Origin of the sequence: Heliomicrobium gestii (assembly GCF_009877435.1) — a bacterium.
In the GTDB taxonomy this organism is placed as follows: domain Bacteria; phylum Bacillota; class Desulfitobacteriia; order Heliobacteriales; family Heliobacteriaceae; genus Heliomicrobium; species Heliomicrobium gestii.
Map to the genome: position 1 here is coordinate 1 of NZ_WXEX01000005.1, position 115,343 is coordinate 115,343.

General features: G+C 59.2%; 105 protein-coding genes and 3 tRNA genes (1 of these 108 running past the window's edge). 20 read left to right on the forward strand and 88 right to left on the reverse strand.

Translation table 11 applies throughout. The features are described 5' to 3' along the window. Positions 1–359 precede the first annotated feature (359 nt). The 4 genes from lysS to GTO89_RS06725 form a co-directional block, all read right to left on the reverse strand. Entirely contained in the window at positions 360–1,841 is a 1,482-nt protein-coding gene (gene lysS, locus GTO89_RS06710) for a lysine--tRNA ligase (RefSeq protein ID WP_407929488.1), read from the reverse strand. A 110-nt stretch (positions 1,842–1,951) separates the two neighbouring features. Then, positions 1,952–2,434: a transcription elongation factor GreA gene (gene greA / locus GTO89_RS06715; protein ID WP_161261315.1), complete on the reverse strand. Its 483-nt coding sequence runs from the start codon at positions 2,432–2,434 to the stop codon at positions 1,952–1,954. A gap of 147 nt (positions 2,435–2,581) precedes the next feature. Continuing rightward, the gene (locus GTO89_RS06720; RefSeq protein WP_161261316.1) at positions 2,582–3,733 is read right to left on the reverse strand and encodes a shikimate dehydrogenase; all 1,152 of its coding nucleotides are present in this window, start codon (positions 3,731–3,733) and stop codon (positions 2,582–2,584) included. Further along, positions 3,678–4,658: a quinate 5-dehydrogenase gene (locus GTO89_RS06725; RefSeq protein ID WP_161261317.1), complete on the reverse strand. Its 981-nt coding sequence runs from the start codon at positions 4,656–4,658 to the stop codon at positions 3,678–3,680. The genes GTO89_RS06720 and GTO89_RS06725 overlap by 56 nt, the downstream gene beginning before the upstream one ends. Before the next feature lie 230 nt (positions 4,659–4,888). Between GTO89_RS06725 and GTO89_RS06730 the strand changes: the two genes are divergently transcribed. Further along, positions 4,889–5,479, forward strand: a complete 591-nt coding sequence (locus GTO89_RS06730) for a flavodoxin domain-containing protein (RefSeq protein ID WP_161261318.1) — start codon at positions 4,889–4,891, stop codon at positions 5,477–5,479. A gap of 130 nt (positions 5,480–5,609) precedes the next feature. Here GTO89_RS06730 and GTO89_RS06735 read toward each other — a convergent pair whose 3' ends face one another. From GTO89_RS06735 to GTO89_RS06755, 6 genes are all read right to left on the reverse strand, one after another. Further along, complete coding sequence (locus tag GTO89_RS06735; RefSeq protein WP_161261319.1) at positions 5,610–6,578, reverse strand: bile acid:sodium symporter family protein; 969 nt, start codon at positions 6,576–6,578, stop codon at positions 5,610–5,612. Positions 6,579–6,616: 38 nt separating this feature from the next. Next, entirely contained in the window at positions 6,617–6,922 is a 306-nt protein-coding gene (locus GTO89_RS06740) for a hypothetical protein (protein ID WP_161261320.1), read from the reverse strand. A gap of 59 nt (positions 6,923–6,981) precedes the next feature. Beyond that, on the reverse strand, positions 6,982–7,371 hold the full coding sequence (locus tag GTO89_RS17085; protein ID WP_204758191.1) for a hypothetical protein: 390 nt from the start codon (positions 7,369–7,371) through the stop codon (positions 6,982–6,984). Between the two features lie 15 nt (positions 7,372–7,386). Beyond that, on the reverse strand, positions 7,387–7,515 hold the full coding sequence (locus GTO89_RS17655; RefSeq protein ID WP_268894643.1) for a hypothetical protein: 129 nt from the start codon (positions 7,513–7,515) through the stop codon (positions 7,387–7,389). 64 nt (positions 7,516–7,579) lie between these two features. Beyond that, complete coding sequence (locus GTO89_RS06750; RefSeq protein WP_161261321.1) at positions 7,580–8,461, reverse strand: alpha/beta fold hydrolase; 882 nt, start codon at positions 8,459–8,461, stop codon at positions 7,580–7,582. A gap of 174 nt (positions 8,462–8,635) precedes the next feature. Next, entirely contained in the window at positions 8,636–10,147 is a 1,512-nt protein-coding gene (locus GTO89_RS06755) for a hypothetical protein (RefSeq protein ID WP_161261322.1), read from the reverse strand. A gap of 361 nt (positions 10,148–10,508) precedes the next feature. On the opposite strand from GTO89_RS06755, the gene GTO89_RS06760 reads away from it, so the two are divergent. From GTO89_RS06760 to GTO89_RS06780, 5 genes are all read left to right on the forward strand, one after another. Further along, entirely contained in the window at positions 10,509–11,891 is a 1,383-nt protein-coding gene (locus tag GTO89_RS06760; RefSeq protein WP_161261323.1) for a nitrogenase component 1, read from the forward strand. Between the two features lie 3 nt (positions 11,892–11,894). Then, entirely contained in the window at positions 11,895–13,403 is a 1,509-nt protein-coding gene (locus GTO89_RS06765; protein ID WP_161261324.1) for a nitrogenase component 1, read from the forward strand. A gap of 11 nt (positions 13,404–13,414) precedes the next feature. Further along, complete coding sequence (locus GTO89_RS06770) at positions 13,415–13,831, forward strand: DUF2499 domain-containing protein (protein ID WP_161261325.1); 417 nt, start codon at positions 13,415–13,417, stop codon at positions 13,829–13,831. Further along, positions 13,824–14,153 carry a DUF3593 domain-containing protein gene (locus GTO89_RS06775; RefSeq protein ID WP_161261326.1) on the forward strand — a complete coding sequence of 110 codons (330 nt, stop codon included), beginning with the start codon at positions 13,824–13,826 and terminating at the stop codon, positions 14,151–14,153. Before GTO89_RS06770 ends, GTO89_RS06775 begins: the two co-directional genes overlap by 8 nt. 193 nt (positions 14,154–14,346) lie before the next feature. After that, positions 14,347–15,210 (forward strand): chlorophyllide a reductase iron protein subunit X, encoded by an 864-nt coding sequence (locus tag GTO89_RS06780; protein WP_161261327.1) that lies wholly within the window; start codon positions 14,347–14,349, stop codon positions 15,208–15,210. 87 nt (positions 15,211–15,297) lie between these two features. Here GTO89_RS06780 and GTO89_RS06785 read toward each other — a convergent pair whose 3' ends face one another. The 8 genes from GTO89_RS06785 to GTO89_RS06820 all read right to left on the reverse strand — a co-directional run bounded on the left by GTO89_RS06785 (position 15,298) and on the right by GTO89_RS06820 (position 24,151). Then, entirely contained in the window at positions 15,298–15,960 is a 663-nt protein-coding gene (locus GTO89_RS06785; protein WP_161261328.1) for a hypothetical protein, read from the reverse strand. A 59-nt stretch (positions 15,961–16,019) separates the two neighbouring features. Further along, the gene (locus GTO89_RS06790) at positions 16,020–16,469 is read right to left on the reverse strand and encodes a Mov34/MPN/PAD-1 family protein (protein WP_161261329.1); all 450 of its coding nucleotides are present in this window, start codon (positions 16,467–16,469) and stop codon (positions 16,020–16,022) included. Next, positions 16,470–18,182: a ThiF family adenylyltransferase gene (locus GTO89_RS06795; RefSeq protein ID WP_161261330.1), complete on the reverse strand. Its 1,713-nt coding sequence runs from the start codon at positions 18,180–18,182 to the stop codon at positions 16,470–16,472. It lies immediately after the preceding gene. After that, positions 18,172–19,263 (reverse strand): hypothetical protein, encoded by a 1,092-nt coding sequence (locus GTO89_RS06800; RefSeq protein WP_161261331.1) that lies wholly within the window; start codon positions 19,261–19,263, stop codon positions 18,172–18,174. The genes GTO89_RS06795 and GTO89_RS06800 overlap by 11 nt, the downstream gene beginning before the upstream one ends. A gap of 122 nt (positions 19,264–19,385) precedes the next feature. Further along, on the reverse strand, positions 19,386–21,860 hold the full coding sequence (lexA, locus tag GTO89_RS06805; protein ID WP_161261332.1) for a transcriptional repressor LexA: 2,475 nt from the start codon (positions 21,858–21,860) through the stop codon (positions 19,386–19,388). Between the two features lie 499 nt (positions 21,861–22,359). Then, on the reverse strand, positions 22,360–22,743 hold the full coding sequence (locus tag GTO89_RS06810) for a hypothetical protein (RefSeq protein WP_161261333.1): 384 nt from the start codon (positions 22,741–22,743) through the stop codon (positions 22,360–22,362). Between the two features lie 126 nt (positions 22,744–22,869). Beyond that, positions 22,870–23,766, reverse strand: coding sequence for a sensor histidine kinase (locus GTO89_RS06815; RefSeq protein WP_235920310.1), 897 nt, complete (start codon positions 23,764–23,766; stop codon positions 22,870–22,872). After that, positions 23,738–24,151 (reverse strand): hypothetical protein, encoded by a 414-nt coding sequence (locus tag GTO89_RS06820; RefSeq protein WP_207708919.1) that lies wholly within the window; start codon positions 24,149–24,151, stop codon positions 23,738–23,740. Before GTO89_RS06820 ends, GTO89_RS06815 begins: the two co-directional genes overlap by 29 nt. A 322-nt stretch (positions 24,152–24,473) precedes the next feature. On the opposite strand from GTO89_RS06820, the gene GTO89_RS06825 reads away from it, so the two are divergent. Beyond that, positions 24,474–25,418, forward strand: a complete 945-nt coding sequence (locus GTO89_RS06825; RefSeq protein WP_161261336.1) for a protease inhibitor I42 family protein — start codon at positions 24,474–24,476, stop codon at positions 25,416–25,418. Between the two features lie 15 nt (positions 25,419–25,433). Beyond that, on the forward strand, positions 25,434–26,972 hold the full coding sequence (locus GTO89_RS06830; RefSeq protein ID WP_161261337.1) for a radical SAM/SPASM domain-containing protein: 1,539 nt from the start codon (positions 25,434–25,436) through the stop codon (positions 26,970–26,972). 193 nt (positions 26,973–27,165) lie between these two features. Here the strand turns inward: GTO89_RS06830 and GTO89_RS06835 are convergent, their stop codons facing one another. Beyond that, complete coding sequence (locus tag GTO89_RS06835; RefSeq protein WP_161261338.1) at positions 27,166–28,224, reverse strand: vWA domain-containing protein; 1,059 nt, start codon at positions 28,222–28,224, stop codon at positions 27,166–27,168. Positions 28,225–28,429: 205 nt separating this feature from the next. On the opposite strand from GTO89_RS06835, the gene GTO89_RS06840 reads away from it, so the two are divergent. The 3 genes from GTO89_RS06840 to GTO89_RS06850 all read left to right on the forward strand — a co-directional run bounded on the left by GTO89_RS06840 (position 28,430) and on the right by GTO89_RS06850 (position 32,517). After that, positions 28,430–28,744 carry a hypothetical protein gene (locus tag GTO89_RS06840; protein ID WP_161261339.1) on the forward strand — a complete coding sequence of 105 codons (315 nt, stop codon included), beginning with the start codon at positions 28,430–28,432 and terminating at the stop codon, positions 28,742–28,744. Between the two features lie 172 nt (positions 28,745–28,916). Further along, a complete protein-coding gene (locus GTO89_RS06845; protein ID WP_161261340.1) occupies positions 28,917–29,999 on the forward strand; it encodes a tetratricopeptide repeat protein in 1,083 nt (360 codons plus the stop codon). Next, positions 29,980–32,517: a glycosyltransferase family 2 protein gene (locus GTO89_RS06850; protein WP_161261341.1), complete on the forward strand. Its 2,538-nt coding sequence runs from the start codon at positions 29,980–29,982 to the stop codon at positions 32,515–32,517. Before GTO89_RS06845 ends, GTO89_RS06850 begins: the two co-directional genes overlap by 20 nt. Before the next feature lie 160 nt (positions 32,518–32,677). On the opposite strand, the gene GTO89_RS06855 is transcribed toward GTO89_RS06850, so the two are convergent. Further along, on the reverse strand, positions 32,678–33,232 hold the full coding sequence (locus GTO89_RS06855; RefSeq protein WP_161261342.1) for a hypothetical protein: 555 nt from the start codon (positions 33,230–33,232) through the stop codon (positions 32,678–32,680). Between the two features lie 283 nt (positions 33,233–33,515). On the opposite strand from GTO89_RS06855, the gene GTO89_RS06860 reads away from it, so the two are divergent. After that, positions 33,516–34,667 (forward strand): clostripain-related cysteine peptidase, encoded by a 1,152-nt coding sequence (locus tag GTO89_RS06860; protein ID WP_161261343.1) that lies wholly within the window; start codon positions 33,516–33,518, stop codon positions 34,665–34,667. Here the strand turns inward: GTO89_RS06860 and GTO89_RS06865 are convergent. Continuing rightward, the gene (locus GTO89_RS06865; protein WP_161261344.1) at positions 34,660–35,223 is read right to left on the reverse strand and encodes an isochorismatase family protein; all 564 of its coding nucleotides are present in this window, start codon (positions 35,221–35,223) and stop codon (positions 34,660–34,662) included. The genes GTO89_RS06860 and GTO89_RS06865 overlap by 8 nt on opposite strands. 300 nt (positions 35,224–35,523) lie before the next feature. Between GTO89_RS06865 and GTO89_RS06870 the strand changes: the two genes are divergently transcribed. Together GTO89_RS06870 and GTO89_RS06875 are read left to right on the forward strand one after the other, a co-directional pair. After that, on the forward strand, positions 35,524–35,703 hold the full coding sequence (locus GTO89_RS06870; RefSeq protein WP_161261345.1) for a hypothetical protein: 180 nt from the start codon (positions 35,524–35,526) through the stop codon (positions 35,701–35,703). Between the two features lie 68 nt (positions 35,704–35,771). Beyond that, positions 35,772–35,927, forward strand: a complete 156-nt coding sequence (locus tag GTO89_RS06875; RefSeq protein ID WP_161261346.1) for a hypothetical protein — start codon at positions 35,772–35,774, stop codon at positions 35,925–35,927. An 84-nt stretch (positions 35,928–36,011) separates the two neighbouring features. Here the strand turns inward: GTO89_RS06875 and dusB are convergent, their stop codons facing one another. From dusB to GTO89_RS07095, 44 genes are all read right to left on the reverse strand, one after another. Continuing rightward, positions 36,012–37,007: a tRNA dihydrouridine synthase DusB gene (gene dusB / locus GTO89_RS06880; protein WP_407929489.1), complete on the reverse strand. Its 996-nt coding sequence runs from the start codon at positions 37,005–37,007 to the stop codon at positions 36,012–36,014. 90 nt (positions 37,008–37,097) lie between these two features. Further along, positions 37,098–37,886 (reverse strand): type III pantothenate kinase, encoded by a 789-nt coding sequence (locus GTO89_RS06885; protein WP_161261347.1) that lies wholly within the window; start codon positions 37,884–37,886, stop codon positions 37,098–37,100. Next, a complete protein-coding gene (locus GTO89_RS06890) occupies positions 37,870–38,871 on the reverse strand; it encodes a biotin--[acetyl-CoA-carboxylase] ligase (protein WP_161261348.1) in 1,002 nt (333 codons plus the stop codon). The genes GTO89_RS06885 and GTO89_RS06890 overlap by 17 nt, the downstream gene beginning before the upstream one ends. Further along, complete coding sequence (gene nadC / locus GTO89_RS06895) at positions 38,861–39,727, reverse strand: carboxylating nicotinate-nucleotide diphosphorylase (protein WP_161261349.1); 867 nt, start codon at positions 39,725–39,727, stop codon at positions 38,861–38,863. The genes GTO89_RS06890 and nadC overlap by 11 nt, the downstream gene beginning before the upstream one ends. Before the next feature lie 82 nt (positions 39,728–39,809). Continuing rightward, entirely contained in the window at positions 39,810–41,414 is a 1,605-nt protein-coding gene (gene nadB / locus GTO89_RS06900; RefSeq protein WP_161261350.1) for an L-aspartate oxidase, read from the reverse strand. A gap of 81 nt (positions 41,415–41,495) precedes the next feature. After that, on the reverse strand, positions 41,496–42,392 hold the full coding sequence (gene nadA, locus GTO89_RS06905; protein WP_161261549.1) for a quinolinate synthase NadA: 897 nt from the start codon (positions 42,390–42,392) through the stop codon (positions 41,496–41,498). A 262-nt stretch (positions 42,393–42,654) separates the two neighbouring features. After that, a complete protein-coding gene (gene panD / locus GTO89_RS06910; protein WP_161261351.1) occupies positions 42,655–43,047 on the reverse strand; it encodes an aspartate 1-decarboxylase in 393 nt (130 codons plus the stop codon). Between the two features lie 3 nt (positions 43,048–43,050). Next, complete coding sequence (gene panC / locus GTO89_RS06915) at positions 43,051–43,896, reverse strand: pantoate--beta-alanine ligase (RefSeq protein ID WP_161261352.1); 846 nt, start codon at positions 43,894–43,896, stop codon at positions 43,051–43,053. 310 nt (positions 43,897–44,206) lie between these two features. Continuing rightward, positions 44,207–45,067, reverse strand: coding sequence for a 2-amino-4-hydroxy-6-hydroxymethyldihydropteridine diphosphokinase (gene folK, locus GTO89_RS06920; RefSeq protein ID WP_161261353.1), 861 nt, complete (start codon positions 45,065–45,067; stop codon positions 44,207–44,209). Positions 45,068–45,088: 21 nt separating this feature from the next. After that, complete coding sequence (folP, locus tag GTO89_RS06925; protein ID WP_328793876.1) at positions 45,089–46,261, reverse strand: dihydropteroate synthase; 1,173 nt, start codon at positions 46,259–46,261, stop codon at positions 45,089–45,091. A 112-nt stretch (positions 46,262–46,373) separates the two neighbouring features. Continuing rightward, positions 46,374–46,889, reverse strand: coding sequence for an HD domain-containing protein (locus GTO89_RS06930; protein ID WP_161261354.1), 516 nt, complete (start codon positions 46,887–46,889; stop codon positions 46,374–46,376). A 125-nt stretch (positions 46,890–47,014) separates the two neighbouring features. Continuing rightward, on the reverse strand, positions 47,015–48,685 hold the full coding sequence (locus GTO89_RS06935; RefSeq protein ID WP_161261355.1) for a formate--tetrahydrofolate ligase: 1,671 nt from the start codon (positions 48,683–48,685) through the stop codon (positions 47,015–47,017). 165 nt (positions 48,686–48,850) lie between these two features. Further along, positions 48,851–49,246 (reverse strand): thioesterase family protein, encoded by a 396-nt coding sequence (locus GTO89_RS06940; protein ID WP_161261356.1) that lies wholly within the window; start codon positions 49,244–49,246, stop codon positions 48,851–48,853. Positions 49,247–49,260: 14 nt separating this feature from the next. Further along, complete coding sequence (locus GTO89_RS06945) at positions 49,261–50,157, reverse strand: TIGR01777 family oxidoreductase (RefSeq protein WP_235920315.1); 897 nt, start codon at positions 50,155–50,157, stop codon at positions 49,261–49,263. A 213-nt stretch (positions 50,158–50,370) separates the two neighbouring features. Further along, complete coding sequence (locus GTO89_RS06950; protein WP_161261358.1) at positions 50,371–50,604, reverse strand: hypothetical protein; 234 nt, start codon at positions 50,602–50,604, stop codon at positions 50,371–50,373. Positions 50,605–50,708: 104 nt separating this feature from the next. Further along, the gene (locus tag GTO89_RS06955) at positions 50,709–52,370 is read right to left on the reverse strand and encodes an ABC1 kinase family protein (RefSeq protein ID WP_161261359.1); all 1,662 of its coding nucleotides are present in this window, start codon (positions 52,368–52,370) and stop codon (positions 50,709–50,711) included. Positions 52,371–52,756: 386 nt separating this feature from the next. Next, positions 52,757–53,206, reverse strand: coding sequence for a nucleoside-diphosphate kinase (gene ndk / locus GTO89_RS06960; protein WP_161261360.1), 450 nt, complete (start codon positions 53,204–53,206; stop codon positions 52,757–52,759). A 109-nt stretch (positions 53,207–53,315) separates the two neighbouring features. Next, positions 53,316–55,121 carry an ATP-dependent zinc metalloprotease FtsH gene (ftsH, locus tag GTO89_RS06965; protein ID WP_161261361.1) on the reverse strand — a complete coding sequence of 602 codons (1,806 nt, stop codon included), beginning with the start codon at positions 55,119–55,121 and terminating at the stop codon, positions 53,316–53,318. A gap of 125 nt (positions 55,122–55,246) precedes the next feature. Beyond that, entirely contained in the window at positions 55,247–56,650 is a 1,404-nt protein-coding gene (tilS, locus tag GTO89_RS06970; protein ID WP_161261362.1) for a tRNA lysidine(34) synthetase TilS, read from the reverse strand. 136 nt (positions 56,651–56,786) lie between these two features. After that, the gene (locus GTO89_RS06975; protein ID WP_161261363.1) at positions 56,787–59,501 is read right to left on the reverse strand and encodes a SpoIIE family protein phosphatase; all 2,715 of its coding nucleotides are present in this window, start codon (positions 59,499–59,501) and stop codon (positions 56,787–56,789) included. 363 nt (positions 59,502–59,864) lie between these two features. Continuing rightward, on the reverse strand, positions 59,865–61,421 hold the full coding sequence (locus GTO89_RS06980) for a phytoene desaturase family protein (RefSeq protein ID WP_161261364.1): 1,557 nt from the start codon (positions 61,419–61,421) through the stop codon (positions 59,865–59,867). A 148-nt stretch (positions 61,422–61,569) separates the two neighbouring features. Further along, positions 61,570–65,463, reverse strand: coding sequence for a magnesium chelatase subunit H (gene bchH, locus GTO89_RS06985; protein ID WP_161261365.1), 3,894 nt, complete (start codon positions 65,461–65,463; stop codon positions 61,570–61,572). 13 nt (positions 65,464–65,476) lie between these two features. Then, positions 65,477–67,471 (reverse strand): magnesium chelatase ATPase subunit D, encoded by a 1,995-nt coding sequence (gene bchD / locus GTO89_RS06990; protein WP_161261366.1) that lies wholly within the window; start codon positions 67,469–67,471, stop codon positions 65,477–65,479. After that, positions 67,468–68,565, reverse strand: coding sequence for a magnesium chelatase ATPase subunit I (gene bchI / locus GTO89_RS06995; protein WP_170294414.1), 1,098 nt, complete (start codon positions 68,563–68,565; stop codon positions 67,468–67,470). Before bchI ends, bchD begins: the two co-directional genes overlap by 4 nt. A gap of 24 nt (positions 68,566–68,589) precedes the next feature. Beyond that, complete coding sequence (gene bchB / locus GTO89_RS07000) at positions 68,590–70,149, reverse strand: ferredoxin:protochlorophyllide reductase (ATP-dependent) subunit B (protein ID WP_161261367.1); 1,560 nt, start codon at positions 70,147–70,149, stop codon at positions 68,590–68,592. Continuing rightward, positions 70,137–71,468 (reverse strand): ferredoxin:protochlorophyllide reductase (ATP-dependent) subunit N, encoded by a 1,332-nt coding sequence (gene bchN, locus GTO89_RS07005; protein ID WP_161261368.1) that lies wholly within the window; start codon positions 71,466–71,468, stop codon positions 70,137–70,139. Before bchN ends, bchB begins: the two co-directional genes overlap by 13 nt. After that, positions 71,417–72,280, reverse strand: coding sequence for a ferredoxin:protochlorophyllide reductase (ATP-dependent) iron-sulfur ATP-binding protein (gene bchL, locus GTO89_RS07010; RefSeq protein ID WP_161261369.1), 864 nt, complete (start codon positions 72,278–72,280; stop codon positions 71,417–71,419). The genes bchN and bchL overlap by 52 nt, the downstream gene beginning before the upstream one ends. Next, a complete protein-coding gene (gene bchE, locus GTO89_RS07015) occupies positions 72,277–73,929 on the reverse strand; it encodes a magnesium-protoporphyrin IX monomethyl ester anaerobic oxidative cyclase (RefSeq protein ID WP_161261370.1) in 1,653 nt (550 codons plus the stop codon). The genes bchL and bchE overlap by 4 nt, the downstream gene beginning before the upstream one ends. A gap of 14 nt (positions 73,930–73,943) precedes the next feature. Continuing rightward, on the reverse strand, positions 73,944–74,627 hold the full coding sequence (bchM, locus tag GTO89_RS07020; RefSeq protein WP_161261371.1) for a magnesium protoporphyrin IX methyltransferase: 684 nt from the start codon (positions 74,625–74,627) through the stop codon (positions 73,944–73,946). Positions 74,628–74,768: 141 nt separating this feature from the next. Continuing rightward, positions 74,769–76,595: a hypothetical protein gene (locus GTO89_RS07025; protein ID WP_161261372.1), complete on the reverse strand. Its 1,827-nt coding sequence runs from the start codon at positions 76,593–76,595 to the stop codon at positions 74,769–74,771. Positions 76,596–76,834: 239 nt separating this feature from the next. Further along, positions 76,835–77,761, reverse strand: coding sequence for a (bacterio)chlorophyll synthase (gene bchG, locus GTO89_RS07030; protein ID WP_161261373.1), 927 nt, complete (start codon positions 77,759–77,761; stop codon positions 76,835–76,837). 111 nt (positions 77,762–77,872) lie between these two features. Continuing rightward, complete coding sequence (gene bchJ, locus GTO89_RS07035) at positions 77,873–78,481, reverse strand: bacteriochlorophyll 4-vinyl reductase (protein WP_161261374.1); 609 nt, start codon at positions 78,479–78,481, stop codon at positions 77,873–77,875. Positions 78,482–78,621: 140 nt separating this feature from the next. Further along, entirely contained in the window at positions 78,622–79,098 is a 477-nt protein-coding gene (locus tag GTO89_RS07040; RefSeq protein WP_161261375.1) for a TspO/MBR family protein, read from the reverse strand. 116 nt (positions 79,099–79,214) lie between these two features. Continuing rightward, positions 79,215–79,472 (reverse strand): hypothetical protein, encoded by a 258-nt coding sequence (locus GTO89_RS07045; RefSeq protein ID WP_161261376.1) that lies wholly within the window; start codon positions 79,470–79,472, stop codon positions 79,215–79,217. Between the two features lie 69 nt (positions 79,473–79,541). Further along, the gene (locus GTO89_RS07050) at positions 79,542–80,249 is read right to left on the reverse strand and encodes a c-type cytochrome (RefSeq protein WP_161261377.1); all 708 of its coding nucleotides are present in this window, start codon (positions 80,247–80,249) and stop codon (positions 79,542–79,544) included. Positions 80,250–80,282: 33 nt separating this feature from the next. Further along, on the reverse strand, positions 80,283–80,684 hold the full coding sequence (locus GTO89_RS07055; protein WP_161261378.1) for a cytochrome b family protein: 402 nt from the start codon (positions 80,682–80,684) through the stop codon (positions 80,283–80,285). 15 nt (positions 80,685–80,699) lie between these two features. After that, positions 80,700–81,341 carry a selenite/tellurite reduction operon b-type cytochrome ExtP gene (gene extP, locus GTO89_RS07060; protein ID WP_161261379.1) on the reverse strand — a complete coding sequence of 214 codons (642 nt, stop codon included), beginning with the start codon at positions 81,339–81,341 and terminating at the stop codon, positions 80,700–80,702. A 3-nt stretch (positions 81,342–81,344) separates the two neighbouring features. Then, positions 81,345–81,794, reverse strand: coding sequence for a QcrA and Rieske domain-containing protein (locus tag GTO89_RS07065; RefSeq protein WP_161261380.1), 450 nt, complete (start codon positions 81,792–81,794; stop codon positions 81,345–81,347). Continuing rightward, a complete protein-coding gene (locus GTO89_RS07070; RefSeq protein ID WP_161261381.1) occupies positions 81,794–82,012 on the reverse strand; it encodes a hypothetical protein in 219 nt (72 codons plus the stop codon). Before GTO89_RS07070 ends, GTO89_RS07065 begins: the two co-directional genes overlap by 1 nt. 382 nt (positions 82,013–82,394) lie before the next feature. Continuing rightward, complete coding sequence (locus GTO89_RS07075) at positions 82,395–82,823, reverse strand: c-type cytochrome (protein WP_161261382.1); 429 nt, start codon at positions 82,821–82,823, stop codon at positions 82,395–82,397. A gap of 198 nt (positions 82,824–83,021) precedes the next feature. Continuing rightward, on the reverse strand, positions 83,022–84,359 hold the full coding sequence (gene hemA / locus GTO89_RS07080; protein WP_161261383.1) for a glutamyl-tRNA reductase: 1,338 nt from the start codon (positions 84,357–84,359) through the stop codon (positions 83,022–83,024). A 346-nt stretch (positions 84,360–84,705) separates the two neighbouring features. Then, a tRNA-Glu gene (locus tag GTO89_RS07085) sits at positions 84,706–84,781 on the reverse strand. 7 nt (positions 84,782–84,788) lie between these two features. Further along, a tRNA-Met gene (locus tag GTO89_RS07090) sits at positions 84,789–84,866 on the reverse strand. Between the two features lie 5 nt (positions 84,867–84,871). Then, positions 84,872–84,947, reverse strand: a tRNA-Met gene (locus tag GTO89_RS07095). Between the two features lie 153 nt (positions 84,948–85,100). Between GTO89_RS07095 and GTO89_RS07100 the strand changes: the two genes are divergently transcribed. Further along, positions 85,101–86,504 carry a Mur ligase family protein gene (locus GTO89_RS07100; protein ID WP_161261384.1) on the forward strand — a complete coding sequence of 468 codons (1,404 nt, stop codon included), beginning with the start codon at positions 85,101–85,103 and terminating at the stop codon, positions 86,502–86,504. Between the two features lie 3 nt (positions 86,505–86,507). After that, entirely contained in the window at positions 86,508–87,266 is a 759-nt protein-coding gene (locus GTO89_RS07105) for a type 1 glutamine amidotransferase (RefSeq protein ID WP_161261385.1), read from the forward strand. Between the two features lie 78 nt (positions 87,267–87,344). On the opposite strand, the gene GTO89_RS07110 is transcribed toward GTO89_RS07105, so the two are convergent. The 11 genes from GTO89_RS07110 to mfd form a co-directional block, all read right to left on the reverse strand. Next, on the reverse strand, positions 87,345–88,292 hold the full coding sequence (locus GTO89_RS07110) for a Ppx/GppA phosphatase family protein (protein WP_161261386.1): 948 nt from the start codon (positions 88,290–88,292) through the stop codon (positions 87,345–87,347). Between the two features lie 61 nt (positions 88,293–88,353). After that, on the reverse strand, positions 88,354–88,785 hold the full coding sequence (locus GTO89_RS07115; protein WP_161261387.1) for an FtsB family cell division protein: 432 nt from the start codon (positions 88,783–88,785) through the stop codon (positions 88,354–88,356). A gap of 119 nt (positions 88,786–88,904) precedes the next feature. Next, complete coding sequence (gene yabQ, locus GTO89_RS07120; protein WP_161261388.1) at positions 88,905–89,543, reverse strand: spore cortex biosynthesis protein YabQ; 639 nt, start codon at positions 89,541–89,543, stop codon at positions 88,905–88,907. A gap of 26 nt (positions 89,544–89,569) precedes the next feature. After that, positions 89,570–89,860, reverse strand: a complete 291-nt coding sequence (gene yabP / locus GTO89_RS07125; RefSeq protein ID WP_161261389.1) for a sporulation protein YabP — start codon at positions 89,858–89,860, stop codon at positions 89,570–89,572. A gap of 99 nt (positions 89,861–89,959) precedes the next feature. After that, positions 89,960–90,223, reverse strand: coding sequence for an RNA-binding S4 domain-containing protein (locus GTO89_RS07130; RefSeq protein WP_161261390.1), 264 nt, complete (start codon positions 90,221–90,223; stop codon positions 89,960–89,962). Between the two features lie 77 nt (positions 90,224–90,300). Further along, positions 90,301–90,576: an HU family DNA-binding protein gene (locus GTO89_RS07135; RefSeq protein ID WP_161261391.1), complete on the reverse strand. Its 276-nt coding sequence runs from the start codon at positions 90,574–90,576 to the stop codon at positions 90,301–90,303. Positions 90,577–90,699: 123 nt separating this feature from the next. After that, positions 90,700–92,382, reverse strand: coding sequence for a bifunctional methyltransferase/pyrophosphohydrolase YabN (gene yabN / locus GTO89_RS07140; protein ID WP_328793877.1), 1,683 nt, complete (start codon positions 92,380–92,382; stop codon positions 90,700–90,702). Between the two features lie 58 nt (positions 92,383–92,440). Beyond that, on the reverse strand, positions 92,441–94,123 hold the full coding sequence (locus GTO89_RS07145; protein ID WP_161261392.1) for a putative polysaccharide biosynthesis protein: 1,683 nt from the start codon (positions 94,121–94,123) through the stop codon (positions 92,441–92,443). 54 nt (positions 94,124–94,177) lie between these two features. Further along, on the reverse strand, positions 94,178–94,741 hold the full coding sequence (gene spoVT / locus GTO89_RS07150; protein WP_161261393.1) for a stage V sporulation protein T: 564 nt from the start codon (positions 94,739–94,741) through the stop codon (positions 94,178–94,180). A 173-nt stretch (positions 94,742–94,914) separates the two neighbouring features. After that, the gene (locus GTO89_RS07155) at positions 94,915–95,946 is read right to left on the reverse strand and encodes a peptidyl-prolyl cis-trans isomerase (protein ID WP_161261394.1); all 1,032 of its coding nucleotides are present in this window, start codon (positions 95,944–95,946) and stop codon (positions 94,915–94,917) included. A 100-nt stretch (positions 95,947–96,046) separates the two neighbouring features. Then, entirely contained in the window at positions 96,047–99,718 is a 3,672-nt protein-coding gene (mfd, locus tag GTO89_RS07160; protein WP_235920303.1) for a transcription-repair coupling factor, read from the reverse strand. A gap of 237 nt (positions 99,719–99,955) precedes the next feature. Here mfd and GTO89_RS07165 point away from each other — a divergent pair, with 237 nt between their 5' ends. Then, on the forward strand, positions 99,956–100,570 hold the full coding sequence (locus tag GTO89_RS07165) for an HD-GYP domain-containing protein (RefSeq protein WP_161261395.1): 615 nt from the start codon (positions 99,956–99,958) through the stop codon (positions 100,568–100,570). On the opposite strand, the gene GTO89_RS07170 is transcribed toward GTO89_RS07165, so the two are convergent. Next, positions 100,539–101,282 (reverse strand): LysE/ArgO family amino acid transporter, encoded by a 744-nt coding sequence (locus GTO89_RS07170; RefSeq protein ID WP_161261396.1) that lies wholly within the window; start codon positions 101,280–101,282, stop codon positions 100,539–100,541. The genes GTO89_RS07165 and GTO89_RS07170 overlap by 32 nt on opposite strands. A 46-nt stretch (positions 101,283–101,328) precedes the next feature. On the opposite strand from GTO89_RS07170, the gene GTO89_RS07175 reads away from it, so the two are divergent. Further along, positions 101,329–102,087, forward strand: a complete 759-nt coding sequence (locus tag GTO89_RS07175; RefSeq protein ID WP_161261397.1) for a DNA polymerase beta superfamily protein — start codon at positions 101,329–101,331, stop codon at positions 102,085–102,087. A 13-nt stretch (positions 102,088–102,100) separates the two neighbouring features. Here the strand turns inward: GTO89_RS07175 and pth are convergent, their stop codons facing one another. After that, entirely contained in the window at positions 102,101–102,715 is a 615-nt protein-coding gene (gene pth / locus GTO89_RS07180) for an aminoacyl-tRNA hydrolase (protein WP_161261398.1), read from the reverse strand. 212 nt (positions 102,716–102,927) lie between these two features. Beyond that, a complete protein-coding gene (locus GTO89_RS07185) occupies positions 102,928–103,617 on the reverse strand; it encodes a 50S ribosomal protein L25 (protein WP_161261399.1) in 690 nt (229 codons plus the stop codon). A 146-nt stretch (positions 103,618–103,763) separates the two neighbouring features. On the opposite strand from GTO89_RS07185, the gene GTO89_RS07190 reads away from it, so the two are divergent. Continuing rightward, entirely contained in the window at positions 103,764–104,945 is a 1,182-nt protein-coding gene (locus tag GTO89_RS07190; protein WP_161261400.1) for a PRC-barrel domain-containing protein, read from the forward strand. Between the two features lie 91 nt (positions 104,946–105,036). Here GTO89_RS07190 and GTO89_RS07195 read toward each other — a convergent pair whose 3' ends face one another. From GTO89_RS07195 to glmU, 3 genes are all read right to left on the reverse strand, one after another. Further along, on the reverse strand, positions 105,037–106,731 hold the full coding sequence (locus GTO89_RS07195; RefSeq protein WP_161261401.1) for a leucine-rich repeat domain-containing protein: 1,695 nt from the start codon (positions 106,729–106,731) through the stop codon (positions 105,037–105,039). 301 nt (positions 106,732–107,032) lie between these two features. Further along, entirely contained in the window at positions 107,033–107,980 is a 948-nt protein-coding gene (locus GTO89_RS07200) for a ribose-phosphate diphosphokinase (protein ID WP_161261402.1), read from the reverse strand. A 43-nt stretch (positions 107,981–108,023) separates the two neighbouring features. Continuing rightward, the gene (gene glmU / locus GTO89_RS07205) at positions 108,024–109,400 is read right to left on the reverse strand and encodes a bifunctional UDP-N-acetylglucosamine diphosphorylase/glucosamine-1-phosphate N-acetyltransferase GlmU (protein ID WP_161261403.1); all 1,377 of its coding nucleotides are present in this window, start codon (positions 109,398–109,400) and stop codon (positions 108,024–108,026) included. 116 nt (positions 109,401–109,516) lie between these two features. On the opposite strand from glmU, the gene GTO89_RS07210 reads away from it, so the two are divergent. Next, entirely contained in the window at positions 109,517–110,911 is a 1,395-nt protein-coding gene (locus GTO89_RS07210; protein WP_161261404.1) for a putative amidoligase domain-containing protein, read from the forward strand. A gap of 111 nt (positions 110,912–111,022) precedes the next feature. Here the strand turns inward: GTO89_RS07210 and spoVG are convergent, their stop codons facing one another. From spoVG to GTO89_RS07240, 6 genes are all read right to left on the reverse strand, one after another. Further along, positions 111,023–111,292 (reverse strand): septation regulator SpoVG, encoded by a 270-nt coding sequence (gene spoVG, locus GTO89_RS07215; RefSeq protein ID WP_161256415.1) that lies wholly within the window; start codon positions 111,290–111,292, stop codon positions 111,023–111,025. A gap of 197 nt (positions 111,293–111,489) precedes the next feature. Further along, positions 111,490–112,722, reverse strand: a complete 1,233-nt coding sequence (ilvA, locus tag GTO89_RS07220) for a threonine ammonia-lyase (protein ID WP_161261405.1) — start codon at positions 112,720–112,722, stop codon at positions 111,490–111,492. Between the two features lie 151 nt (positions 112,723–112,873). Beyond that, the gene (locus GTO89_RS07225) at positions 112,874–113,140 is read right to left on the reverse strand and encodes a ferritin family protein (protein WP_161261406.1); all 267 of its coding nucleotides are present in this window, start codon (positions 113,138–113,140) and stop codon (positions 112,874–112,876) included. A 135-nt stretch (positions 113,141–113,275) separates the two neighbouring features. Next, positions 113,276–113,848: a hypothetical protein gene (locus tag GTO89_RS07230; protein WP_161261407.1), complete on the reverse strand. Its 573-nt coding sequence runs from the start codon at positions 113,846–113,848 to the stop codon at positions 113,276–113,278. Between the two features lie 211 nt (positions 113,849–114,059). Further along, entirely contained in the window at positions 114,060–114,641 is a 582-nt protein-coding gene (locus GTO89_RS07235; RefSeq protein WP_207708920.1) for a hypothetical protein, read from the reverse strand. 119 nt (positions 114,642–114,760) lie between these two features. Continuing rightward, a protein-coding gene (locus GTO89_RS07240; protein WP_161261409.1) for an NTP transferase domain-containing protein crosses the window boundary here: on the reverse strand, positions 114,761–115,343 show its 3' portion. The gene runs 269 nt beyond the window's last position; only the last 583 of its 852 coding nucleotides appear in the window; the start codon falls outside the window, past its right edge; the stop codon is at positions 114,761–114,763.

Genomic DNA, 115,343 nt, shown 5'->3' on the forward strand with positions numbered 1-115,343 from the left:
AGACGTCACGAGTTAGAATCTTAACATAGCCGCTATTCCTTGTCAAGCAAAGTTTTGCGTCTTGCATTAATTTTTCGCGTTCCCGTGAAGCGAGATTAACTATACCATGCCGCTACCTGTTCATCAACCGGAAAATTGGGGAATATCTGCGCATTCATACCGGTAATCTGCCTGATTATCTCGGATCTCTTCGTTTTTCTCGGAATCGTACTGTTTTTCTCGGTTTTCTCGGCTTTGACAAAAAAGGACGGGGCTGCGCAACAACCCCGTCCGTACATCATCCATATCTCAATCCGTGATTTCGATATCCTCTGGGGGTTTCGATACCCTCCAGTGCTTTTTCGGCGTCTTCCCGGGATTTAGATGTCCTCCCGGTGCCGCATGGTCGGGAAGAGGATGACATCCCGGATGGAGGGCGAATCGGTGAGCAGCATGACCAGACGGTCAATGCCGATGCCCAAGCCGCCTGTCGGGGGCATGCCATACTCCAAGGCGTTGAGGAAATCCTCATCCATCATGTGGGCCTCTTCATCGCCGGCCTCACGCAGGGCCAATTGACGGACGAAACGTTCCCGCTGGTCGATGGGATCGTTCAATTCCGAGAAGGCGTTGCCCAATTCCCGGCGGGTGATGAAGACCTCGAAGCGATCCGTAAACTGAGGCTTCTCGGCGTTGCGCTTGGCCAGCGGCGACACCTCGACAGGATGGCCGAAGATAAAGTGAGGCTGGACCAAATGCTCCTCCACTTTTTCCTCGAAGACGGTGTTGATCACATCGCCGCGGCTGTCGGTGGCGTTGACAGGAACACCGATGCTTTTCGCCGCTTCCCGGGCCGCCTCGTCATCGGCAATGGTATAGAAGTCGACACCGGCGTACTGCCGGATGGCGTCGAGCATATTCAGGCGCGGCCAGGGGGGCGTCAGATCGATCTCTTCGCCCTGGTAGGTGATCTTGGTCGTCCCCAGCACCTTTTGGGCGACGGCGGCAACCAGATTTTCCGTCAGTTCCATCATATCTTTAAAATCAGCGTAGGCCTGGTAGATCTCGATCATGGTGAACTCGGGGTTGTGGCGCGTCGAGATCCCTTCGTTGCGGAAGATGCGACCCAACTCATAGACACGCTCAAAGCCGCCCACGATCAGCCGCTTCAGATGCAACTCCAGCGCGATGCGCATGTACAGCTTCATGTCCAAAGCGTTGTGGTGGGTGATAAAGGGACGGGCCGTCGCGCCGCCGGCGATGGGATGAAGCACCGGCGTCTCCACTTCCAGATAGCTCCGCTCGTCGAGGAACTCGCGGACGGCGCGGATGATCTTGCTGCGCAGGACAAAGGTCCGCTTCACTTCGGGATTCATGATCAGGTCCACATAGCGCTGGCGATAGCGCAGTTCCACATCCTTCAGACCGTGAAACTTCTCGGGCAGGGGACGCAGGGATTTGGTCAGCAGCACAAACTGCTTCACCCAGATCGAGATCTCGCCCATACGCGTCTTAAAGACATGACCCTCGACACCGTAGATATCGCCGATATCGGCCTTGGCAAAGAGTTCAAAGACGTCCAGCCCCACATCGTCGCGGCGCACATAGATCTGGATCTGTCCGGTGATGTCTTGCAGGTTGGCGAAACCGGCCTTGCCCTGGTGGCGCCGCGCCATCATCCGTCCGGCCAGGCGCACCGTCTGATTTTCGTAGGCATCGAAATCATTTTTAATGACTTCGGCGTGATGAGTCGCGTCAAAGCGATCACCGAAGGGATTGACGCCTTTTTCCCGCAGATCGTCCAGTTTCTCCAAGCGGACTTTGATCAGTTCGTTCTTTTCCATTTCCATACTTTTTTCCATAATGCTTGTCTCCTCCCGGCGCATTCAAAAGAGCCAGGTCATCCTGGCCCTTCCATGCCGTCTACACTTTTGCCGCCGCCGAATAAAGGATGAATGAGTCCGGTGAAGGTCTACCCCTTCTTGTTGATGTCCACAATCTCGTACTTGATTTTCCCCATGGGCACCTGCACTTCGACGACCGAGCCTTTGGGCTGGCCGAGCAATGCCTTGCCCACCGGGGAAACGTTGGAGATTCTCAACTGGCTGGGGTCGGCTTCCGCCGAACCAACGATGGTGTATTCGAATTCGGAGTCGTCCTCAAGATCCTTCAGAAGCACCCTGGCGCCGATGGTAACGACATTGGTCTCGCTTTCTCCGCCTTCGATCAGTTTCGCGTTGCGCAGCATCTTCTCGAGGGTGATGATGCGGCCTTCGACGAAAGCCTGTTCGTTTTTGGCGTCTTCATACTCGGAGTTCTCGCTGATATCGCCGTAATCGATGGCCTGCTTGATCCGTTCGGCCACCTGCCCCCGTTTTTGCGATTTGAGGAACTCCAGCTCCTCTTCCAGTTTCTTTAGTCCTTCCGCCGTCAACATCACTTGTTTTTCTTCCATACGTTCGCTCCCCTATTCTTTAAATCAAAGATATCTCGTTCACACGGTTTTCTTGCCGATGTTATATGCCGTGTCAATGCACATTGACGCTACACTGAATAAGCACTGCCATTCAGCCGCGAAAGCCTGCGGCCGGGCAGTGCTTGCTTACTCCACCATCTTTAGTTTCGTATTATATCCGGGTTGCAAAATATTGTCAACATTAAGTTCTTGACTTCCCAGGGCCGTTCGCGGCGGACAGAACAGGCTTTTGCGAACCCGCTCCACATCCAGTTCGCGCAAGGGACGATCAAAACTGCGCAAACCGGCCAGGGCAAAGCCATGCTTGCGCGCCAGCCGCGTAATTTCCTCCACCTTGTCGATAAAGAGTTCCCGTCCGAGGGAAAAACATTCGCGTCGCCCTTCGAGGGCCAGGATCATCGTCTCGGCCATGCAGGCATAGGCCAGGCCGGGCGGAAAGCCAAAGTTGAACCCAAAGTCCACATCGCCGGGCACCTTGACGACGCCCCCTTCGATGAGCAGCACATCGGGTCGCTCCTTGGACACGCGGCGGGATACGTCACGAGGCCGGGCCACGTCGCAGACGAGAGACCCCGCTTTTAAGTATTCCGGCTCGATGATCGCCCCCGCGGCGCTCGACACGGCCACGACGATGTCGGCCCGGCGCAACGCCGCGGCAACGTCGGTCATCACCCGGACAGAGAGGCCCGTCTCATGGAGGATGCGGTAGGCGAGCCTGTCGAGCCGATCGGACTGGCGCGCCACCAGCGTAAGATCGCCGGCTTCCCGGGCGAGCAGCCGCGAGCACACGGCGCCGATGGAACCGGTGGCGCCGACGACGGCGATGGCGGCGCGGTTGAGGCTGTGGCCGAGTTGTGCGGCGGCGATGCGCGTCGCCTCAAGGGCCGTCGCCACCGTATAGGAGTTTCCCGTCGTCACCGGGACGGGCAGACGGCGCGCCAAGGTCAAACCGGCATCACCGACGATAGAGGTGTAGGCGCCGAGTCCGATGAGTTGCGCCCCCTGCGCGATCGCCTTGCGACAGGCCGCCTCGACCTTGGGCAGGACAATCTCCTCGGGCAGCGACAGCATCTGCCGCGTCGTCAGCGGACAGGCGACAAACAAGCCCTCGACCTGTCCATAGTCGGAGCGGATGCCGGCAAAGCGCGCCGTCCGAACCGGCGGCGCCCAGCGAAAAACCCCTTCCACCAGGCCCTCGGGCAGCCAACGAATCCAGGGAAACTTACGGGCTATGTCCGCAACGGTAAGGGGATGAATGATGAAGGCAAATCGTTTCATGCCGACCTCCTGCGGTCGCTCGCCGGGAAGACACCTGTTCCACACGAGGCTGAAAACCGATTCGCGCCAACCAATGGCGGTACTCCTCCGGGGTGATCGCCTCGGGCTTTCGCTCCGCCAGAGCGACCAACAACCCTTCCATGACGTTCGTCCCGAAGGAACGGCCGCCCAGTTCGGGCGTCGTCGTGATCAGCGTGTCAACGCCGCGTTCCCGGAGCAGTTGCACATCGGCGGCGGTGACGGTGTTGGTCAGAACGATTTTGCCCCGCATATCCGCCGGCATATACCGGCGAATGAAATGAAAATCCCCGGCGACAACCTCCGCCTCCCGGAACACGTGAGGAAACCGGGGGTTCATCTGCTCCTGCCGACTGCCGGTCGGGTAGATCCACTGAAAAGGCAATTGGCTGATCACTGGAATGATTACGCGGGAAAACTGATTTAATGCCTGCAAGCTGCGCAGCGGCACAGGAAGTCCGCAGCCAAACATCAAATCGCCGAAGGTGACCTGGCAGCCCTGGCGCACCAGCGCCTCGGCCAGCCCATAGCGGTCGACGGCGCAGACGAGCAAGACCCGCTGCCCTGGGCGAATCAGGCCATCGGCGGCCAGCGTCTCCACCACCTGCTGCTCCCAGTTGTCCTTCAAGTGGCTACCATCGACAACAGGACTCCGCCGGGCCGCCTCGGCCAAACGCCGGCCGTCACGCAGGGTGTACCGGCGGCTACCGGCACGCAGATAGAGGTCGATGCCGCCCAAACCGATGGCATCCACCTGCCCATCCAAGGCGCGTATCGCGTTGAACGCCCGGCTGAAGTCACCGTCCATGCCGCGGCGTTCCAATTGTATTCTTTTTCCGAGGATCTCCACCTCAGCCCGGTGATCCCGCTTGGACGATCCCAGGGAGATGCTGACGACACGTTTCAAGGGAACGCCTCCACTGTTTGTTGCAGGCGCGGGACGGACCACAGGCCGCCCTTCTGCTGTCGCGGTCGCTGTTCATCACAACCGCTTGACAATGAGCATAACCAACTCGGCTGTTCCCTATGTGCCAGCCCCCCTCCGGACTTGCCCCTCCGTGGTTTAAATGGTATTTTATACCCGGTAAGGGCAATGCACCGGCTTCCCTTCCAGATTGAACAAATAGGAGTGATCACGTGAGCACGGTAATCTGTTACCTGAGCAAACGGGGCACCACAGAATACTGCGCAAAACGCTTGGCCGACCTGATCGACGACTCGGTCGAGCTCGTCGATATTCGCAAAAATCCGGTCGGCCCGGACTGGAGCGCCTTTGATACGGTCATCCTCGGGGTGCCCGTCTACGGCGGCGACATCGAGCGCGAGTACAAACAGTTCGTCCGCGAGAACTGGCGCTACATCCTGGCCAAGCGGTTGGCCCTCTTCATCTGCGGCATGTTGGAAGAGAAGAGCGAAGCGGAGATCAAACGGGCCTATCCCGACCAACTGTTGAAACGGGCGATCCTGGCCGAGAACTTCGGCGGCCGCGTCTTCATGGACAAACTGGGCTTCATCGAGCGGACCGCCTTCAAGATGGTCACCAAGATCAAAGAAGACTACTCCAACCTGTCTGAGGAGAAGATCGCCGCCTTCGCCGAAAGGGTCAACGCCGCCCGGCTGGCCGCAGAGACGAGCGACAGCGCCAGCGGCGGCGCCACCGAAAGGGACAACCGTTCCGGCGACGAGGACGCCAGCGACCGGGAGACCTCCAGCCGGGAAGCCCAGTAGCCCGTCGAAGGGACATCGAAAAAACGCAACAAAGCCAGCGCGCGGCAATCCGGCGCTGGCTTTCTCATTTCATTAAAAGGCAATCCCCAGGCAATATCCTGGCAGTTTTCAGGTCTTTCTGCTGTGCTCCCTATGCCCGCGCTTCCGCCTTTTTCCGCATTCCTCTTTGAAAAAAGCGGTTGACGACCGTGGCCATCGGCTGCTGGAGCAAGGTCATAAAGACGATCGGAATCGAAACGCGCAAATCAAAGTACCCGGTCGAAAAAACGACACCCAGGGCAATGTTGCGCATGCCGCTCGAATAGGTGAGGGCGATAACATCCTCCTGGGGCCGTCCCAGAAAGCGTCCGGCGCTGTAGCCCAACAGATAGGCGATGCTGTTGAGCAAAAACAGGCTCGCCAGAATGGGGAGCGCATTGGCCCAGCCGAGAACGAGATAGTCGTGCATGATGGCCACATTGATGGCCACAACCAGGAACAGGCCCAGTTTGGAGAGGGCGCTCAACCCCGCTTGCAAGGCCCCTTGAGGGTCCCAGAAGCGGTAGGGATGCAGCAGGAGACCGAGCATGGACGGCAGCACCACCATGATCAACATGTCTTCGACGAGCCGCTCCACAGGCAGGTGGCCGGAGACATGCAGGATCACCTGGGCGAAGAGGGGCAGGATGAGGGGGCTCAGCAGGGTATCCAGCACAACCAGCGCCAGGGCGAAGGAGTTGTTGCCTTTGGTGATGTTTGTCCACACAGAGGCTGTGATCGCCACGGGGATGGTGGACCCGATGACCAGGCCGATCACCGTCTGGGTGTCGCTCGGGAAAAAGAGCAACCCCAGCCCAAAGGCCGCCGCCGGGATCAGGCCGTGGGCCAGCAGCAGGGAGGTCAAAAAGAGCACAGGCTCGCGAAAAAGCGCCCGGAACTGTCCCCAGGAGCAATTGAGGGCGCCCAGAAAAGTCATGTACCCGAAAAGCCAGTAGACCCACACCTTCTGATCCTGAAGGCTTGTCCAAAAAATATAGCCGAAGAGCAAGGCCCCCGGAATCAAGAGAAACATGGCCCGCTCCAAAAAACGATTACAGGCGATCACCCATTGGCTGAACATCGTATGCTACCTCCGCGCTGTCAACGGCCTTCCTGCCGTCAAAAAGCAGTCCCTCCACTTTTGCTGGGACTGGCGATCTGCTTCTCCGCGTTTTTCTCATGGGCTTTTGATTCTTCCCACTTCTCGTTCATATGGTCGACCACCTTCTGGACCAGCCGGATGGCGAAGCGCTCCGAATGGCACTTGAGGCTCGACACGATGGCATATAACAAAACAGCGTTCATCTCGTCCTTATTGCCGTCATCCATCAGGGCGATGGCCGCTTCAATCTCTTCCAGATAGCGTTCCCCGATCTCGTTCAGGATGTCTTGCGCCAACTTTTCCACGTCGACCGATTTGCGCATTCGCCCACCTCCTGCCACTATGTTCGACGGCGAACAGGCAAATCCCTTGCAAAAAATATTTAGACTCTTCGCATGAAGGCCGCCAAGACATCGTCAAAGGACTCATCGCCGATCTCGTCGAGCATCTTGTCGAGTTTCGTTTTTCTGCGCAACGACCCCGTCAGGACAATCTGAACCTCCTGGTTTCGATCGACGAGAATGGAGTTGACGATCAGGGCGTCGCTAATCAAGCCAATAATAACGGCCACCTTGGACGGGGTGAGCGGAGGCGGCCCGCTCTTTTTTCTTTTTTTATTTCCATTGCAGGGGCCGTTTCCGCCGCCGTTGCCATTGCCGTTTCCGTTACTGTTTCCGTTTCCACTGCCGTTGCCGTTTTTCTTCCCATTGCCGTTGCCCTGTTGACCCCTTCCATTATCCTGGAGCCGTCTTCCTTCTCCCTCCTTCTTCACGGTGTTCCCCCTCTATTACGGAATGATCGTGGGGCCCTCTGGAGCCTCGACGGGAATAATATCGAGGGCGATAAAAATAAAAATCACGGTGGTGATGATCAACAGCAGGTCACGCTTTTTTTCCTCTGATAGCATGCGTCTCACCCCTACACTTCCTCCTTACCAGCCTATGTTATAGGAAGATATTGGGCGCATGCCTCAATCAAATTTAACGGGCACGACGGCGGGTCTGTCGCGGACGAAAACGAATCGTCGGACCGACAAGGTCGTCGCAGGCGGTTCCGAAGGATCCTCCCCCTTTTTCCGCCTCAACGAGCGACAACAAAAACCGGCTCAGGCGCCGGTCAAAGTCTTCCCGTCCCGTCAACGAAGTGGGGTCGAAGGCATGGGGCACCTGCTCCAGCGTGGCGCCGGCGATGGCGCCGATGACCCGTTCCATCAACCGGATCGCCAACTCCGATTCAGCGCCGACGATGCCCAGGCAGGGGCATTGGATCCGTCCGAGTTCGCCCGTCAGCTTCACCCCCCGGATCATCCAGCGCGTCTTGACGGCGTCAAGGCCGCGGATCTTGGGGACTTCGCCGCGCAGGTGCTGCTGGGCGAAGGGCCACGATTGGTACATGTTCAAGACCATCGGCATCAACCACCCTTTGGGCAACAAAAACAGCGGCGACGCCAGCCATGTCATCAGGATCAGGGCGGCTTCCTCGCCGTCGCGGGGATCGAGTTCGCTGAAGGTGTCCACGAGGACCAAAGCGCGGCAACTATAAGGAAAATCAAGGGCGAAGCGCTGGGCGATGACGCCGCCGAAAGAGACGCCGCAGATGACGGCGCGATCGATCTGCAAAAACCGCAACAACGAGGCCAGATCGCGGGCGTGATCGGCGAGACGGGTGGACCAGGCCATGGAACCGGAACGCCCTGTCCCCCGCACATCGTAAAGAATCACCCGGTTCGTCCGGGCAAAGGTCTCCACCTGGGGCGCCCACATGCCGTGGCTGACGGCGATGCCGGGAATGAAGACGATCGGATCGCCCTGCCCATGGACTTCATAATAGATCGTCGTGCCGTTCAATTGCTGGACGGGCATAACATCCCTCACAGGACCGTATTTGTCCGCACCGATCGGACTATTATATTCTCCCTCCTCCCCCCCGGCCAAATCCCCCGGAAAAAAACACCGGGCCATGGCGTAAAGACTCCGAAATCGCTCCGAATGAAGAAAGCAGCGTCTCCCCATACAAGAGGACGCTGCATTCCGTTGTTACTTGGGATCGTTGGCAAACTGGGGCGGCAAAAAGACCTGATCCTGGTTCTTATGATGATAGTTCTTATCGGCCGGCTCACTCAGATGGCAGACGGTGCAGTGGCCATTGGCGCCGATGGGACCGGCGAAGCCCTGGTAGGTTTCCGGCTGGTAGTTGATCTCGCTGTAGCCGAGGGCCTCTGACGCTGGGTAGATGGCGTGGGGCGACCCGTGGCAAGCGGCACACATCATATCGCCGTTGTCCGCTTTTTCAAAGCGGAACAGGTGAGACTTTTCGGTGATCCACTGGTTGTAGGAGGTGGTCTTCGTGCTGGCTTTCGTGTGATCCTTCGTGTGGCAGGAGAGGCAGTCGGGCTGGTTGATCCAGTTCTCTCGCGGCTTCGCCTCGGTGAAGCCTTCCGGCAGGTAGGGCTTCAACCGTTCCAGCGACTTTTGCGCCGCCGGGAGATCCTTTTGCTTCATCAAAACAGAGGCGGCATGCTCCGGCAGGGTGCCATGGCAGTTCATGCAATCCATGCCAAAACCCCGGTGGACGTCGCGCTCACAGTAGACCTGGCCTTTCGCTGACGAAGGGTGGCAGAGGCCGCAGGTTTCGATGGAACCGTTCTGCATGTACTGGGCATGTTTGCCATGCAGGGCCGCCGACATGGAGAGCACATCCGGTTTGCCCGGCGCGCTCACGTTGTTGGCGCCGTGGCAGTCGAGGCAGTACTGCGGCCGCCCCGCTTCCGCCTCGGCGAGCAGGTTGGTGCCCACGTTTTTGTCATGGTCGGCCAGGATGTCGCGGGCGGTGGCGTCAGAGAGGCCGACGCCGTCGCGGTTGGGCGTCCCGCCGTGGCAGATGTAACAGCCCAACTCGCCGCTGACGGGCGCAGACATCTTCGTTTCAGCCAGGAGCTTCCCATTCGCCGTATCGGTGGCGCGGACGGTAAACATGGGGTAGGCGTCCACTTTGCCATCGTCATTATAGGGAGAAACAGGGATGCCGATGGCGGTCCAGGCTTTTTTGGCCTTGTCCAGGCTGAAGTCGCCTTTTTCAGCGGCCATGCCCGTTTTGCCGGTGTTGGGGGCGATGTCCTTTTTCAAGGTGATCTTGGCGTAATTCCAGAAGTTGATCGTCTTCGAAGGTTCGTTGTGGTTCTCGGGGGCTTCATAGGTGAGCTTGATGCCGTCAGTGACCAGAACGGGCGGGTCGCCCCGCTTGATCACCTGGGCAAAAAAGTCATTGCCCGGGGTATGGAAACTGAAATACTTGTCGTTGTCGCTGGTGCACTTCATCCCGATGGACTGCCAGGCCATGATCACGTAATCGCCCAGCGGTTCTGCCGCCGAAGCGGTCTCTGTTCCGGGCGCGCCGCCGGGATTCGTCGCGCCGCCAGGCGCGCTGGCGTTTTTGGCGCAGCCAGTCACGATGCCGCCGAGAAGCGCCATAGCGGAGATGACGAGGACAGCTGCCTTCATCGTCTGGGCGAGCCGCCGCTTTGCCTCTGATTGCCTACCTTCCGTCAATCATACCGTCCCCCTTTTTTTCTTTGGTCCATGGGCCGCCTTGACTCCCTGTTGGTTGGTGGGTCCCATCGTCCCTGTTTCCTTGATTTGGCCTGTCTCCGAGGCAGCGTCCGGAAAAGCCCTTTTTCGTACCCATACCCCCTATTTGTATAGCACGGATTATATTACAGCAGGATTGAATTTTCAATTTATTGTGAAAAGGAATAGTCTCACAATTTACCCGCCTTTCCGGACGTGACTTTTCTCCTTGCATTTTGACCGAGTTCGTTTATAGTAGTCGGTAGGGCTTCATAGATATTGGCGAAGAAATGCCACACCTTTGTTCCACTTTTCATCATTTTTAAATAAAGGGGATGGGCCCATGGAACCGATCAAGTCCATCAAGCTGGCGACCCAAAGCCCGTGTCCCGCCTTCGGCGCGCTGCGCATCTTGACAAGGCTGGAAGGTTTTCTCCCCATTCTGCTGGGAAACCACGGGTGCTACTACGGACTCAACTTCCTATCGCACTTCTATGCGGCGCGTAAATCGATCTACGCCCCGTTGCTCTACTCCCTCGACTTCACCGACAAAAACCTCCACCACAAACTGCTCGACGCGATCAAGGAGATTATTAAGGAAGAGAAACCGGAGTTCATCCCGGTGATCAACCTCTGCGTCGCCACCACCGTCGGCATCGACATCGACGAGATGGCCCGGCAGATCCCCGAGATCATCCCCCTGCGCGTGACCGGCTTCGGCACCCGCAGCCACGCCGAGGCCAAAGACGTAGCCATGGAAGGCATCTTCAAAAAATTGCGTGAGTTCGGCGATCACAAGCTGAAAGAGCCGAAGGCTGTCGCCTCCATCGGCGAGGTCTTCCCGGCTGACACGATCGCCCTGGAAAACCTCCTGGAGAAACTGGGCCTCAAGCTGCGCGCCCATGTCCCCTCCAAGGACATCAACGACTTCCGCAAAGCCCTCAACGTGTCGACGATGGCCTGCCTGCACCCCTTCTACACGCGGACGATGCGCCAGTTCGGCGAGGTGAACATCCCCCACATCTCCGGCGCCCCCGTCGGGGCCGAGATGACCTACAGCTGGATCAAAGCGATCGCCGAGTCGGCCGGCGCCGATCTGCGCCTGGCCGAACAGGTGGCCCGGGAGGAGCGCGACGCCGTCCAAAAGGTCCTCGACGGCCCGCTGAACCTAAAAGGCGTCCGCATCGCCGTCGCCGGTTATGAGGGCATCGAATTCCTGGTGGCCCGCATCCTCGCCGAAGCCGGCGCCGATGTGCCCTATGTGTCCACGTCGATCGGCAAATCAGCCCTCTGTGAAGCCGACGTGGCCTGGTTCCAAGCCCGCGGCACCGAAGTGAAGTTCCGCAAATCGGCCGCCGACGACCTGGTGGCCGTGAAAAAATACAAGCCCGACATCGCCCTGGCCGCCACCGACGTGGCCGGCATGGGCAAGGAACTGGGCAGCGCCTCTGTCTACTTCACCAACCTGATCGCCGCCCGGCCGCTCTTCCTGGCCACGGGCGCCGAAAACATCCTCGGCTTGATGCACCACCTCCTGAAGGCTCGCCCCTCCATCAACCGGGTGCGCTCCTTCTTCCAAGATGTCGAAATGCCTCGTTCCATCGCCATTCCCGAGGTGCAGGAACACCTGGGCGACGCCTTTGCCTGCGGCTGGGACACCCCGCTCTGCGGCGGCTGCGCCGCCGGCGAAGCGGCAACGACATGCGACAGCAGGGAGGCGAAGTAACCCATGCAGATGATGCGCGACGTAGATTTGACGAACGGCTACTGGGGCGCCCTCTATGTGCTGGCGCCGATGCGGGGCGATTTCTGCGTGATCGTCGACGGCCCCATCGGCTGCCACTATGTGCCCATCGACTCGGCCCTCAACTACACCGACGCGATCCCCTACTTGCAAAACGTCTATGCCACCCACATCCTCGAAGGCGATGTGGCCCTGGACGGCACCTTACATAAACTGCGCAAACTCTGCGGCGAACTGATCGACCGCTATGAAAACATCTTCATCCTCTCCTGCGCCGAGAGCGAGATCATCTCCAGCGAAGGCTCCATGCTGGAGGCCGAGATCGACGGCCGCCGCATCTGGTACATCCACACGCGCTCTCTCGATGCGGATGACCTGACGGCCCGCGACGACATCATGCTCTACCTCTACGAGCATGTGGCCCCCAAACTGCCTCGCCTGCCGAAGAAGCGGTCGGCGAAACCCCTCGTCAACATCCTCGGCCCCACCTACGGCAACTTCAACCACTACGCCGACTTCGCCGAGATCAAGCGGCTCATCGAAGGCATCGGCGCCGAGGTGAACGTGGCCTTCCCCTTTGACTGCGAACTGGGCGATATCACCCGCCTGGACGACGCCGACGCCAACGTCCTCCTCTACCAGGAGTTTGGCCAGAAGCTCGGCAAGCAGCTGGGCAAGCCCCTCTTCTTCGGCCCCATCGGTCTCCAGGCGACGACGGAGTTTCTCCTCGGCCTCGGCGACGCCCTCGGCCTGCGCGCCGAAGCGGAAGCCTTCATCGCCCAGGAAAAGCGCACCACCTTGCAGGGCTTCTGGGATGTGTGGCGCTCGCCCCACCAGGACATCTTCCGGACGAACACCTTTGGCGTCTACGCCCACAAGACCTACGCCGAGGGCTTGACCGCCTTCTTGCGCGATGAACTGGGCTTCGAGGCCTGCGCCTGCGGCGTCAAGACGGACCGCTATCGCTCGAAAAACGCCATGGACATCGAAGCGGCCCTCCTGGAAAACCCGCCGACCCTCTTTTTCGGCAGCATCAACGAGAAGATCTACATCACCGAACACATCCTGCCGACGCGCTTCATCGCGGCGGCGACACCGATGCCGGTCGTCTGCCGCTCCACCGGCACGCCCTTCATGGGCTACAGCGGCGTCGTTTACCTGACCCAGCTCGTCAGCAACGAGCTCTTCGACATCCTCTACAGCCACATCCACATCGAATACGCGCCGGAAAAAGAGAAGCGCCGCCGGGGGCGCGACGCCGATCGCAAACAGTGGGAAGAACAGTTGAAAGGTTCCATCGTCATCCGCGAGGTTCGCTGGCCCGAGGAGACGGTGGCCCATTTGGAAAAAGTCATGAAAAAAGTGCCCTTCTTCGTCCGCGTCAGCGCCTCCAAGACGCTGCGGGTGGAGAGCGAGAAACTGGCCAAGGAGCAGTTCCGCGACTACGTCACCACCGATGACGTGGATCAGGTGTACAACCGGTTCAAACGATAGGAGGAACGCCCTTGTTCGGTTTCGGCTTTCTCTCCCTGCCCACCTGGGTTGTCCACATCGCCAGCCTTGTCGAATGGGCGGTGGCGATCGTCTTCGTCTACCGACTGGGCCAGCGCCTCCATCAGGTCTGGATCCAGCGGCTGCCCTGGGTGATGATTCCCTATATGTTGAGCGGCTTTTGCGCCATCTGGTATCACCTGACCTATGACACGCAAACGTGGCTGAGCGACGCCCAAAGCTACCTGACCTTTATCGGCAGCACCAGCTTTGGCGTCTGGGCCTTCTTCTTCCTGCGGTCATTGCAGACCTTTCGCATCTCGTCGCTGTCCACCCGGTCGGCGTCGTCGCCCCTTTCGTCGCTGTCGACGCGCTCGGGCGGGGCAGGCAACGCCGGCAACCAGGAAGGCGAGGTGAGCGAACATGTCTAGCACGGCAGAAATGCTGATGACCCTCTCCATCTTCCCCTACCTCTACTTCCTGTACGTGCTGAACCGGGTGCGCAAAGAACGGCCCGAACTGGTCCATCCGCTCACCTACTATGGCTTCCTGTTCATGCTCGCCTTCATCTTTGTCACAGCCGGCATCGGCTATTATGCCGTCTTTATCCTCGGCGCTCCCACCCTGGGCCATGTGGACTACCTGCACGGTCTCTCCGAATCGGGATTGACCATCACCAACGGCCTCGTCCTGGCAGGACTCAAGCGTCACCTGAAACAGCTTGACGCCACGGGTGTCGGAAGAGGAAAATAAAAAGGGCCGCCCGGGCCGGGCGGCTTTTCCCGCGTGTGCGGGATGGTTCCGTTTTTGAAAGACGCCTTCCCGCTTAGCAAACAGACCCGGCGGCGCCACCGGCGCGGCCAGGTCTGAAAGGGATGCAAAGACGGCATTCGATAGCGGATGAAAACGGAAGAGAACATAGAGGAAACATATAGGAGCTGGTGAAATGTCGGAAAAGGATTTCTATGCGGTCTACGGAAAAGGCGGCAGCGGCAAGAGCTTTGTCATCTCCAACCTGTCCAACGCGACGGCTCGTCTGGGCAAGCGAGTGCTCCAGATCGGCTGCGACCCCAAGCACGACTCGACGGTCATCCTCTTCAACGGCGTCAACCCGCCGACATTGCTGGAATACTGGGCTGAACTGAACGAGCACTCTGACGAGGTGGACCCGACGCCCCGCGTGGAAGACATCATCTTCAAGGGCAAAGGCGTCTACGCCCTGGAGATCGGCGGCCCGGAAGTGGCCATCGGCTGCGGCGGACGCGGCATCTCCCTCGGCTTTGAAGTGCTGGAGAAGATGGGCCTCTACAAGTGGGACTTCGACTATGTCTTTTTAGACTTCCTGGGCGACGTCGTCTGCGGCGGCTTCGGCGTCCCGATCAGCAAGTCCATCGCCAAGTCGATCATCCTCGTCGCCGGCAACGACCACCAGTCCCTCTACGTGGCGAACAACATCTGCTCGGCCGTGGCCTCCTTCGCCAAACTGGGCGGCAAGTCCCGCATCTTAGGGATGATCATTAACAAGGACGACGGCAGCGGCTACGCCGAACAGTTCTGCGACACTGTCGGCATCAAGGTACTGGCGAAGATCCCGAACAACCCGGAAGTGGCGAAGCTGAACGTGGCCTTTGAACTGGTCAGCGACATCCCGCCCTACGACAAGCTCTTCCAAGACCTCGTGCAGCGGTTGCCGCAAGAGACAGGCGTGCTGCCGAAGCCGATGGATTTTGAGGCGTTCTCGAAGATCTACCGAGACATCCCGCAGGTGCAGTTGGAGCGGGTGACGGTGGAGGAGATGTTTAATAGGTAAAGATCTAAAGGCTCACAATTTGATTGTTTTGTGAGCCTTTTTTTATTTTAACAATCATTAAAGCTATAGCTATTTAATTCTAAAATTTTATATAAAATATAAATTCCATAGAAAACAAACCAGCGTCACCCCTAGTAATATTATTAAGCCCGCTTTGAGAAACAAGATAGAACGTGTAACCCTTTGTATTTTTAGTTCACGTATATACGACAATTTTAAAAGTTCAATAATTAAAACTTTAAGTAGATCAGTTTCTTTAAGATCCTGTATGGTTTCTAGTACTCGCTTCGACGACTTATCTAATTTGAAATAACCTTCTTTATCATGAAATACATTTATTAAGTTAACCGATGGACTTATTTTCGAAATGTAAAAAACATCAGATGTATAAGAAACGTCATTAATAATGCTGTTAATCGGACCCGATTTTGGCGAAATCGCCGTAAACGCCAACCAAATTGAGGAAACAAAACAACATAAAGCAACCATACTTATTAACATAATAAGCTCATGCAGAAAAATGTATGACTTGGTTAGACAAAGAAAATCATAATATTTATCTCCGGTTCTTGTAACAAAGGTAAAAACAATTCCGACTAAAACTAAAACTGCTCCCGCTTTGGTATCATTAAAGCGAATTGTATTTTGATTGTCATCTATTGCTTTATAAAGTAATTCTTTTTTTAGATCAATTCCGATTTTCTCGTTATCCGGTTTATCTAAACCGTCATATTCTCCTTGCAAACTCATTTTTAACATCTCCGACCATACATATAATAAAATTCTTTCAATAAATAAGTTTGATCTATCTACACAAACTTAATATTGGGTATTACTTTTGGAAGACCCATATAATCTAAGCAATAAAAACTAATACATATTTCGTCTTTTTTTAACATTGTAATCAGGAAAACTTGAGGCAACCCTTTACTTAAACTCAAAAAACTTTTCATTGTTTTTATATCTCTATTAGAAGGGTAACAACTGGTGTCAGGAGGATGAGTATGCCAAGTCCCAATTACATATTCTTTTGATTTCCTCTTCATATCTGTATAAGCAATTATATACTGTCTGTCAAAAGTTACTCCTTCAGAAGTTTGAACAGCGTTGGGTCCTGGTTTTGAATAATCGGTTATATATACCCAGGACGGATTTACTCTTCCATAAAGAAATCCCCCTGTCTCTACCGTTAAACTTAACTTTGTAAATATTGAAACTTTTTCTATTATGGCCCTATCAATTAATACATCAGATATCATTTATTTGCTCCTATTACAAAAACAATTTTTATGAACACTCACATGACCATTTTTAATGGTTGGATAAATTTCATACCTACCAGCAAAATAGTTAATGTACTCAAATGGGAACCGCTTATGTTTACAATAAAAATTCAATATAGAAACAATTTGACTAGCTAAAAACACTGTTTTTTCCCATTGGGAAGGAATATGTGGATCCCCGCACGCGTCTACAATATACTTAGGATATTTATCTATTTCTTTTCTGGCAAGATCGTGAATTTTAGATAGTTCGGGTTCACTTCTAGTTAACAGATAATAGCAATTCAAGCAACCTGTACTATCTGAAGTAATCACGATTTCTTGTAATATATTGTATTCCGAAACCCAAGCCCAGATAATTGGTTTATTAATTGACCTTAAAATATTAAATGCTAGTTGATCAAAGGAACTAGGGGAACCTACTACTACTATGACTATATCAGCCTCTTCCACTGTTAATAGATCATCATTCCTATATTCAACATCTGGAGTATAATGACAACAAATTGTTCTTAAGTACCTAACTAGATCGACAGCTTTATTAGAACCTAAACTATAACCACTTAGTTCATGATTCCCAAGGTTACTAACAGATAAGCGATCGTAGTCCGAAATGAGTAACTTCTTGATTCCCTTGCTAACCAATATCTTCGCTATTTGACTCCCGAGAGACCCTGCACCTAATATGCCTACATTAAGGGGAATTGGTGGACTTATTGGCTTAAATATTTCGGTTTTAAACATCCGAAACTTAATATCGTCAGTTTTTTCAAATAAAGTCTCTGTTTCTACTAAAAAAGCTATTGTTTCGAACTTCCCGTTTTCCCCCTCGCAAACTATAACCAATGGAATATTCTTATGTTTAGAGCTTATTTTTTTGTGGATATTGTGTTTCTTTAACTCGTTGAATAATTGAAACACACTTTTGTAAAAAGTCTTTTTTCCCAAAAATATAACCAATGTTTCTGATCTTTGGATTTCGTCATCTAGCAACATCATTGCTATTTTGCTTATATATTCTCCTGGCATAACGAATTTATAGATTTTAGCATTTTGGGCTATATTTCTCGAACCATCATACAGAAATGCTATCGAATCTATGGGATACTTGTTCCCGTAGTTTTTTAAACTGGCCTCACCTCCTCCTTTTAATAGATATCGAGTATGTACTATCTCATTAAAACTATAAGACCTAGGTTTTTGTCTTGACACATGCAAAACTAGGTCATAACCTAAGTACAGGGTTATGTCACTGATGTTTTTCGGAAGTATTCTTGAAGACGGTAAGTCTTCTTCTTCTTTCCATTGTGAAGTAGTGTTGGACTTTAACCATTCAAGTATACGATTATACACATACCTTGCGTTAAAACTTGAATTAGCATACCAATTATGAAGAGCACAAATTGTAAAAATTGAATCTCTAGGGAACTTATCTGTATGTTCGTCTAAATGTCTCCAATTTTTTGGTACACTCTTATACACTTTTGCATCTCCATTAATGCTTATTAGCTGAATATTTGGAGAAACAAGTGGATAGTCGGTGCAGTCTATTAATACATCTATATAATACCCATTTATATCACCTTTTATGGGAACTCTTCCTTGATACACATTCTTCCGAATTTTTAAGAATCCTAGTTCTATTAACTCTGTTTTAAACAAATTTGTAGATATTTCCTCACTCCCCATGTTGAATCTGTGCTCTCCTCGCAATATTTATACTTACATCCCCGCTTAAAGAAGAATCGTCAAAAACATTACAAATTCCCGCAACATCATCCAGTGTCAATATATTGTCTTTAAAATTATTCGCATCGATATAATATGAAATGTATGATTTATTTGTACTAAACATTGTTTTAGAGTAAGTACCTGCATTATTAATAGGCACCTTCTCCTCGTTAAAATCCATTAGCATTTTATATTCTTCGCCAAATAACAATACACGACCTAATTTCCTATTGCCTTCAAGTCTTTCTTTAACCTGTTTATAATAGGCTAACATTTTAGCACAAATATCTATGTGAAAAGAAGTTGCCTTTACCTCTCCTATGGGTTTTTGCTCTCCATTAATACAAACACAAACTCCCTGTGGATTCATTAGGGTATTCGGAGAAAAATCAACAGAAACTTTTATATCTAGCATATTATCAGAATTAATTGCATACTGTTCTAATCCTTTATCTTTTAAATATTGTATAAGCTCATCGTTCAGCATTTTTTCACTTTCTAAAATTCTAAGCGTTAATAGTAAGGCCCTAGCCCCGTTAGTCCAGGTATCTAAATCTTGTTCTTTTTTTCCACCTAGAAGAATCATCAACCCGTCCCCAGTAATAGAATGTATATGAGCTTGATAATACCGACTAACTTTAATCCATGTTGAAATAGCTCTTTGCTTAAGTGCAGCTATCTCCTCTATAGTTTCATAACCGGGATCTTCTGCAAACAATGCTCTTTTACTAAAATTACGCAAATCTATGTATACAACGCACAAAGGAACATTTTTTTCATTGACTGTTTCAAAATCTTCTTGTTTTGTTACCAGTGATAATAATAAGTCGTAATCTTCATGTCCACCTATTTTAAATTCCTCTGTCATTTCAGAATTTATAATCCCAGTTATAAATCTTTGATCTTCAGTGTTAATTGCAACTTGTTCAAAAATACTTTTTGTGATAGTAGTATTTGGATAAATTATGTATAGTGGGTTTATTCTTTTTCTATATCTTTCAATTTTTCTAGAAACATCCATATATTTACTGGCCCTCACGAACATCCTTCTCCCTTCATTTTCTGTTTATATTTATTATACGTTTTATTATCTTACAAGTTGCATAATTAAGTGATTACCCCTATTTCAATTATCCGGCAGAAACCAATACGAAATCGGGTTCACGAAGATGTAACACCACCCTCCTCCCTCTTCACCACCGCACAAGCCACCCCCAGAATCCGGGCTTGGTCGCTGTTGATCGGGATGGGCTCATACTTCTCATTTTCCGGCATCAGCAGCACCGTGTGCCCCATCTTGACAAACCGTTTCAGCGTAGCATCGTCGTCGAGGGATACGGCGACGATGTCGCGGTTGTTGGCGCTGTCCTGTTTGCGGATCACCACATAGTCGCCATCATCAATGTTGGCGTCGATCATGCTGTCGCCTCTCACCTTCAGCATGAAGAATTCCTCCGTGGCGCTGAACCACTCGGCTGGCAGGTGAAACTGGTCTTCGATGACATCGTTCATGTGCACCGGCTGACCGGCGGCGATGTTACCGTACAGGATGAGGGGCTTTGTCTCGCTGGCCGGGTAGAATTTGCGCTCCTGTTTGTCGGTGATCTCCACTTCGCTTTTGTTGGTGATGTCCCGCTCGATGCGGCGCTCCGCGCCGTGTTTCAGATCGACGTAGCGGAAGCTCTCCAGGGTGTTCGGCAGCATGTGGGTGTCGAAGGCGGGGATGTCGTCAATGACCGCAAAGTCGCTGTCGATGACGATGATCTCTCTGCCGTTGGTGACGACGCCGTAGCTGCAGTGTTTCTCGTTGCTCATGTAGCTTTTAAGCTGGGCAAGGCCGTTTTGCAGGTCGACGCCATAGGCCTTGACCTCCACAAAGATCAAGGGCGTCGCGGCGGCTTTCTTTCCATAGACACAGACGGCGATGTCGACGGCGCCGACGCGGGAAAAGGCGTTTACCGGGTATTCCACTTCTACGAGCTTGGCGGGGTATTTGTAGGACTGGATCAGTTCCTGGAGAAACCACTGGCGCACCTTTTCTTCGTTGGCGTAGAGGTTGCTGAGCTTGTCCTGGAACTGGTAGTCTTCCAGGGGCACGGGATAGAAACTACGCGCCTGTTTGCGGGCGCAGAGGGTGCGCAGTTTAGGGTCGATGTCCCGGATGAAAGGCGAGGGGCTCCCGCTCGATGTGAGGTAGAGCAGTTCGTTGGCCCGCGTCATGCCGACGTACAACAGCTTCCGGTCTCTCGTGATCTCGACTTGCTGCTCTTCCGGCTCCTGGTAGCTGAGCCGGGGAATGATGCCCTCATTCAGACCGACGATAAAGACAGCCTTAAACTCCAGCCCCTTGATCGAGTGGATCGTGAGCAGTTTGACGGAGTTTTCTTCAAAGTCGAGTTCCTTGTTGTCAAAGAGGGTGGCCGTCAGCCCTTGCTGGTCAAAATAGTCCTTCATCGCCGCCAACTGGTTCCGGTTCTTGGCGATGACGGCGATCTCTTTCCGTTCGTACTGCTGCAAGAGGTGGTTTTGGATCTCCTCGACAACATAGGCGGCTTCCTGCTTCGCCGTCGGAAAGGCGCGGTAGACGGGGTAGCGGCCTTGCCGGTCGATCAAGGAGGGCGCGACAAAGTTCTCGTCTTCCATGATCACGGGGTCGCACTGGATCAGGCTGTAGGCGGCCTGGGAGATCTGGGTCGTCGTCCGGTAGTTTTTGCTCAAGGAGGCGCTTTTGCCGGTCATGTCATAGCCGATGCTGGCGAAGGACCGCCCTTTGACGAGCCACGAGTGACCGTAGATGCTCTGGGCCGTGTCATAGACGAACATGAGGTTGGAGTAGTCCTTTTGCCGGTATAAGAGGGAGATGAACTCCAGTTGAACCCGCGTTAGGTCCTGGCTCTCGTCGATGATGATGTGGGTGTAGGTCTTGTCCACGCCGGTCTTGGCCTCCTGTAAGGCCAGGATGGAGGCGTCCTTCAGATCGATCAAGCCCTTGTCAGCCAGTTTCTTGTTCAGCAGGAGCATCAGTTCAAATATGGCTTGCCGGGTGGGCGAGTTTTTTTGCAGTTTCTGCGGGCCGCTGTCGGCGCTGTTTTTGTTCATCCGGCCGAGCCGGTCGGCGTTTTGGTACTCTTCCAGTTCCATGTAGTTGCAGGCCTTGATCCAGTTGATTTCATCGAGCAAAAAGGCGGAGAATTTCTGTTCCAGGATGGCTACGTCCGGAAAGGCCGCCTTCAGTTCGAAGATGCCGTTCTGGATGAGCTGATATTTGAGCTGGTTGTCCGTGGTAGTGTTCAGGTGCATCCGGTGCTTCGTCTTGTATTTGAGGAAATATTGAAAGATCAGCCGGTCGACCGTCTCGATCGCCACTCTGTCTTTTCCGGACGCCATCAGGCTGGCAAAGTCCATCTTCTCTTGGTCATCGATCTTTTCGTACTGGTATTTGATGTACTTGGACAGGGTCTTGTTGAAGGTGAGCATCAGGATGGCGTCGTCTTCATAGACACAGTAGTGATTCAGGAGAAAGGGGATGCGGCAGATGGCCACCGTCGTCTTGCCCGAACCGGCGACGCCTTTGACGAGGGTATGACCGGACGGTTTGGCCGTGATGATCTTTCGTTGTTCAATATTGAGCTGCATTGAGTTTCCTCCTGCCGATGGGTATACCGCATATCTGGTAAACCGCTTGCTTCATGTAGAGTGATATTTTGACAAATTACATGTAATTCCTCCAGGTTTCACAGATAATTGTTGTTTGCTTCACGTTGCTATGAAAACACCCGCCTTTTCTTTCGTTTGAAAAGGCGGGTGTTTTACTCTCTGCTTCTTCCAAGGGGAGCACAATTTTTCGTTGTTCAAAGACATGGATGACCGCTCTTGGTGGGCGCCGATTCCGGTTGAGGATTACGCTGTCGCCGCTCGGAACGAATCCCAGCAAATAACGGGCATTTACCGAAGGCAACCCCTTCGATAAATGCCCGTTTTCTCGTACTTTTTCATCCGTTCAAACTTGCTTCGGCAGCCAGACATAAAAGAGGCTCCCTTCCTCCTCACCTCACGGCTCCCGACACGAATCGTGCCATCATGGCACTCTCGACGATGGCCCTGCTGATCGCCAGACTCAAAGCCAGCGCCGCCGTTATGACCTTGCCCCTTCGGCTTTTTGGGGAAAAGCGCTGGTGATCGCTTTAACTTCCGGCGAATCCAAGAACCGCTCACAAAAGTCCACGAACTTGCCTTCCGCTTTACAGCATCGAACAAGTTGGATAATACCATTCTTATGGCCAGAGAATTTTGTATTGAAATCCTCTATCAACTGCTGAAAATTCATGTTGGTTCTTTTTGCCACGATGATCATATCCATCATTTCGTCTAGTTCTTGAAAGGTTATCCCAACAGATAGTGCGTAAACAAAACTGTCTCTATATCCAATTTTCTCGCTTATAATAGCCAGTACTTTTCCTACCATAAAAATCTGTCCATTTATCTCTTCAAGCTTTTTTTCAAGTTCATCATTGTCCATTCGCTCTTGCTCCCCTGTTCATTCGCTCTTGCTCCCTGCATTTATGATGGCCCTGCCTATTTAAGTTCCATACTCGCCTTTTATGCCAAATGTCTATCAGACAAAATCACCGAAGGGTCGTGACGCTTAATCAGGCATTCCCTTCTGCGGAATCTCGACCAGGAAATGCACCATCTGATCCTGTTGACGCACCGATATCCGTCCGTTGTGCCGGTTGACGATCTTTTTGACGAGCGCCAATCCGACGCCGGAGATCTCCTTCTTCCGCGTCGAGAAGCCATAGTCAAAGATCTTGTCGATGACTTCTTCATCGATGAAGCCGTAGTTGCTGATGCGGATCCGGTGCCAGCCCGCCTCGATGGCGCACTCGATTTCGATGATCCGCTTTTCCTCCTCATAACCGACGACCTCTTCCAGGGCGTTTTGCAGGAGGTTTCCGAAGACACAGACGGCGTCTGCCGGGGATAGGGGGAGGTGGGTCAGATCGTCCTGGATGTCCAAGCGAAAGGCGACGGTGTCACCGATATCGCCCGTCATCTTGTTGACCACGATGGCGCTGATCTCGGGGCGGTTGATCTTGGTGACGTTCATGCTCTGGCGAAAGCGGATGTTGTAGCTGCGGATATACTCCAAGGCCATTTCCGGTTTGTTCAGTTGGACAAACCCGTAGATCACCGACAGTTGATTGAGAAACTCATGCTGGTTGTTGCGGTAGATCGTGACCGTTCGTTTGGCCGAGTCCAACTGCTGGTTTTGTTCCATCGTCTCGATGAGGATCCGCTGCAGCCGTTGCGTCTTCACGATCAGATACAACAAACCGGCCAGCGCGATCACGATCACGAGGGGGATATACTTGGTTATCTCCGGAAGGGGGCGAGCGCCGTTGATCGGGCCGACGCCCGCATCAAAGGCAAAAATAAAGACGATCAGAAAGAGCATGAAGGCGACATAGAGGAGGATGCTGCGCAGCAGCCCCTCCAGTTCCTTTTTCCGTTTATTCAGTTCGGAATCGTTTTCTTGCATATCGGACACTGTAACTAACCCCAATCAACAGTATGGTGGAGGTCCACCCATACAACATATTCATCCCGTCATCTTGAATAAAGGAGGGATTTTGCATCAGTTTGGAAAAGACGGGATACGTGAGATACTGCACCGCGATCAGAAAGATCATGCCGATCAACGATGCCAGCAACGCCTTGGATGGGGCCAGTTTCAATATGACTCTGCCAAAAAGGGTCGACGACAACAACACGACAAAGACATGAAGGCCGAAGCCGTACTGATCCAACGTATGGCGGGAGATTTCGACAAAGACGGACGTTGGGATAGCGAAAAAAAGCAGGCTTTTCAGCGGAACGTCTTCTTCTTTGAGAACCGCCAATCCCATATGAAACATGACAGCCACTTCGAATATGAGGTATCCAAAAAGATACACTATTGTTTTAACGTGGATCACCCCGTTTCTTTTTATAATTATATAATATTTAGACTAGTATATTAAGTTATTTTTCTCTCAATTTTTCTGGATCTGTTTCCCGCCCTCCGATTCTGATCATACCAAACGCGCCAGGTGATGCTCCACTGAACCGACAAAAGGGGACATCTTTTTAACGCTCAAATCCGGCTGTTTACCGCTTTCTGTATATTGCATAATTGACGCTATTTCCAGCGCTTGGTACGATCTAGTCGTCCCATATTACAATAAAAAATGGAAAGGGGCGCACATCGTGAGCGACAAATCCGCCTCTATCGGAAACATCACCACTTCTGTCGGCGAGAGTTTCCACGTTGTCCTTGACGTAATGGGTGGAACGGGGTACTGCTGGTCTCTGGCGCACATGCCCGAGTGTGTCAATCTTCTGGACATCTGTCATGAAAAGTCCAATTCCCTGCAATGCGGCTCCAGTGAACGGCAGATCTTTACCTTTGTCGCCCTCAGCCCCTGCCAGGATTTTCTCAAATTCAACTTGATCCGTCCCTGGGAACCCCTGAATGCGGCCCAAAAGCAAACCTTGGCGCTGATCATCACGGAACCGGAAAAGACGGAGGCCGATGAATTGGAAGAGACGATGGGCCAAGGCAAGTTTGCCGGCGCCACGTCAGCACCGGCGAGATCGCCGATCACCGTTCTTTATATGGCGCCCTTCCAACAGGCCGGCGATGGGGACGGTTCAAAAATTGTCTGCATGTACATGGCGCCCATTCAACGGCCTTCTCTGATGATTCCGCCCTATATGGCGCCTGCCGGCGGGCGGAAATACGCCGCCCCGCAGGTAGAAAAATACGCTGCCCCCCAAGTGGAGAAGTACGCCGCTCCCACCTGTGAGATGGTCGACGGCGTCTACAAGTACGCCGCCCCCTCCTGCGAAAAGGTCGACGGCGTCTACAAGTACGCCGCACCCTCCTGCGAGATGGTCGACGGCGTCTACAAGTACGCCGCCCCCTCCTGCGAGATAGTCGACGGTGTCTACAAGTACGCCGCTCCCACCTGTGAAATGGTCGACGGCGTCTACAAGTACGCCGCACCCTCCTGCGAAAAGGTCGACGGCGTCTACAAGTACGCCGCACCCTCCTGTGAAATGGTGCATGGCGTCCTCAAGTACGCCGCTCCGCCCGTTGCCGATTACATGGCCCCCTCCTGTGAAAAGGACGCGCCCAAAACGGAAGAATAACCGGAGGTAGAAACATTGCGCCATCAACCCTACGCCGCCGTTTGGGAGATCACCATGGGCTGCAACATGCGCTGCAAACACTGCGGTTCAGCCTGCCGGTCGGCGCTGCCTGATGAACTGACGACCGAAGAGGCGCTGCGGCTCTGTGACGACATCGGTGAACTGGGCCTCAAGTATGTCACCATTTCCGGCGGCGAACCGCTGACCCGAAGCGACTTCCATCTGATCGCCAAACGCCTGAAGGAAAGGGGCGTCACCCCCCATATCATCACCAACGGCTGGCTGCTCACAGAAGAACTGCTCGACAAGGTGGCCAACATCGGCATGGGCACCTTCGCCATCAGCCTCGACGGGGTGCGGGAAACGCACGATTACATGCGCATGCCCGGCTCCTTCGACCGGATCATGGCGGCCTTCGATCTGCTGAAGAAGACCAACGTGACGACAGCGGCCATCACGACGGTGAACAACAAAAACATCGGCGAGTTGGGCAAGATCGGCGACATCCTCATCGAGAAGGGCATTCACCTGTGGCAACTCCAGATCGGATTGCCCATGGGGAACTTCGCCGACTTCGACGAACTGCTCCTGGCGCCGGAACAGATGGACGACATCATCGACTTCGCTTACAATATGCTCGATGAGAAACGGATCCGCCTCTTCCTGGCCGACTGCATCGGTTATTACAACGTGAAGGAGATCGCCGTCCGCGATCGAACCTTTAACGCCTTCAACGCCCAGTGGCAAGGTTGCAGCGCCGGCAAGAGCAACGTCGGCATCCTCCACAACGGCGACATCGTCGGCTGCGCCTCTGTCCGGGACAGGCAGTACATCGAGGGCAACATCCGCCAGACACCGTTACGGGAGATCTGGCACGGCGAAAACAGCTTCCAATGGAGCCGCACCATGGCCAAGTCCAAGCTCTCCGGCCTTTGCCACAAATGCGCCTATGGCGACCGCTGTCTCGGCGGTTGCCCCAATACGCGGCTGACGATGAGCCAGAGCATCTATGCCGAGAACATCTACTGCTCCTACCATGCAGCGATGACGCGAACGCTGAAGAAGGTGTCGGCCATGGCGGATCCGGAAAAGCTTTTCCGCCTGGGCCAAGACTTTGCGGAAAAAGGCAACTGGCAGCTCGCCGAGATGACCATGGCCCGGGCGTTGGAATTGGATCCCGGCAATGCCGGCATCCTCCGGTACTACGGGTTCGTCTGCTACATGCTCGGGAACTACGGCGACGCCCGGGCGGCTAACGAGCAGGTCCTGGCCGCCCATCCCGATGACCTGTACGCCCACAAGGGCCTGGGGCTGACGCTGGTCAAGCTGGGTGATCCGAACTCGGGGATCGCGCACCTGAAAAAAGCGACCGCCCTGTCGTCGCCCGCCTACATGAACGCCTACCACGATCTGGCGCTGACCCTGATCGAGTTGGGCCGCAGGGACGAGGCGATTCAGGTCATCGCGGAGGGCTCTCTCAAGTCGCCGGAGTTCGCCGCCGCGAGCGTGAGCCTCTACCGCCTCCTGAACGAGACGGCGGCGCAGAGCGCCTAAGGGAGCACCCTGATTTTTTGAAGGGATCGCTCGCCCTTTCCCCCTGAGCGGGAGGGCCGGCGGCCATAGGATGCCTGACAATCCAATCCCACACAGGGAAAGGGAGCGAAACTGCGGTTTTCGCTCCCTTTCCCTGTCTCTGCTCCGTTTTTTCGATTCCACCCTCTGCGGGCGCAGCGCCTTGTCCGCCCTGCTATGCCGTCGCGTCCCGCAGCGATGCCGGATGAAACCCCCGTGTCGACGGCGTGACCGTGAGCGTGACCTCCTGGGCGCCATACTCGATGTCCCGGTCATCGACGGCGCGGATGGCAAAGGTGTAGATCCCCGGCTTCGTCCCGCGGGGCGGCCGGAGGGTGATGCGAAAATCTGTCGACACACCGCTGGGGCCGCTGTAGGCGGCCGGCGTCACCCGGGTCAACCACCGCTGGAAGCCCTCACTGGCTTCCAGGCGCAGGTTGGCGACGACAGGGACGCCGAGCAGGTCGACCAACTCCTGCTCCAGGCTGTTGACCACACTGATGGAACTGATGTTGTAGGCCTTTCCGCCGGTCAAGCCGGTCCAATACTGCCAATAGTCCAGGTATTTGGCCGTCCGGTGAAACTCCACCAGGGTGATGTGGTGGTCGACGAGCCCCTGGATCACATCGAGAAAGGTAAGGTCGTCGGCCGTTCGCACCACGCCGTCTCGCCCTGGGTCAAGGCCGGTCAACCAGACGCCGCTTTTTCCGGGAACCCCGCGGTTGACGTCGCGATCATGGGGGACGCTGTCGCCGATATTGATCAGGATCCGCTTGGCGCCGCGCCGCCAGCCGATAGCCGGATCGGTGTAGCTCTCATAAAAGGGGCGGGCGTAACACTCGGGGTTGTCGCCGCTGCTGCCGGTGTAGAGGTTGTTCATGACGGTGACGACAGGGGAGAGGTTGCCGGTAAGCGGTTGATCCAGCCTGTAGGGGTAATCGAATTGCAGCCCGTAGAATTCACGGTACCCCTCGCTCTCATAGAGGCCCGGGTAGTCGCTGTAGGAGATGACGCCATACTGCAGATCACATCCCAAACCCCGCCGGTCCAGCAACATCATCAGGTGGAGCACATAGGACTTGGCCAGGTAGAGGATCGGTTCCATGCTTCCCGAAACATCGAAACTGAGCAGGATATCCGCCTTGGGCGGCATGCGAGGGATCTCGACGGTTTTGTCTTCGTGGATGCTCTCGCCCACTTCCAGCGTGGCCGTCAGCGAACTCGGTTTGATCATGGCGCGCCTCCATGTGATCGGCTTCAGTGCTCCTGCCGGTGAGACGGATCAGCAATGCATTATTACAGGCTATTGGCTTCCACCATTTTCCGTTACTCTTTTACTTTTCTCACAGGGTCACGGCGCTGTGAACGAGACGCTCTTTGGTTCCATATCATGGCATTGAGACTAATTTCCACCGTAATTTGAAGAGGAGGGACACACCGTGGGTCTGCGAGATAAACTCGACAACATCGATGTAGGACCAAACAGTATCGCTGAGATGCCGTTGGTGATGCAGTGCGACCCCAACCGGGCGATCCGCGTCAACTTGAGCATGGCTTGTACGGAACTTGCCGCTCGCCCTTACAAGTTCTTGCTGGAGGTCTTCCGGGAAGGTTCCACCACGCCGGTCTGCTTCAAGTTCGTCGACTGCACCGCCATGACCGCCCCCACCACCGTCATGATCCCCATCCCGGAAACATCCTTGTCTCTGGTGAACTACACGGTCCGCTGCTGCGCCGTCGAGTGCATGGGCTAAGGAGCACCGGGGCACGAACAAATTCATTCGCTCCTCCGATTGGATTGGGGAAGACATCGACGCGGTGTCTTCCCCTTTTTGTGCCTGTGCTTTCCTGAAGACGCCCGTGTCGGGAAGCCTTTGGCCGACATAGATTGATCTGCCCAATCATTTCATGACACAGGTGGTGGCCATGGAACAATCGGCTGTGGAATGCCGCGACGGCTGTCTTGCGGCCTATGCGAGGGGGGACTGCGCGCTGGCCCTGGAACTGGTCGATCAGGGACTGGCCCGTTATGACGATTACCCCGATCTCTATTTCCTTAAAGGCACATTTCTGCAAGCCCTGGGGCTGCTCCCGCAGGCGGCGGCTTCTTTTTCCCGGTGCGCCCGCATCCGGCAGATCCCTCCGGGGTATCCATCCTGGGACGGGATCACCGGCTATCCCGCCCTCTACCGGTTGGCCGAACTCACCGCCCGGATCGGCGCGGTGGATGACGCGCTGGCGGTTCTCCAGCAGGCCTGGGCGGCGCGGCGCGACCCGCCCTTCGACGATCTGGCTCGCTTCGCCCGCCATCTGGGCGACCGCGGTCTCGAAGCTCCGGCGATTGCCGGACTGCTGCAACAGCGGCTGGCCCTGGACGATGCGGCGGCAGCCCGGCTGCTCTGCCGGCTGGGCGACTACGGCGCGGCGCTGCACCGGCTCGGCCAAAATACAGCGGCGCCGGCGAAGCTGTGCCGGGGCTTTTGCCACCTGGCCCTGGGTCAAGATGAGGAAGCGGAAACAGAACTGGCGGGGATTCCCTTCGATTCGCCATCCGGTGGGAAAGCCCTGATCGGGCGGTTGATCGGCCTCTCGCGCCGCGCCCTGGTTCCCCCGCTCGCCATCATCCGACTGTTGGGGGAGTATGCCGCCGCTCAGGGGCACCTTGCCGTGGCCAGAGAGCGCCTCTCTTTTGTCCTCGCCGAGGGCGCCGACCCCTCCACGGCGGCAGCCATCCATGCCTGCCTTGGCCGGCTCGAAGACGCCTGGGGCGACGGCGATGCCGCCTTTCTCCATGGACTGTCCGCCCTGCGCCTGGCGCCAGAGCAGCGGGAATGGGCGGCCGCGGCGGTGGAACAGGCGTTAACCCAGTGCCGGAGGCTGGTCGCCGACGCCCTGACCGATGAAGGGGAAAGCGCCGATTTGCGCCATACGGCGGTGCAACTGTTGTCAACCCATCTCCAGATTCGCCGCGTGAGGGAGGCCCCCGTCGATGCGGACAAAAACCCTTAGCCTCTGCATGATCGCCAAAAATGAGGCGGAGAACATCGCCCGCTGCCTGGGCAGCGTGGAAGAGGCCGTCGATGAGATCATCGTCGTCGATACAGGGTCTGTCGATGACACGATGGCCATCGCCCGCCGCTTCGGCGCTCGTCTCTTCGAGGTCCCCTGGAAGCAAGATTTCAGCGCTGCCCGCAATGCCAGTTTGGATCGCGCCACAGGCGATTGGATCCTGATCCTCGACTGTGACGAAGAGGTGGATCGGGACTGCCTGGCCGAATTGACCGACCTCGTGGAAAGTGGCGAGAAAGAAGCCTACATGATCACCCTCGTCAATCTCCTGACGAAAGGCGTCCAGATGAACGCGCCGGCGTTGCGGCTGTTCCGAAACCGGCCCGCGTACCGCTTCTGCGGCCGCCTCCATGAGCAGGTCGTTCCCGCCATCGCTGCACGGAGCGGCCTCGACGCCATCGGCGGTTCCACCATACGGATTCTCCATCACGGCTACAGCGATCAGGCGCTGAACCAGCCGGCCAAGGTCCGCCGGAACATGGACATCCTGCAGGCCTGCCCGGAAGGGGAGCGGGACGCCTTTTTCCTCTATAACCTGGGCACCGAGCATATCCGGCAGGGTGAACGGGAAAAGGGCCTCGCCTGTTTGCTCGAAGCCCTTCGATCGACCAATCCCGGTCAAGGCTATGCGCCCATGCTGGTCAAAAAAATCGCCACCCTGTTGATGGCGATGCAACGGCACAAAGACGCTCTGGCTCATCTCGCCCGCTTTCAGCGCATGTACGCCGAGTTTCGCGATCTTGATTTCTTGGAAGGCCTCTGCCACCTCAACTGCGGCCGCTATTCCCGGGCGCTCGACTGCCTGCGGCGATACCGGCAACAGCCCTCTTCCCCCGATTGGTTTACGGCAGAGGCCGCCTATGACGAGCCGACGCTGGAGGCGCTGTGCCGAACGGCGGAGGCGAAGGCCCTGCGGGGTGGCAGGGAGATCACGGCCAAGCCTTTCCTCAGCCTCTGTGTGATCGGGCGGAACGAAGGGGCGGCGCTCGCCCGCTGTCTCGTCAGCGCCGCCGAGATCGCCGATGAGATCATTTATGTAGACACCGGGTCAGACGATGATTCGGTGACGCTGGCGGAACAACTGGGCGCCGCCGTTCACCCCATCGCCTGGAAGGACAGCTACGCCGGCGCGAAAAACGCGGCGCTGGCAGCGGCGACCGGTGAATGGATCCTCCAACTGGATGCCGACGAGTTCCTCCCGGACACAAGCCGGAGCGCCATCATGAACCAACTGGCCACGCCAGATCAGGACGCCTACATCCTAAAAATCTGCACCTTCCCCGACAGCAGCCTTTCGGCGGAAACCTGCCGGATGGAAGGGCAGTGCCGGCTCTTTCGCAACAGGGGATTCCGTTTTTGCGGTCATGTGGGCGAGACCATCGTCCCTTCGCTCACGGCGGCGGGGGCGACTGTCGGCCTCTGCGCGGCTGAGATCCATCATCTTCACGGTCTCGCTGAGGCAACGCTCATCGAAGAAAAACGCCAACGCAAGATGGCCGCCATCGAGGCGACCTGGGGGGACGCTCCCCTTCTGCGCCATTTTGCCCTCGGACAGACCTGCTGTTTCGCCGGCGACTATGCCGATGCGGTTCGCCACTTTGAGCGCTGCGCCGAACTTCTCCAGAGAGATTGCCGCGACGGCGGCAGGCCAAGGGGCGCAGCGGGATGCGATCGCAGTCAGACCGGCGACGAGGCCGGTGGCGACGCCGGCGCGGTCGACAGTGGCATGGTCGGCGGTGGCGCGATCGACGGTGGCACGATCAGCAGTGGCGCGATCAGCAGTGGCGCAATCGGCAGCGCCGCTATCGCGAGCGCCCCCGTTGACGATGCCCGCCTCTTCTACCTCTATGGGCTGTCGTTGATGCAGTCGGGCCAGTGCTCCACGGCCGCCTCCCTGCTGGCCCACGCGGGCAGCCTCTACCCGAAGTACACCAACCTGGTCTATCTGCAGGCGGTGGCCTGCTGCATGCTCGGCCGGGCAGCCGAGGCGGAGGGGCTCTTTGACCGTTGCCTGGACATGGGCGAGGCCCACTGGCGCGATTATCTGGTCCAGCCCGGCGAAGGGAGCTACAAGGCCGCCTGCGCCCTCGTCGCCCTCTACGCCCAAAAGGGGGAAACGGAGGAGGCCTTGCACGCCTATTTGCGCCTCGCCCGCATTCCTCCGGCCCTGGAGACGGCCATGGAAGGCATCGCGCAACTGTTCGATGATCTGCCGGCGCCCCTGGAAACGGTGCTGGCTGAGGCGGGGCTCTTGCAGCCAAGGGGCCTGGCGGTCATCGTCAAGACCCTGGCGGCGATGGGCCGTTTTGCCGAAGCCCTCCGCTGGCAGCGAACGGCCTGGCGCATTCTCCTATCGGCGCCGCCGCCCCGCGACTACCGGCCGCTGCTCGCGTCCATGGAATGCCTGATCGACGGCCTCCTGGGAGAGGGGAACCTTCAACTCGGCGATGGACGCTGATGTTCCGGAGGAAAAAAACAGGCGGCCCGGTCGTTAAGACCAGGCCGCCTGTTTTATGATGAGGCCGCTTCTTCAGTACGCCGCCTTGTCGGTCCTGGCAAACAAAGGATTGCCTCGCTTTCAGCGGGATTACTTTGCTTGCGAGCAGATTCGCCTCTGGTTACAGCCGTTGTCCTGGCAGCCGGGGGATCACTTTCGCCCGTGCGATCAGGCGCCCCTCCTCTGGATCAGGCACGACAAAGCCGCATTCGCAGCAGAGATGGTTGAACTGCCGGGAGGCGACTTGCGTCTTTCCGTTGACCAAGGCGGAAAAGAGGACGACAGCGTCAAAGTGAACCGTCACCTTCACGTTGCACGCCCCGTGGGGATGCCGGTTGAACCGGAGGATATCGGTCCGGCAGGCGATGTTGAGGGGATGACAGGCGATGACGACGGCAGTCTTGCAGATCCCGAAGGCTTGGATCCGCCGCCGGCACAGACAGTGTTCAACAGCTTTATAATCAAGCACCGTCGCCATGATATTGGCGCATTTCTCTTTCTCATCGACGACACAGGCCTGGATCTGAACAGGGACCACCTTGCGCAGCGCCACAGAGCAATCGAAGGCCAGTTCCGCAGAGATCGGGCGGAGGCAAGGCAGCTCGAGCGTTGCATCGACGATTTCATTGGGACCGGCGTCGACCGACACCCCCCCCTCTTTGATACGGCAGTCCAAGGCGCACCACCCTCTTTTCGCCGTCGCTGTTGCACTCCTACTATATGCGCGGACGCGCGTTTGGGCACAAAAAGGGGGAAGCGAACTGACACGCCTGGTTGTCCACTGGAATAGGTTATTCCAAAAATTCCCTCATCAAAGGGTCGCTTCAGGGGATGACCTACGCCCCTGCGCCGGCAATGACGGTTTATCGGAATCACAGGGGTATCGGGGATACTGAAGGACTCCCCGCTCGCAGGAATATAACCGGAACGCCAAAGGGAACGCCGAAGGGGGATCAGGAATGGCGGAGATGTCAAAACCGGCGGAGTGGCTGGTGGCCATTTATGCCAACGGACAGAATGACCTGGAGAAATCGATGCAGAACCTGCCGCAGGTGATCGAGCAGACGCCGCTCCCCGCCATTGCGGTGACACTGCAACAGGGTTATGCCGAGGGAAGCGCCCTGAAGGCCCGGCGGTTCCTGTGCGGCGGCGACGGCTTTGCTCAGGCGGAAGGGCTGGAGGATTGCCGGATGGCCGATCCGAAAGCGCTCTACCACTTTCTGCGCTGGTCTTTCAGTCGAATTCCCGCTCGCAAGCGATTGATCGTCCTGTCCGGCCATGGCATGTCCTGGCTGGGCATCCTGCCGTCGATCACCCCGGAGAAACGTTGGATGATGCCGCTGGGCGGCCTCGCCCGGGCGATCCGGCAGGCGATGCAGGATGCCCGGCCCTTTGGGAGCGGCGCCCTCCACGGCGTCCTCTTTGACACCTGTTATATGAACAGCCTGGAAGGGCTGTTCGAGTTTCATCACTTCTGCCCCGGCCTGCGCCATGTGCTCCTGTCCTATGGCGATACGCCCCGCAAGGGCTTGGATTACAGCCGCCTGCTGACGTTGGCGCAACGCCATGCCTCTCTGCCCGTCGAGTTGATGCTGTCCCAACTGGAGGCTGCCTTGAACGCAAATGCAGCCAGCCCCGCCTTTGGCTACTGGCTGCTCCGGTTGAGCCGGAAACGGTTGGCCTCCCTAAAAGGGCGCATCGCCGATTATGGACGCCGCATGCTCGGCGAGGGGATTCCCGCCCGCCTCATCGTCGAGGATATGGTCCATCTGCACCCCTTCCGCCTGCAAGATCAGGCTCCCGATCGGTCATCCCTCTCCCCCCTTGCGGCGGCGTTCCGGCAGACCCTGGAGAGAAACATGGCGCCGCTGAACGGCAGCGACGCCAAGAATCCCCACGCCTATCTGACCTTGAACGCCTCGGCGACGCCAGAGGATGCGCGTTTTTATGAAAAATACTATACGCCCCTCCGTTTCGCCCAAAACAACCCCTGGGTGGAGCTGCAGGGGATGAAGCGCCCCGATTCGCCATTAGGGGCGGACGCTTCGGTGGAGTGGACGGAAGCAGCGGTGATGCCGGGAAAAACAGCGCGGGCGGAGGCGACTACTTGATCAGCGGCGACAACTCCCTGAACAGGGGGGTCGCCGCCCGCTGCATCAAATCGAAAAAGATCGTCTCCACATTGGTGATCACAGCGCCCATCTCCCGCATCAGGTCCAGCCCGTTGGCATTGTTGGCGGTGGAACGGGAGCCAACGGCGTCAGCGGCCACAAAGGGCAGATAGTCCTGGCGCAAGAGGTCTCGCACCGATTGAAAGACACAGACATGGGTCTCCATGCCCGCCACGATCACCTTGCGCCGTCCCTCCATCGCGGCTAAGCATGAGCGCACGTCCTCGGTGAGGGCGGAAAAGGTGACTTTCTCAAAACGATCGGCCGCCTGAAGTTTGTCGGCCAGCGGCGCCACCGTTTTTCCCAACCCCTTGGGATACATCTCGATGGCGATGATCGGGATGCCCAGCCGCTCGGCGACGGTGATCAGGATCGCCGTCCTGTCGATCACCCGCTGGCCCTGGGCGATGGCCGGAACGAGACGCTCCTGAATATCGATGACCATCAACACCGCCTCGCCGGCGTCAAGACGGAATTTGTCTGTCCAATGGCTCATCGGCTCCACTCCTTTCCCTTTCATCCAATAACTTCCCTTTATTTCTTCGCCTCTTCATCCTCGTCCTTCGTTCCACTTCAATCGTTCCAATTCATTCTCCTTCATTCCACACCTATGCCTTTTTACTCTCTTTCGCTGCTTTCGATGCGTTGCCGGGTTATGGCGAAAGGCGCGTTGGCGAAAACCTTATTTGGCGGCGCATCTTTTTGCCTTGCACTCCTATGCTAACAGCGACGGCCAATGCCGGACAAGTCTTCATGTCTCTTCAACCCACAAAAGGAAAACGAAAGGGGATGTTCCATGGCGGAGAATCCAGCGACGACGGCGCTCAAGGGCAATCTGCGCCGGGCCGGTGACACACCGACCATCGCCCCCGGTGATGAAGACGGCGCCCTCGACGCGGCGGCTACGACGACAGAGGTCAAGCAAGGCGAGTCGACGCCGGTCACCCGGCTTTCCCTCGACGAAGGGGACAGTTAGGCGATGCGTGAAGGACGGCGCGGCCAGGCATACTAGCGGTGACCGTTATGAAAAGGAGGGAATTGCTCATGCCAGATAAAGCGCCGAAAGGCGGGGCCACCAATGAGGTCTTCCCGACGGCCATCCCCGGCGGCGAGGATTGGGCGCTGAACGCCGCTGCCACCCCGGAGGATATCGGACGGGGGCAGAATCCAAAGTCTGTCGAGTCCGCGCCTACGAAGTGAGCCTGTCGCCCTACACCAAGCCATCGACGCTGCCCGGAGGGCAAAAAAAGCAAGGACAGCCTCAATTCGCTGTCCTTGCTTTTTTTACATATGGCGGGCCTGTTCCCGATACTCCGTCAACAGTCGGACCACGCGCTCGCTATCAGGCGCCTGATTGATCTCGGCGCGCAGGCGAGAGGCCCCGTGAATCCCCTTCAGGTACCAACTCAGATGGCCCCGCATCTCCCGGACACCGCGGTCCTCGCCTTTCAGGGCGACGATGTGGGCCAGGTGGGCGAGGGCCTGGTTGATCCGCTCCTCGGCAGCGGGCGGGCCGGGCATCTCGCCGGTCTCGGCCCAGTGAACCAGGCGAGAGAAGATCCAGGGGTTGCCCATACAGCCGCGGCCGATCATGACGCCAGCGCAGCCCGTTTCGACGAGCATGCGCAAGGCGTCGTCGGGCTCCCAGACGTCGCCGTTGCCGATGACGGGGATGGAGACCTGGCGCACCGTTTCGGCGATGACAGACCAGTCGGCCTCGCCGGAGTAAAACATCTCCCGTGTCCGGCCATGCACCGTCAGCGCCTGGACGCCGACCGCCTCCAGACGGGGCGCCAGCTCCGGGGCGACGATCCGTCCCGCCGACCAGCCGATGCGCATCTTCACAGTGACCGGGACCTGGACGGCCCGGACGACGGCCTCGGCGATCGCGACGGCCAGGTCAGGCGTCTTCAGCAGGCAGGAGCCTTCGCCGTTGCGGACGATCTTAGGGGCCGGGCAGCCCATGTTGATGTCGATGATCGGCGCGCCGGCGGCCTCGACGATGCGCGCCGCCTCGGCCATCACCGCCGGATCGGAACCGAAGATCTGGACGGCGATGGGCCGCGCCTCACCGGTGATGTCCAGCAACTCCATCGTGTTGCGGTTGGCGTAGGTGAGCGCCTTGTCGGAGATCATCTCCGTGTAGACAAGGGGGCAGCGGTGATCCTTTAAAACGGCCCGGAAGGGCTTGTCAGTGACGCCGGCCATCGGGGCCGCCACAAAGGGCGGCGATACCGACCAGGGGCCGATGCGCAGCGGCGCGAGGCCCTTCGTTTTCACCTGCTCCCGAAGGGCGGCGCTTTGATCGGGATGGGTCGTCTTTTCCGGCTTTTCGATGACAGGTATGTTCGGCAACGCAGTTCCTCCGATTTACGACTTCAGGGCGTTCCGGGAGCGCTGGTAGATGATCCGCAGTCCCTCCAGGGTCAACAGCGGGTCGATCATGCCCACCGAGGCCGTCTCCGGGGCGATCAGGTCGGCCGTTTCGCCGGTGGCGATGACGCGGGTCTGATCGCCCAGTTCCGCCTTCATCCGGCCGACGATGCCGTCCACCTGGCCGGCAAAGCCGTAGATGATGCCGGACTGCATACCGGTGATGGTGTTCTTGGCGATCACCCGCTGGGGTTTCACCAGTTCGATGCGGGGAAGCTTGGCCGCCCGGGCGAAGAGCGCCTCTGTCGACACGGCCACACCGGGGGCGATGGCGCCGCCCAGGTACTCCCCTTTTTCGGAGATGACGTCAAAGGTGGTCGCCGTGCCGAAATCGACGACGATCACGGGGCCGCCGTAGCGCTCAAAGGCGGCGACGGCGTTGACGACCCGGTCGGCGCCCAGTTCTTTCGGATTTTCCATGGCGATGGGCAAGCCGGTGCGGAGTCCCGGTCCCACGATGATCGGCTGGAGGCCGAAGTAACTGCGGCTCATCCGCTCCAGTGTGGGCATCAGGGGGGGCACGACCGAGGCGATGACGATGGCTTCGATCTTTCCGGGATCGATGGCGTCAAAGCGAAAGAGGTTGCGGATCAGGATGGCGTATTCGTCGGCGGTGCGGTTGCGGTCTGTCGACAGTTTCCAATGGATGCGCAGCTCCGGCTGAGGTTCCAGTTCATAAACGCCGAGGATGATCTGCGTGTTCCCTACGTCAACGGCCAAAATCATAGCCCTGTCCCCCTTCCGGTCGCAGGCTCACTTCGCCGCTGATCAGCCGCCGCAGTTCGCCGCCGCCGTCTCGCACCAGGAGCGCGCCGTCGCTGTCGATGCCCTCGGCTCGCCCGATCCATTCCTGCTGACCGGCGATGACGCGCACCGTCGTCCCCATGCCGGCCGCCCGTTCGAGCCATTCGGACCGCAGGCGCTCAAAGCCGGCGCTCAGCCAGTGCTTATAGTCGGCCTCAAAGAAACGGAGCAGCGCCGCGAACAGGCGCGCCCGGTCCACTTTCTCGCCGGTCGTCGCATAGAGGGAGGTGGCCACCTTCGCCACCTCGCCGGGAAAATCCTCAGGGCCTTGGTTCACGTTGATGCCTGTGCCGACGACGAGGTAGTTGACGGCCTCCATCTCGGCGTTCAGTTCCGTCAGGGTGCCGCAGAGTTTTTTGCCATGGAGCAGGACATCGTTGGGCCACTTGATGCTTGGCTGCACGCCGGCCACTGTTTCCAGGGCTTTGCAGACCGCCACCGAAGCCAGCAGGGTCACCTGCGGCGCCAGGCCGAGCGGGATGGCCGGTCGCAGGATCACCGTAAAGTAGATGCCGAGACCGGGTGGCGAGTACCACCCACGGCCCAGGCGCCCCCGTCCCTCTGTCTGTTCCTCCGCCAAGACGACGGTCCCCTCGGCTGCGCCTTGACGGGCCAGTTCCTTGGCGGTGCGATTGGTCGACGGCAGGCTGGCGTAAAAGTGATAGTCGCGGCCGAAGCGCTCTGTCTCCAGCAGCGGCCCCACTTCTTCCGGCAGCAGAAAGGCGCTGCGGCTGCGCAGTTTGTAACCCAATCGGGTATGGGCGTCGATGGTGTAGCCCTCCTGCCGGAGGGCTACGATATGTTTCCAAATGGCCGAACGGCTGACGCCGAGGCGACGGCTCAATTCCTCGCCGGAGAGAAAGCCTTCGGCGACCGAGAGGGCCTCCAGGATCGGTTTACGAGACATCGTCTCTCCCCCGCTTGATCTCTTCCACATCAAGGCTGATGTCGAGCGCTTTCACACTGTGGGTCAGGGCGCCCATGGAGATGAGATGAACGCCGGTCTTGGCGATCTCTACGAGCGCCTCTTCGGAGACGCCGCCCGACGCCTCGACCAGGGCGCGGCCGCCGATCATGCGCACCGCCTCTTTCATCGTCTCTGTGGCCATGTTGTCGAGCATGATGATGTCGGCGTTGGCCGCCAACGCCTCGGCGACGCCTTCCAGGTCTTCCACCTCCACCTCAATCTTGACGGTGTGGGGGACGGCCTGGCGCGCCTGGCTGACGGCCTGATGGATGCCGCCGGCGACGCGGATGTGATTATCTTTGATCAAAACGCCGTCAAAGAGCCCGAAGCGGTGGTTTTTCCCGCCGCCCATGCGCACGGCGTATTTTTCCAACATGCGAAGGCCGGGCGTCGTCTTGCGGGTGTCGACGATGCGGGCCTGGTAGTAGGTCACCTGTTCGACACAACGAGCCGCCTTGGTGGCGATCCCCGAGAGGCGCTGCAGGAAGTTGAGGGCGATCCGCTCGCCGATCAGGATCGAACGGGCGCAACCGCGCACCTCGGCCAGCACAGCGCCTTTGTCGACCCGGTCGCCGTCTGTCACTTTGGCGTCAAAGGTCAGGCTGGGATCGACCGTGGCAAAGACGATCCGGGCGACGGGCATGCCGGCGATGACACCGGCCTCTTTGGCGTGGATGATCCCGCTCGTCTGCGCGTCAGCAGGGATCAGGCTCATCGTCGTCAGGTCGCCCTGGCCGATGTCCTCGCGCAGCGCCCGCAGGACCAGTTCCCGGACTTCCGGTTCAAATAGTTCCATCATCGCACCTCCTTCAAGGCGTCGGTATTTACACTCTCTCCACTTATGGATAGATCAAAACCTATCGGGACACCAAGACAGGTCAGCAAGACATCAAGATGTGACGCCGCCACTCGTCGCATCGCTCAGGATAGTCGACGCGGTAATGGCCGCCCCGGCTTTCATTGCGCAGCAATGCTGCCCGGGCGGTCAACCGGCCGAGCAGGTGCATGTTGGCCGCTTCCATCGCCCGTGTCACCGTTCCCTGCACTGCCTCCCGCTCATCAATGCCGTTTAGGCAGGCGAGGGCCTCGGTAAGGCTCTCCGCCGATCGCCAGAGACCGACTTTTTCCCACATGATCTGTTGGACCGAATAGGCAACCCGGTCGGCGGCGCGAGACTCCTCCCCATCGGGCAGCCGATCGAAGAGAGACCCCTTTCCCCAAGGGCCGTGATCGAGTTCCCGTTGGGGCGTCGATTCCAGCCAGCGCAAGCCGCCTTCGACGATGCGGGCGCCGAAAACCAGCCCCTCCAAGAGCGAATTGGAGGCGAGGCGGTTGGCGCCATGGACGCCGTTGCAGGCGGCCTCGCCGCAGACATAGAGGCGCGGGATGCCGGTCTCCCCCCAGAGATCGGTGCGCACGCCGCCCATCAGGTAGTGGGCCGCCGGCGCCACCGGGATCGGCGCCGCGGGTACGGCGATGCCATAGCTGCGGCAGGTGCGGAAGATCCAGGGGAAGCGGTTGGCGAACTCCTCTTCGCTCATGTGGGACACGTCGAGAAAAACCGAGGGGGCGCCTGTTTCATCCATCTCTTTCCAGATGGCCAGGGCGACGACGTCGCGCGGCGCCAGTTCCGCCAGTTTGTGATAACGGGGCATGAAGCGCTCGCCCCGGCTGTTCAGCAATTTTCCCCCTTCACCGCGAACCGCCTCGGAGATCAAAAAGGGCGGTTGCCCTTCCAAGGTGAGGGCGGTGGGGTGAAACTGGACGAATTCCAGGTCCATGACCGACGCGCCGGCCCGGTAGGCGGCGGCGATGCCGTCGCCGGTCGTCACCTCGGGGTTGGTGGAGAGCTTGTACAACTGCCCGTTGCCCCCCGTCGCCAGGACGGTAAGCTTGGCCCGGTGGATATGTAAGCCCAATTCGGCGTTCCACACGAGCAGCCCGGCGCAGTGGCCCGCCTTGTCGCGCAGCACATCGATCAGTTGGGTGTTTTCGTAGAGTTCGATCTGCTCATGCTGCCGGCACTGTTCCCAGAGGCTGCGGCGGATTTCCTCGCCGGTGGCGTCGCCGCTGGCGTGAAGGATGCGGCGGCGCGAGTGGGCGCCTTCCCGGGTCAAGGCCAGTTCGCCTTCGATCGTGTCAAACTGGGTGCCCATCCGGATCAATTCTTCCACGCGGGTCGGTCCTTCGCTGACAAGCACCTCGACGGCGGTGACGTCATTGAGACCGGCGCCGGCCTGGAGGGTGTCCTGGAGGTGCAACGAGGGCGAGTCGCCCCGATCGAGCGCAGCGGCGATCCCGCCCTGGGCTTGTCCCGTGTTGGAGTCCTCCACCTTGCGTTTGGTCAGCAGGGACACCCGGCCATAGGCCACAGCCTGCAGCGCCGTGTACAGGCCGGCGATGCCGCTGCCGACGATCAGAAAGTCCGTTTCCCGTTCAGGCAGTTGGTCCGGATCGAATGGCACGAGGTAACGCCGGAACACTACACAGGCCCCCTTACGATGGAAAAACAGCCGCCGGCATCGCGCCGGCAGCTGCCTTTTGCATAGTTCTTGTCATTTGGGCTACACGATGGCCAGCATGCGCTCCAGGCTTTGCAGGGCCTTTTCCCGGATGACGGGATCGACGGTGATGCGCGGCCGCATTTCTTGCAGGGACCAGACCACCTTCTCCAGGCTGGTCGATTTCATGTTGGGGCAGATCAGGGTCCGCGCCGCCAGGTGAAAGGCCTTCTCCGGCGCCTTTTGGCGCAGCGGGTGCAGGACCCCTTCTTCGGTGCCGATGATGAAGGAGGTTCCCGGCGATTCGACGGCGTAGCGGATCAACCCGGTCGTGGAGGCAACAAAATCGGCCTTCGCCACCACCTCGGGTTGGCATTCGGGATGGACGAGCACCTCGGCCTCCGGGTGCGCCGCCTTGGCTCGCTCGATATCGTCGACGCTCAGGCGGTCATGGGTGTTGCAGTAGCCCTCCCAGAGGTGCATCTTGCGCCCCGTCTGCTTTGTGATCCAGTCACCGAGGTTGCGGTCCGGCACGAAGAGGATCGGCCGGTCTTCCGGCAGGGCGGCCACCACCTTGAGGGCGTTGGCCGAGGTGCAGCAGATATCGCATTCCGCCTTGACGGCGGCCGACGTGTTCACATAAGCGACCACCTGGACGCCAGGGATTTCGGCTTTGCGCTTGCGCAGCGCCTCGGCGGTGACCATGTCGGCCATGGGGCAGCCGGCGTTCTCCTCCGGCAGCAGGACGATCTTGTCCGGCGAGAGGATGGCGGCGCTTTCGGCCATAAAGTGAACGCCGCAAAACACGATCACTTCGGCGTCCGTCTTGGCGGCCTGTTGGGCCAACTGGAGAGAATCCCCCACAAAATCGGCCACATCCTGCACTTCCGGACGCTGGTACACATGGGCTAGAATGACGGCATTCCGTTCTTTTTTCAATTTCGCGACGGTGTCGGACATCGCCGCGACCGTCTCGGGATCCAACGCGCGAGGACTCAAGGGACTACCCCTTTCGGTTCTCCGGTCTGTCAGCCAGACAGGCAAAGGTATGCTTTATTCTAGCCCAGAGGACTTTTAATTGTCAACCAAGTGACCTGTATACAATCGCGGAAGCGAGGACAAGCCCCGTTCACGCGGCGCTATGGGCGCGAAGAGCGCGACCGGCGCGAAGAGCGCGACCGGCGCGATGGACGAGACTGGCGTGGAGGCACGGATGGGCCTGCTAGTTCGACGGCGCTGTCTCACCCGCTTTTTCCCGGCGGGCATCAGCGACGATGCGGTTGTGATCATCCAGGAAGATGACCGTAGGGCGGTGTTGGCGCGCTTCGGCGTCATCGTAGATGCCGTAGGTGATCAGGATCACCTTATCGCCGGGCTGGACGAGGCGGGCGGCGGCGCCGTTGAGGCAGATCACGCCGGAGCCGCGCGGGCCGGGGATCACGTACGTTTCGAAACGGGCGCCGTTGTTATTATTCACGACCTGGATCTTTTCATTCTCCAGGACGTCGGCGGCGTCCATCAGGTCCTCGTCGATGGTGATGGAGCCCACATAGTTCAGATTGGCCTCTGTGACGGTGGCCCGGTGGATCTTCGATTTATGCATGATCCGGTTCATGGCTTATACCTCCACGACCATGTTGTCAATGAGCCGGGTTTTGCCGATGCGCACAGCCAGGGCGATCAGGCACTGCCCCTCCAGGGTGTCGACGGGCTGGATGAAGCGGTTGTCGACGATGGCCACATAGTCGATGGCCGCCAGCGGCTCTGCGGTGATCGCTTCGGTGATGACCTGTCGGAGCCGGCCGGCGTCGCGCTCGCCCTGGTCGATGAGCTCGCGGGCGCCGGCGAGAGACCGGGAAAGGACCAGGGCCGCTTGCCGCTCCGCCGGCGACAGGTAGACGTTGCGGGAGGACAGGGCCAGGCCGTCGGCCTCCCGGACGATGGGGACGCCGACGATGGAGACGGGAAGGTTCAGATCTTCCGTCATGCAGCGGAGGATGGCCAACTGCTGGGCATCCTTTTGGCCAAAGTAGGCCACGTCAGGGCGAACGATGTTGAAGAGTTTGCAGACGACGGTGGTGACACCCCGGAAATGGCCCGGCCGGGAGGCGCCGCAGAGGCCTTCTGTCAGGCGATCCACCTCCACAGCGGTGTGATAGCCCTTCGGGTACATCTCCCCAGCGGTGGGGGCGAAGAGCACGTCGACGCCGACCGATTCGGCCAGGCGGCTGTCTCGGGTCAGGTCGCGCGGGTACTCCTCATAGTCTTCCCCAGCGCCGAATTGGAGGGGGTTGACGAAGATGCTGACGACGACGCGATCACAGGCCTCGCGGGCCCGGCGCATCAGGGTGAGGTGCCCTTCATGCAGAAAGCCCATCGTCGGCACAAAGGCGATGGTGCGGCCTTCCCGGACCTGCTCTCTCGACCAGGCGGTCATCTCGCGAACGCTTTCGATCAAACGCATAAAAAAATAAATACCTCCTCCCCGCCACGAATGCCCATCGGGACACGGTGCGGGAAGGAGGCCCTTGTTCATCCAAAACGAGCAAGACCTGCTCCGTCTACCCAGCGCCGTCTCGGTCCCCGGGGGCTCCAAGCGGTTTCAAGCGGTGTTGTCAGTGATCAGGGATTCACGGTGGCCACGGAGTGGCTGCGGTGTTCCTGTTGAACCTGTTGCCCGGGCATAGATACCAACGCGAAGGGGTACCGCTTCCCCCCAGGGGGAATACGGTCCCATGCACGATCCCATGCGATCCGGCCCAAGGAGCAACACCTTATATTGTAATGGAGGCCTTGGGGACATGCAAGACCACATCGGCCTTGTCGGGCAGCCGTTCCAGCAATTCCCTCGTCGTCGGCCCGCCGGGATGACGATGGTCTGGGGCGATCTCGGCGAGCGGGACGAGGACGAATCGCCGTTCGCTCAGATAGGGATGCGGCACCATCAGATTCTCTTCTTCGACGACCGCATCACCATAGAGGAGCAGGTCGAGGTCGATAAGGCGCGGCCCCCACTTGATCAGCCGCACCCGCCCCATGGCCGCTTCCGTCTCCAGAAGGAGCGCCAGGAGTTCCTGCGGCGTCAGCCATGAGAGCAGGCTGGCGGCGCCGTTGAGAAAATCCTCCTGGTCGACGACGCCGACGGGCTTTGTGGCGTACCAGGAGGAGTGGTCGATGACAGCCACGCCGGGCGTTCGCTGGAGCCGGCGCAAGGCGTCGGCCAGATTTTCCGCCCGGTCGCCCATGTTGCTCCCCAAGGCGATGTAACAGCGCGCCGGCGCCGGCCGGTTCAACTCGACAGCCATGGACTGAAACAGGCCGGGCACGGGCGCTTTCGGTTTTTCCACACGAACCTTCAGCCCTTGAACGGCCGGGAAATCGCGGTAGACGGCGACGACGATCGCCTCCGCCACCGCCTCGATGGTGGCTCGCGGCCGTCCCTCCAGGATCGCCCGCACCCGGTTGTATACCTCGCCATAGTGCACCGAGTCTTCGACGGCGTCGCTCTTGCCGGCCCGGCGCAGATCGACATCCAACGCCAGGTCCACCGTAAAGGGCTGCCCCAAGACCTGTTCCTCCGGCAGGGCGCCATGGTAGCCGTAAAAAGACATGCCCCTCATCAGGATGCGATCCATTGTCCTACTCCTCTCCTTCGCTCATCGACGAACCATGGCGTCGGCCATGCGGGCCGCCCGCGCATTGGGCCGCACATCATGAACGCGGACAATGTCAACCCCTTTGGCGATGGCGAGGACCGTCGTGGCCAAGGTTCCTTCCACCCGGTCCAGCGGCGGCAGGTCGAGGGTGCGGGCGATGAGGGACTTGCGCGACGCGCCCAGCAGGATCGGTTTGCCGAGGGAGCGCAACTCGCCGAACCGGTTCATCACATCCAGGTTCTGTTCATAGGTCTTGCCAAAGCCGATGCCGGGATCGACGATGATCGCCTCCGGCGGGATCCCCGCCGCTTCGGCGATCTGAACGCTCTCCGCCAAAAAGGCGACGATCTCGCCCATCAGATCGGTGTACTCCGTGTCGGGACGGTTGTGCATCACCACGACCGGCGCGCCGTAGGCGGCGGCGACAGCGGCCATCTCCGGATCGCGCTGCAACCCCCAGATGTCATTAATGATATGGGCGCCCGCCTCCAAGGCCTGCCGCGCCGTCGCCGCTTTGTAGGTGTCCACAGAAACGGGAACAGGGCAGTGGGCGACGATCTCACGCAAATAGGGCTGGAGCCGCTCCATCTCCTCTTCCGCCGTCAGGGCCGTAAAGCCCGGTCGCGTCGATTCGGCACCCACATCGATGAGATCAGCCCCTTCGGCCACCATCTCCTCCATCCGCCGCAAGGCGTCGCGGACAGAGGGGTAGGAACTGCCGTCAGAAAAACTGTCGGGCGTGACATTGAGGATGCCCATGACGAGGGTTCTCTCCCCCAGAGAAAGCGCTTTCCCCCGGCAGTCCAACCGGTAGGGTCGTCGCTCGCCATAGCGCCGGAGCGTCGCCTCGATCCGATCGGCCAAGCCTTTCAGTCCAAAGGGCTGCATGCGCAGCTTGCGGCAGAGGTCGCGGTACTGCCGTTCAGTGCCCATGAGGATGCAGTCCGTCTCGTCGACGGCGAGGACACAGGTCTGCCGCCGGACGGCGCAGTCGCCGCCCCGGGCCAGCATCTCCTGTTTGAGCAGGTTGGCCGCCTTGGCGGGCACGCCGTTGACGCGGAGGATGCGGTGCACCCCTTTTTCGGCCATGATGGCCGTTCCGGCGGGGTCGCAGCCGATCCCGTCAATCAGTTGCCGGAGCGCTTCGCGGTTCTGCGCTTCGATGATCTGCACCGTTTTGATGGCGATTCCCTCCTAAACACACAAGCGTAACCATAATCCTTCTGCGCCATTTGGGCTTCTTTCTCAGGTATCACAGGCGCTTGTCCTTTTTCATCGCGAAACGCTAGTAGACCAGCCGCTCCTGTTTCATCCGCCAGCGGCAATCCGACTTGCCGCCGCAACGGCAGCAAAGGCGCGAGTGAACGTCCGCCTGGGCCAGAATCGCCCCCAGGAAGCTGTCACTGCGGTTTTTTCCTTTTTTCCGGTGGTTGACGATTGCCTCGGCGATGACGGCGGTCTCGGCCTCACTGAAGCCGCATTCGGCGAGCACGCCCAGGCAGAGACGGGCTCCCACCTCGGCGTGGTCTTCACCATCTTCATACTGCTTCCACTTGCCCATATCGTGGAGGAGCGCGGCGGCGTAGAGGGTCTCCTTGGCCGCAGGGCCCCGTCCGGGATGGCCGAGCGAACGGGCGAAGGCGTCATAGGCCTCCGGCGCCTCGAGGGCGAGGATATAGGCGATGCGCGCCACATCGAGCAGGTGGGCCATGTCATGACGACAGAAGCGGCGGCTCGCTTCCAGTTCTTCGTTGCGGGAAAGGCAGGCGTTAAAGCGTGGGTGATTCAAGATCTGTTGCACTCGTTCCAGCAGTGTCCCCTCCCAGAGCCTCTACCCGGCGGAAAACAAGCATCCCCGGATGGCCCGGGGATGCGCAGGTGGCTGTTGCGGCAGCTGGCGCCGCCGCCCTTTGCGGGCGCGGCGACTTAAAAGAGGCCGACGATCCGCCCGTTTTCATCGATGTCGATGGCGCAGGCGGCCGGTCGTTTCGGCAAGCCGGGCATGGTCATGATCGCGCCGGTGATGGCGACGAGGAAGCCCGCCCCCGCTGACAGGCGCACCTCCCGGACAGTGACGGTAAACCCTTCCGGCCGGCCGGTCTTGGTCATGTCATCGGAAAGGGAGTACTGGGTCTTGGCCATGCAGACCGGCAAGGCGCCATAGCCGAGGTCGGTGAAAGTCTTGATGTGTTTTTCCGCTTCCGTCGTGTAGGCGACCGCCTCGCCGCCGTAGACCTCGCGGACGATGGTGGCGATCTTCTCCTTGATCGGCAGGCTGCTCTCGTAGAGGACGTGAAAGCGGGACGGTTTCGTCTCGATGGCGGCAACGACCTTTTCGGCCAGTTCCCGTCCGCCTTCGCCGCCCTTGGCCCATACCTGGGACAAGGCCACGTCAACGCCCATCTGGCGGCACCGTTCATAGACATAATCCAGTTCTGCCTGTGTGTCTGTCGGGAAGGCGTTGATGGCGATGACGGCGGGCACGCCGAACTTGGCCACGTTCTCAATATGTTTCTCCAGGTTGCCGAAGCCCTTGGCAAGGGCCTCCAGGTTCTCCCGGTTCAGGTCGGCTTTGGCGACGCCGCCATGGGACTTGAGCGCCCGGACGGTGGCGACGATGACGGTGCAGTCCGGTTTCAGGCCGGCAAAGCGGCACTTGAGGTTGAAAAACTTCTCCGCCCCCAGATCGGCGCCGAAACCGGCTTCGGTGACACAATAGTCGCCCAGTTTGAGGGCCAGTTGGGTCGCTGTCACGGAGTTGCAGCCATGGGCGATGTTGGCGAAGGGGCCGCCGTGGACGAAAGCGGGCGTGTGCTCCAGCGTTTGGACGAGGTTGGGCTTGATGGCGTCCTTGAGCAGAACCGCCATCGATCCCTGGGCCTCCAGGTTGGCGGCGGTGACCGGTTTCCCGTCGTAGGTATAGGCGACGACGATCTTGGCGCAGCGGGCTTTCAGGTCCATCAGATCCTTGGAGAGGCAAAGGATGGCCATGATCTCCGAGGCCACGGTGATGTCGAAGCCGGACTCGCGGGGAACGCCGTCGGTGCGACCGCCCAAGCCGACGATGACATTGCGCAGCGCCCGGTCATTCAGGTCTAAAACCCGGCGAAAGACGATCTGCCGGGGATCGATGTTCAGGGGGTTGCCCTGCTGGAGGCTGTTGTCGAGCATGGCGGCGAGCAGGTTGTGCGCCGACGTGATGGCATGGAAATCTCCGGTGAAGTGGAGGTTGATATCCTCCATGGGGACGATTTGGGCATAGCCGCCGCCGGCGGCGCCGCCCTTGACGCCAAAGCTTGGCCCCAGTGAAGGCTCCCGCAGGGCGATGACGACTTTTTTCCCCAGCCGGTGCAAGGCGTCACCGAGACCGACGGTCGTCGTCGTCTTGCCTTCGCCAGCCGGTGTCGGGTTGATGGCCGTGACGAGAATCAGTTTCCCCTCGCGGCGCTCTTTCAACCGGTCAAAGGCCTTCAACGAAATTTTCGCTTTGTAGTTGCCGTAGAGTTCCACTTCATGGTCCGGGATGCCGAGACTGCGCGCCACGTCCATGATGGGCTGCAGCGTCGCCTCCTGGGCGATTTCGATGTCTGTCTTCAAGGGTGGCCCCTCCTACAGTGTGATCATACCTCTAATTTCGGCAACAGGGCCGGTTTTCCTTCCCTGTCGTCATGACAGGCCCCTCGCGGGCGCGTTCCCACGCCCGCCGTCATCGACCTAACCCTATGAACGGTTTCCCCGTGATTCCCGTCGGGGGCGCCTTCGTTATCGCTTCGCCTTGGCCGCCTGTCTCGCCAGAAAGCGTTCCGTCTGAATCACAAAGCGGTGGTGAACGCCTTCGCCGATCTTCTCGGCGTCGTCATAGGCGACAACGGCAAAGACCAGTTTCTTGCCATCCACCTCGGTCAGTTCGGCTTCGGCGCGAACCGTCATCCCTACCGGCGTGGCGGCCAGATGGCTGGCGGCGATGTGGGTCCCCACCGTCGCCATTCCGTCCGGCAAGCGCGGGTCGACTGCGGCCAAGGCCGCTCCTTCCATCAGGCCGATCATGGCCGGCGTCGCATAGACCTCGACACCACCGGAACCATACCGGATCGCCGTGTTGTCGGCAGTGACCTTTTCCTCTTTTGAGCCCTTGAGTCCCACGGTAATGTTGTCCATCATGATGCCTCCTGTCATTGGTAAATGGCCGCCAAGGCCTCATCGATGCGAGGATAGCGGAACCGGCAGCCCCTTTCCATGAGCCGCTTCGGAAGGACGCGCTGGCCCTGTAAGAGCATCTCATCGGCCATCTCGCCGAAAGCCAGCCGGAGCGCAACGGCGGGAACAGGCGCCCAGGCTTTACCGCCCAGTCGCGCCGCCAGGGCATGGCAGAACTCCGCCATGGTGACCGGGTTGGGGCTGCACAGGTTATAAGGGCCGATCATGGCGTCCTCTTGCACCGCCTGATCGATGACGGCGAGCACATCGTCGCGGTGAATCCAGGAGATCCATTGGCGTCCTGAGCCGACGACGCCGCCGAAGCCCAGGCGAAAGGGCCTGTCCATATTCGCCAGCATGCCGCCGCCGGGTCCCAGGACGACACCGAGGCGCAGCCGGATCACCGCGATTCCCAGCAGAGAGGCTTCCTCGGCCTCGGCCTCCCATCGCCGGCAGACATCGGCCAGAAAGCCCCTTCCCGTCCCATCCTCTTCCGTGAAGGTGGCCTTTTCGTCGGTTCCATAATAGCCGACAGCCGACGCGTTGATCAACCGTTGGGGAACCCCTTCGCCCGCGTCCCGCCGTTCTCGACAGGCGGCAACGATCTGGCGCGTCAGGTTCACCCGGCTGCTGACGATGCGGTTCTTTGTCGCCTCCGTCCAGCGACTGCCGCCAATATTTTCCCCCGCCAGGTTGATGACTATTTCCACTCCGTTCAGGGATTCCGCCGGAAAACGGCCATCCCGCATCGACCACCAGCGGATGGGCGAATCTTTTCCCTCGCTCCGCGACAGCACGGACAACTGGTGGCCTTCCGCGAGCAGGTGCTTGACGAGGGCGCCGCCGACAAATCCCGTTCCTCCGGTTACCATGATGTTCACATCGACAACCTCCTTTGTGCTCAAACAACGGGCGGATCGCGCGCCACGCTACGCTCCTTGAAGCGCGGCGTCGCCGGCATTGTACCTGGGGGAGCCCGATGGCCTCATGGGAAGTTTTGCACATGGCCAAAATGAAATAAGGAGCATCGCCCAGGGCGGCTCCTTATCAGTATGATAGCAAATAATGATTTGTATCTGCCCGGATTAGTCCCGGTCAAGATGGCTGAAAAAATGAAAAATAGGATGATGAAAACCGGCTTTGCGTGCTTTCCGTTGGAACTCCTTGAAGGCTTCAATCGCCTCCCGTTTGGCCCGGAGTCGTTCCTTGTCGCCCTTGATGTTGATCGTAAATCCGTCTTCTGTCTCTTTGATGGAAAATTCCCAGGCGCCGAGTGTTTTTGTCTGTTCACATCCACTCAGGTTTTGCGCCTCTGCCATTGTAGCGCTCACCTCCTTTACGTCCATCCAGGGTGTTGGGGAAACCATTTCGTCGGTATGACCGCTGCGAAGATCGCGCGGGTATATAAAATGAATTGAACGCTTTAGAAAGGACCGTATCGGTTAAGGGGTTGGCTGGAATCACGAGGGCGCTGGCGCGAAGACCAGAGCAGGATGGATCCGAACAATGCGCCGATCAGGGCGGCCGCTTCCGCCTCGGCGAAAAAGAGCTGCGTATAAAAGATGGTCGCGCAGATCAGCGATGTCGATGTCAAGATGGCGAGGACGAGCCGGTTGGCCAGGCGGCTCTGGAACATGACCCCTCGCTGGATGTCGCCCAGATTGCTGACTTTGACGTGCAGGTCGCCCAGGTCGGCTTTTTTGAGTGTGCGATGCATCAGCGTCGGCAGTCCGAGCAGGGTGAGTCCGTAACTCTTCGCCCGGTTCAGCAGGATCCCCGTCAGACCGCCATCGGTCTCATCCATGAGCTTTTTGATGTAGGGCGCCGCCACTTCGGCGTCCATCTCTCGGTCGAGACCAAAGGCCACCCCGGTGACCGTGAGGATGGCGCGACCGAGAAAAATCATATGGGCCGGAATCTGCATCGGTTGATCATAGATGAATTCGCGGAGTTCCGAGCCGAGGGGGCCCAGGTTCTTCGTCCGCTCCATCTCCTTCATCTGCTCCGGCGAGTGGTGCTCCAGGAAGAACTCCATGGCTCGTCGCACCAGGTTGCGGTTGGCCGTGGGACGCAGGAAGCCGAGGTTGCCCATGGCTTCCACCATTTTTTCGCTGTCTCGCTCGACAACGGCAAAGAGCATGTTCTTCAAGTTCTCTTTTGCAAGCGGGCTGATTTCCCCCACCATGCCGAAGTCCAGAACGACAAGGGTGCCGTCGGCTTTCGCGTAGAGGTTGCCCTGGTGCGGGTCGGCGTGGAAGAAGCCGTCGTTGACGATCATGTGCAGGAAGAGACGGATGAGGCGCTGTCCCATCTCCTTGCGGTCAATGCCGTTTGCCTCCAAGAATTCATAGTCGTCCACTTTGCGGCCGTCGATGAATTCCATGGTGAGGATGCGGCGGGTGGAATACTTGCTGTAGATCTTCGGTATGTACACGTTCTCGAAGACGGCGAGATTTTTGCGGAAGCGCTCGGCATGGGACGCCTCCAGCCGGTAGTCGAGTTCATCGGAGAAGGTCTGCTGCATCTCCCGGTAGATGGCGTCCATGTCCATCTGACTCGAGATGTCTGTGAAGATCTTGGCCAGGAGCATCGTCAAATGGATGGCTTCAAAGTCAGCCTGGATGATCTCCTGGATGCGGGGGCGCAACACCTTGACCGCCACTTCTTCGCCTGTGGGAAGCAGCGCCCGGTGAACCTGTCCGAGCGAGGCCGCCGCCAAGGGGACGGGATCAAACTCGGTGAAGAGAGCCTCCACCGCCTGCCCGAGGTCTTCGCGGATCGTCTTTTCAATGTGTTCATAGGGCGCAGCGGGAACCGCATCCTGGAGGCGCGAGAGCTCGCCCGTCACTTCGACGGGCAGTACATCGACTCGGGTGGCAAAGAACTGGCCCGCCTTGATCAGGAGGCCTCCCAGTTCGGTCGCCGTCTTGCAGAAGCGGATGCCCATCCGTTGGTAGAGATCAGACCAGCGCTGCTCCCTCTCCGCCCGGTCCAGGCGCCCTTCCCATCGTTTGAGCCACCAAAACCGGATGAAGAAGAAAACAAACATGCTGGTGATCCGCCAGATGCGATAGTATCGATTCATGAAGTCGCTCCTCGATTTTTGCTTCGTTAAAACCTTTTGCGAGCCTGATAGAGGCTGTGAACGGAGCGGATTCGTGACATCATTTGTCGTTGTGTGATAACTGTCATGGTATTTTTAAAGTATAAGGAACGAGCGGGATTTGTAAAGGTTTTTCTAACAGCTTTCACAATTCTGAAACCGGGATATCTAAATCTTATTCGGCCCGTCCCATGGCGATTCCTGCCTGTTCCATTTTCGCAGGCCCGAAGGAAGACAGGTTCAACCATTGATGAAGAGAAGACGCTGCCGATAATTCAGATAATGGGAGGGAATGATTCTATCTTCAACGTTGGCAGACGCAAAAAAAGCCGGCGCGTTACGCGCCGGCCCCCTCATGGATCCATGTTTTATTCGGCGATCCAGGCCTGCAGGGAGCGATCCCATTCCACCAGTTCACCGGCGTTGAAGTAGATGGACAGTTCCCGCTCCGCCGAAGCCGGGGAATCGGATCCGTGGATGATGTTGCGTCCGATATCGACGGCATAGGCGCCGCGGATGGTGCCCGGCGCCGCCTTGGCGGGATTGGTGGCGCCCATCATCTCCCGGGATACGGAGACGACATCCTTGCCTTCCCAGCACATGGCCACAACCGGACCGGAGATGATGTACTCGACAAGGCCCGGGAAAAAGGGCTTGCCCACATGCTCGGCATAGTGCTTTTCGGCCATTTCCTTCGTGAGGCGGAGGAATTTCATGCCCACGAGTTGGAAGCCTTTCTTCTCGAAACGGCTGATGATTTCCCCAATGAGACCGCGCTGTACGCCATCGGGCTTGATCATGAGATAGGTGCGTTCCATTTCTGCTTGTACCCCTTTTTCACAAGATTCTTGAACTTCCCGTCATAAATAAAACCGGGAGCTGAGGCAACGCCCCGGCCCCCGGTATACGGGCCAGGAAACCCTTTGATTACGAGACTTTCTGGATCAGTTCGGTGAACTCGGAGGCCTCGATGGTCTCTTTGTCCATGAGCGTCTGCGCGATCAGGTGAAGCTTGCCCATGTTCTCTTCCAGGAGCTTCTTCGCCTTCTCGTAGGAATCTTCAATGATCCGGCGGGCTTCCTTGTCGATGGAGAAGGCCACCGCCTCGGAGTAGTTGCGGTCACGGGCCAGATCGCGGCCCAGGAATACGGCCTCTTGTTTGTGTCCGAAGGTGAGGGGCCCCAATTCATCGGACATACCGAACTCGGTGATCATCTTGCGCACCAGATCGGTCGCCCGCTCCAGGTCGTTGGATGCGCCGGTGGAGATCTCTTTGAGCACCAGGGCTTCGGCGACACGACCGGCCAGGAGCATGGTCACCTGATCGAGCAGGTGGGACTTGGTCATGTAGTGACGATCTTCCTCCGGCAGGAGCAGGGTATAACCGCCGGCTCTTCCCCTGGGGATGATGGAGATCTTGTGGACGGGGTCGGTATGTTCCAATAGTCCGCCGACGAGCGCATGGCCTGCCTCATGATAGCTGACCAGTTTTTTCTCGAAATCGCTGATCACGCGGGCCTTTTTCTCCGGTCCGGCGATGACCCGTTCGATGGCGTCTTCCAATTCATGCATGCTGATCCGTCTTACCCCGCGCCGGGCGGCCAAGAGCGCCGCCTCGTTGATCATGTTGGCCAAGTCCGCGCCGGTGAAGCCCGGCGTGCGGCGAGCGAGCACGTCAAGGTCGATCGTCTCGTCGAGGGGTTTTCCCTTGGCATGAACGCCAAGGATCTCCTTGCGGCCGCGGATATCGGGCCGGTCAACGACGATCTGGCGATCGAAACGACCGGGACGAAGGAGCGCCGGGTCAAGGATGTCGGGACGGTTTGTGGCGGCGATGATGATGATGCCTTCGTTGGCGGCAAAGCCGTCCATCTCGACGAGCAACTGGTTCAGGGTCTGTTCGCGTTCATCGTGACCGCCGCCCAGGCCGGCGCCGCGCTGGCGACCGACGGCGTCGATCTCGTCGATAAAGACGATACAGGGCGAATTCTTTTTGGCCTGTTCGAAGAGGTCGCGGACGCGCGATGCGCCGACACCGACGAACATCTCGACGAAGTCAGAGCCGGAGATGCTGAAGAAAGGAACGCCCGCCTCACCGGCGACGGCGCGGGCCAGCAGCGTCTTGCCCGTCCCCGGAGGGCCGAACAGCAGCACCCCTTTGGGGATCTTGGCGCCCAATTCAACGAACTTCTTCGGATGCTTCAGGAACTCAACGACCTCCTGCAGCTCTTCCTTCACCTCGTCAGCGCCGGCGACATCCTCGAAGGTCACCTTTTTCTTGTCATCGGTGTGCAGCTTGGCTCGGCTCTTGCCGAATTGCATCACCCGTGAGCCACCGCCCTGGGTTTGCTGCATCATAAAGAAGAAGAGACCGACAAGGACCAGGATGGGCAGCAGTGTCGAGAAGAGCCCTGTCCACCAGGGAGGCTCTGGCGCCCGTTCCTGGTTGAAGGGGATCTGCTTGTCAAGGGCCATGTCGGTGACCCGTTTGATATCAATGGGTCCGACAGTGGTGAACTTGCCGCCATCGGCCTTGACGCCGCTGATCTCTGTGCGATCCCGCTCAGAGACGGCGGTCAGTTCCTTGATCTGATCCCTGACGAGCAACTGATAAAACTGCGTATAAGTGATCTGTTCCTTCGCCGGTTCCGGCGTCTTGGTCACCCGTAACACGGATATGGCCAAGAGAACGATGAGGATGTAGATTGCCAAGTTTTTGACGATCCGGCTCACGTGTAACCTCCTCCCACTGCCTCGATCCCGCTCTGGGAAATGGGCTTCCGGCGGTGGATCAGTCAGCGAGTTTTTGGAAAAAATCGGCCATTCTCAGCTATTGTAGCACAGGACGAAGCGCCATATCAAATACTTTTGCCTTGCCAACGAAGGGCGATGACAGGTGTCGTCTCCCCTGTCGCAAGATACCTTCGGTCGGGTCGATATCCGATGATCCAGAGTACCTCCTCTCCTGCTGACAATAAGGGGATCTTCTGTCGGATACTCCGGGGCGCCTTCTGGTCGATGAGGTAGTCTTTGACTTTTTTTCGCCCCGCCCCTCCTGCGGGGTAAAAGCAGTCACCCGGTCTCCTGCTGCGGACAACCAACGGCCCAAGGGTCAGCGCCGATGGTTCGAGACAGAGTTGCCGTTCATCCGCTTCGGCGGGCTCCATGTCTTCCATGCGATCCCACCGGGCGATGCGCATCCTTCCGCCAAACTCCGGCATTGCAATCACTTGCCACTGCCCGGGCGCGTCCGGCGTCGGCAACTCGTGGGAAACGGCGAAATCTCCCTTCCAGGGAAGGTCCTTGTACAGCCGAAGCCGTCCGGCTTCGCTGACAAGGGTGCAACCGCCCACCTGATCGACAGGACCGCTTTTTCCCTGCCGCTCTGACAAGCGCCGCAGGATCGACTCTGTCTTTTCAAAGCCGGGGGCTTGGCTGGCGGTTCCCGGCGCTGCCTCGATAAAGCCGCGGAGGACGCGGCGTCGGATGGCCATGGGCAGGGCCGCCAGGCCTTGTTCATCGAGTCCCCCTTGTTCGGTCAGCCGGATCATTTCCTGGCGACTCACGTCATCCAGGTAATCGGCGTCATCGACATAGAGGCGGCTCATCCGTCCGACCGACTCGGCGAAACGGGGATTATAACTATGCAACAATGGGATCAACTCATGGCGGATCCGATTGCGCGTATAGAGGGTGGAGTCATTGCTGGCGTCATGGCGCCATTCCTGTCGCTCCGTCCGGAGAAAGCGCTCTAGCTCGCGCCGTCGAACGGAAAGGAGCGGCCGGATGTAAGGGCCGCGCCGGATCGGCATTCCCGCCAATCCCCGGAGGCCGCTGCCCCTCAACAGATGGAACAGAACCGTCTCCACCTGATCGTCGGCATGATGGCCAAGGGCGATCCGGTCAGCGCGAGCGCTATGGGCGGCGCGCTGCAAGAAATCGTAGCGCAGCCGTCTGGCGGCCTCCATCTTCGACCCCGGCTCCCGTCGCCACCACCCTTCCGGCGCCCGCTCCCGATAGAAGGGGAGGCCGAGTCGCTCCGTCAGCGCAGCCACAAAGGCCTCGTCGCCGTCGGACTCTTCCCCGCGCAGGGCGTGGTTGTAGTGGGCCACAGACAGCTTCAGATCCAGTTGTGGCGCCGCTTGATGGAACAGCAGCAAGAGGCTGATCGAGTCAATTCCGCCGGATACGGCGACGAGGACGCCTTGGCCTCGTTCCACCAGATGGCGCTGGCAGAGGTTCTCAAGAAAATGATGAAGCAATCCGGTCACCTTGCTGGAGAGATTATCGTATGTGCATCGTATGTGGTTACTTTCTACATGGATTCACGTTTCCCTGCCCGCTCCGGCGAAATTCGCCTAGTCCTTATCTTCTCCGAAAAATCAGGCGAACAAACCCCTATCCCCTTTCCTCTCTCCCGGACAGGGCGACGACGACGACACTGCAATCGTCCCTTGCCTTGCCCCCGCCCAATCGGATCGCTTCCAGGAGGATCTGGTCGGCCAAGGCCTGCGGATCGGCCGTGGCGTCACGCTCCAGCCAGGATATCAACCAGTCATCGCCTTCACCGGCGGGCTTGTCGCCATACCCCCGGCTGCTGTGGCCCTTGCCTCCCCGGTTTGCGCCGGGCCGTGTCGCCTCGACGATGCCGTCGCTGACCAGAATCAGCCGGTCGCCGGGCAGCATGGCCAGGCTGAGCGATTCCACCTCCACATTCTTCAAAATGCCCAGCGGCAGCGACGACTGACGGAGGACTTGCACGCGCCTTCCCCGTTTCAGGTAGCTGGACGAAGCGCCCAGCTTGAAGATCTCCGCCTCCGCTGATGCCAGATCGATCATGGCCATGTCAACGGTGGCGAAAGACTCCTCCTCTGTCGCCAGGGCGACCAGCGCGTTTACGGAGCGCAAGGCTTCGCCGGGGTGAACGCCCATGCGGCACAGGTGTTCCAACAGAGACAGGGTGGCGCTGCTCTCCCGAGCGGCCCTCGGCCCCACACCCGAGCCGTCGCTGAGGGCGACGACCATTCGCGACGCCGGCGCTTCCCACCGGCCGACCGAGTCGCCGCTTACGGCGCTGCCGTGGCGGGCAGCCTGCGCTATGCCGACATCGAACCCGTAGGGACGGACAGGGATCAGGCTAAAGAGGCACCGCCCGGGAGCGCCGCTGCGACAATCGGACTTGCCCACGATAAAGGTCTGTCCGAGCACTTCGGCGGCCGCCGCCGCCGCATGTTCCGCGCAAGGCCATGCGCCGGAACAGCCCTTTCCTTCGACAAAAATCCGCCATTGACCGTTCTCGCCTTGCTCCTTGATGGTTTTGAGGCGGAATCCGCGTTCTTCCAGCGCTTTGGCCAACCGCGCCCCCTTTTTTTCTGACGGCGACGCCTGTTCTACGCCCTGGGCCAGCGACGCCATCCATCCGGCCAATCCCCGAAAGTGGGCGCTGACGAGATGCCGGCCTTCGCTGAGCCTGCGTCGCCAGTAGCGATCGACCTCCACCGTCTCCAGCAGGCATCCGATGGTGGCCGACAACTCGGCCAGGCGCGCGCAGCGCCGCGCCAGCTGGGGGGTCAACGATTTGGCCGTTACCTGACCTCTCTCCTCCACCTGTTGGAGGATCTCGTTCAGGTATTGTCGCGTCCGCTCGGCGTCCCGTTCCCAACAAAGCCCGTAACTGGGGCAGGGTTTGCAGACCCGTTCGGCGATGGTCAACAGGATGGGCTCCCACGGTTTGTCTCCCGTCGCAGGCGCCGGCTCGGCGATCTCTTCGAAGGTGACAGCCATTTGCCCGATCATGCGTCCCATCTCGTCCAACTTGGCGCTGACCGGCACAGCCGGTTCGGCGAGGACGAGCTCTTTTTTTCGAGATGACAGGCGCTGCCGGAGAACTTGGATCCAGCGGGAAGGCCAGAGGATGAGCAACAGGCCGGCTACGGCCGCTTCCAACATCAGCGCTCGCACATCCTGGGAGTTGGCCATATATATGGAAAGCAGGAGATGGCCCGACAAAAAGCCGCCGATCACCCCCGGTTTCGCCCAGGGACGAAACAAGCCTGCCAACAGTCCGGACAGCGCCAACAGGGCCAGGGAGGACGGAGCGCCGAAGACGGCTAATGAAGGGAGCAGTCCGAGGGCAACGCCAACGGCGGCGCCGGCGCCCGGCCCCAGCGCGTAGGCGCCAAGCAGGACGCTGAATTTGGCGATCGTCCCGGTCAGCGAGAGCCCGAAAAACGACTCCTGCGGCAGGCCGAGCAGCAACAACAGGCCGACGACGACCATGCAGGCCTGTTCGTCCCGGTTCCAGGTCCGCCCTGCCGGGGATTCGAGCGTGTTTTCTGCTGTCGCCACGATCACGACGGCGACAGAGGAAAAGAGCCCCTCAAAAGCGACGAGCACGGCGCTGTAGAGGGATGGGGTCAACCAGGCGACGGCGACCCCTTCCACGCTCCAGATGGTCAACGCGGTGATCACGGCCAGGAGGGTCACCGAGGGTGGGCGCCGCTTCGCGACCATCGCCGTCACCGCGGCAACAGCCAGCCATGCCGTCAGTTGCGTCGCCGGGCGAAGCCCCAGGGGATCCGGGGACAGGGCCGACGGTTCCGGCGCGAGGCGCCCCGAGTACCACCCCGCCGCTGTGGCCGTCACACTCCAGAGCAGCATCCCCGGCCGGCGCGCCGCCGTGACGGCCAGCGCCGCCGGCGCTGCCGCCGCCAATCCGCCGAGCAGGGTTCCGCGAGCGAGCAGGAAAACGCCGACCCACCAGAGCCAGACGCGGATGTCTTTGCCGAAGACCAACCATTTGCGCCAGCCTTTGGCGACCCCTGCCGACAGCGCGCCGGCGCTTTGCAGTGTCTTCCCCGTCGATTGCTTCACCCTGCTGGTGATGGCCTTGACCGACGCAGCAAGCGCGACGCCCCCCTTCGCGCCGGCGCCAGAACTCGCTTTTTGGGCATGGCCGCTTGCCGTTCCCATGGGGAATGTCGCCGTTCCCGGCGTCTGTCGCCCTGTTCCCCCCGTCTTTGCCGGCGATCCTGGCGTCAGTGCCGCAACCACCCGGACGAACCAAGCGACCCATCGACGGCTCTTCTCGCTTCGCCCATCACGCGTTGGCACCCGTTCCCGACGAAAAGGATAAACTTTCGGCTCATCCCACAATCTTCATCCCCCGTTTCGCCTTTGCCATTTGGTATCTTTTTCCATTATACCTGCCGGCGCAAGCGAAAAATGTCGGGGGGGACGGCGTCCAATGGCAAAATTTTCGTGTCCTTTTTACAGAAACTTCGCCTGAAAAATCATTGTTTTGCCTTATTCGTGCTCTCCGCAGTAAAAAAAAATGGCCGCGATGGCAATCGCGACCTCTGTTCGGCTGCTTATTCGTTTATTGTATCCCTTCGTTACGCCTGTCGTTGATGGTCGTCCGCCCATATCCGCAATAAAGTGACTGATGGCGCCCTTCCGTCAGATCGGCGAGCCGGTTTAAAAGGTCGCCGCTACCCCAGCAGCGACATGGCGACGCTCTTTCATGACCAAGCCGCTGTCCTTCATCACCTGTTCGGAAACGAGCTTCCCGCAGACGAGGACAACGGGCACGCCGCCGCCGGGATGGACGCTGGCGCCGGAGAAGTAAAGATTGCTCACCTTCTCCGACTTGATGCTCGGGCGGAAGTAACCGGACTGGAAGAGCGTCGGCGCGAGGCCGAAGCAGGCGCCGTGGTAGACGTTGAAGCGCTTCTGGAACGTCTCGGGCGTGTAGACCCGCTCAAACTCAATGTGTTGGCTCAGGTCGGTCAGGCCCCACTGCTCCAACCGCTTGAGGACCAGTTCGCGGTAACGGGCGGTCTCTTTTTTCCAGTCGATGCCGTGATCCAGGTTGGGCACCGGCACGAGGACATAGATGACCTCTTTTCCTGGCGGCGCCACCGTGTCGTCATACCGGGTCGGCGAGTAGACATACATGGCCGGCTCTTCCGGCAGGACGTGAGCGTTGAACAGTTCGTCCATGCTCTTTTTGTAGTCCGGCGTAAAGTAGATGTTGTGGATGTGCAGATTGTCGTAGCGCTTGTTGACGCCCAGATACAGCATAAAGGCGCCCATCGTGTTCTCCATGCGGGCCAGTTTCTCGGGCGTGTACTTGCCCTGGTAGGCCGGCTCGACCAGTTTTTCCATCGTCGTCGGAAAATCGACGTTGGAGATCACCACATCGGCGGCGATCTCCTCGCCGCTGGCCAGGCGGACGCCGCGCGCCCGTCCGTTTTCGATGCGGATCTGGGCGACTTCGGCGTTGCAGCGGATGACGCCGCCGAATTCGCCGAGGAGGCGGCCCAAGGCCTTGGCGATGGCGTTCATGCCGCCCTTCGGATACCAGACGCCGCTCAAGCCGTGTTCCACATAGGCGATCAACGTGTAGATGGACGGGGCGTCAAAGGGCGAGATCCCCAGATAGATGGCCTGGAAGGTCATGGCAATGCGCAGGCGTTCATCTTTGATGAAGCGGGCGATGTCGTCATACATGTTGTTGAGGGTCTTCAACTGCAGCATGGCCGCCAAGGTTTCAGGGTTGAAAAAGTCGGAGGGCTTAACAAAGGCCTTTTCGATGAAATGATTACGGGCATACATGTACCGCTTGTTGATCTGTGCGAGGTAGCGCAGATAGCCGTCCACGTCGTCCGGATTCAACGCACGGATCTCGTCAAGGAGTTTTTTCATATCGCTGGAAGGGGTCAGGCGGGTTCCGTCGGTAAAATGCAGGTTGTAGCAGGGATCGACGCGGATCAGTTCCAAGTAATCGCCGATGTCCCGCCCGTGATCCTGGAAGAACTGTTCAAAGACATCGTTCATCATCAGAATGGTCGGTCCGATGTCGATGGTGTATCCTTCCGCCTCGATCGCGCTCAGACGTCCACCCAACGCCGGTTCTTTTTCCAGCACCGTCACATCCCAGCCCTGAGCGGCCAGACGAACAGCAGCGCTTAAACCGCCGGCGCCGGCGCCGACCACGACGACTTTACCGTGGTTCCTTGTCGTTTGTTTCACGCCAAATTCTCCCCTATCCTGTGCAAACGTTTTTTGTCTCGATTTCGAAGAAGAGCGGCAAGGGCAACAGGTTCTCCCCGTCGCGCCGCTGCCGCTCCTTTAGGCCTTGGCATCCTGCAGACGTAGCATCCGTAACCTCTATGTCTGATCAGGCCGGAACGCTGACCCCTTCGATCTCATCCTCGATGTCTTGGTAAATCTCCATCAATTTATCCAGCTTCTCGTCATCGGCCTCCCAGAATCCGCGGCGGTTGGCCTCTAAAAGCCGCCGAACGATCCCGCGCAGGGCGTGGGCGTTCAGTTCCTTCAAACGGTTGCGCATCGTTTCATCGGTGATGTAGACGTCAGTGATCTCGTCGTAGACCCAGTTGTCGACGGCATCCGTGGTGGCGCTCCAGCCGAAGGTGTTGTCGACGCGGGACTGGATCTCGCGGACCCCTTCATAGCCGTGCTTGAGCATGCCTTCATACCACTTTGGATTGAGCGTCTTGGTCCGCGTCTCAAAACGGACCATCTCGTCCAGGTTGCGGATCTGCACCTTCGGTGTCGTCGTGTCGGCGACGAGCACGTTGGGCTTTTCGCCGCGAATGCTCTTGACTGCCGCCGAGACGCCGCCCAGGTACTCGTAGTAGTGGTCGATGTCGACGATGCCCACCTCAGAGGAGTCCACATTCTGGAAGCTCGTGTCCACATTGGAGAGGGCGGAGCGGTAAATCTCGTCGGCTACCTCGCCGCGGACCTGTTTGCCGTAGGCGAAGCCTTTGCGCTTGATGAAGGTGTCGGCCAACTCGCCGGCTTCCTCCCAGGCGCTGTTTTCGACCATCTGGTTGACGTTGCCGCCATAGCTGCCCGGCGCGTTGGAGAAGACGCGCGTCGCCGCCTGTTCGATGGGGATGTTCATCTCCTGGGACTGAGCGAGGGCGTGTTTGCGGATATAGTTCATATCAGAGGATTCGTCGGCGGTGGCCGCCGTTTTGACCGCCTCGTCGAGAAGTTCCATCTGATTCTGGAAGAGGTCGCGGAAGATGCCGGAGACGGTGACGACCACGTCGATGCGAGGCCGGCCCAACTCCTCCAGGGGGATGAGACGCAAGCGGGTCATGCGGCCCAGGTCGTCGGGCACCGGTTTGACGCCCATCAGCGCCATCGCTTGGGCGATGCCTTCGCCATAGGTCTTGATGTTGTCGGTTCCCCAGAGGACGACGGCGATCGACTCGGGGTAGGCGCCGTTGGCGTCGTAGAGTTTTTGCAGCATCATCTCGGCGACCCGCTGTCCGGCGCGAACCGCGACAGAGGTGGGGATCGCCTGGGGATCGAGGGCATGGATGTTGTGGCCCGTCGGCAGCGTCTTCGGGTTGCGGACGGGGTCGCCGCCCGGTCCCGGCTTGATGTACTCGCCGTCAAGGGCCTTAATGAGGCCGTTGACCTCTTCGGCGAGAATGATGTCCTTGAGGACATCCTGCAAGTAGACGAAGGTGCGCGCCGCCGCCGTGATGTCGACTTCCACGCCGCTCTGCACCCGTTCGAGGAGGAAGGCCTGCATGGCCTTGGCGGCGATCGTTTCCGACTTGCCGCGCAGGAAGCTGAACCGTCCGCGCTCATCTTTCTGGAGAAACTCGGCGATCATCTTCTGGATCCCCTGCTGCACCGCCTGGCGCACCACTTCCAGCTTTTCGATAGACGCCTGTTCGCCCAGCTCTGCGCGCCGCTCCAGGTCGTTGAAGGGGATGCCCATGGCCTCGGAGGCGAGGGCGGCCAGGGAGCGGATGCCTTTTTCCGGGCGGTCAAAGTAACTGATGGCCGAGAGATAGTCGCCCAGGGTCTGGGCCTGGGGCGCCTCACCGAGGATGTGCAGGCCCGTCGGGATGAGGCGGTTTTCCAGATCGGTCAGGTAGACGTAAAGCTTGCCGATGAACTCCTGGCCCGGTTCTTTCGTCAGCGGCACATCCTTGTCGAGGTGCAGGGCCAGGACTTTTTCGATGATCGTCTCCAGGATCGACTCGCCGCGGGCGTTGTGGCGGTTTTCCCCCCACATGCTGATCAGGTCCTTCAGATCCCGCAGGTCCTTGTAGAGGCCGGCGTTCTCCGCCGGCGGCGTCAGGTAGGAGACAAGGGTGGCGGCGCTTCGCCGTTTGGCGATGGTCGCCTCAGAGGGGTTGTTGACGCTGTAGAGGTAGAAGTTGGGCACCGGTCCCAGCAGACGGTCTGGCCAGCAGTACTCGGTCATGCCCACCTGGTGTCCGGGCATGAACTCCAGGGCGCCGTGGGTGCCGAAGTGGAGCAGCGCGTCGGCCTGGTAGACCTTGTCGAGCCAGCGGTAGAAGGTGGCGAAGCCGTGGTGGGGACAGGCGTTGCGGGTGAAGAGCAGTTTGATCGGGTCGCTCTCATAACCGAAAGAGGGCTGCACGCCGATAAAGACGTTGCCGAGACGGCGGCCAAAGACGAGCAGGTCCTGGCCGTCTGTGTTCAGTTCGCCCGGCGCCGGTCCCCAGGTGTCGGCGATCTGTTTCCAGTAGGGGTTGATCTTCTCGTACTCTTCCACAGTCACGCGGCCGCCCACATGCAGGTTGGCCGAAGGGAGCATGGACTCCTCGTCTTCGATGATCATCTTGATCAGCGCTTCGGGGCTCTCGGGAAGCTCGACCGTGTACCCTTCCTCGCGGAGGCGGCAGAGTAGGTTGTAAAGGGATTTGAAGACGTCCAGATAGGCGGCCGTCCCCACGTTCCCCTTGTCCGGCGGGAAGCTGAAGAGGACGATGCCCAGCTTTTTGTCGGCTTTCGCCGTCGTGCGCAGCCGGATCATGCGCCGCATCCGTTCGGTCAGCAGTTCGATCCGCTCGGGGATGGGAATCGCCTTGGAGGCGCCGTGAACGGCGTAACCGCTGTAGACGGTGGGGGCGACGAGGCCGTCCAATTCGGGGATGGCCACGTTCAAGGCGACCTGGACCGGGTTGAGGCCCGACAGGTCGGACTTCCACTCGTCGATGGTTTGAAACTCCAGGGGGATGGCCGAGAGGTAGGGCACGCCGAGGGCCGAGAGGACCTTGACGGCGCTTTCGGCGTCATTGGAGGCCGGGCCGCCGACGAGGCTGAAGGAGGTGAGGGTGATCACACCGTCAACCTGGCGCAGGTCGCCTTTGCCCATGAACATGTGCTCCACCACATGGCGGTAGTCGAGTCCCTTGGCGATGCCGGGGACGACGCCAAGCCCCTTCGCTTCGAGGGAGCGGATGACCGCGTCGTAATGGTCATGGTTGTCGGCGAGGAGGCTCGTGCGCAGGACGATCAGGCCGACGCGCAGTTCCGACGGCGCGTGACGGCGATACCACTCCTCATACTCGGCGCGGCTGGTGAACCAGCAGTCCGAATCGGGATGGTAGATCCCCTCTTCAGCGTATTCGACCGGGGCGTCAAAGGAGATGTCCGCTTCCGGCGCAAAGTACTGTTTCGCCAGCATGAGCACCATGTTGCCCAGGTTTTTCGGCGATCCGTTGAGCCAGTAGAGGTAGCAGAGCATGTAGGAACGCAGGTCCTGCATCTTGCCGGGTATGTATTTTAAGAGTTTGGGCACGGTGCGGACGAGGGTCATCATCACGTCCGTGTTCATGGGCGGACCGGATTTTTTAGTTTGCGCTTCTTCTGTGTCGGTCGTCTTCTTGAAGCGCTTAATAATGTTCATGTATTCGTTGGACTGTTCGCTGCCCATCTTGAAACCGCCCATGCGGGTCAGCTTCATCAGTTCCGGCATGGCGTTGACGACGACCACCGCCGGCACCTGCTGGCCTTCCTTGCGGATCACGTCGGCGATGGTGCGGGCGATGTCGTCGACAAAGACGTGACCGACGAAGAGCAGGTCGGCGTTCAGCACGGCTTGACGGAACTCTTCGATCTTGGCCTTCTCTTTCAGCTCGTGCACGCAGAAGGAGGTGACGCTGATCTCGATGGGTTGGGTGCGATTGCTCGCCTCGATGGATCGGCTGAATGCGCTGCAGATCTGCCGTTCCAGATAGACATGGACAAACCGCATGACCTTTTTCGACATAGACTATCCCCCCTTATTTCCGCAGCGCGTGCACGCCGCTCTTGACCGTCTCGGCGAGCGTCGTCGCCGACATCTTGGGCAGGTAGTAGTACTGGCCGAAGGCCGCTCCTGCGATCTTTTCGGCAAATCCGGTGGAGGTGAATTTGTTGGCCGTATCGATGACGAGCAAGGAAAAGCCTTGTTCGGGAATCTTGCGGCTGATGGCCAGGATCTCCTCGTTCAGTTCCTCCCGCTTTTTCGGTCCCTCCTCCGGGTTGAGGGGGATGTTGCCGCGGCCGTCGGTGATCAGGGTGATGATCACCTGACCGACATCGCTGCCGATGCTCTTGACACCCAGTTCAAGGGCTTGGGCGATGGCGTCGGCCAGGGGCGATCCGCCGCCGACGGGCACTTGATCGAAGCGCTTCTTGGCCAACTCGACGCTGCGGGTCGGCGGCACGATGACCTCGGCCTTCTGGCCGCGGAAGATGATCATGCCTACCTTGTCGCGGTTGACATAGGCTTCATTCAACAGCACCGAGACGGCGCCTTTGGCGCTGCTCATCCGGTTGAAAGCCATGCTGCCGCTGGCGTCGACGACAAAAATGATCAGGGCGCCCGATTTGCGGACGAACTGTTTGGCCCGCAGGTCTGAATCGGTGACGATGACTTCGCGGTTGCCGAACTTGCCGGAACGTCGCCGCTCCTGCTGGTAGGGCGCCGCCGCCCGCAAGGTGGCGTCGACGGCGATCCGCGAGGGCTTGCCCGGCGGCGGCAGGAGCGCGCGGGTATAGCGACCGCGTTCCATGCTCTTCTGTTTGCCGTGGGCGCCGCCGCGGGCTTGCCGTTGCGCCTTGTTCTGCAAGGAGAGCAGTTCATCTTCGACAGGCACTTCCTCGGCGTCGAAGAAAAACTCCTCGGGCAGGGTCATCGTCTGCTCGTCATTGGGCGCGTCCGGCGGCGGGTCGTCTTTGTCATCCTTGTCTGGCTCCGGCGGTGGCGGGGGCGGCGGAGGCGGCGGCGGCGGTTGTTGCTCTTCCTCATCGGGAAGGTCAACGGTCTGCCGTGGCTTGATCACGAACTCCACCGCCAGGGCGAGGTCGATGGGCTCTACCGCCAACCGGCCTTCCAGCGCCGCGTGCGCTTTGGCGAGGCGCACGGCGAAGAGGTCGCCCCGGTGACCGGGGACGCCCCGTTTCAACGATTGGCCGATCAGGTAGAGGACCTGACTCTCCGAAATGGTCACCGCAGGCAACCGTTCACGGGCGCCGTCGATCTTGCGCAGCAGATCGTCCTGCTCGTCGGCGTAGAGCTTTTCAAAGGCATCGGGTTCATCGACAAAGAGCTCCTGGCGGCGCATGATCTCGATGCGCTGTTCCAGGTCGTTGATGACGCCGCTGCTCACATGGATGGCGACGCGGTCTGCCAGATGGCCCCGCAGGGCGCCTTCGTCAGGGTCATAGGTCCCCACCAAGACAAAATCAGAGGGGTATTGAACGGAGATGCCCTCCCGTTCGAGGCGGCAGATCCCCGACATGGCGTCAAAAAGGGAGTTGACGAGGCCGTCGTCGAGCAGGTTTAACTGGTCCACGTAGAGCACGCCGCGGTTGGCTTCTCCGATCAGGCCCGGCTGCCAGGCCCGCGCGCCGCCGGCGAGGGATTGCTCCACATCGATGGCGCCGAGCAGACGGTCTTCCGTGGCGCCGAGGGGAACCTCCATGAAGGGGGCATCCCGCCGGACGACGGAAGGGTTGTTGCCGATGCCGGTTGCGTCTGCGCTGTACTGTTCCCGGCAGCGGCTGCACCAGCTCGCCGGTTTGTCCGGGTGACAGTGGCAGGGACAGCCGCCGATCTGATCGATCGGCGGCAGCAGTTCCCGGAGCCCACGGGCCAGGACCGTCTTCCCGGTCCCCCGCGGCCCGGCGATGGCCACCCCTTTTAAGCCCGGATCGACGGCAACGAGGAGCAGCGCCCGTTTGATGCCTTCCTGTCCGGTGATGGCCGCCAAGGGCAGGCAGTTTGTCTTCATGCTCCCGCCTTCTCAACTCCAAAGATCTGGGCCACTTTTTCCTGCACGCGACGACCGTTGTCCATCGTCGCCAAGGGGTCTTTGCGCAGGCGGTGACGCAGGCCGAGGACGGCAATGCGGGCCACATCGTCGTCACAGACTTCGGTCCGGCCTTCAAAGGCGGCCAAGGCTTTGGCGGTCCGGGCCAGGACCAGTTCGCCCCGGTGTCCGTCGATCTCCAGTTCGATGCAGAGTTGGGCGATCTTCAAGAGGACGTCGTCGCCAACGGTCACATCGCCCAGAATCTCTTTGGCCCGGGTGATCTTGGCTTGCAGGTCGGCCTGGGGCGCTTCGAATTTTTCAATGAAGGTCTCCGGTTCGTTGTCAAAATCGCTGCGGCTGCGGATGATGGCGACACGCTTCTGGGCATCGCGCAGTGTGCGAATCTGGGCGTGGAGACCAAAACGGTCGAGCAACTGGGGACGCAGTTCCCCCTCTTCCGGGTTGCCTGAGCCGACGAGGACGAAGCGGGCTGGGTGGCGGATGCTGATGCCTTCCCGTTCAACCACGTTGACGCCGGACGCGGCGCTGTCCAACAGGACGTCGACGAGGTGATCGTCGAGGAGGTTGACTTCATCGACATAGAGAAAGCCGCGGTTGGCTTGCGCCAGGAGGCCCGGTTCAAAGGCCTTGACCCCTTCCGCCAGCGCCTTTTGGATATCGATGGTGCCGCAGACGCGGTCTTCTGTCGCCCCGAGCGGGAGGTCGACGACGCGGGTCTTGCGGTAGGTCATCGGCAACGCTTCCCCTGCCGCCGTTCGTTCCCGGCAACTGGGACACATCTCACTCGTTTTTTCCGGGTGGCACCCGAAGGGACAATCGGCCACCGAAGGCACTTCCGGCAGCAGTTCAGCCAGGGCGCGGACCGTCGTCGACTTGCCCGTCCCCCGATCGCCCATGATCATGACGCCGCCGACGCGCGGGTCGATCACGTTCAGGATGAGGGCCAGTTTCATCTCTTCCTGGCCGATGATCGCCGTAAAGGGATAGGTCGGCACTTTGATCTGCGCCGGCTGCCGCCGTTCGCTATGGTTCGATGGTTGCGCTTGTGTCATCGGTATATTTCCTCCCGTCGGCAATTACCGGTTGCCCTGATTTCCCTTGCTCTCGAAGTAAGCCTTGGCGGCGTAGATCACGTCCAGCGTGACCTCGCTGCAACCTTGTTCGCGGGCATAGTTCTCGGTATTGCGCTGCACTTTTCCTCGTACAAAAAAGGGCACCTGCTTCAAGGCCTTGAGGGCCTCGGCGTCCCAATGCATTTCATCGGCGCCAGCAGCCGTTCCAGCGGCTGCTGTAGAAACTGCCGTCGCGGCGGCCGTTGTTTCCATCTGGCTTTCCGAAGTGGTATCTTCCCCGAACATGTTGACCAGGTGCTCTTCCAGGCCGAGTTTGATCGTCTGGTTGATCGTATCGAGAAGGCGGGTCATCCCCCGGTAGCCGAGGACGGGCGCCGGAAAGAGCGGGAAGTTGAGGATATGGGCGGGGCTGCTGATGACGATGCAGGGCAGGTCATACCGCGCAGCGCTGTGCCGCTCCATCTGGGTGCCGAAGACGATGTCCGGCTGGGTGTCGCGGATTTTGCGGCTCACGGCCTGGAAGTCGTCACAGACGAAGGCCTCATCAGTCAAACCGGCGACAGACTCGGTAAATTCGTCCTTCCATGCCGTCATATAGGTGCCGGCCCAGATCACCTGCACGCCGATCTCGCGCAACAGGTGGGTGGCGCCGACGGCATGGCTGTAGTCGCCAAAGACAACGGCTCTTTTTCCGAACAGGGACGACAAGGCGTCGACAGACTTGGTGAAACGGGCCAGCGATCCCGAGGGCGCCAGGTGTTGGCGAATGTACGGCGTCACATCGATGCCGGCTCGTTCGCCGAGGGCGCGCAGGAATTGTCCTGTCTGACGGATGCCCATCGGCGTAATAGACAGGTATTCCATTCCAAAGGTTTTGCGCAGGTATTCGCAGGCCTCACGGCCATATTCGCGGTAGAGGCAGAGATTCAGGTGCGCGCCCGTCAGGCTGCGCAGCGTCTCCACCGTCGCTCCGTAGGGAATGACGGCGTTGACGCCGATGCCGATCTCCTCCAGCATCGTCTGCATTTCCTTCAGATCGTGGATCTGGTGGAAACCGAGGTAGGAAGGTCCGATCAGGTTGACAGTGAAGCGCTCCGTCTTCGGCTGTTCGACAGCAAACTCAGCAACGATCTGGGCCAGGAAGTCGTCCATGGCGAAGTGCTCCAGGTCCCGGAAGGCGTTTACCCGCGGCACGATCAGCTTCGCCTTGGTCTGGCGGCCGAGGCTGCGGGCCACGGCCAGAAGGTCTTCCTGCAACAGCGTCGACGAGCAGGTCGGCGTGATGACGATCACGTCAGGCTGGTGCTGCGCCTCCACACGCCGCACCGTCTCGACAAGGCGGGCTCTCGAGCCCTGCGCCATCTCCCGCCGCCCGATGGGCGACAAGGTGAAGGGCGGGAGCTTGTCAAAGCGTTCCAGCATGGAAAACATGACATTGATATAACCGTCGCCCTGGGGACCGTGGATCACCGTATGTACCTTCGGCATGCTGCCGGCGACACGGGCGATCCCGGAGAGGGCGGTTCCTTCATACATCCAGTAGGCGAGTTTCACGAGATCCACCCCGCTTCCGCCCAGCCCTGATCGAGCAGGGCCTGCCGCTTCATCAGCGGTTTTACAAAGAGTTTGATCAGATCGATGGCATTGACGAAACCATGAATCTGGGCAAAGGTGAATTCAATCGACCATGCCGTCGTATACCCAGCCGCCTCCAGGGGGTTGCAGATGCCCAGCCCGGCGACGATCAGATCGGGGCGATACCGGTCAAGCCGTTCCCGTTGGGCGGCAAAGTTCGGGCTCTCCACAACGGGAACGCCTTTTTCCCGCAGCCTGGCGATCTCTTCTTGCAGGTCTTTCGCATGGACATAGGGGGTGCCGGCCTCGACCACCTCAGCGCCACAGGCGGTGAGGAAGCGGGCCAGGGGAATCTCGAGCAGGTTGTCGCCGAGGAACATGATCCGCTTGCCGCGCAGCAGGGCCAATTGGCTCTCCAGGCCGCGCCAGGTCTGGGCCTCCCGTTCGGCGACCCCAGAGGCGTCGAGGCCGAACTCGGCGCAGATCGCCTCAAGAAAGCGCGCCGTGCCGTCCGGTCCGATGGGCAATAGGGTGGTCAGCACCTTGGCGCCCCGTTCCCGGCGAAGGGTCGCCAGGGTATCGCTGAGATAGGGCTGCAAGGGCGCGATGACGGTCTGTTCGTTGATCACCGGCATGTTGCCCATGTCGCCGCTGGGGAACACGTCGACCCGGTCGAGACCGAGTTGATTAAGCTCCCATTTCAACTGCTGGGTCGTTGAATCGGTGACCGCGCCGACGAGGACCAGGTTGCGCCGGGGCGCCGCCGGAGCGGTCGCCTTGTTCCCCTCCTCTTTGCCAAAGGAGAACCAGCTTCGTTTCTTCTCTTCCACCACTTCCGCCTTGGGCGCTTCCCGCGGTACGAAGGGAAGCAACGCGTGGAGGACGGCGTCCTCCCCTTGGGTAAAGGTCCGGTCCAGGCCCGATGTGCTCACCGGCACGACGGGGAAACCACAGCGGTTGCTCAGCTCTTTGCTGGCGTTCTCCAGGTCAAGCTTCAAGATATCGCAACTGCAGGTGCTCAACAGGAAGATCACCTTCGGCTGCCATTCGGCCTTCACGTCGGCGACGACCTTTGCCAACTCCTCCGTCGGGGAAGGCGCCACCAGATCCGACTCCTCCAGGACGGCAAAGCCGAATCGAGAGTGAGCATAGACCATCACGTCGAGGGCCGTCTGGATAAAATGGGCACAGGTGTGCGTGCCCACGATCAGAAAAAAGGAGTCTTTGATTTTACGATGCAGCCAGGCGACGCTGGCTATCGGACAGAAGGTGTGGAAGCAGCCGTTTTCCCGTTCGATTCCTTCCACGGCAGGTCCTCCCCTCGAAAGAGTTCAAACATCTCCCGGGTGCCGACGGCATTGGGCACAACACCCTCGGGACCACTGAGAAGATAGGCCGCCATCTTGCGAAACTCACTGGTCATCTCGCTGACGGGCTCACCCATTTCTTCCAGTTCAAAGAGGGTGTATCCCTTGACGCGGGACTGGCGCACCTCTTCGTTGCGGGGAACAACGCCCATGAGCGGGGCTTCGATCCGCCGGGTAAAGGTTTCAAGCAGGTCCACCTGGTCGCAACGGTTGCCGATGACACCGGCCAGTTTTACGTCATAACCGGAGGCGTTCTTCTCCACAATACTCTCGCAGATGCGGTTGGCCGCGAAAAGAGCGTCAAAGTCGTTAGAGGAAACGATACAGGCCAGATCGGCGTACTGCAGCGGCGTTGCAAAGCCGCCACAGACGACGTCGCCGAGGACGTCGAAGAGGATCACGTCGTACTTGCTCATGATATCGAGCTTTTCGAGGAGCTTCACCGTCTCGCCGACGACATATCCGCCACAGCCGCTACCGGCCGGCGGGCCGCCTGTTTCCACGACGCTGACGCCGCCATAACCCTCCACGACCAGATCGGCAGGCTCGATCGATTCATAGTGGTAATTGAACTTATCCAGGATCTCCACCACCGTCGGGATCATCCGCCCGGCAATGGTGAAGGTGGAGTCGCTCTTGGGGTCGCAACCGATCTGCAGCACACGGCGGCCGGACTTGGCGATGGCCACAGCCAGGTTTGACGTAGTCGTCGATTTGCCAACGCCGCCTTTTCCGTATACGGCAATAATCATATCTTCATGCCCCTTGCCGCGATGTTGCCGTCCGGCGTCTGTTCAATCGAAGGCAGATCGCGAGGCGCGCCGCAAGCGGACACTTCCAGATCGCGCGGAGCGCCACAGGCGGTGACAGTGCCGAAATCTTCGTCCACTTGAACCTGTTTCGCCGCTTTGATCCGGGCCAATTCTTCCTTGCTGACGATCTTGGACTGATCGAAGCCCAGGTCGACTTCGGTGTGGAACCCTTTCCGTTTCACCCGTCCGATGTCATAGAAGCGCTGGGTGGCCGTCATCTTCAAAAAGGCCTTCAGGCAGCCCATCATGTACTTGCGCTTGAAGGGATCCTTGATAAAGGGATAGTCAAGGAAGCTCTTGCGCATATAGTAGCGGGCGTAGCTGCGCAGCACGCCTTTAAGGACGTCTTCCCGGTCCATTTCGTCGGGCTGCATGATCGGCGTGACGAAGTTGTACTTGGAGTAGTCGCGCACTTCGACCTTGTCACCCAGTTCCTCGAAGAGTTCCGAGAAGGGCCAGGGCGTGTACATGTTCCAGTTGACCATGTCCGCATCCCAGTAGCGGGCAAGGTTGAAGGTCTCTTCGATCGTTTTCGGCGACTCGTTTTCTAGGCCCATGATGAACTGCGCTTCGGCGACCATACCAGCGGCCTTGATCATGTCAATGGCCCGCTTGTTTTCTTCCATCGTCGTTTCCTTGCGGAAGCGGTCGAGGTTCATCTGGGTGGCCGCTTCGGTGCCCAGCGAGATGTGCACGAGGCCGGCTTTGCGATAGAAAGGCAACAGATGAGCGTCGCGCAGGATGTCGGTGACACGGGTGTTGATGCCCCAATGAACATCCAGTTTGCGATCGATCAGTTCTTGGCACATGGCCACAAACTTATCGCGGTTAATGGTCGGTTCTTCGTCGGCGAGGATGAAGAAACCCACCTTGTGATCCTTGACCAGCGTTTCGATCTCGTCAACAAACTTCTTCGGATGGCGCACCCGATAGGTCCGCCAGAACTTCCACTGGGAGCAGAAGCGGCAGGTGAAGGGACAGCCGCGAGCAAAGTTCGGCACGGCAACACGACAGTTGAGGGGGATGTAGATGTACTTGTCCCAGTCGAGGACGCTCCAATCGGGCGTGAGGCCGTCCAGGTTTTTAATCGGCGGATGGGCCGGCGTGGCGACGACCTTGCCATCTTCCATATAGGCGATGCCGAGGATGTCTTTGCGATCCTTCAGGTCTGAACCGGCAGCGATGGCGTTCATCAGGTTGACGACGATCTCTTCCCCTTCGCCGCGGACGATGTAATCGATCTCGGGCGACTCGGTCAGGATCTGGTTGTACATAAAGGTGGGATGGATCCCGCCCAGAATGGTCTTGCAAGTAGGGTTGCTTTTCTTCGCAATCCGCAGTGTGTCTTGCGCTTTATAAATCATCGGCGTAATCGCACTCGCCATGACCACATCCGGCTGGTTTTTCCGGATGATTTCAGCTAGCACGTCATCTGGTAGATCCTCGGTCATTGCATCGATGAATTTGATGTTGGTGTAACCGGCTGCCTTTAACGATCCGCCGATATACGCAGCCCAGCTCGGCGGCCAGTTTCCGGCGATTTCGGCGCCACCGCAATGGTAGTTAGGTTGGATCATCAGTATGCGCATGTCAAGCCTCCTAGTCATCGTTTCGGCTTAATCTCCAACAACATCGCGTTATAGATGATGTTGGAGACCAGCTCTTGGCGAGTGGAATGGTAGCCCAATCTATTCAAAATGGAATGGATCTCCGAAATCGGATGCAGGTAGGCGCTGGTCGTTCGGGAGCTTCCTGACATCCGCTCCCCGACGGCTTTGAGGAATCGAAACCATCCAGTCGATGGCGCGAAGGTGATATAGGCCCGTTCACCACTGCGGCCCAGGGTGTGTTCCAACAGGGCGGGCAGGTCTGCGAGGGGATAATGAATCAACACATCCATCGAAATGAGGATGTCGTAATTTCCTTTTTCCGAAACCAAGTCACTGACTTCGAAGGTGAGGTCTTTTCGCCCGCGGTTACGCGCGGTCGCCATTTCAATCATTTTCGTAGAGATGTCTATACCCTTGACAACGGCGCCTTGATCGGCGAGGATTTCTGCCAAAAAGCCGGCGCCACAGCCGGCATCGATGATTCGCTTACCAGCTACCGGCCCGATCCAGTCCAAAAGGCAGCGGTGGATGGCTTGACGACCTTCGATGAGCTTTCGCTGGGCAAAGTTGTTGCTTTCTCCTTTGCTGATGGACGCCCATCGCTGAAAGGCATCGCCGTCAAAATAGTTCCTCACCTGTTCCTGTTGTGTCCAATAGGAATTCAGTTCGTTTGCCATGGCCTCCACCCCCCTAATGTGTTGTGAATCACGAGTTTGTCCTTGGCCCGGATCCGGCCGAATTTTCCCGTAAGCGAGATAAAACCCCTGCGCCCCTCTCAGGGCGCAGGGGGTGTGGGAACAGATGTTTGTTGGTGTGAATTACACCATTGCGAGGCACCACATGCAAACGATGGTCATCTTGAAGAACAAGAAGGTACCAATCGCTTTGCCTTCTTTCAGGCTCAGAGCGCGGTTGTAGACTTTGCCAGCAAAGCCAACGCCGACTTGCTCGTGAGCCCACTTCAGAACCATGGAACCTTCGTCGCGGGAGCCGCGATATTGGAACAGCATGGAGAAGGTGAAGGCCCAGATGAAGTGAGCGCCCAGCAGAGCCTGGATCATGTGACCGTCATAACGGGAGAACATGGCCGTGGTCTGCTGAATGATGTAGGAGAAGTAGCCCATGTTGGTGAGCGGGGACAGTTGATGGAGCGGGTTGTGGGCGTTGTAGGCGGCCAGCGCAGCCTGGTAGATTTCGTTGTTGGGCTGGGCGACAGCTACGAAGGAGCCCATCCAGCAGCCATCAATGTAGAACCAGGCGGGAGCGATGACTTGGAGGGAGAAGAAGATGGCCAGGTAGAACTGGTCAACGAGGGAGATGGAGCAGGTGCCGCCGTAAGCAGGGCCAAGGCAGGGGAACTCGCCGTCGCGCTTGGCTTTCATGCCGACCTTGGTGGTCCAGGGCGAAACCTTGCTGAAGAACACCATCCGCCACATGGGAACCATGGTGAAGTGCAGACCGCCAGCGATAGCGTGAGCGGCGACGAATTCACTGATGGAGCCTTTGGAGCCGAAGACGGCGTCGTGGAGCGGGGTGCCGATGTTGATGTAGGTCATGTGGGCGAAGATACCGGTCTTGGCAGCGGCATGGATGTCAGCGATGGTGTTGTGGGTCGCAATGCCGTAAGCAACGAAGATCGGGAGGAAGGCGCCGAACATGATCAGGGCCAGGAACTTCTTCTGGAACTCATGGTCATAGCAACGCTTGATGAACTTGAAGTCCTTCATTTCTTCAGCCATCTTGGGATCGTTCAGAACCCGCAGCATGAAGTGCGCGCCATGGAAGACGCCGCCGATCCAGAACATGATGCCCATAACCAGGTGACCCAGGATAGCTTGCTTGACCAGCAGGCCGGGGTTGCCTTGAGCGATCATTTTCAGTTCAGGGCCAGCGTACTGGGAAACGGCGTATTCACGCATGAAGCCGAAACCGAGTTGGGGATGTTGCCAGATGATCATGGCGAAGACAACAGTGGCGAAGTGGAAAGCGAGAACCTGGCAGCTAACGGACAGGACAGCTTCCCAGTCTTTTTCAAAGAAGGCGAACTTCTTCGTGTTGAAGCCAGCGAAGTAGTGGAAGATACCGCCCAGGAAGAACACCGCGCCGAAAGCGACGTGGTTGCCAGCCATGGAAGCGGGGGTGATGGGTCCGAACATGTCGAAGCTCAGACCGGTGGGGGCCAGTTTACCTTCGGGTCCAAGGATGCCGTAGAAGGCCATATGGAGACCCCAAAGGGTGGCGATCAGAGCGAAGAAGTGGAATTGAGCAACCAGGGATTTGCCCATGGTGACCTTTTCCAGGAACTTCTCTTCAGCAGGGGATTTGATGTGTCCGACGCCCCAAAGAATAATAGCAGCAAGCAGGTGCATACGAGCAACGAAGAGCGCGTCGGGGCTCAGCGCGGTCGCATCCATACCCAATTGATAAAGACGAGCATAAAACATGGTGGCGGGGGCCCACAGAACACCTTGAGTCGCGGGATCCCAGCTCAGGTGGTGAACAAGAATGAAGGATACCATAGCGGAAATGTTGCCCAGGTGGTTGATGTGGGCTTTCAGAACAGCACCCCGTGTGGCGGGCACTTTGTCTTTGAAGTATTCAAAGACCTGGGCCCGGGGGTTAAATGCCATTTCGGCAGTGGCCATCAAACACGACCTCCTTTTCAGACTTTTTGGAATGTTGGGTGCAGGTCAGCAGACGGTTCCCCGGGCTGGCGTAGTAAAAGATTGTATTATGGCCGTATTCCCATTTGGAAACCTTCCGCGGCACCCCGTCCGTTGGATCTCTGTCCCCTTCCCACCTCCTTGTTTTCGGCCGACCAAAGGCAGTCAGCCTTTGTCCCCCTTGAAGGTTCACTACAATGATGCAAGACCATGATGTCGATTTATTTGAGGGTAAACGCCGCAACCATCATGGAGAGGATAAAAAAACTGTTTGCTGTGGCGTTGTACCAGGGGGCCAACCGTTTGGGGTCTTGCTTGAGTTTTGGCTGAAAAGGCAACTGGGCCATCAGCAGCGCGATGAGGACGGCGCTGCCAAGGATATGTCCCTGGGCGGCAATGTACAGGGCCGCCATCAGTTGAGACGCCATGAGCATGTACAGGGCGATCTTGACGCCGCCTTCCACACCGTACATGACAACCATCGACCGCAGCCCGCAGGCGATATCGCCCTCAACGCTTTTAAAGTCGTTCATCGTCATGAAACCGTGAGAACCGATGGCATAGATAAAGGCGACAATCGTCTGCTCCATGGTCACGCTGTCAAAGAGGTAATTGCCGGCGATCCAGGGCAAGGTCACGTAGGTGAGCGCGCAGGCCGTATTGCCGAACCAACCGTTTTGTTTAAGCCGCAACGGCGGCGCGCTGTATATGTAGGCAATCAGCAGACCGGCGATGACCAGTAAGAATATCTCGATGCGAAAGGCGATGTACGATAAAACCAGCGCCGCTGTCGATAGCACGGCCACGTTTGTCAAGGCGAGCCGTTTGAACAACGCTGGGAAGCGAGCACAGGGACGATCAGGCTCGTTGATGGCATCTACATCGGCGTCATAGTAGTCGTTGATCGATTGGCCCATTCCCAGGACCAAGGGTCCGATGACAACCATCAGCAAGACACTTCGCAGGAAGGTATCCACGCTCAGATCGGCGCCGGCGGCGCCGATGACGCCACAACCGACAGACCAAACGGGACCAATCCATGTCAGAGGTTTTGTCAGTTGAAGGCGTACCCGCCAGATGGAGAGCGGCTCCTGCGTGGGGCGGGAAACGGTAGCGTTTTGGCTTTGGCGATTGATGTCGACACTCATCTCGGCACACCCACTCTTCTCTTTTTCGGGAGCCTAACGGGTCTTATCATCTGTATATGTATTGATGGACTTCTCTCAATATGTCACTACCTTGGAAGATGTTCCTACCCATTACACGCTCAATCGTATCTCATAGACACAGGCCGCTGCGCCAGCGGCGCTGCAGGTCTTTTCCGTGACAACGGCTCTATCATCGATGATGGTGCGTATCAGGGTTTGAAAGGTGCCTTCGTAAAAGGCGCAGATCGGTTCGCCCGCTGACATTCCCCGGCAGGAGACACAGCGTTCGATCATGATCTTCGGATTTTTTTCAATTGTGAAACTGTATTCGCCAGTCCCCACAAAGGTCCAGGCGTTCTTTTCAATCGCAGCAAGAAGCATTTTCAGACCGGAACGAACGGGCAGTATCCCCAGAATCCACTGCACCGGAACGGGAATCCGATGCTTCAGGAGGTAGGCGGCCGTCAGTTCACCGGAACGACGCAACAGTTGGGTCAATTCCTTGTCGCCAAAACAGCTTTGAATCGATCGCACCAGCTCGTTGAACTGCTGCTCATCTACCATCTCTGCGGGGAGTTTTTCTGTCAAGTCGCTCCGTCCGATATTGACTAAAAATTCCGCCGTCTTACTGTCTCCGTAGCGCTCTTTTAAAGCGGCTACCGTTTGAATGATTGAATTGGGGCCGATCTTGCCGTATGTATTGGTAGCGATGTTGTTCACCCCTCAACAAAAGAGGAGCCGTCGAACACAGGCGTTTGTGGTTGAATTATACAGCATAATCCAACATCGATCAACCTTTTGCATTCGCAAACTCCTTAAAAATCTTATACTTAGATTCCTCAACCATCCCTGTTTACCCTTTAGGGATTCATTATCCAGATAAAGTAGTTGAGCACCGCCTCATAGCCGACACGAAAAAAATAAGGAATCATCAGGATTCCAGCCCACTTGGAGAGACGATAAAAGTAATAGGCTGTCGCCAACACGGCGCCTTCCAAAAGAATAATCTCAATAAGTGCGACAGAGGGGGCGTGGAGTTCAAAAAATACCCACGACCACATGATATTCAAGAGCAACTGAGCGAAAAAAAAGGCAAGGGCCAATCGCCGGTCCCGTTGATCAGGCTGACGCCAGACGAGGAAGAAGGAAATGCCCATCAGGGTATAGAGGAGCGTCCAGACAGGGTAAAAGGCATCGTTGGCGGGGTTGAATTCGGGTTTCGCCAATCCAGCATACCAGACGATCGATTGAATGGTAAATTTCGCCCCGATCAGGCTGGCGATCTGGCAGACGGCGATGCTGGCGACAAGTCGAATCCCATCGATCGCTGTGTTCATCGTTGTCCCCCATCGCTCCGGCCTCGTCTCCGCCGCCCCCACCGCGTTGTTCAAGTCAGACGAGATTAGCGCTTTTTCATAGCTGCGGTTGTGTATGGCAAACCCTCCCTCGCCGATTACTCAAGCCACTTAATCTCTTTTTTGACGCGGCCGGTTTGTTTATCATGGCGGTAAACAAACCGGATAAAGCCGTACCCGCCAACAGCCAGACCGAATAAGGCAAAACAAACGGTCCATGCGCTCGCCGGGTCGCCGGCGATGCTGCGTCGCACAACCGTCAGGGCGAGGTCCAAGAAAAAGGTGGCTACGCCAGCAAAAAACAAGAGGAAGACCAGATGTCGCCATTGCCATAGCAGCATTACAGTCTTCCTCATCATCATTACCTCCAGTTGGTGTCGTTTCTGCCCGTCTCTTGTTGTCCTGATCGTTACATCATGGGATGACTAGTTTTTGCTTTTTTCACCGTCAGCAGCAGCTTTGTCTTTCGACTCAGCCTTCCCTGCTTCTTTCTTCGCCGCAGGATCGTAGGGAACCTGCTTGTTGCGCAAAAATGAGACAACATTTCTAATATCCTGCGAATCCGGATAGGGCGGCATGTTTGTGCCGGGGCGACCGGAGGTGATCGAGTGGAGAATGAACTCATCGGAAGCGGAATTCAGGAAACCGGGGTCAAGCAAAGCAGCGCCGATGCCGCCTTCGCCCTTCTGTCCGTGACAGGCTGCGCAAGCGGTCTTGTAGTACGCTTCCCCCTTCACCGGATCACCGGCCACCTTCTCACCCTTTTCAACGGGAGCCGGGATCTCGGGGTGCCAGGAACGGATGTTTTTGATGATCAGGCTGACCTTTTCATCAGGCAGTTTTTGGGCGTCAAAATGGGGCATCGCATTTTTTTCCAGGCTGGGTCGACCCATACGGATCGATGTCAGCAGGTATTCATCAGAGGCCGCCTTCAGCAGCCCTTCGTTGTTCAGCGTAGCCGCCTTGACACCCTGAACGCCCTTCCCGTCATCACCGTGACAGGAGGCGCAATGGGTCTTATACAACTCATGACCCCGCTCCAATTCCCCTTGGGCCTGCCAAGCGGGCGCCAGCAGGATACCGGCCAGGAGAAGGCCCGTGGAGCCGAACATGACGATTTTACGGGTTCCCAATTTGTCTCCCCCTTGTCCTTATCGAAATCCGTGCTAGCCGCCGATTTTCAGCGTAGCCCCCAAGTAGGTCAGGATGCCAACGACGATCATCATGACAGTGAAGACAGCAACGCCGATGGGTCGCTTGGCCGGATGACGCTCCTTGCCCCGTTCCAACCAGGGCACAAGGAAGAGCGCCAGGATCATCAGGCCGGGAATTACGATGCCCATCAGCTTGTTGGGAACCTTCTCCAGGATGACGTAGGCCCAAAGGTAGTACCACTCCGGCTTGAGGCCGATCGGGGTGACGAGCTTGTCCGCCGGTTCAGCCATCTCTTTCGGCAGCACACCTGCGAGGATGAACAGCACGCCGACAAAAGCCATTGCCAGGGCCGCTTCTGTGGTGATGTGAACCGGCATAAAAGGAACGGTAAACCGCTTCTTCTGGTTATCCATAGGGGCGACCTCCTTTTACATCGGATCCGAAATGCCCTGGACCCGGATCATGATAAAGTGGGCTACCAAGAAAATGATAGCAACAGCGGGCAGGATCATGACATGGAGCACATAGAACCGGCTGAGCATCTCGGCCGTAACCTTGATGCCGCCCTGCATCATGATCTTCAGGGTCGGACCGACGACCGGGAGGGTGTTCGCCGTCTCGGCGCCGATGACGGAAGCCCAGTAGGACAACTGTTCATAGGGCAGCAGGTAGCCCGTGAAGGCCAGCGCCAAGCTGAGAACCAGCAGGAAGCATCCGGCGACCCAGTTCAGTTCCCGCGGCCGTTTGAAGGCGCCCGTGTAGTAGACGCGCAGCATGTGCAGGAAGACGAGCAGGATCATCAACTGGCAAGACCAGTGATGCATGGAACGGATGACAGAACCGAAGCGCACCTCGTTGGTGATCATCTGAACACTCGTGAAGGCCGCTTCCGGCGTGGGTTTATAGTAAAAAGCAAGAAAAATGCCGGTGAGGCACTGGACGATAAAACAAAGCAGGGTTAACCCGCCGAGGCAGAAGAATATGTTCAACGTATGAGAGGGCACGGGGTGATCGGCGACGTCCTTCGCCACGTGGCCGATGCCAGGAAAGCGTTCTTCCAACCACTTCATTCGTTACGCAGCCCCCTCTTTGACAATGATATCGCCGTTTTCTTTGACTTCCACAGCGAGGCGGACAAGCGGCTTGGGCGGCGGACCGCCGACATTGATGCCTTCCGGGCTGAATTCGCCGCCGTGACAGGGGCAAACGAGCTTCTTCCCTTCCAGGCTGCCTTTGGGCACGTCAACGGTGCAGCCGAGGTGGGTGCACTTCAGGGTGTAGGCGATGACTTGGTCCTTGACCTTGATGGCCATGCAGGGGATGTCATTGTAATCGAAGCGCAACGCTTCCATCGGCTTCAGTTCGGCGAGGGTGCCGATCTTTTTGGGAGCGGGCGGTTGCAGCAGGGAGTCGGGAGGATAGACATACTGACCGACGGCGGCCAGGGGAGCGCCAAGAGCGGCCAGCGTCGGGATGGCGATGATCCCGCCGAGGAATTTCCTTCTGGAAACGTTCGAATCCATCAGTCTTTTACCTCCTTATATCCGGTGCCGTCAAAAACGGCCACACGGAACGAGTAGAGGGACACGCCGAAATCGACGAACAACAGGCCTATGTAAACGGCAGCACCATTGTAATCGCCGACGGCCCATTTCTTGACCATGAGAAAGAGCAGCGCAACCGCGATCAGGGACAGCACGATCAGATTGATCATCCCTGCTTTGTAATCCGGCGCTTTCAAAAATACCCCCCCTTAACTTGCATACCGGTCATCGCCGGCGAATCCTTGTGTAACCTTTTCCCCAACCTTGTCCCAACAGACTGACAGTAGTGGCGGCTCACAGTCCCTCCTCCCGAATCCGCTTTTGCTTGTACATTACGTCGTCTCAACCGGAATGATTCCGGCGGAATGAGAGGAGTGGGACATCGTCACCAACGGTTCCGGAACAGGTGTCACCGGCAGCCAGTCTTACATTTTCCCGCTAAAGTATAATAACACGTTCCTTTTTCCCTGTATAGAGCATAGACAAAAGTACTACGCATACGTGATAGGCCGCACAAAAAAGAGCCCCTTTCGGAGCTCTTTCCCACTATGTACTCTAACCGGCGCAAATAAAAACAAATTATTTCTTTTCGGCCAGGAACTTGGCAACGGCCTTTTTCTCGTCGTCGGAGAGAGTGGTAGCGGCGGGCATGGTCGCTTGCAGACCTTCGCCGGAGGGGTTCACGAGGATCTTGTAGATCTTTTCCTCGTTGTACTTCTTGCCGACTTCGCCCAGGTTGGGGCCGACTTCCAGAGCGCCTTCGGTGCCCAGCTTGTGGCAGGTGATGCAAGCGCCTTTGCCGGTGAAGAGGGCTTTGGCGTCTGCGCCAGCGGCAGCCGGAGCAGCGGTCGGCTTGTCTGCCGGAGCGGGAGCCGGGGCAGGAGCCGAAGAGGGAGCCGGAGCCGGTTTCGCAGCGTCAGGAGCCTTGCTGCCGCTGTTGCACGCAGTCAAAGCGACCATGCTGAGGCCCATGACGGCGGCGATACCGATAAGCTTCAGGTTTTTCATTGTGTTTTCACCTCCTTGCTGAATCAACAGCAATTTCATTGTAAAGAACCAGATAAATATCCTCAACGCCCGAATTGGGGCGTTTTCGGCAACATGGACCCGTTTTTTCAGTCTTTTTTCAGATATGCTTTGTATATCGTTTAATAAATATTTGTTAAAAATAATTGCCAATATAATTCCAATTGTGACACCTGTTGCCTAACCGGCGCTGTTCTGCCGCGTTGCCTCGACGACATGCAGCCGCATGGGCGCGTGCTTTTGACGCTGGCCGGGCACATCGAGGCAGAAGAGGTTTTGCAGGATCTCCGAGTACAGGTGACCTTCCGGTGTCGCCGCATACTGCCGCAACTGGGTGATCGGGTCATGAAGCAGTTGATTGACGATGGAACTGGCCAAAGAGCCGACAAGCTTCTTTTCCTTTTCCGTCAGGTGCTTCAACTTGCCCAGCGCCCGATCCAGTTCCTTTTCCCGGATCTGGTTGCCTTTTTGCTTCAGCGAGACGATGGTGGGGATGACGAAGAGGGAGTTCAGCCAACGGAGAAACTGGGCGATCTCGCTCTCGATGATCTCCTCCGCCTCAAGGGCTGCCTTCCGTCGCTCCTCCAGGTTTTTATCGATGACGTGTTGCAGGTCGTCGATGTCGTAGAGGTGAACCCCGGAAACCTGGGCGACCTCGGGATCGATGTCACGGGGCACGGCGATGTCGATGAGGAACACAGGCTTGCCGCCTCGTTTCTCCATCACATCCTCCATCATGGGTCGACGGATGACGTAATGGGTGGCCGCCGTGCAGGAGATGACGATGTCGGCCTCAGCCATCCGCTCATGAACCTGATGGAAGGGGATCGCTTCGCCGTTGCAGCTTTGGGCCAGTTCCTGCGCCTTCTCGACAGAACGGTTGGCGATGATGATCTTTTCCACACCCTGAGCGACAAGGTGTTTCAAGGTGAGGACACTCATCTTGCCGGCGCCCAGCACCATGGCCGACCGGCCGGCGAGGCCGCCGAAGACCTGTTCTGCCAATTCCACGGCGGTATAGGAGATGGATACGGGATGTTGGTCGATGCCCGTCTCCGAACGGACCCGTTTGCCGACGGTGATGGCCTGCTGGAACAGGGTGTTGATGATGCCGTTGCTGGCCCGCTCATTGCAGGCCCGCTGATAGGCGGTGCGCACCTGTCCCAGGATCTGTGTCTCGCCAAGCACCATCGAGTCAAGGCCCGAGGCGACGCGGAAGAGATGCCGGATGGCGTCGTAGAGCGTATGTACATAGAAATAATTCGAGAATTCCGACGGCTTCAAACGTCCCCGTTCGATGACGAAGCGTTTCACCGCCGCCAGTCCCGCCTCCATGTCAGTGCATGCGCCGTAGATCTCTGTCCGGTTGCAGGTGGCAACTATGCAACAGCCTTCAATGCCGTTCATGCCTTCCAATTGGGTTAGTGCTTCCGCGATTTGTGGTTCAGTAAAAGAAAGCTTCTCACGGACCTCCACAGGCGCCGACTTGTGGTTTAGCCCGACTGCAAAAATGAACAATGGCACCACCCTCTCATTGCTATGGAAATGCGAGCCTTGTCCAGTGATGACAGGAGCGCTCGCCGCAACAAGCACAACGGGCGCGAAATTAAATCCGTACGAATCATCCGTCCTTCATCATTTTACTCGATCCGATCGATTTGTAAAAGCCCCGAATAAAAATTGCTTATATTTTTTCTTGGCTTTGTAGCACCTGCGGGGATCGGTGTTCATGGCCGATCGGCGCGAAATCAGGGAATTGCGGCGGGTCTGTTCGCTATGGATTCCACAGGGGCTCGTTCGATCACTGCACGGGCCCACAACAAAAACGCCTTTCCGTCAGCCGGAAAGGCGTTTGTTGCAAAGATGGTGACCCGTAGGGGATTCGAACCCCTGTAACCGCCGTGAAAGGGCGGTGTCTTAGACCGCTTGACCAACGGGCCGCTGTTTTGGTAGCGGTGGTAGGATTTGAACCTACGACACTACGGGTATGAACCGTATGCTCTAGACCAACTGAGCTACACCGCCAAATTTGGTTGCGGGGGCAGGACTTGAACCTGCGACCTTCGGGTTATGAGCCCGACGAGCTACCAACTGCTCCACCCCGCGTCAATCAAAGGACTGCTTTCGCCGTCGACCACTGTATTATGCCACAGTCGACCTTGTTCTGTCAAGACTTAAGGTAAAATAAAAAAACAACGTAATGACGGGTCAAGTTAATATAAAATAGTACTGTCGATAAGAACTGACGGAGGTGCCCCCTTGTTACACTCACCACGCATGTTGGCTGGCCTCTGGGCCGGCAAGACGGCGATCTGGCTGACCCGCCGCATCGGGCACGGCGGCACATCCTTCCCCGGCGGCCTTGGCCGGCGCATCGCCCCCGGACTGCTTTCCGCCCTGGCTGCTCAGTTGAAACAGGGGGCCATGGTGATCACAGGAACCAACGGCAAAACGACCACATCGAAGATGCTCGCCGAGATGATCGCCGCGTCCAAACTGACGCTGACCCACAACCGAGCCGGCGCCAACCTGGTCGGCGGGATCACGGCCGCCTTCATCGAATCGGCCAGCGTGGGCGGCTCCATCGCCAGCGATCTGGGCGTCATCGAGGTCGATGAGGCCACCATCCCCCAACTGGTCCGGGAGGTGCGCCCGAAGGGTGTCGTCGTGACGAACTTCTTCCGCGACCAACTGGACCGCTTCGGCGAGTTGGACAAAACGGTCACCCTTGTGGAATCCGCCTTGGCGGCGCTTCCACCGCAATCGGTGGCCATCCTCAACGCCGACGATCCGCTGGTGGCCTCCATCGGGCGTCACTACAAGGGACGGATCGTCTACTTCGGCATCGATGATCGCTCCTACGGCAGCCGGGAGATGACCCAGTCGGCAGAGACGCGCTTCTGCCGGCTCTGCGGCCACCCGCTCGTCTATGACTGGTTTTTCTTCGGCCAACTCGGCCACTACCGCTGCGACCACTGCGGCTTTGCTCGGCCCCAGCCGAAGATTCACGTCTCCCAGATCGAACTGAAAGGGGAAGACGGCTCCGCCTTCACCGTCCACGCTCCCCAAGGAAGCTGGCGCGTCGAACTGTCCACCCCCGGCTTCTATAACATCTATAACGCCCTGGCCGCCACGGCTGCGGCGCTCCGGCTCGACCTGCCCGAGCGCTCGATCCAGGCCGGACTGCAGGGCTACCGCACGAACTTCGGCCGCATGGAGCGGCTGGAACTGGACGGCGGACGCCGCGCCTTTCTCGCCCTGATCAAAAACCCCACCGGCTGTGACGAGGTGCTGCGCACGCTCACCCAAAACCGGGGGCCGAAGCGCCTGCTCGTGATCATCAATGACAACGCCGCCGACGGCCGCGACATCTCTTGGCTCTGGGACGCCGACTTCGAAGCCCTCGCCCCGGTCCTGCCGGAACTGCGCAGCGTCGCCACCTCGGGCTTGCGCGGCGAAGACATGGCCCTGCGCCTCACCTACGCCGGCGTGGCAGCCGACGCCCTCACCTACGAGCCGGACGTCAGCCAGGCCATCGCCGCCGCCCTGGAGATGACCGGCCCCGACGAGACCCTCTACATCCTGCCGACCTACACAGCCCTGCTGGAGGCGAAGACGGCTCTGTCCAACCTGGGCCATTCGCCCCGCTACTGGGAGGAATAGCCGATGGTTCAAAACGACCGCCGCGCCCTGCGCCTCGTCCACCTCTATCCGGACCTGCTCAATCTCTACGGGGACCGGGGCAACATCATCACCCTGCTCCGGCGCTGCCAATGGCGCGGGATCCCCCTCACCGTCGAGCGGGTCTCCCTCCATGACCGTTTCGCCTTTGCCGACGCCGACCTGGTCTTCATGGGCGGCGGTTCGGACCGGGAACAGACACTGCTCTTCCAAGACTTTCAACAGCACAAAGGCCCCGCGCTCGTCGAGGCCGCCGAAGCGGGTTTGCCGCTGCTCTCCGTCTGCGGCGGTTACCAGCTCCTGGGCCGTTACTACCGCACCCACACGGGCGAGGAGATGCCCGGTTTGGGCTTTTTCGACGCCTGGACCGAGGCGGGCTCCACACGCCTGATCGGCAATGTGGTCGCCGAAGCGCCCCTTCTCGGCGAAGGCATGGGCCTGGTGGGTTTTGAAAACCACTCGGGCCGCACCTTCCTCGGCGACCGCGGCGGCATCCAACCCCTGGCCCAGGTGATCGCCGGCCAGGGCAACAACGGCAAAGACAAGGGAGAGGGCGCTGTCTATAAAAACGCGATCGGCACCTACCTGCACGGCCCCGTGCTCCCGAAAAATCCGGCCCTCGCCGACTGGTTGCTCGCCCGCGCGCTGGAACGACGCTACGGCGACGGCAGCCTGACGCCCCTCGCCGATCGCTGGGAGCAGAGCGCCCACGACGCCGTCGCGCGCCGCTTCGCCTCCCGGTAGCCAACCACCTCCCAGGCCCTGCCTGTGATGGGTGTTGCCCCGGCTGCTGCGACTCATCGGCGGCGCTATCCGGTGGAATTACCGAGCACGCTCATCTTCCGGCGGCCACTGTCCCGCTGCCCGTCGTTTGAGGGCGCAGTGGAGCAGGTCGGTCTCACTGGCGATAAAGCCGTCACCGTTGGCAGACTCCAGCAGCGTCTCCAAGGCCAACAACCCGGCCAGGATGATGTCGGCCCGCTCCGGCTGCAGCCCCGGCGTCTGCCGCCGCGCCTCCAAATCGAGAGCGCGCAGCCTGGCGCCGATGGCGCGCAGCCGCTCCAGGGACAAGAAATATCCCTGTACTCTTTCCGGATCGTAAAGGGTTAGTTCCAGGGCGATGGCCGCCGCCGTCGTCGCCGTGCCGCCCACCCCCACAAGCACCGGTTCTCCGCCAAGGTCGCGCAGGCGCCCGATCGCCTCAGCGGCCGGCGCCCAGAGCCGGGCCACGTCCGCTTTGCCCAAACGGCTCTCCGTCAACCGGACGGCGCCCAGGGGAAAACTCCGCCGCCACCAGTCACCGTTGCGAAAAACCACTTCAGCGCTGCCGCCGCCGATGTCGACAACGACAGGGATCCGCCCTTCCACAAGTTCGCCCGGCAGCCCGTCGACGGCGCCCTCATAGCTGAGATGTCCCTCCCGCTCACCGGAGAGGATGGTCACCGAAAGGCTGAGTTCCTCCCCCACACGGCGGCAAAAAGCGACGCCGTTGCCCGCTTCCCGAACAGCGCTCGTGGCAAAGGCCGCGACCTGGCCCGGTTGAACGCCGAAGGAGGCCATCGCCTCCAACCCTGTGGCCAGCACATCGAGCGTGCGTTGCACCGCCTCGGGATGCAGATCGCCGCTGCGGGCCACCTCGCGCCCCAGGCGGGTCGTATCCAAGCGTCGCCACAGCGTCTTCAGGCCTCCCTCAGTCAGCTCTGCGGCCAGGAAACGCACCGAGTTGGACCCAATATCGATGGCGCCCCATCGATTGTTCTTTCCTCTCATTTCTGTCGCCTCCCCCTATAGGAAAAAGCATTTCCGTCGCCTATGGACGGAAATGCTTTTTTTAATCGCGAATCTCCTGGGTATGCTGAACTTCCTTCTTCAGGGCGTTGCCGGGGCGGGTCCGCACGACCATCATCTCCCCCGGTTTCACCAGTCCCAACTGTTGCCGGGCCACCTGCTCCACATAGGCGTCTGTGGCGAACCACTGTTTATCCTTCTCTAGCTGCTGTCGCTCAGCCCGCACCTGTTCCAGTTCCACCGACAGCCTGTCCGACTCGCGGACCAACTGGCGTTGCTGCAAAATGGGCGGGATCGCCGCCAGCGCGAACAGGCCGATGACGGCGGCCACAAGGGCCCACTTTTTGCCTCTGCTGATGCCTTTGTCCGCGCGCCGCTGTCGCCGCGGACGCCCTTGTTCCGAAGATTCCCGCACTTGCTGTTGCCGCTGCGTCTGCTGCTGCTGTTGTTGTTCCGTCTGTGCCGGCTGCGCCAACCGCCTCACCCCTATCGGGAGACTTCCCGTAATAGTGGGGCTTTCGGCGCGACGCCTCAAAAATCCTTCCTCTTCGATGCAGGGTGTGGAAAAGATTTCCCCAGAGCCATCAGCGGGACTTATGGCGTGGGCGGCTGTTTCGGCGGCCGGCGCCATAAGGCGCGCAGGCGGCCGGAGAACCGTTGGCCCATGCCTGCCGTTCCTCGGCCCAAGCGGCGACGAAGGACTGCCGTTCGTTGTCCGAAAAACTGGCGGGATTGATTCGACATCCGCCCCAGGCGCGCCTTCCCATGACTCGCCGCTTTGCGCAAGGGCGTCCAGAGGCGGTCGCGGCTCCACCGGCGGCACCTGCCTCCCGTCAAATAGAGCCAGCGGAGCGCCCTTCGGCCGGAGCGGTAGAGCAAGATAAAAGGGAACGTCACCAGGTACCCCAAGGTTTGCAGCAGATGGAGGATCAGTTCCAGCATGCCCTCCCAAAAGGCGCGAACCTCCTCGGTCATATAGCGGTAATAGACAGCCAGTCCGCCGGCCAACCCGAGAAAAACGTAGAAGCGAACCTCCCCCCAGTGACCCCAGAGGAGCAGCAAGAAAAACAGCCCCGCGCCAATGATCCACATGAGCACATCGGCGACAGCGACCCACCACCTTCGCCGGCCCACCCGCACCAGCGTCCGGTACAGGTCAAAAGCCGTTCCAAGAACCAGACCGCCCACAGCCGACAAGACAAACCCGTAGACCTGTTGGACTACCGGCGTCACGGCCATCCCCCCTTACCCCCTGGCGACTAGCGCAACAGGCGCTCCAGCAGGTTCTTGCCCTTCTGCTTCAGATTCTGGGGAGACTGCTCCTCCACATATTGGACCGAGTCGATCCGGCCCTCCACCGACAAGATTTTATCATCCAGGTTCAGTTGCGTGATCTGCAACCCCTCGCCGCGCAACAGCAAGGGACCGCGCACCGTCGCCATGTAGATCTCCACCTCGTCAAAAGCGCCTACCTGGGTGACGCCGCGGATGGTGATGCTCTTCCGGTCGGTGACGGCAAACCCGTGGGCTTTATCGCCATGAACATCCATAGGAAGTTCCTCCCTTTCCCCCAAAAATAAATACGCCTCCCCAACATGGTTATGTGGGCAGGCGCATGATGTAGAACAACGGACAACCGGCAGGGCCGGTCAATCGCGGGAAAGGGCCTCCTCGGAGAGAAGGCGATAGAGTTCTTTCGCCTCGTCAACGCGCGCATTCTCCTTCACATCGACGATCTCCACCTCGATGCGTTTTTGCGGGAACTGCAACACCAGCCGATCGCCCGGCGAAACCTCCGTTCCCGCTTTGGCCGGCCGTCCATTGACGGTCACGCGGCCGCCATCGCAAACCTCTTTGGCCAAGGTGCGCCGTTTGATGATGCGCGATACTTTAAGGTATTTGTCGAGACGCAAAGGAATCCCCCCAATAATGAAAATCAGGTTCCCTGCGGAAACCTGACTCCAACGCCTATGGTCTATCCTGGAAAAACTTATGCTTCGACGGCGTCGCGCAGCGCTTTTCCCGCCTTGAAGGCTGGCGTTTTCGACGCCTCTATGGTAATGGTTTCGCCCGTTTGGGGGTTGCGACCGGTCCGCGCTTTCCGTTCGCGGATTTCGAAAGTCCCAAAACCAACCAACTGCACCTTGTCTCCCGCTTTCAAGGCCTCTTCCACCGCAGTGAAGAAGGCATTGACGGCTTTTTCGGCATCCTTCTTGGTTAGTTGGGCCTTTTCGGCGACCGCACTCACCAATTCGGTCTTATTCACCGTTACCCCTCCTAGTATTCATTGCTGTAAGCTAATTCGCTACGGACCCATCTTTTCCTTCCGGGTTGTTAATATTTTCGACTTTTTAAGCCAAAATATTCCTCGCTGACCAGTCTGGTTCGCTCAATCTCGCCCGTTTTCTCGCTCCCGTTGCTTCGCTTGCTCCCAGTAGACATCCAGTTCCTCGAGGGCGCAGCGGGCCATCTCCCGGCCGTCCCGGCGGCAGCAATCTTCGACAAAGCGGAAGCGGCCGATGAACTTGTCCACCGTCCGCTGCAGCGCCTCCTCGGGGTTCACCCGCAAAAAACGGCTCACATTGACGACGGCAAAGAGCAGATCGCCCAATTCATCGCGAAGGCGGGAAGCGTCCCGGCTCGCCAGAACCGTGTCGAGGGGCGCATCGAGGCCGCACTCGGCCCCAGGGTATCCGGCCGCCTCCAACAGTTCCCCCCACTCTTCGCGCACCTTGGCCAGGGGCCCCTTTTCGTCGGGCCAGTCAAAGCCGAACTGGGCGGCCTTTTTTTGCACCTTTTCTGCGCGCAGCAGCGACGGCATGGCCGTCGATACCCGGTCAATCCCGGAGGGGCTCCCGGCGGGCTTGTCCCCTTTTTCCTTGGCCTTGATCGCCTCCCAGTTGACCAAGACCTCATCGGCGTTGGCCACCTTCGTGTCAGCAAAGACATGGGGGTGACGGCGGATCATTTTTTCGGTGATCGTCTCGACGATCTCACCGATCCGGAATCGCCCTTCCCCTTCGGCGATCAGGCCGTGGAAGACGACCTGCAAGAGCACATCGCCCAGTTCCTCTTTTAGCTTGCTGTCGTCGTCGAGGTCGATGGCCTCCAGCACCTCATAGGCCTCTTCCAGCAGATAGGGCTTCAGACTCTGGTGGGTCTGCTCGCGATCCCAGGGACAGCCCTCGGGCGCCAGGAGCCGCCCCATCACCTCGACGAGCGGATCGAGGGCATATTGATCAGGGTTCTCGATTGCTCCCGCTCGCTCCCGCCGATCGACAGTCTCCCCGCTCTCCCCTGTCTCCGACATCGCCGCCGGCTGCGCCCCTGCCGGCAGGGGGGGCACATAGACACTGGTGAGGTGATCGACCCAGTCCAGTCGATCCAGTTCATAGAGAGGGATCTCGGCGATTCGCTCCTCTCCGGCGACTCCGGCGGCGCGGATCACCGTGATGGGGTGTTCATCGCCGTAGACGTCCATCAGGGTGAGCTTTACATCGGAGGCGACCCGCTGCGCATAGACCTGGGTGATCACCGTTCCCCGCCGGCGATCGAGGTCTTCCGGCGCGAGGTCCAATCCGTCCAACACGGTCAATCCCCGCGCCGGATCGAATCCCAGGGCCGTGTACAAGGCTTCGAGAAAGCTGACACCCGGGATGACCGCAACAGGCCAGCCGCGCCGCCGCGCCTCATCGAGCAAGAGGGCCACCGCCTTTTCACCGACCCGGGGATGGCCGGGAACGGCGAAGGTGATCGGCCCCAATTCAGCCGCTTCGATCAACCGGCGGGCGATCTCCCGGTAGAGATCGTCAAAGGAATCAGCCGATTCATAGAGGGAGTCGAAGGTCGCAAAAGCAAACCCCGATTCCATGAGATAGGGCACCGTCGGATGGATGGCGGTGCGCAGAAAAAGCCGGTCGGCCTGGCGCAACGCCTCCCATCCGGCCCGCGTCAGGTGTCCTGGATCGCCTGCGCCGAGGCCCACGACGGTGATCGCCGGTTGATTCAACGCTGTTCTTTTTTCTACCTGCATCATCTTATCTTCTTCCCCTGTAGCCTTTCTATCTTGCATGGTCATCTCTTCTGCATCCTTTTCTCGTTTCCCGGCAGGCTTTCCTCTCCCAAGGCGCTTAGGCGCCCCAAAAACGGCGATGCCAGGCGGCCAAGGGGGGGCCCACGCGCGGCAGCAGGGCCAGATCGCGTTCCTGGATGCCGCCGATGGCCAGCAGGGTCAGCCCATAGACCAACCCGGCCGACGCCACAGAAAGGGCCAGGCCGGCCCATTCGCCGGCCAGCGAGGCCAGGAAAGGCGCGCCGGAAATGGCATAACCCGCCATCATTGTAGCAGCGAGGGCCGGTTTGAGCAAGGCGGCCCCCCAGGGAAAGGCAAAACCGCCGCGCCAGCCGATATAGGCCAACACCAGCAGGGCCGACAGCAGAAAGGCGCCATTCGATCCCATTGCCGCGCCGATCAGGCCCCAGCGGGGGAGCAAAAAGAGGTTGCCGGCGACCTTCAAGGCGGCGCCCAGGGCGAGGGCCAGCACCGGAAAGGCGGTCCGCCCCATTCCCTGCAAGGCCGCCGATGCCACTTGATAAAACGCCGTGGGGATGATCGTCGGCGCCAGCCAGAAGAGCGGCTCGGCGGCGCCGGGCGCGTGAAAGAGCAGGTCGCAGATCGGCCCGGCCAAGGCGGCCATGCCAAAAGCCGCCGGCCAGGCGAGCAAGCCTGACAGGCGCAAGGCAGACCGGTATCGTTCCGCCGCCGCCAGACCATGGCCCCCCTTCCAGGCGCTGGCAATCGCCGGAACCAGGCTGGCGCTGACGGCGCCGGTGACAATGATGGGGAACCCGACCAGGGCGTTCGCCATCCCGGAAAACTCTCCGAACAAGGACGCCGCCTGGGAAGCGGAAAAACCGGCCGCCTGCAACCCTCGCGGGATCAACGCCGCATCGACCGTCTGCATGAGGGGGATGACCAGCCCGCCGAGGGAAATGGGCAACGATAAGACCAAGAGGGATTTCCACATGGCCACCCAATCGGCGCGACCTCCGCGGCCGCCCGCCAACGGACCGCCCATCGGACTGTCGAGTCGGCTCCTGCGCCCGGCCATGGCAGCTGCTGTTTCCGCCTGCCCCGCCCCGTAGGCACCACTATGTATCCTTCGACGCCAGTGATAAAAAAAAAGCCACAAGACAGCCAGACCCGCCATGCCGCCGGCGACGGCGCCCGAGGTGGCCCCGGCAGCGCCCACGTCGATGCCGTAACGGACCAATACCCCGCTGACGGCGAGGATGGTCGCCACACGCACGATCTGTTCCGCCACCTGGGACAGGGCCGTCGGCGCCATCTGCTGGTAGCCCTGAAAAAAACCGCGAAAGGCGGCCATCAGGGCGGTCAGCAGCACAGCCGGCGCAATCGCCCAGAGCGAGTAGAGGGTCCGGTCATCTCTCAACACCACATGGGCGATCGTCTCGGCAAAGCGGAGCAAGAGAAAGGTGGCGCCGCAGCCCAAGATGAGCAGAAGCCAGAAAGAGGCGAGAAAAAAACGGTAGGCGGCCGGGTGATCGCCCCGGCTGGCCCGTTCCGCCACCAGCACGGAGATGGCGACCGGCAGGCCGGCTGTGGCCAGGCTCAGGGCCACCGTGTAGACGGGATACACCATCTGGTACAACCCGACCCCTTCCGATCCGAGGATCCGGGCCAGGGGGATGCGGTAAAAGGCGCCGAGAAACTTGCTGACGATCCCAGCGCCCGTCAACCAGAGGGCTCCGGTAAGCAACCGCTGTCCGCCCGACGTCCACCACGTCGTCATGCGCCACCCTCCAAGCGCGACAAAGCATAACCGAACGGTTATGCTTTGGTAGTATCATTGTTCCATCTGTTTCGCGAGGAAACCGGCAGCCGTTTCCGCCAGTTTGATCTCCATGTCACCCATTTTGACATTCGGATCCTTGGATGCCAGAATAACGGCGCCGATGGGATCTCCCTCGGCAATGATCGGCGCTATAACTTCTGCTGAAAACTTACAATCAACTTCCTCTTCCGTCGACGGGCAACCTTTGCAATGGCTGTGCTCGCCCGGTTTCTGAATCAAAATGGCCTTCCGCTCTTCCATCACCCGTTCAACAGCGGGGCCGATCGGCTTGCCCAAAAACTCTTTCTTCGGGGCTCCTGCTACGGCGATGATATTGTCCCGGTCAGCGATACAGGCGATATGACCCGTGGCCTCGCTCAAGGAGTCCGCATATTCCTTTGCAAAATCCCCTAATTCGCCGATGGGCGAATATTTCTTTAGGATGACCTCCCCTTCGCGATCCACAAAGATCTCGAGGGGATCTCCTTCCCGAATGCGCAGCGTTCTCCGGATCTCCTTGGGGATCACCACGCGTCCGAGATCATCGATTCGCCGTACGATGCCCGTTGCTTTCATCCCTTCACCATCCCTCCTTTGTGGGCCGTGACTTTCGGGGTTCTGGTTCAGTGATAGTATATATCCGACGAGAAGGGGTTATTCATTTTTTTCCATCCATTGAAAAAAGCAATCCCCGAACCAGCGGCGGTCCGGGGACGTGTGAAGACAAGGTCTATTTTCTATGGGAGGGGTTATTTCCCAGGCTGGGCGTTGCCGGCGGGGGCGGGCGACGGGGCCGGAGCGGACCCTTGCGGCGCCTGGCCCTGCCCCTGCGGGGCCTGCGGCGTCGCCGGCGCTTCGGGGAGTTTCCGCTCGATCTTGGCATTCGCCTTCACATCGGCAAACCAGGACTCAAAGCGCTCCTGTTTGCGATCGGCGCCCAGATCGACACGGATCTGATCCTTCACCTCGTCAAAGGTCTGTTGCCGGGCTTCCTTGGTGTCGTCGACGCGGATCACATGGTAGCCGAAGTTGCTCTTGACGGGGGTCTTGGAAATCTCGCCTTTTTTCATGGCAAAGGCGGCGTCAGAAAACTCCTTAACCATGTCTTCGGCCGAGAAGTATCCCAAGTCGCCTTTGTTCTGGGCCGCGCTCGGGTCGATCGACTTCTGGGCCGCCAACTGGCCGAAGTCAGCGCCTTTGCCCAGCTCGGCGATGACGGCTTTCGCATCCTCCTCGGTCTTCAGGAGGATGTGGGCGGCCTTGACCTGCCGGTTCTGCTTGAATTTGACGGGGTTGTCCTGGTAATACTTCGCCACATCGGCGTCAGAAACCTGAATGTCGGCGGTGATGGCGTCATAGAGCCCGTTAAAGACGAGGCGGGAGCGAACGAGGTCGCGCAGTTCCGCCTCAGTCAACTGATACTTCTTCAGGGCTTCTTGGTATTCGGCGTCAGAGGGAAATTGCTTTTTCTCGTTGGCCAGTTCGGCCTCCACCTGAGAATCGGACACGTCGACGTTCCGTTTCTTCGCTTCCTGCAGGAACAGCTTTTCATCGATCATGCGATCCAGTTCCTGCCGTTCCAGGCTGGCGAGCATCTCTTTGTTGTTGGCGCCGCCGGCTTGGGCGAGTTCGTCCTTGTACCGGTTGATGCGCTTGTCCAGATCGGCCCGGGAGATCGTCTCCCCGTTCACCGAGGCCACCACGTTGCCGCCGCATCCGGCCACCGACAACACCAGGGCGCCCAACAGCGCAAGGGCGATCGTTTTCATTATCTTATTCAAAATGTCACGGCCTCCTATGATCATCTACGCCGATTATACCACCGCTTCTCCCCCCGGAGCAAGCCGAGGGGGCACCCGATCATTCCCAGGCATTTACCGCCTATTTGCGCGCCATGGGCGGCCATTTGGCAGGCTGGGCGCCTCGACCGGCGCCAACGCCGGCGCTGGCGCCGATGCTGTTGACAGTAGCCTTCCCATCAACGACGCCGTTCCCAACGGCCGCTCCGTCCGCTTCCTGGCCGCCGCCGGCGATGGTCGCCAGGGAGTGATCGAGGAGGCGGAGCAGTTCTCTCGACTTCAGGCGGCCCGGTTTGATCCGGATCTCAAAGCCCCCTGCAGCGGAAAAATTGACCTTGCGGCCCAGTTGCTGGACAAGGGCGGAAATCGCCTTGGCCTCCACCTTGGCATGGGGGAAGAAGCGGATGCGCAGTTCCTCTTTTTCCTGCTGCACCGCCGAGACGCCGGCCTGTAGGCCATAGGCCTTGATCCGGCTGAGCCGCACGAGGTTCTCCACCGGTTCGGGAAGATCGCCGAAGCGATCGACCATCTCCTCTTCCAGCGCCTCCACCTGATCGACGGCCCGCGCCGCCAAAAGCCGTTTGTAGAACTGAACCTTGGCCGATGAATCGGCCATGTACCCATCGGGGATGAAGGCGTCGACCTGAATCTCCACAAGGGTCTCCGGCGCCTCCTCGGGCTTGGCGCCTTTCAACTCCTGGATGGCTTCCTCCAAGAGGCGGCAGTAGAGGTCAAAACCGACCGAGGCCATCTGGCCGTGCTGCTCGGGACCGAGCAGGTTGCCGACGCCCCGGATCTCCAGGTCGCGCATGGCGATCTTGAAGCCGGAACCCAGTTCGGTGAACTCCCGGATGGCATGGAGGCGTTTCTCGGCCACCTCGGTGAGCACCTTGTCCTTGCGATAGGTGAAAAAGGCGTAAGCCAGCCGGTTGGAACGGCCGACGCGCCCGCGGAGCTGGTACAACTGGGACAGGCCCATCAGATCGGCGCCGTCGACGATCAGCGTGTTGACGTTGGGGATATCGAGACCGGTCTCGATGATCGTCGTGCAGACGAGGATGTCATACTCGCCCTCCAAGAAGTCGAGCATGACCTGTTCCAGTTGATCCTCCCGCATTTTGCCATGGGCGACGACGATGCGGGCGTCCGGCACGAGGACCGTCAGATCGCGGGCGATGCGATCGAGATCCTCAATCCGGTTGCGCACATAATAGACCTGGCCGCCCCGGTTCAATTCGCGGCGCACGGCCTCGCGGATCAGCTCGGGGTTGTATTCGACGACATAGGTCTGCACGGGGTAGCGGTCTTCCGGCGGCGTCTCAATGATCGACATGTCCCGCAACCCCACCAGGGACATGTGCAGCGTCCGCGGGATGGGCGTCGCCGACAAGGTCAGCACATCCACATTTTCTTTCAGGTGCTTGATCTTCTCCTTGTGGGCGACGCCGAAGCGCTGTTCCTCGTCGATGATCAACAAACCCAGGTCCTTGAAGGCCACGTCGTTGGAGACGAGGCGGTGGGTGCCGATGACGATGTCCACCTCGCCCGATTTGAGGCCTTCCAGAGAGACCTTCTGTTCCTTGGCCGAACGGAAGCGGGAGAGGACTTCGACCCGGACAGGGTAGCCGCTGAACCGCTCGCGGAAGGTGTTGTAATGCTGTTGGGCCAGGATGGTCGTCGGGACGAGGATGGCCACCTGTTTTCCGTCCTGGACGGCCTTGAAAGCGGCCCGGATGGCCACCTCGGTCTTGCCGTAGCCCACGTCGCCGCAGAGCAGGCGATCCATGGCCTTGGCCTTTTCCATATCTTCCTTGACCTCGGCGATGGAACGGACCTGATCGGGCGTTTCCTCGTAGGGGAAGGATTCTTCGAACTCCTTCTGCCAGAGCGTGTCGGCCGTGTAGGCGAAGCCGGGCTTGCTCTCCCGGGCGGCGTAGAGCTTGAGCAGATCGCCGGCCAGTTCGCGGACCGATTCCTTGACTTTCTGCTTGACCTTCTGCCATTCGTTGCCGCCCAGCCGGTAGAGCTTGGGGGCGACCCCTTCCGTGCCGACATACTTCTGGATCAGGTGGACCTGATCGGTGGGCACATAGAGGCGATCCTCGCCGGCGTAGCGGATCACCAGGTAATCCTTCTGGAAGCCGCCGACGAGCAGCTTTTCAACGCCCATGTAGCGGCCGATGCCGTGGTTGACATGGACCACATAGTCGCCGAGGGCAAGGTCGACGAAGGTCTCGATCTTCTGACCATCCCGCGCCGACTTGCGCGGCTTGCGCGGTCGTTTCTCGCGGCCGAAGATCTCAAAGTCGGTGATCAGGGCCACCCGGGCCTGCGCCCACTCAAAGCCGGCTTCCAACTGGCCCACGCCGACGGTCACCGTGCCGGGATGCAGTTCCGCATCGACACCCGGCGCCGCCTGGGCCTCGACGCCATAATCGCGCAAGGCGTCCCGGATGCGGTCGCGCCGGACCATGGAAGCCGCCAGGATCAAAACGGCGATCTTGCGCTTTTTATAGGCTTTCAACTCGTCGGCCAGCGTGTCGAGTTTGCCCAGGAAGGGGTGCATATGCTGGGCGCTGAACTGGATCGTGTCCTCGACGCTGACGCGCTCGATCTTTTTGGCCAACAGGGCCAGGTGAATCACCGTATGGCCCGCCATGTCACTCATGAGATCGCTGTAGTGGACATAGACGTTGCGTTGCGACGGCAAGACGCTGCCCGCCTCGAGCAGGTGAACGAAGGTCTCCGAAATCTCCTGCTCCTTCGCCTCAGCCGACTCCTTCAGCCGTGTCGGCTCGTCCCAAAAGACGATCGTCTCCGGGTGCAGGTAGCCGAGCAGGGTCACCTGATCCGGGTAAAAGAAGTGTTGAAACTGCTCCAACCCTTCCACCCAGATGCCCTCATCGAGTTGTTCCAGATAGCCGTCGACCTTGCCTTGCAGCCGTGACGCCGCCTCCTGGCAATCCGATTTGAGCAGCCGTTCCCGCGCCGTCGCCGCTTCCTTCTCCAGGGATCGCCGGCCTTGTTCCATCGTTTCCGGGGCCAGCAGCATCTCCCGGGCTGGACCGATCGCATAGCGGTCCTGTTTTTCTTTGGACCGCTGCGTCTCCAGGTCAAAGAGGCGAATGGAATCGATCTCGTCATCGAAAAATTCGATGCGCGCCGGCAAGCTCTGGGTGAGGGGATACACATCCAGAATTCCCCCGCGCAGGGAATACTGGCCCGGCGCCTCCACCATGGGCGTCCGCTGGTAGCCGAGGAAATGAAGGCGCTCCTGGATCTGGCTCAATTCCGCCGTGGCGCCGACGGCCAATTCGAGATCCCCCTGGGCCATCAAAGCCGGGGGGACGAGTTTTTTCATCAAGGCATCGATGGTCGTCACGACCGTCACCGGTTCCCGGCGAGCGAGACGGGACAGGACCGCCAAGCGCTGCGCCAGCAGTTCATGGCTGGAGGTGAGCACCTCGTAGGGCATCACTTCCGTGGCCGGAAAGGGAAGGACCTCCTCCTCGGGCAGCAGCGCCTGCAGATCCTCGGCGATGCGGCGGGCTTGCTGGAGCGAATGGGTGACGATGCAAAGGGGATGGCCCGACCGGCGGGCCAGCGTGGCCATCAGGGCCGTGCGCTGGCTGGCGGCGAGGCCGAAGACAGCCTGCTGCCCCCTCCCCCGCTTCCAACTCGACCACAGATGCTGAAACTCCATTGTCTGCGCGATATAATCAAAAAGGTTGCCAACAGGCGCCTTTTCGGCCATGGTCTCTCTCCTCTCGTCTCCTCCAGGCCGACTTTTGGGCAGGAAAAAAGGATCCCCCCGTTTCCCCGGCCCGGGGGGAAACGGCCGAATTCGTTCTCATTATATTGTTGCCCCGGTTGCGGGGTCAAGAAAAGGATGTTTCACGAAAAATGGAATTCGGTTACAATGAAATGCGCAAGGAAATGCGAAAAGATGAAAAACGACGAGGGCAGACAGGAAACAAAGGAGGTATCCCTTATGACCCTCGAAGGGAGAACATACAAAAGTCTTCTGGCAGAGACGCACAAGTTGCTGGAAAAGCTGGCCGATCATGACCAGCCCAGCCTCACGCACACACAGGACGTGGCCAGGGTTGTCCGCGGCTTTTTGCCCCACCTCGGCATCACCGGGGAACAGGCGCAACCGATCGTCCTGGCGGCGCTGCTGCACGACATCGGCAAGCTGCGCGTCGCCTCGGACATCCTGCAAAAGCCACACGGCATCGACCCTATCGAACAAATCCTGATCCAGGTGCACAGCGCCCACGGCGAGTCGCTCATCCGGGATACCGATCTCTTTCCGCCGGAAGTGGCCCAGATGATCGGCCAGCACCACGAGCATTTGGACGGCTCGGGCTACCCCAACGGCTTGAAAGGGGACGCCATCGTCTACGGCGCCCGCATCATCGGGATCTGCGACATCTTCGCCATGACGCAGGAGGACCGGATCACCCAAAAAGGACGCACCCTGACCGAGGCGATCGATTATCTCAAGAACCGAGAAAGCTGGTTCGATCCCGCTGTCTTTCGCGCCTTCATGGAGTATGCCGCGAGTCTGGCGGCTACAGGTTCCGAGCCAGCAGCAACGCGCTAAAGGCCATGAACAGGGCCGACAGGCGGTTGATGGCGCGCTGTAAGGCGACGCCCCGGGAGGAGCGGCCGACGCGGCGGCCGGCGAGCATCAGCAAGAAGAACCAGATCCAGGAGACAACGATGCAGGAAAGGGTGTAGGTCATTTTTTCTGCATGATCAGTATAAGCGACCGAGCCCGTCCCGATGACACCGATCGTATCCATGATAGCATGCGGGTTGAGAAGTGACACGGACATGGCGAAGAGGATCTGGCGGCCCGGCGTCCAACGGGTGACGTCTTTCGGCGCGGCGTCTGAGACGGCGCTGGTCGCGCCGGAGGCATCGGCACGATTTGATAGCGCCCCATCGTCCCGGTCGCTCGCGGCAGCCGACTGGGCCCGGCTCTCACAGCCCGGCCCGCTATCTCCGCTATCGCTCGCGAGGCCGGCCGGCTGGCTCTGCCAGGTCTGCCAAGCCATATAAACCAAAAAGGCGATCCCGCCCAGAATCAACAGCGCTTTGAACCCTTCCGCCTCAAACAAGAGCAACGAGACGCCCCCCACCGCCAGCGAGATCAACAGGGTGTCACAAAGGGCGGCGGTGATGACGGCGGGAAGAGCGCCCCATAGGCGCTGGTGACAGATCCCCTGATTGAAGATGAAGACATTCTGTACGCCCAAGGGGAGGATCAGCCCCAGGGCGAGCAAGAAGCCATGCAAAAAGGCCTGCAACAAAAAAAGCCCTCCCGGTACAGGCGAATTCCTCAAAGGGGGTATCGCGATGACGGAGATTGCCCGTCTCGCCGGACGGGAGGTCATCCTCTCGGCCCTTGTCGGCGCCCACAACTATCACCTGGAGGGCGCCGGCTCGGACGAGGATTGGAAGCATATCGTCCTGCCCAGCTTTGATGACCTCTACAGCAAGCGCGCCTTCGCGTCAGCGGAGACATCGCCCGATTGCGACTACACGGCCCACGACCTGCGCCGGTTCGCCGAACTGATCCGCAAGGGCAACCCCTACTTCCTGGAGATCCTGTTCAGCCGCCAGTGGCGCGTCCATGACCGGCACAGCGCCTTCGCCCAAGCGCTCTTGGCGCGCCGCGACCGCCTGGCGGCCATGAACCGCGCCGGGCTCTACCGGCATTGCCTGGGAACGGCGAAAGAAAAACTGCGCACCCTCCGCAAGGGCACCGAAACGACCCTGCCCTTGGTGCGGCGGTACGGATACGACACCAAAGAGGCGCTGCACGCCTTCCGCCTCCTCGATCTGGTAAAGCGCTACGCCGGCTTCGGCTGGGATTTCGACGCCGCCCTCCGGTATGAGGGCGAGCCGCGCCAGCAGATGCTGGCCCTGAAACAAGGCGGCGTCGCCGACAGCCGAATCGACGCCATGCTGGCGGAAAAATTCCGCGAAGCCGAGGCGCTGGCGCCGCGCTATCAGGCTGCGCCCCTGGACACCGACACTGCCGACTGGCTGGAAAAATCCGTCCGGCGTCAGGTGCGCCTGGCCCTGGCCGATGAACTGCGCGACGAGCGCTGATTGGGCAACCGTTCTACTCCGCCGGCGACGTGTCGCGGCTCTTGCCGCCGCCCTTCGCCGGTTTTTCCCCGGCGTTGAACCGGTTCATCACCTCGATGATGTCCCTGCGCAGCCACAGGGCCGCCGCATCGCCTCCCTGATCGATCATGGCCTTCACCGTCTCGCGCTCCTCGTCGGTGAAGCTCTCCAGCACATGGGCGGCAGCGGGACGGCGTCCTGCCGGACGACCGATGCCCATCTTCAGCCGGGGAAATTCCTCTGTTCCCAGCAGCGCGATGATCGACTTCATCCCGTTGTGGCCGCCGCTGCTCCCCTTCGCCCGGGCGCGCAGCTTGCCAAGGTTCAAATCCATGTCGTCATAGATCACCAAGATGTCCTCCGGCGGCAGCTTATAGAAGACGGCCATGGCCGCAACCGCCTGGCCGCTGAGATTCATATAGGTCTGCGGTTTGAGCAGGAGCACCTTCTCCCCGTCGACACGAGCTTCGCTGCAAAGCCCCTGGAACTTATCGCGGAACCCGTCGGCGCCCCACATCTCGGCCAGCCGATCGATGACCATAAAGCCGATGTTGTGGCGCGTCCGCGCGTATTGCAGGCCGGGGTTGCCCAAACCGACAATCGCCTTCACCTGTCAATCTCCCCTTTCCCTCTTACTCTTCGCGGTTACGGGGGAGTATCCCTTTTTCAGACGCCAGTTGGCGCGCCATGAGCCCGGTTCACGCCCCTTCGCCGGGCAGCCTCGGTCAAGAAGCGCGCGATCAGGGAAGCCACCTGCCGTGACAGGTGGCTTCCTTTTTTATATTCGATACAGTTACGGACTTGTTTCAGCGCCCGTAACGGCTAGGCCTCCCCTTTGTCGCCGCCACCGTTGTCACCATTGCCGTTGCCGTTCGCTTTTCCGTTCCCGTTCGCCGCCTTGTCCGGACCGTTCGTCTCCAACTCAGGCGCCGACTCGGCCGGCTCCAAGACGGCTCGCGGAACGATGATGGAAAGGATCACTTGATCCCGCTCGGAAATGATCTCGATCCCCTCGGGCGCTACGATGTCAGCGACGGTCATCTTATCATGCAGTTCCATATGGGCGATATCGAGGTCAAAGCGCGGCGGCAGTTTATCGGGCAAGCCCTCCACCGCTACGGCGCGGAGACCGTGCTGGATGATCCCCCCGGCCTTGACGCCGGCCGGCGTCCCCACCAGGTGGATGGGGATTTCGGTGTGAACCGGTTTGTTCATATCCACCAGTTGAAAGTCGATGTGGTTGGGCGTCCGGGCCACCGGATCGCGCTGCAACTCCCTGACCATCACCTTCTGCCGGTCATCGGTCCCCTCGACTTGCAAGTCCAGGATGGCGCTGGCGCTCCCGATGGCCTTCAACAGCCCTTGCAATTCCTTGGCGTTGACGGAAATGAGCATGTCCGGCTTGTCCTTGCCGTAGACCACGGCCGGCAACAACCCGCGCTTGCGCAGTTCATTGATGTACCCTCGCGACCCCTTCTCCCGCCGGATCGCTCGCAATTCTCCCGATCGCATGCTTGGCCCTCCCGGTTCCTGATTTCAAAATGCTTCCATCTAAAGTATAGCCAGGAAAGGGTCAGACCATCCGCGCCTGTCATGCCGCTGCAGAGACAAGCATACATTGAAGCAGAGAATACTATGGAAAAGGGGGCCCCCACCGCATGCTTGCCAGCAAAAGCCTGCTGACCCGGCCCATCGTCAGTCTCGATGAGGGCCAAAAGCTGGGAACTGTTCGCGGATTGGTCGTCGACCCCGAGGCCTTGGAAGTGGTCGCATTGCAGGTGGACCAGAAGGGCCTCTTTCGCGAACAGAAGATCATTCCTTACACGAAGGTGCATTCCATCGGCGACGACGCCATCGTCATCGACCGCTCGAGCCAGGTCCAACGGGCCACCAACCTGCCTCACCTGTTCGAGTTGATCAAGTCAAAGACAGTGATCATCGGCAGCAAGGTCCTGACCACCCTCGGGCAGAAGATCGGTTTGGTCGAAGAGTACTACTTTGATCGCCGCACAGGAAAACTGCTGACCATCGAGATCCGGGGCCACTTCGGCGAGGGATGGTTCAACAACCGGGCGCTCCTGCCGGCCTCCGCCATTCGCACCATCAGCGCCGTCATGGTCCTCATCTATGAAGATGCCCTCGACCAGTTGACGCCCGTCGAAAGCGCCTTCGAAGGCACCGTCAAAAAAGTGAGCGAGCAGTCGGAACGCTTCTGGTCTTCCACCGTCGGCCTCAGCAAGGAATGGGGCGCAGCCATCGGCCGAGCCATCGGACTCGACGAGCGGAAAAAGACGACAGAGGACGGCGAGTCCGATGTGAACCCCTGGAAGACGCCCGAGTATGCAGGTCCGTACCCGCCGCTGCCCACGGAGCCGGCGCCAGCGGCGCAACCGGCTGGCCGCATCCCCACCGAAGTGGCGACGACTCCCCCTCCTATCTCCGGGGACGCCGCCGGTGGGTCCGCCGCCGGACTTCCGCCGTCGCCTTCGGAGGCCGCCCTTTCCGAGGACGCCGCTTCAAAAACACCCGGTAAGGCCTTACCGCGCGCGTCGACCTTTACGCCTGCAAGCGCCGCCTTGCCTTCTGAAGCGACACCCTCCGCTCCCCTACCGGACGGGGATACTGCCCCGCTCCCCCCCCCGGTGGTTCCAGAACGGCCGGATATTGCCCCATCATCCGAAGCGTCCCCCGCGCCCTCCGCTGCAGCCAATGCCCCACGGTACGAATCCCAGGCAATCCAAGAGGTGGCGGCCACCTCTGATATCCGTGGCCTTTCCTCACCGCCGACAGACGACAGACCGGTATCGCCCTCTCCTGTGAATGACGCGAAGGAGCCATGATCCCATTGAAAAAGCGAGGAAAGCCGAACCGCATCCGGCCTTCCTCGCTTTTTGTCGCCCTCTGTTCAGCTGACGTGGAGGGAAAGATTGCCTAGGGGTAAACGATTCTTCTCGGCTTGGCCAACGGTTTCATCGACTCTAGGGAATCCCAGATCAGCACATTGGCCGTATACTGACTCTGCGGTTCGAAGTCAAAGGTGGCTTTCGATTCCTGATAGCGCTGATCGCCGCCAGGAGCGGTGCTCACGCCTTGCGGATACCCATTGACGATCTCGCTGTACAGGATGGTCGCCGGACCGGCGTCGTCTTTTTTCTCAATTTTGACGGGGATCGTGGCGCTGCCCGGCTCAAAGCGGATGCGTTCGGGGTAGATATGGTATCCATAGCTCCGGAGATCGTCCGCCGTCACTGTTACGGTCGCCGATGCCTGATTGCTGTCATAGACCGCCTGAATCACCGTCGTTCCCGGAGCGACCGCTTCGATCAAACCGTCGTCGCTGATGGACGCGATCGATGGCGAAGCGGAAGAAAACTGTACGGCGCAATCGGGAAGGAGCGAAAGACTTCGATCGTCGTAAATCGCGCTCACCACCGTCGGATAGGTGTCGCCAACGGCCAGCAGCGATTGGGTTATATTGAGTTTAATATGATCCAACGTGGAACCACCCTGAATGTAGCGGATCCTAAAATCGGGGCTGCAGTTTTGAAAAACATTATCGCTCATCGTGGGCGCGCTACCCAGGAAGCGCGCTTCCGTCAAGCTGGTGCAATTGTAGAAGGCATTGTCGCCAATCTGGTAGACACTGCCTGGGATCGTAATCGTGGTCAGGCCGCTGCAATAGGAGAAGGCGCTGTTGCCGATATCAGAGACGCCGTTGGGGATCGTCAGACTCGTCAGGCTTGGGCAGCTTTGAAAAGCGGCTTCGTTAATGCTGGTGATGCCGTACGGAATCGTTGCGGAGGAAATGCCGCAGTTGGAAAAGGCATACCGGCCGATGGCGGTCACACCGCTGGGGATGTTCAACGTCGTTACGCCGCTGCAGTCCTGAAAGGCGCTGTTGCCGATGGTCGTGACCGTATCGGGAAGGGAGATGCCCGTCAGGCCGTAGCAACTGTAAAAGGCCTTGTCGCTGATGGTCCTAACCCCGTTGGGCACAGTAAATTGTCCCGTTTTCGCCCTCGGGCAGAGGAGCAATGCGGTCTTCATTTTGTCATACAGGACGCCGTCCACGCCGGCGTAGGTGGCGTTTTGATCATCCACATAGAAGGCTTGCATGTTCGTCGGATAGCCGCCAAAGGCGTCGGCGCCGATGGTCGTTACGTTCTTGGGGATGGTGATGCCCGTCAACGCGCTGCAGCGATTAAAAGCCTGCTCGCCGATGGTGGTGACACTGTCTGGGAGGGTGAAACTGGTTACCTTGCTACAATTATAAAAAGCAAAGCCGCCGATGGTCGTTACGCCGCTGCCCATGGTCACACTCGCCAGGTTCGCGCAATCGGAAAAGGCTCTACTCCCAATCGTCGTAACCGTGTTGGGAATGACGACACTTGTGATCGTGCTTTTATAAGAAAAGGCGTCGTTGCCGATCTTGGTCACCGGATACCCGTCGATGGTGTCCGGTATCGTAACCGCCCCATTGGTTATGCAGCCGTCTATGGTGACCTGATTATCGGAAACAGTGTAGAAGAATTCTGACGAACCGGCCTGGGATACGAAAGGAAACAACTGAAACATGAACAGGAAGGCAACGAGTACTGCCGCTGATTTGAACCACCGTTTTTTCAACGTAACCCAACTCCTTACATTCTTTTTTGAGCGAGTTGCAAGAAAAAACTGTGTCTCGTCGACGCCGATTCAGCATCAGCGAAGCACAGCGGGTTCCAATCAGCATGGATAGAAAACACAGCGGTGACCCTTGAAACCCTAGGTAATTTTTATTGATTTAAATTATACCATTTGAATGTTGACAGGCAAACAAAAAGGACGCCGCTTGCAAAAATCAAGCAGCGTCCTTTTATTCTTTTCCTTCGTCCCCTTCATACCCTTCGATCATGCGATCCAAGCGCCTGCTTCCTCTGGCGTCGCCTCAGTCGAAGAGCTTGCTGACCGAAAGGTCCTCATGGATGCGGATGATCGCCTCTCCCAGCAAGGGAGCGACAGACAGCACCTGGATCTTGTCGATCCGCTTCTCCGGCGGCAGGGGGATCGTGTTCGTCAGGATCATCTCTTTGATCGGCGAGTTTTGGATGCGTTCAATGGCCGGTCCGGACAAAACGGCGTGGGTGGCGCAGGTGTAAACCTCGCGGGCGCCCCGTTCCAACAGGGCTTTGGCGCCGTTGACGATGGTGCCCGCCGTGTCGATGATGTCATCGGTGATGACGACCGTCTTGCCTTCAATATCGCCGATGACGTTCATGACCTCCGACACGTTCGGCTCGGGGCGACGCTTGTCGATGATGGCCAGGGACGCGCCGATGCGCTCGGCCAGGTCGCGCGCCCGGGTCACGCCGCCCAAGTCGGGCGAGACGACGACGATGTCTTGCAGCCCTTTGTTGAGGAAGTACTCGGCCAGGATGGGCACACCGGGCAGGTGATCGACAGGGATATCGAAGAAGCCCTGGATCTGGCCGGCATGGAGGTCCATGGTGACGACGCGGCGAGCGCCGGCGGCCGTCAGAATATTGGCCACCAGTTTCGCCGAAATCGGCGCGCGGGCACGCACCTTCCGGTCCTGCCGGGCGTACCCATAATAAGGTAGAACAGCGGTAATCCGCCGGGCCGAAGCGCGGCGCAGGGCGTCGACCATGATCAGCAGTTCCATGATGTTTTCGTTGACGGGATTGCAGGTCGGCTGGACGACGAAGACGTCGGCGCCGCGGACGCTTTCATCGATCTCCATTTGGATCTCGCCGTCGCTAAAGCTCTTGACTTTCGCCGCGCCCACCTGAACACCCAGGTATTCGGCGATCTCTTCCGCCAACGCCGGGTTGGCGTTTCCTGTAAAGATTTTTAACTTTTTATTGAAAAATGGCATGGGGGCACCTCCTGATGGTTTGCCGTTTTCAGCGCTGTGGTGTTCACTTCGATGCCTTTTGCTTGCGGCCGTGAAAGTCCTCTTTGATCTTCATGTGAGAACGTTCCACCGCCAGCGCGCCGGCGGGTACGTCTTTGGTGATGGTCGATCCCGCCCCGATCAGCGCCTGGGCGCCAACGGTGACCGGCGCCACCAGGTTGGTGTTGGAACCGATAAAAGCCCCGTCTTCAATGGTTGTCGTATGTTTGTTGTGGCCGTCATAGTTGCAGGTGATCGTGCCGGCGCCGATGTTGACGCCCTCGCCCACGGTGGCGTCACCGACATAGCTGAGGTGGGGCACCTTGGATCCCTTGCCGATGACCGACTTCTTGATCTCCACGAAGTCACCCACCTTGACCTCCTCGGCTAGGCATGTCCCCGGACGGAGGTAGGCGAAGGGGCCGACAGCGCAATCGTCGCTGATCTGGCTGTCCAGGACGATGGAGTTTTGGATCGCTACATTGTTTCCAATCCGGCTGCCCCATATCCGCGTGGCCGGTCCCAACCGGCAGCCTTCGCCGATGACCGTCTCCCCTTCAATGATCGTCTGGGGGTAGATGATCGTATCAGGTCCGATGACCGCCTGGGCATGGAAAAAGACAGAACCCGGATCGATCAGGGTCACCCCGGCGTCCATCCACTTGCGGCGGAGACGATCCTGGAGGACCGCCTCCGCTTCGGCCAACTGGCTCCGCGAGTTGATTCCGAGGATCTCCCTCTCATCGGTGAGGGTGTGGGCGGCCACTCGCCCGCCCTGCCGGCGGAAGATGGCCAGCACATCGGTCAGGTAGTATTCACCCTGGGCGTTCGCCGGGGTGATCGCATCAAGGGCGGCAAAGAGGGCCGCCCGGTCAAAGCAGTAGGTTCCCGCGTTGATCTCCCGAATCGCTTTTTGGTTCTCGTCGGCGTCTTTTTCCTCGACAATGGCCGCCACATGGCCGGCATCATCCCGCAGGATTCGTCCGTACCCCTTCGGTTCGCCGATCACCGCCGTCAGCACAGTGCCCATGGCCCCCGTCTTTTCATGGGTTTCCCAAAGGGCGGCCAGGGTGGCGCCGGTCAACAGCGGCGTATCGCCGCAGAGGACCATCACCGTCTCCACCTCTTCGGAAACCTCGGGCCGGGCCATCATCACCGCGTGACCGGTGCCCAGTTGTTCCTGTTGCCAGGCGTAGCGCGCCCGGTCTCCCAGGCATTGCTGCACCGCTTCTCCGCCATGGCCGACGACGACGACCGGCTGCGCTACACCGCAGTCGGCAAGGGCGTCGAGGACATGACAAATCATCGGTTGGCCGGCAACCGCATGAAGCACTTTTGGCTGGCGAGATTTCATACGGGTCCCTTTCCCCGCCGCCAGGACGACCGCCGTCCGCTTATGCATTGATTGATTGCGCCTCCTGTTATGGCTTGCGTCTCTACCATTCCATGCTCTCACAAGAATATGCGAAAGCCGAAAGTCCCCGTCTACTATTCCACATCGATGGCCTGTTTCCTTTCATGTCACTTAAAAATCTTGTCGACGAGGTGAACAACGTGGACCTGCTCGTCCTCCACCCCAACCGGTTGTCGGCGCGGCGTCTGGCCGACGCGTTAGGTTGCAAACAGGCCATCGAATGCCCGGTCCCGCCGCCAGAGGGATTGATCCGCTTCGGCGCCGCCAGCGGGGTGGAGGGACGCCGGTTCACCGTCAACCCGCGGTCCGCCATCGCCAACCTGCGCGACCCGACAGCGCTCTATCGCCTACACCGGCTCCCCTACGGCACGCGGAAAGGGATCGGGCGCACCCTTACCCTCCATGTCGTCGACGGCCAGGTGATCGCCCTGCAGTCCAAGGACACCTTCTCGAAAATGGAACGCCAAAAAAGCCTGGCCCTGGCCTTGCGGGCGCTCTACCTGGCCGGCGCCGATTTCGGCGCCGTCGACCTGGCCGTCCCCGTGCGCGGCGCCCCACGGGTGACCAAGGTGACGACGGCGCCGCTGCTCACAGTTGAGTTGGCGTCCGCCTACGGCCGCGCGATCGTCCCCTTGATCGAGCGAAAGCGCCGCGGCGCCGGTCAAGGGGGGAGCGCCGGCGGGTCCTCTGCCGGCGAGGCGATGGCTGTCGGGGGAGACGGCTCGCCCCCCGGCGCTTCGGCGCCCCTGACGCTGGGCGCCGATCCGGAATTCATGTTCAAGCACACCCAAACAGGCAAACTGGTTCCCGCCAACCGGTTTTTTCCGACTGAGGGCCCCATCGGCTGTGACCGGCGCAAAGCCATCGCCGAGATTCGACCGGATCCGCAGACAGAGGCGCGCGACCTGACCCAGTCGATCGGCTCGCTGCTCGCCGGCGCGGCGAAAAAGGTGCGCAAAAAGCCGGTGCGCATGCTGGCCGGCGCCATGCCCTTTTCCCAATTTCCCATCGGCGGTCACATCCACTTCGGCGGCCTTTCGCTCACCTTCCCGTTGCTGCGGGCCTTGGACAATTACCTGCTGATCCCGCTCTTTCTCGTCGAGCGCGGCGATGCGGCGATCCGGCGGCGCAAGTATTACGGCTATATCGGCGACGTGCGCCTGAAAGCGCCCGGCCGTTTCGAATACCGCTCCCCTTCCAGTTGGCTCGTCTCGCCGGCGATCACCCTGTCCACGTTGAGCCTGGCCAAACTGATCGGCGAACAGGCGGCGCGGCTGCCGCGCAACCTCTTTGCCGACCGCGCCGCCTGCCGGGCCTTTTACGAAGGCGACAAGGATTACTTCCGGCGGCGCATCGTCGCGCTCCGCCGGGACCTGGAGTCGCTTCCCGGCTATGAGGCGGTGGCCGGCGACATCCTGCCGCTGTGGCGGTTGATCGAGGAAGGCCGTGAGTGGGACGACGAGGTCGATCTGCGCCAGGTCTGGCGGATCGAACCGTAACCTCGCCAGCCGCCACCGCAGCGCGCCGCCAAGAATCCGGGCATGAAAAAAGAGATGCACTTGGCATCTCTTTTGCTTATGTGGCCATGCGTATATATTCAAGAAAAAAAATTATGCAATCGCACTGGCAACGGCGTCTTGATAGGCGTTTAGCACGGCAACGGAAATCTGTTCGCGCGCTTTCGCCGAGATCGGGTGGGCAATGTCGCGGTATTCCCCTTCCGGCGTCCGCCGGCTTGGCATGGCGACAAAAAGCCCCTTTTGTCCTTCAACCACTTTTACGTCATGGACGACAAAGGCGTTGTCGAAGGTGACGGAGACAATCGCTTTCATTTTACCTTCCAAGTTTACTTTTCTGACACGGACATCGGTGATAGTCATGCTCTCACCACCTTCCCTAGCACAACCATGGCTATTCCATTTTATTATTCGACCCCTGACAGTTAATACCTTCTGCCCATGGAAAACTTTTTTTAATATTTTGTTCCTCTTTTGTTGAATGGCAATTTGGGGCGCCTCCGGCGCCGGTTTTGCCGCGATCGCCCTTTTGCAACGCCCGATTTTGCCGTTATCGGCCGTTACACATCGACGATGCCAAAGCCGCGCGCCACCAGTTGAGCTTTCAATTGCTCGATATGGGCCTGATCCCTCGTCTCCAGCGCGATGATCACCTCGGCCTGGCTGAGGGACAAGCCGGGGCGCAGGCGGTCATGGATGACAGAGATGATGTTGGCGCCGCCCTGGGCCACCTCGGAGAGGAGTCGCTGCAGCGCGCCGGGATGATCGGGCAGGGTGGTGCGAAACTCCCAGCGGCGTCCGCTCTCGACGAGGCCGTGTTCGATGATGCGAGCGATGGCGGAGATGTCGATGTTGCCGCCGGACAGCAGCGCGGCCCAGCGCTCCCCTCTCTGACCGGCCCGTTCCTCCAGGAGGGCGGCCAGCCCGACAACGCCCGAACCCTCGACGACCAGCTTCGCGCGCTCCAGCAACAGGGTGACCGCCTTGGCGATGGATTCGTCATTGACGGTGACGACCTCGTCGACCAGTCGTTCGATGAGGCCAAAGGTGACGTCACCCGGACAGGCCACGGCGATGCCATCGGCAATGGTGGCCTTGCAGGCGACGACGGTGTGGGTGTGCAATTCCTTCGACAGGGCCATGGCGGGCGCCGATTCGGCCTGGACGCCGACGATGCGCACCTGGGGCGCCAGGCTCTTGACGGCCAGCGCCAGACCGCCGGCCAGGCCGCCGCCGCCGATGGGAAGCACGATGCCGTCGAAGGCGCCGATCGGATCCATCTGTTCCAACATCTCCAGGCCCAATGTCCCCTGGCCGGCGATCACCAGAGGGTCATCAAAGGCGTGGATGAAGACGGCGCCGGTCCGGTCTCTCCATTCCTGGGCATGTTTGTAGGCTTCATCGTAAAAGTCGCCGTAGAGGATCACCTGGGCGCCATAGTCGCGAGTGGCTTCCACCTTGGCCAGGGGCGCCCCTTTGGGCATGACAATCGTCGCCCGTACGCCGAGCAGGGAGGCGCCCAGGGCCACCCCCTGGGCATGGTTGCCTGCCGATGCCGCGATGACGCCGCGCTTGCGTTCTGCTTCTGTCAAGCTGAGGATCTTGTTCATGGCCCCACGGATCTTGAAAGAGCCTGTTCGCTGCAAATTCTCGCACTTCAGCCAAACGTCGCGCCCGCTGAGTTGGCTGAAGGTGACTGACCGCTCAAAAGGGGTGCGGTGCAGCTTGCCTTCGAGGCGACCGGCGGCGACACGGATGTCCTCCAGCGAGAGTTGCGCTTCCGGCGGCGTCATCGACCGCTCCCCCTTTTTCCGTCTTCTATAAGCATCCTATCTTCCGCTATGCTTTCCGGCATCGCTTGCCGGTTATGCATGATCTCCGGCAAGCGATGCCGGAAAAAGGCAAGGCCCCCACCGCCGCTTCCCCGGCGATAGAGGCCTATCATCAATCTTCCGGCGGGCCGGTAGGGGCCGATGGATTGGACAGGAGGGCAAACTTGCGTTTTCCCCGCGTCAAGTCCTTGGGCACCAGGTTTTTCAACTGGCCCAGCAGGCGATTTTTGTGGTCCATCTCCTGTCCGGCCAGGTCGTAGAACAGCTCGGCTGCATCGGTCAAGCCGTCTTTTTTCGCTTCGTCAGCAAATTTGCGGTAGTTGTAGTAGGCCGCCTGCTCATAGACGAGGGCTTTCAGGATGTTTTCCTTCGTGCGCACGGCGACTTTCGCCTCCTTGTCAGGGGAATGAGGCCACCTCCCGTTTCGAATCTGGGCCCCCGTAAACGAAAAAGCAGGGGATGTTCCCTGCCCTCAGCGCCGGTCGGGGCCGGACAAAAGCGGCACTGCCGTCCACTAGCATTCTTTTTCCAGGAGATCGAGTTCCCCGACCACGATGACATCGGTAAAGCGGGTCAGTTTGACGATCAGGTCGGCGAAGACGAGCACATCGGCAGGGGTGCCTTTCTTCCCGTTGATGATGCACTCGTCGTTGCGGTGGAGGATGACGTCAAAGCGGACATTGCGCACGAGCACCTCTGCGTCTTCCACCTCTTCGGCCAGTTCCGCCGGTGTCAGGGACGGGCAGAATTCGTGGAGTTGGATGATCTTCGTGAAAGTGCCCGGAACGACGCGAACAGCCCGGTTGCCTGAAGCGTCCTTGACGAGGAAGACGAGGTCAAACTTCAGGGTGATCGTCACGTTGCCTGTCAGGTTGACGGTCACATCTTCTTTGCGGTTAAAGTCGAAGATGATGTTTTCAATGGCCACGATGGGGTCGCAGTCGATGTTTTCGAGGCAGATGCGGAAAGGGATAATCCGGCTGGGATTGGCGGGATCGGTCGCGAAAAAGATCGGCTCATCGCGCTGAACATTTTTCGCCACCACGACTTGCGCAAACAGTTCGATGGTGCCGTTTTTGGAGTCCATGAAGCATCCTCCTTTTTCTTGTTTGCCTCCAGGGAGCCTTTTCCCGGCCCAAGCCGGCTCGCCACATAGTATGTTGAAACCAGGAATTGGGTGAACCGCTGCCGCTCTTTTTTTGCCGGGCATGGTGTTTTTTTCTACCCCATTGTATGTGGCTGAGGTCTTTTTGGTGAGGATGGGGGGCATAGGCAGGCGGAACTGGGGTCAAGCCCGGTCACACCATGGAAGCGCCGAGCCCCACCTCGCGACACTCGTAGAGCTTGAGGCTGAGCGGTCCCACGGCGAAGAGGCGGATCGCCAGATCGCCGCCCCGGCGCTGCCAGCCTTGAACGTGGCAGCGGATCGGCCCCACGCGCACGTGGCCGTTCCAGAGCGCCGGTTCGGCTACTATCTCCCGATCGGCGAGCAGATCGCGCCAGGGGCGCTCCCAGCGGCAGCGGTGGTTGACCGGGATGAGGGAGTACCGGCCGCGCCGCGTCCGCGTCAGGATCGAAAGGGCGATGGTCAGATCGACGCAGACCCGGTCCCGTTCAAAGCGCCAGGTCGAACCGCGATACTCCGCCTGGACAGTCGGGATTTGGGAGGGGCTGCCAAGGCAGCCCGGGTTGCCCGCGCCGTCGTCGTCCGCCTTCGACACCGCCCCATCAGGCTCAGCCTCCAGCGGAATCGTGAGGATCGCCGGCTGGTCCCGCTCTCCGGAAACCGAAAAAACCAGCGGCTCCTCCAGCGCCTCATACCGTCCCGACAGGACCTGCATTCGCGCTGGAATCACCCTGGTTTTTTCTCTCGCTTCCATATGCAATTTCACCACCCTGTCCGGTTCTACCCCAATATATGCACCGGCAGGGAGAAAGGGTCCCCAAGCGACCATGAAAAGGTCATGGGCAACAGACGTTCCGACATCGGAAAAAGGCCTCAACCCGGCAACCCTGTCAGGCAGCGCCGCACCAGTTCCAGATCGGACGGTTTGTCCACATCGATGGCCAGTTCGGGACTGGTCGACAGGACACAGTGGCCGCGCAACCGGAACAACTCCGATACCCTGGCTTCCACCTGGGCGATGGTCAACTGGCGAAGAAGAAAACGGATCACAAAAGACCCGCCCAAGAGCCGGCTTAAGGCCAGGGGACTTTTGCGGAGGCGGACAAACTGCCGGGCCCGGGCCACGGCGCCGGGAATGACGGCAGGCCGGACAAGAAAGAGGTTTCCGCCCGTCACCCACCCCTCTCGCAGGCGCACGTAGGTGCGACGGACACCGGGATAGCGGCGCTGACAATCCTCCCGGCGGACGACGGGGTAAAAAACATCACCCTCGATAGGGCGGCAGGCGTCGAGAAAGGCCTCCACCGTTTGCGCCGTCAGCAGCGGCAAGTCACCGGTGACGATCAGCAGCCGATCGGCCGCCGCAGGGGATTGCGCTCCCGCGGCCTTCTCGACAGGAGGGGCCTGCTGAGAGGGACCCCCATATTCCGCCGTCTGTTGGCTGTCCACCAAAAGG

Excerpts from the sequence above, each read along its gene's own strand:
- lysS (WP_407929488.1), bottom strand. The coding sequence starts at position 1,841 with ATGGAAAAAAGTATGGAAATGGAAAAGAACGAACTGATCAAAGTCCGC.
- greA (WP_161261315.1), bottom strand. The coding sequence starts at position 2,434 with ATGGAAGAAAAACAAGTGATGTTGACGGCGGAAGGACTAAAGAAACTG.
- GTO89_RS06720 (WP_161261316.1), bottom strand. The coding sequence starts at position 3,733 with ATGAAACGATTTGCCTTCATCATTCATCCCCTTACCGTTGCGGACATA.
- GTO89_RS06735 (WP_161261319.1), bottom strand. The coding sequence starts at position 6,578 with ATGTTCAGCCAATGGGTGATCGCCTGTAATCGTTTTTTGGAGCGGGCC.
- GTO89_RS06740 (WP_161261320.1), bottom strand. The coding sequence starts at position 6,922 with ATGCGCAAATCGGTCGACGTGGAAAAGTTGGCGCAAGACATCCTGAAC.
- GTO89_RS06750 (WP_161261321.1), bottom strand. The coding sequence starts at position 8,461 with ATGCCCGTCCAGCAATTGAACGGCACGACGATCTATTATGAAGTCCAT.
- GTO89_RS06760 (WP_161261323.1), top strand. The coding sequence starts at position 10,509 with ATGGAACCGATCAAGTCCATCAAGCTGGCGACCCAAAGCCCGTGTCCC.
- GTO89_RS06765 (WP_161261324.1), top strand. The coding sequence starts at position 11,895 with ATGCAGATGATGCGCGACGTAGATTTGACGAACGGCTACTGGGGCGCC.
- GTO89_RS06775 (WP_161261326.1), top strand. The coding sequence starts at position 13,824 with ATGTCTAGCACGGCAGAAATGCTGATGACCCTCTCCATCTTCCCCTAC.
- GTO89_RS06780 (WP_161261327.1), top strand. The coding sequence starts at position 14,347 with ATGTCGGAAAAGGATTTCTATGCGGTCTACGGAAAAGGCGGCAGCGGC.
- GTO89_RS06785 (WP_161261328.1), bottom strand. The coding sequence starts at position 15,960 with ATGAGTTTGCAAGGAGAATATGACGGTTTAGATAAACCGGATAACGAG.
- GTO89_RS06790 (WP_161261329.1), bottom strand. The coding sequence starts at position 16,469 with ATGATATCTGATGTATTAATTGATAGGGCCATAATAGAAAAAGTTTCA.
- GTO89_RS06795 (WP_161261330.1), bottom strand. The coding sequence starts at position 18,182 with ATGGGGAGTGAGGAAATATCTACAAATTTGTTTAAAACAGAGTTAATA.
- lexA (WP_161261332.1), bottom strand. The coding sequence starts at position 21,860 with ATGCAGCTCAATATTGAACAACGAAAGATCATCACGGCCAAACCGTCC.
- GTO89_RS06810 (WP_161261333.1), bottom strand. The coding sequence starts at position 22,743 with ATGGACAATGATGAACTTGAAAAAAAGCTTGAAGAGATAAATGGACAG.
- GTO89_RS06815 (WP_235920310.1), bottom strand. The coding sequence starts at position 23,766 with ATGCAAGAAAACGATTCCGAACTGAATAAACGGAAAAAGGAACTGGAG.
- GTO89_RS06835 (WP_161261338.1), bottom strand. The coding sequence starts at position 28,224 with ATGATCAAACCGAGTTCGCTGACGGCCACGCTGGAAGTGGGCGAGAGC.
- GTO89_RS06845 (WP_161261340.1), top strand. The coding sequence starts at position 28,917 with ATGGAACAATCGGCTGTGGAATGCCGCGACGGCTGTCTTGCGGCCTAT.
- GTO89_RS06850 (WP_161261341.1), top strand. The coding sequence starts at position 29,980 with ATGCGGACAAAAACCCTTAGCCTCTGCATGATCGCCAAAAATGAGGCG.
- GTO89_RS06860 (WP_161261343.1), top strand. The coding sequence starts at position 33,516 with ATGGCGGAGATGTCAAAACCGGCGGAGTGGCTGGTGGCCATTTATGCC.
- GTO89_RS06865 (WP_161261344.1), bottom strand. The coding sequence starts at position 35,223 with ATGAGCCATTGGACAGACAAATTCCGTCTTGACGCCGGCGAGGCGGTG.
- GTO89_RS06870 (WP_161261345.1), top strand. The coding sequence starts at position 35,524 with ATGGCGGAGAATCCAGCGACGACGGCGCTCAAGGGCAATCTGCGCCGG.
- GTO89_RS06875 (WP_161261346.1), top strand. The coding sequence starts at position 35,772 with ATGCCAGATAAAGCGCCGAAAGGCGGGGCCACCAATGAGGTCTTCCCG.
- GTO89_RS06885 (WP_161261347.1), bottom strand. The coding sequence starts at position 37,886 with ATGATTTTGGCCGTTGACGTAGGGAACACGCAGATCATCCTCGGCGTT.
- GTO89_RS06890 (WP_161261348.1), bottom strand. The coding sequence starts at position 38,871 with ATGTCTCGTAAACCGATCCTGGAGGCCCTCTCGGTCGCCGAAGGCTTT.
- nadC (WP_161261349.1), bottom strand. The coding sequence starts at position 39,727 with ATGGAACTATTTGAACCGGAAGTCCGGGAACTGGTCCTGCGGGCGCTG.
- nadA (WP_161261549.1), bottom strand. The coding sequence starts at position 42,392 with ATGTCCGACACCGTCGCGAAATTGAAAAAAGAACGGAATGCCGTCATT.
- panD (WP_161261351.1), bottom strand. The coding sequence starts at position 43,047 with ATGAACCGGATCATGCATAAATCGAAGATCCACCGGGCCACCGTCACA.
- panC (WP_161261352.1), bottom strand. The coding sequence starts at position 43,896 with ATGCGTTTGATCGAAAGCGTTCGCGAGATGACCGCCTGGTCGAGAGAG.
- folK (WP_161261353.1), bottom strand. The coding sequence starts at position 45,067 with ATGGATCGCATCCTGATGAGGGGCATGTCTTTTTACGGCTACCATGGC.
- GTO89_RS06940 (WP_161261356.1), bottom strand. The coding sequence starts at position 49,246 with ATGGACAACATTACCGTGGGACTCAAGGGCTCAAAAGAGGAAAAGGTC.
- GTO89_RS06945 (WP_235920315.1), bottom strand. The coding sequence starts at position 50,157 with ATGGTAACCGGAGGAACGGGATTTGTCGGCGGCGCCCTCGTCAAGCAC.
- GTO89_RS06950 (WP_161261358.1), bottom strand. The coding sequence starts at position 50,604 with ATGGCAGAGGCGCAAAACCTGAGTGGATGTGAACAGACAAAAACACTC.
- GTO89_RS06955 (WP_161261359.1), bottom strand. The coding sequence starts at position 52,370 with ATGAATCGATACTATCGCATCTGGCGGATCACCAGCATGTTTGTTTTC.
- ndk (WP_161261360.1), bottom strand. The coding sequence starts at position 53,206 with ATGGAACGCACCTATCTCATGATCAAGCCCGATGGCGTACAGCGCGGT.
- bchH (WP_161261365.1), bottom strand. The coding sequence starts at position 65,463 with ATGTCGAAAAAGGTCATGCGGTTTGTCCATGTCTATCTGGAACGGCAG.
- bchD (WP_161261366.1), bottom strand. The coding sequence starts at position 67,471 with ATGAAGACAAACTGCCTGCCCTTGGCGGCCATCACCGGACAGGAAGGC.
- bchI (WP_170294414.1), bottom strand. The coding sequence starts at position 68,565 with ATGACACAAGCGCAACCATCGAACCATAGCGAACGGCGGCAGCCGGCG.
- bchL (WP_161261369.1), bottom strand. The coding sequence starts at position 72,280 with ATGATTATTGCCGTATACGGAAAAGGCGGCGTTGGCAAATCGACGACT.
- bchE (WP_161261370.1), bottom strand. The coding sequence starts at position 73,929 with ATGCGCATACTGATGATCCAACCTAACTACCATTGCGGTGGCGCCGAA.
- bchM (WP_161261371.1), bottom strand. The coding sequence starts at position 74,627 with ATGGCAAACGAACTGAATTCCTATTGGACACAACAGGAACAGGTGAGG.
- GTO89_RS07025 (WP_161261372.1), bottom strand. The coding sequence starts at position 76,595 with ATGGCCACTGCCGAAATGGCATTTAACCCCCGGGCCCAGGTCTTTGAA.
- bchG (WP_161261373.1), bottom strand. The coding sequence starts at position 77,761 with ATGAGTGTCGACATCAATCGCCAAAGCCAAAACGCTACCGTTTCCCGC.
- GTO89_RS07040 (WP_161261375.1), bottom strand. The coding sequence starts at position 79,098 with ATGAACACAGCGATCGATGGGATTCGACTTGTCGCCAGCATCGCCGTC.
- GTO89_RS07045 (WP_161261376.1), bottom strand. The coding sequence starts at position 79,472 with ATGAGGAAGACTGTAATGCTGCTATGGCAATGGCGACATCTGGTCTTC.
- GTO89_RS07055 (WP_161261378.1), bottom strand. The coding sequence starts at position 80,684 with ATGGATAACCAGAAGAAGCGGTTTACCGTTCCTTTTATGCCGGTTCAC.
- extP (WP_161261379.1), bottom strand. The coding sequence starts at position 81,341 with ATGAAGTGGTTGGAAGAACGCTTTCCTGGCATCGGCCACGTGGCGAAG.
- GTO89_RS07065 (WP_161261380.1), bottom strand. The coding sequence starts at position 81,794 with ATGGATTCGAACGTTTCCAGAAGGAAATTCCTCGGCGGGATCATCGCC.
- GTO89_RS07075 (WP_161261382.1), bottom strand. The coding sequence starts at position 82,823 with ATGAAAAACCTGAAGCTTATCGGTATCGCCGCCGTCATGGGCCTCAGC.
- GTO89_RS07105 (WP_161261385.1), top strand. The coding sequence starts at position 86,508 with ATGGTTCAAAACGACCGCCGCGCCCTGCGCCTCGTCCACCTCTATCCG.
- GTO89_RS07110 (WP_161261386.1), bottom strand. The coding sequence starts at position 88,292 with ATGAGAGGAAAGAACAATCGATGGGGCGCCATCGATATTGGGTCCAAC.
- yabP (WP_161261389.1), bottom strand. The coding sequence starts at position 89,860 with ATGGATGTTCATGGCGATAAAGCCCACGGGTTTGCCGTCACCGACCGG.
- yabN (WP_328793877.1), bottom strand. The coding sequence starts at position 92,382 with ATGCAAGATAGAAAGGCTACAGGGGAAGAAGATAAGATGATGCAGGTA.
- GTO89_RS07145 (WP_161261392.1), bottom strand. The coding sequence starts at position 94,123 with ATGACGACGTGGTGGACGTCGGGCGGACAGCGGTTGCTTACCGGAGCC.
- spoVT (WP_161261393.1), bottom strand. The coding sequence starts at position 94,741 with ATGAAAGCAACGGGCATCGTACGGCGAATCGATGATCTCGGACGCGTG.
- mfd (WP_235920303.1), bottom strand. The coding sequence starts at position 99,718 with ATGGCCGAAAAGGCGCCTGTTGGCAACCTTTTTGATTATATCGCGCAG.
- GTO89_RS07165 (WP_161261395.1), top strand. The coding sequence starts at position 99,956 with ATGACCCTCGAAGGGAGAACATACAAAAGTCTTCTGGCAGAGACGCAC.
- GTO89_RS07175 (WP_161261397.1), top strand. The coding sequence starts at position 101,329 with ATGACGGAGATTGCCCGTCTCGCCGGACGGGAGGTCATCCTCTCGGCC.
- GTO89_RS07185 (WP_161261399.1), bottom strand. The coding sequence starts at position 103,617 with ATGCGATCGGGAGAATTGCGAGCGATCCGGCGGGAGAAGGGGTCGCGA.
- GTO89_RS07190 (WP_161261400.1), top strand. The coding sequence starts at position 103,764 with ATGCTTGCCAGCAAAAGCCTGCTGACCCGGCCCATCGTCAGTCTCGAT.
- GTO89_RS07200 (WP_161261402.1), bottom strand. The coding sequence starts at position 107,980 with ATGCCATTTTTCAATAAAAAGTTAAAAATCTTTACAGGAAACGCCAAC.
- glmU (WP_161261403.1), bottom strand. The coding sequence starts at position 109,400 with ATGCATAAGCGGACGGCGGTCGTCCTGGCGGCGGGGAAAGGGACCCGT.
- GTO89_RS07210 (WP_161261404.1), top strand. The coding sequence starts at position 109,517 with ATGTCACTTAAAAATCTTGTCGACGAGGTGAACAACGTGGACCTGCTC.
- spoVG (WP_161256415.1), bottom strand. The coding sequence starts at position 111,292 with ATGACTATCACCGATGTCCGTGTCAGAAAAGTAAACTTGGAAGGTAAA.
- ilvA (WP_161261405.1), bottom strand. The coding sequence starts at position 112,722 with ATGACGCCGCCGGAAGCGCAACTCTCGCTGGAGGACATCCGTGTCGCC.
- GTO89_RS07230 (WP_161261407.1), bottom strand. The coding sequence starts at position 113,848 with ATGGACTCCAAAAACGGCACCATCGAACTGTTTGCGCAAGTCGTGGTG.
- GTO89_RS07235 (WP_207708920.1), bottom strand. The coding sequence starts at position 114,641 with ATGGAAGCGAGAGAAAAAACCAGGGTGATTCCAGCGCGAATGCAGGTC.